At 64.3% G+C, this 113,042-nt stretch carries 109 protein-coding genes and 1 pseudogene (2 of these 110 running past the window's edge); 57 read left to right on the top strand and 53 right to left on the bottom strand.

What is annotated here, in order from left to right; all coding sequences use genetic code 11:
• Positions 1–1,137, top strand: a pseudogene (locus EN861_RS19270) (2-hydroxyacid dehydrogenase); its annotated part reaches 267 nt to the left of the window's first position; the annotation flags it as partial.
• A gap of 10 nt (positions 1,138–1,147) precedes the next feature.
• Here EN861_RS19270 and hutH read toward each other — a convergent pair.
• The 5 genes from hutH to EN861_RS19295 form a co-directional block, all read right to left on the bottom strand.
• Positions 1,148–2,644, bottom strand: a complete 1,497-nt coding sequence (gene hutH / locus EN861_RS19275; protein ID WP_135865021.1) for a histidine ammonia-lyase — start codon at positions 2,642–2,644, stop codon at positions 1,148–1,150.
• Between the two features lie 142 nt (positions 2,645–2,786).
• Positions 2,787–3,890, bottom strand: a complete 1,104-nt coding sequence (locus tag EN861_RS19280; protein ID WP_135865023.1) for an alcohol dehydrogenase family protein — start codon at positions 3,888–3,890, stop codon at positions 2,787–2,789.
• 9 nt (positions 3,891–3,899) lie between these two features.
• Positions 3,900–5,279, bottom strand: coding sequence for an aspartate aminotransferase family protein (locus EN861_RS19285; protein ID WP_135865025.1), 1,380 nt, complete (start codon positions 5,277–5,279; stop codon positions 3,900–3,902).
• Positions 5,280–5,311: 32 nt separating this feature from the next.
• Positions 5,312–6,805, bottom strand: a complete 1,494-nt coding sequence (locus EN861_RS19290) for an NAD-dependent succinate-semialdehyde dehydrogenase (RefSeq protein WP_127279507.1) — start codon at positions 6,803–6,805, stop codon at positions 5,312–5,314.
• A 130-nt stretch (positions 6,806–6,935) separates the two neighbouring features.
• Positions 6,936–7,427, bottom strand: a complete 492-nt coding sequence (locus tag EN861_RS19295) for an Lrp/AsnC family transcriptional regulator (protein ID WP_127279508.1) — start codon at positions 7,425–7,427, stop codon at positions 6,936–6,938.
• 83 nt (positions 7,428–7,510) lie between these two features.
• On the opposite strand from EN861_RS19295, the gene EN861_RS19300 reads away from it, so the two are divergent.
• From EN861_RS19300 to EN861_RS19360, 13 genes are all read left to right on the top strand, one after another.
• Positions 7,511–8,896 (top strand): PLP-dependent aminotransferase family protein, encoded by a 1,386-nt coding sequence (locus EN861_RS19300; RefSeq protein ID WP_127279509.1) that lies wholly within the window; start codon positions 7,511–7,513, stop codon positions 8,894–8,896.
• A 181-nt stretch (positions 8,897–9,077) separates the two neighbouring features.
• The gene (gene ehuA / locus EN861_RS19305; RefSeq protein WP_127279510.1) at positions 9,078–9,869 is read left to right on the top strand and encodes an ectoine/hydroxyectoine ABC transporter ATP-binding protein EhuA; all 792 of its coding nucleotides are present in this window, start codon (positions 9,078–9,080) and stop codon (positions 9,867–9,869) included.
• Between the two features lie 70 nt (positions 9,870–9,939).
• A complete protein-coding gene (ehuB, locus tag EN861_RS19310) occupies positions 9,940–10,791 on the top strand; it encodes an ectoine/hydroxyectoine ABC transporter substrate-binding protein EhuB (protein ID WP_127279511.1) in 852 nt (283 codons plus the stop codon).
• A 166-nt stretch (positions 10,792–10,957) separates the two neighbouring features.
• Positions 10,958–11,617, top strand: a complete 660-nt coding sequence (ehuC, locus tag EN861_RS19315; protein ID WP_127275884.1) for an ectoine/hydroxyectoine ABC transporter permease subunit EhuC — start codon at positions 10,958–10,960, stop codon at positions 11,615–11,617.
• 34 nt (positions 11,618–11,651) lie between these two features.
• The gene (gene ehuD, locus EN861_RS19320) at positions 11,652–12,311 is read left to right on the top strand and encodes an ectoine/hydroxyectoine ABC transporter permease subunit EhuD (protein WP_127275883.1); all 660 of its coding nucleotides are present in this window, start codon (positions 11,652–11,654) and stop codon (positions 12,309–12,311) included.
• Positions 12,312–12,314: 3 nt separating this feature from the next.
• Complete coding sequence (eutA, locus tag EN861_RS19325; protein ID WP_127275882.1) at positions 12,315–13,094, top strand: ectoine utilization protein EutA; 780 nt, start codon at positions 12,315–12,317, stop codon at positions 13,092–13,094.
• A gap of 5 nt (positions 13,095–13,099) precedes the next feature.
• Complete coding sequence (gene eutB, locus EN861_RS19330; RefSeq protein ID WP_189343678.1) at positions 13,100–14,092, top strand: hydroxyectoine utilization dehydratase EutB; 993 nt, start codon at positions 13,100–13,102, stop codon at positions 14,090–14,092.
• Positions 14,089–15,081, top strand: a complete 993-nt coding sequence (gene eutC, locus EN861_RS19335) for an ectoine utilization protein EutC (RefSeq protein WP_127275880.1) — start codon at positions 14,089–14,091, stop codon at positions 15,079–15,081. Before eutB ends, eutC begins: the two co-directional genes overlap by 4 nt.
• 136 nt (positions 15,082–15,217) lie before the next feature.
• Positions 15,218–16,396 (top strand): ectoine hydrolase DoeA, encoded by a 1,179-nt coding sequence (gene doeA / locus EN861_RS19340; RefSeq protein ID WP_127275879.1) that lies wholly within the window; start codon positions 15,218–15,220, stop codon positions 16,394–16,396.
• A 5-nt stretch (positions 16,397–16,401) separates the two neighbouring features.
• Positions 16,402–17,403, top strand: coding sequence for a N(2)-acetyl-L-2,4-diaminobutanoate deacetylase DoeB (gene doeB / locus EN861_RS19345; protein ID WP_127275878.1), 1,002 nt, complete (start codon positions 16,402–16,404; stop codon positions 17,401–17,403).
• 173 nt (positions 17,404–17,576) lie between these two features.
• Positions 17,577–18,245, top strand: a complete 669-nt coding sequence (locus EN861_RS19350; protein WP_189343694.1) for a GntR family transcriptional regulator — start codon at positions 17,577–17,579, stop codon at positions 18,243–18,245.
• A 105-nt stretch (positions 18,246–18,350) separates the two neighbouring features.
• Complete coding sequence (locus EN861_RS19355; RefSeq protein ID WP_127275877.1) at positions 18,351–19,139, top strand: DeoR/GlpR family DNA-binding transcription regulator; 789 nt, start codon at positions 18,351–18,353, stop codon at positions 19,137–19,139.
• An 82-nt stretch (positions 19,140–19,221) separates the two neighbouring features.
• Positions 19,222–21,699: an FAD-dependent oxidoreductase gene (locus tag EN861_RS19360; RefSeq protein ID WP_135865026.1), complete on the top strand. Its 2,478-nt coding sequence runs from the start codon at positions 19,222–19,224 to the stop codon at positions 21,697–21,699.
• Between the two features lie 50 nt (positions 21,700–21,749).
• On the opposite strand, the gene EN861_RS19365 is transcribed toward EN861_RS19360, so the two are convergent.
• Positions 21,750–22,619 carry a LysR substrate-binding domain-containing protein gene (locus EN861_RS19365; protein ID WP_135865027.1) on the bottom strand — a complete coding sequence of 290 codons (870 nt, stop codon included), beginning with the start codon at positions 22,617–22,619 and terminating at the stop codon, positions 21,750–21,752.
• Between the two features lie 263 nt (positions 22,620–22,882).
• Here EN861_RS19365 and EN861_RS19370 point away from each other — a divergent pair, with 263 nt between their 5' ends.
• The 9 genes from EN861_RS19370 (at position 22,883) to EN861_RS19410 (ending at position 33,641) form a co-directional block, all read left to right on the top strand.
• The gene (locus EN861_RS19370; protein WP_135865400.1) at positions 22,883–24,082 is read left to right on the top strand and encodes a 2-aminoethylphosphonate--pyruvate transaminase; all 1,200 of its coding nucleotides are present in this window, start codon (positions 22,883–22,885) and stop codon (positions 24,080–24,082) included.
• Positions 24,083–24,106: 24 nt separating this feature from the next.
• Positions 24,107–25,366 (top strand): phosphonoacetate hydrolase, encoded by a 1,260-nt coding sequence (phnA, locus tag EN861_RS19375; protein WP_135865028.1) that lies wholly within the window; start codon positions 24,107–24,109, stop codon positions 25,364–25,366.
• Positions 25,367–25,626: 260 nt separating this feature from the next.
• A complete protein-coding gene (gene phnY, locus EN861_RS19380; RefSeq protein WP_135865030.1) occupies positions 25,627–27,084 on the top strand; it encodes a phosphonoacetaldehyde dehydrogenase in 1,458 nt (485 codons plus the stop codon).
• Between the two features lie 71 nt (positions 27,085–27,155).
• Positions 27,156–28,514 (top strand): aspartate aminotransferase family protein, encoded by a 1,359-nt coding sequence (locus tag EN861_RS19385; RefSeq protein ID WP_135865032.1) that lies wholly within the window; start codon positions 27,156–27,158, stop codon positions 28,512–28,514.
• Between the two features lie 2 nt (positions 28,515–28,516).
• On the top strand, positions 28,517–29,527 hold the full coding sequence (locus EN861_RS19390) for an NAD(P)-dependent oxidoreductase (protein ID WP_127870517.1): 1,011 nt from the start codon (positions 28,517–28,519) through the stop codon (positions 29,525–29,527).
• 254 nt (positions 29,528–29,781) lie between these two features.
• The gene (locus EN861_RS19395) at positions 29,782–30,810 is read left to right on the top strand and encodes a 2-aminoethylphosphonate ABC transporter substrate-binding protein (protein WP_127870518.1); all 1,029 of its coding nucleotides are present in this window, start codon (positions 29,782–29,784) and stop codon (positions 30,808–30,810) included.
• Between the two features lie 32 nt (positions 30,811–30,842).
• Positions 30,843–31,988, top strand: a complete 1,146-nt coding sequence (locus EN861_RS19400; protein ID WP_127870519.1) for an ATP-binding cassette domain-containing protein — start codon at positions 30,843–30,845, stop codon at positions 31,986–31,988.
• Complete coding sequence (locus tag EN861_RS19405) at positions 31,981–32,841, top strand: 2-aminoethylphosphonate ABC transporter permease subunit (RefSeq protein ID WP_135865035.1); 861 nt, start codon at positions 31,981–31,983, stop codon at positions 32,839–32,841. The genes EN861_RS19400 and EN861_RS19405 overlap by 8 nt, the downstream gene beginning before the upstream one ends.
• A 2-nt stretch (positions 32,842–32,843) precedes the next feature.
• Complete coding sequence (locus EN861_RS19410; RefSeq protein WP_135865037.1) at positions 32,844–33,641, top strand: ABC transporter permease subunit; 798 nt, start codon at positions 32,844–32,846, stop codon at positions 33,639–33,641.
• 10 nt (positions 33,642–33,651) lie between these two features.
• On the opposite strand, the gene EN861_RS19415 is transcribed toward EN861_RS19410, so the two are convergent.
• The 8 genes from EN861_RS19415 to EN861_RS19450 all read right to left on the bottom strand — a co-directional run bounded on the left by EN861_RS19415 (position 33,652) and on the right by EN861_RS19450 (position 40,961).
• Entirely contained in the window at positions 33,652–34,107 is a 456-nt protein-coding gene (locus tag EN861_RS19415) for a MaoC/PaaZ C-terminal domain-containing protein (RefSeq protein ID WP_167531368.1), read from the bottom strand.
• A complete protein-coding gene (locus tag EN861_RS19420) occupies positions 34,104–35,189 on the bottom strand; it encodes a Gfo/Idh/MocA family oxidoreductase (protein ID WP_135865039.1) in 1,086 nt (361 codons plus the stop codon). Before EN861_RS19420 ends, EN861_RS19415 begins: the two co-directional genes overlap by 4 nt.
• On the bottom strand, positions 35,182–35,511 hold the full coding sequence (locus tag EN861_RS19425; protein WP_027055947.1) for an L-rhamnose mutarotase: 330 nt from the start codon (positions 35,509–35,511) through the stop codon (positions 35,182–35,184). Before EN861_RS19425 ends, EN861_RS19420 begins: the two co-directional genes overlap by 8 nt.
• A gap of 10 nt (positions 35,512–35,521) precedes the next feature.
• On the bottom strand, positions 35,522–36,634 hold the full coding sequence (locus EN861_RS19430; protein WP_135865041.1) for a mandelate racemase/muconate lactonizing enzyme family protein: 1,113 nt from the start codon (positions 36,632–36,634) through the stop codon (positions 35,522–35,524).
• A gap of 5 nt (positions 36,635–36,639) precedes the next feature.
• Positions 36,640–37,737 (bottom strand): sn-glycerol-3-phosphate ABC transporter ATP-binding protein UgpC, encoded by a 1,098-nt coding sequence (gene ugpC / locus EN861_RS19435; RefSeq protein WP_135865043.1) that lies wholly within the window; start codon positions 37,735–37,737, stop codon positions 36,640–36,642.
• A gap of 4 nt (positions 37,738–37,741) precedes the next feature.
• Positions 37,742–38,608 (bottom strand): carbohydrate ABC transporter permease, encoded by an 867-nt coding sequence (locus tag EN861_RS19440; RefSeq protein WP_127279176.1) that lies wholly within the window; start codon positions 38,606–38,608, stop codon positions 37,742–37,744.
• Positions 38,609–38,625: 17 nt separating this feature from the next.
• On the bottom strand, positions 38,626–39,522 hold the full coding sequence (locus EN861_RS19445; RefSeq protein WP_127870525.1) for a sugar ABC transporter permease: 897 nt from the start codon (positions 39,520–39,522) through the stop codon (positions 38,626–38,628).
• 119 nt (positions 39,523–39,641) lie between these two features.
• A complete protein-coding gene (locus EN861_RS19450) occupies positions 39,642–40,961 on the bottom strand; it encodes a sugar ABC transporter substrate-binding protein (RefSeq protein WP_135865045.1) in 1,320 nt (439 codons plus the stop codon).
• Positions 40,962–41,129: 168 nt separating this feature from the next.
• On the opposite strand from EN861_RS19450, the gene EN861_RS19455 reads away from it, so the two are divergent.
• Together EN861_RS19455 and EN861_RS19460 are read left to right on the top strand one after the other, a co-directional pair.
• Complete coding sequence (locus EN861_RS19455; RefSeq protein ID WP_127870527.1) at positions 41,130–41,915, top strand: IclR family transcriptional regulator; 786 nt, start codon at positions 41,130–41,132, stop codon at positions 41,913–41,915.
• A 66-nt stretch (positions 41,916–41,981) separates the two neighbouring features.
• Positions 41,982–42,821, top strand: a complete 840-nt coding sequence (locus tag EN861_RS19460; RefSeq protein ID WP_135865047.1) for an amidohydrolase — start codon at positions 41,982–41,984, stop codon at positions 42,819–42,821.
• An 18-nt stretch (positions 42,822–42,839) separates the two neighbouring features.
• Here the strand turns inward: EN861_RS19460 and EN861_RS19465 are convergent, their stop codons facing one another.
• Genes EN861_RS19465 through EN861_RS19475 form a run of 3 tightly spaced genes read right to left on the bottom strand, consistent with a single transcriptional unit; the run spans position 42,840 to position 45,696 of the window.
• Positions 42,840–43,985 carry an extracellular solute-binding protein gene (locus EN861_RS19465; RefSeq protein ID WP_127278597.1) on the bottom strand — a complete coding sequence of 382 codons (1,146 nt, stop codon included), beginning with the start codon at positions 43,983–43,985 and terminating at the stop codon, positions 42,840–42,842.
• On the bottom strand, positions 43,982–45,142 hold the full coding sequence (locus EN861_RS19470; RefSeq protein WP_127278598.1) for a CaiB/BaiF CoA-transferase family protein: 1,161 nt from the start codon (positions 45,140–45,142) through the stop codon (positions 43,982–43,984). The genes EN861_RS19465 and EN861_RS19470 overlap by 4 nt, the downstream gene beginning before the upstream one ends.
• Positions 45,143–45,144: 2 nt before the next feature.
• Positions 45,145–45,696, bottom strand: a complete 552-nt coding sequence (locus EN861_RS19475) for a MaoC family dehydratase (RefSeq protein ID WP_127278599.1) — start codon at positions 45,694–45,696, stop codon at positions 45,145–45,147.
• A 198-nt stretch (positions 45,697–45,894) separates the two neighbouring features.
• Here EN861_RS19475 and EN861_RS19480 point away from each other — a divergent pair, with 198 nt between their 5' ends.
• Positions 45,895–47,001, top strand: coding sequence for a lactonase family protein (locus EN861_RS19480; RefSeq protein WP_135865049.1), 1,107 nt, complete (start codon positions 45,895–45,897; stop codon positions 46,999–47,001).
• Between the two features lie 21 nt (positions 47,002–47,022).
• Here EN861_RS19480 and EN861_RS19485 read toward each other — a convergent pair whose 3' ends face one another.
• From EN861_RS19485 to EN861_RS19495, 3 genes are all read right to left on the bottom strand, one after another.
• Entirely contained in the window at positions 47,023–48,015 is a 993-nt protein-coding gene (locus EN861_RS19485; RefSeq protein WP_135865051.1) for a Tim44 domain-containing protein, read from the bottom strand.
• A 71-nt stretch (positions 48,016–48,086) separates the two neighbouring features.
• Positions 48,087–48,386, bottom strand: coding sequence for a zf-TFIIB domain-containing protein (locus EN861_RS19490; protein WP_167531354.1), 300 nt, complete (start codon positions 48,384–48,386; stop codon positions 48,087–48,089).
• A gap of 187 nt (positions 48,387–48,573) precedes the next feature.
• Positions 48,574–49,563, bottom strand: coding sequence for a zinc-dependent alcohol dehydrogenase family protein (locus EN861_RS19495; RefSeq protein WP_135865053.1), 990 nt, complete (start codon positions 49,561–49,563; stop codon positions 48,574–48,576).
• A 102-nt stretch (positions 49,564–49,665) separates the two neighbouring features.
• On the opposite strand from EN861_RS19495, the gene EN861_RS19500 reads away from it, so the two are divergent.
• Positions 49,666–50,568 (top strand): LysR family transcriptional regulator, encoded by a 903-nt coding sequence (locus tag EN861_RS19500; RefSeq protein ID WP_135865055.1) that lies wholly within the window; start codon positions 49,666–49,668, stop codon positions 50,566–50,568.
• A 94-nt stretch (positions 50,569–50,662) separates the two neighbouring features.
• Positions 50,663–52,309 carry an acetolactate synthase large subunit gene (locus EN861_RS19505; protein ID WP_135865057.1) on the top strand — a complete coding sequence of 549 codons (1,647 nt, stop codon included), beginning with the start codon at positions 50,663–50,665 and terminating at the stop codon, positions 52,307–52,309.
• Between the two features lie 37 nt (positions 52,310–52,346).
• On the opposite strand, the gene EN861_RS19510 is transcribed toward EN861_RS19505, so the two are convergent.
• From EN861_RS19510 to EN861_RS19545, 8 genes are all read right to left on the bottom strand, one after another.
• The gene (locus tag EN861_RS19510; protein WP_135865059.1) at positions 52,347–53,516 is read right to left on the bottom strand and encodes an ABC transporter substrate-binding protein; all 1,170 of its coding nucleotides are present in this window, start codon (positions 53,514–53,516) and stop codon (positions 52,347–52,349) included.
• A gap of 42 nt (positions 53,517–53,558) precedes the next feature.
• Positions 53,559–54,260 carry an ABC transporter ATP-binding protein gene (locus tag EN861_RS19515; RefSeq protein WP_135865061.1) on the bottom strand — a complete coding sequence of 234 codons (702 nt, stop codon included), beginning with the start codon at positions 54,258–54,260 and terminating at the stop codon, positions 53,559–53,561.
• A gap of 2 nt (positions 54,261–54,262) precedes the next feature.
• Complete coding sequence (locus EN861_RS19520) at positions 54,263–54,967, bottom strand: ATP-binding cassette domain-containing protein (protein ID WP_135865063.1); 705 nt, start codon at positions 54,965–54,967, stop codon at positions 54,263–54,265.
• A complete protein-coding gene (locus tag EN861_RS19525; RefSeq protein WP_135865065.1) occupies positions 54,964–55,950 on the bottom strand; it encodes a branched-chain amino acid ABC transporter permease in 987 nt (328 codons plus the stop codon). The genes EN861_RS19520 and EN861_RS19525 overlap by 4 nt, the downstream gene beginning before the upstream one ends.
• Complete coding sequence (gene urtB / locus EN861_RS19530) at positions 55,947–56,804, bottom strand: urea ABC transporter permease subunit UrtB (RefSeq protein WP_135865068.1); 858 nt, start codon at positions 56,802–56,804, stop codon at positions 55,947–55,949. Before urtB ends, EN861_RS19525 begins: the two co-directional genes overlap by 4 nt.
• A gap of 4 nt (positions 56,805–56,808) precedes the next feature.
• Positions 56,809–57,930 carry a class II histone deacetylase gene (locus EN861_RS19535; RefSeq protein ID WP_135865070.1) on the bottom strand — a complete coding sequence of 374 codons (1,122 nt, stop codon included), beginning with the start codon at positions 57,928–57,930 and terminating at the stop codon, positions 56,809–56,811.
• Between the two features lie 84 nt (positions 57,931–58,014).
• The gene (locus EN861_RS19540; RefSeq protein WP_135865072.1) at positions 58,015–60,729 is read right to left on the bottom strand and encodes a LuxR C-terminal-related transcriptional regulator; all 2,715 of its coding nucleotides are present in this window, start codon (positions 60,727–60,729) and stop codon (positions 58,015–58,017) included.
• A complete protein-coding gene (locus tag EN861_RS19545) occupies positions 60,726–61,373 on the bottom strand; it encodes a GNAT family N-acetyltransferase (RefSeq protein ID WP_135865074.1) in 648 nt (215 codons plus the stop codon). Before EN861_RS19545 ends, EN861_RS19540 begins: the two co-directional genes overlap by 4 nt.
• A gap of 177 nt (positions 61,374–61,550) precedes the next feature.
• On the opposite strand from EN861_RS19545, the gene EN861_RS19550 reads away from it, so the two are divergent.
• Genes EN861_RS19550 through EN861_RS19565 form a run of 4 tightly spaced genes read left to right on the top strand, consistent with a single transcriptional unit; the run spans position 61,551 to position 65,891 of the window.
• Positions 61,551–62,852, top strand: coding sequence for an ArgE/DapE family deacylase (locus EN861_RS19550; protein WP_167531353.1), 1,302 nt, complete (start codon positions 61,551–61,553; stop codon positions 62,850–62,852).
• The gene (locus EN861_RS19555) at positions 62,849–63,907 is read left to right on the top strand and encodes a phosphotransferase (protein WP_135865076.1); all 1,059 of its coding nucleotides are present in this window, start codon (positions 62,849–62,851) and stop codon (positions 63,905–63,907) included. Before EN861_RS19550 ends, EN861_RS19555 begins: the two co-directional genes overlap by 4 nt.
• A complete protein-coding gene (locus EN861_RS19560) occupies positions 63,908–65,221 on the top strand; it encodes an aspartate aminotransferase family protein (RefSeq protein ID WP_189343679.1) in 1,314 nt (437 codons plus the stop codon).
• A 13-nt stretch (positions 65,222–65,234) separates the two neighbouring features.
• Positions 65,235–65,891, top strand: a complete 657-nt coding sequence (locus EN861_RS19565; protein ID WP_135865080.1) for a GntR family transcriptional regulator — start codon at positions 65,235–65,237, stop codon at positions 65,889–65,891.
• Between the two features lie 22 nt (positions 65,892–65,913).
• On the opposite strand, the gene EN861_RS19570 is transcribed toward EN861_RS19565, so the two are convergent.
• From EN861_RS19570 to EN861_RS19590, 5 genes are read right to left on the bottom strand one after another with little or no spacing between them, the layout of a single operon-like run.
• Positions 65,914–67,218, bottom strand: coding sequence for an FAD-dependent oxidoreductase (locus EN861_RS19570; protein ID WP_135865082.1), 1,305 nt, complete (start codon positions 67,216–67,218; stop codon positions 65,914–65,916).
• Entirely contained in the window at positions 67,215–68,198 is a 984-nt protein-coding gene (locus EN861_RS19575) for a branched-chain amino acid ABC transporter permease (protein WP_189343680.1), read from the bottom strand. Before EN861_RS19575 ends, EN861_RS19570 begins: the two co-directional genes overlap by 4 nt.
• Positions 68,195–69,103: a branched-chain amino acid ABC transporter permease gene (locus EN861_RS19580; RefSeq protein WP_127280491.1), complete on the bottom strand. Its 909-nt coding sequence runs from the start codon at positions 69,101–69,103 to the stop codon at positions 68,195–68,197. The genes EN861_RS19575 and EN861_RS19580 overlap by 4 nt, the downstream gene beginning before the upstream one ends.
• Positions 69,100–69,846, bottom strand: coding sequence for an ABC transporter ATP-binding protein (locus tag EN861_RS19585; RefSeq protein WP_127870546.1), 747 nt, complete (start codon positions 69,844–69,846; stop codon positions 69,100–69,102). Before EN861_RS19585 ends, EN861_RS19580 begins: the two co-directional genes overlap by 4 nt.
• Positions 69,843–70,643, bottom strand: coding sequence for an ABC transporter ATP-binding protein (locus EN861_RS19590; RefSeq protein WP_127280493.1), 801 nt, complete (start codon positions 70,641–70,643; stop codon positions 69,843–69,845). Before EN861_RS19590 ends, EN861_RS19585 begins: the two co-directional genes overlap by 4 nt.
• Before the next feature lie 126 nt (positions 70,644–70,769).
• Between EN861_RS19590 and EN861_RS19595 the strand changes: the two genes are divergently transcribed.
• The 7 genes from EN861_RS19595 (at position 70,770) to EN861_RS19625 (ending at position 76,720) form a co-directional block, all read left to right on the top strand.
• Entirely contained in the window at positions 70,770–71,504 is a 735-nt protein-coding gene (locus EN861_RS19595; protein ID WP_135865084.1) for a GntR family transcriptional regulator, read from the top strand.
• Positions 71,501–71,992 carry a DUF3830 family protein gene (locus EN861_RS19600; RefSeq protein WP_135865086.1) on the top strand — a complete coding sequence of 164 codons (492 nt, stop codon included), beginning with the start codon at positions 71,501–71,503 and terminating at the stop codon, positions 71,990–71,992. Before EN861_RS19595 ends, EN861_RS19600 begins: the two co-directional genes overlap by 4 nt.
• Complete coding sequence (locus tag EN861_RS19605) at positions 71,985–72,338, top strand: TIGR04076 family protein (RefSeq protein WP_135865089.1); 354 nt, start codon at positions 71,985–71,987, stop codon at positions 72,336–72,338. The genes EN861_RS19600 and EN861_RS19605 overlap by 8 nt, the downstream gene beginning before the upstream one ends.
• Positions 72,335–73,390, top strand: a complete 1,056-nt coding sequence (locus EN861_RS19610; RefSeq protein WP_135865091.1) for an aldo/keto reductase — start codon at positions 72,335–72,337, stop codon at positions 73,388–73,390. The genes EN861_RS19605 and EN861_RS19610 overlap by 4 nt, the downstream gene beginning before the upstream one ends.
• Positions 73,391–73,395: 5 nt before the next feature.
• A complete protein-coding gene (locus EN861_RS19615) occupies positions 73,396–73,818 on the top strand; it encodes a DUF4440 domain-containing protein (protein WP_135865094.1) in 423 nt (140 codons plus the stop codon).
• A gap of 47 nt (positions 73,819–73,865) precedes the next feature.
• Positions 73,866–75,125, top strand: coding sequence for an ABC transporter substrate-binding protein (locus EN861_RS19620; RefSeq protein WP_135865096.1), 1,260 nt, complete (start codon positions 73,866–73,868; stop codon positions 75,123–75,125).
• 191 nt (positions 75,126–75,316) lie between these two features.
• Positions 75,317–76,720: an FAD-binding oxidoreductase gene (locus tag EN861_RS19625; RefSeq protein ID WP_135865098.1), complete on the top strand. Its 1,404-nt coding sequence runs from the start codon at positions 75,317–75,319 to the stop codon at positions 76,718–76,720.
• A 17-nt stretch (positions 76,721–76,737) separates the two neighbouring features.
• Here EN861_RS19625 and EN861_RS19630 read toward each other — a convergent pair whose 3' ends face one another.
• The 8 genes from EN861_RS19630 to EN861_RS19665 all read right to left on the bottom strand — a co-directional run bounded on the left by EN861_RS19630 (position 76,738) and on the right by EN861_RS19665 (position 85,000).
• The gene (locus EN861_RS19630) at positions 76,738–77,538 is read right to left on the bottom strand and encodes an ABC transporter permease (RefSeq protein WP_135865100.1); all 801 of its coding nucleotides are present in this window, start codon (positions 77,536–77,538) and stop codon (positions 76,738–76,740) included.
• The gene (locus EN861_RS19635; RefSeq protein WP_135865103.1) at positions 77,535–78,407 is read right to left on the bottom strand and encodes an ABC transporter permease; all 873 of its coding nucleotides are present in this window, start codon (positions 78,405–78,407) and stop codon (positions 77,535–77,537) included. The genes EN861_RS19630 and EN861_RS19635 overlap by 4 nt, the downstream gene beginning before the upstream one ends.
• Positions 78,404–79,507 (bottom strand): ABC transporter ATP-binding protein, encoded by a 1,104-nt coding sequence (locus EN861_RS19640; protein ID WP_135865105.1) that lies wholly within the window; start codon positions 79,505–79,507, stop codon positions 78,404–78,406. Before EN861_RS19640 ends, EN861_RS19635 begins: the two co-directional genes overlap by 4 nt.
• A gap of 76 nt (positions 79,508–79,583) precedes the next feature.
• Positions 79,584–80,609 (bottom strand): ABC transporter substrate-binding protein, encoded by a 1,026-nt coding sequence (locus EN861_RS19645; RefSeq protein ID WP_127279053.1) that lies wholly within the window; start codon positions 80,607–80,609, stop codon positions 79,584–79,586.
• Positions 80,610–80,662: 53 nt separating this feature from the next.
• Entirely contained in the window at positions 80,663–81,661 is a 999-nt protein-coding gene (gene araD1 / locus EN861_RS19650; RefSeq protein WP_135865107.1) for an AraD1 family protein, read from the bottom strand.
• Positions 81,662–81,693: 32 nt separating this feature from the next.
• The gene (locus EN861_RS19655) at positions 81,694–82,473 is read right to left on the bottom strand and encodes an SDR family oxidoreductase (protein WP_135865110.1); all 780 of its coding nucleotides are present in this window, start codon (positions 82,471–82,473) and stop codon (positions 81,694–81,696) included.
• 11 nt (positions 82,474–82,484) lie between these two features.
• Positions 82,485–84,212 (bottom strand): IlvD/Edd family dehydratase, encoded by a 1,728-nt coding sequence (locus tag EN861_RS19660; protein ID WP_135865112.1) that lies wholly within the window; start codon positions 84,210–84,212, stop codon positions 82,485–82,487.
• Positions 84,209–85,000 (bottom strand): FadR/GntR family transcriptional regulator, encoded by a 792-nt coding sequence (locus tag EN861_RS19665; protein ID WP_189343681.1) that lies wholly within the window; start codon positions 84,998–85,000, stop codon positions 84,209–84,211. The genes EN861_RS19660 and EN861_RS19665 overlap by 4 nt, the downstream gene beginning before the upstream one ends.
• A gap of 61 nt (positions 85,001–85,061) precedes the next feature.
• Between EN861_RS19665 and EN861_RS19670 the strand changes: the two genes are divergently transcribed.
• Positions 85,062–85,991: an aldose 1-epimerase gene (locus EN861_RS19670; protein ID WP_135865114.1), complete on the top strand. Its 930-nt coding sequence runs from the start codon at positions 85,062–85,064 to the stop codon at positions 85,989–85,991.
• 25 nt (positions 85,992–86,016) lie between these two features.
• On the opposite strand, the gene EN861_RS19675 is transcribed toward EN861_RS19670, so the two are convergent.
• The 8 genes from EN861_RS19675 to pcaQ all read right to left on the bottom strand — a co-directional run bounded on the left by EN861_RS19675 (position 86,017) and on the right by pcaQ (position 94,095).
• A complete protein-coding gene (locus EN861_RS19675) occupies positions 86,017–87,462 on the bottom strand; it encodes an aldehyde dehydrogenase (protein WP_135865116.1) in 1,446 nt (481 codons plus the stop codon).
• A gap of 35 nt (positions 87,463–87,497) precedes the next feature.
• Positions 87,498–88,283, bottom strand: a complete 786-nt coding sequence (locus EN861_RS19680) for a coniferyl-alcohol dehydrogenase (protein ID WP_135865406.1) — start codon at positions 88,281–88,283, stop codon at positions 87,498–87,500.
• A 2-nt stretch (positions 88,284–88,285) separates the two neighbouring features.
• Positions 88,286–89,347: a branched-chain amino acid ABC transporter permease gene (locus tag EN861_RS19685; protein ID WP_127279933.1), complete on the bottom strand. Its 1,062-nt coding sequence runs from the start codon at positions 89,345–89,347 to the stop codon at positions 88,286–88,288.
• Entirely contained in the window at positions 89,344–90,240 is an 897-nt protein-coding gene (locus EN861_RS19690; RefSeq protein WP_135865119.1) for a branched-chain amino acid ABC transporter permease, read from the bottom strand. Before EN861_RS19690 ends, EN861_RS19685 begins: the two co-directional genes overlap by 4 nt.
• Positions 90,237–90,959, bottom strand: a complete 723-nt coding sequence (locus EN861_RS19695) for an ABC transporter ATP-binding protein (protein WP_135865121.1) — start codon at positions 90,957–90,959, stop codon at positions 90,237–90,239. The genes EN861_RS19690 and EN861_RS19695 overlap by 4 nt, the downstream gene beginning before the upstream one ends.
• Positions 90,956–91,699 (bottom strand): ABC transporter ATP-binding protein, encoded by a 744-nt coding sequence (locus tag EN861_RS19700; protein ID WP_135865123.1) that lies wholly within the window; start codon positions 91,697–91,699, stop codon positions 90,956–90,958. Before EN861_RS19700 ends, EN861_RS19695 begins: the two co-directional genes overlap by 4 nt.
• Before the next feature lie 21 nt (positions 91,700–91,720).
• Positions 91,721–93,037, bottom strand: coding sequence for an ABC transporter substrate-binding protein (locus EN861_RS19705; RefSeq protein ID WP_135865125.1), 1,317 nt, complete (start codon positions 93,035–93,037; stop codon positions 91,721–91,723).
• 140 nt (positions 93,038–93,177) lie between these two features.
• A complete protein-coding gene (gene pcaQ, locus EN861_RS19710) occupies positions 93,178–94,095 on the bottom strand; it encodes a pca operon transcription factor PcaQ (RefSeq protein ID WP_127277753.1) in 918 nt (305 codons plus the stop codon).
• A 93-nt stretch (positions 94,096–94,188) separates the two neighbouring features.
• On the opposite strand from pcaQ, the gene pcaD reads away from it, so the two are divergent.
• Genes pcaD through pobA form a run of 6 tightly spaced genes read left to right on the top strand, consistent with a single transcriptional unit; the run spans position 94,189 to position 99,000 of the window.
• Positions 94,189–94,998, top strand: a complete 810-nt coding sequence (gene pcaD, locus EN861_RS19715; protein WP_127277754.1) for a 3-oxoadipate enol-lactonase — start codon at positions 94,189–94,191, stop codon at positions 94,996–94,998.
• Positions 94,991–95,401 carry a 4-carboxymuconolactone decarboxylase gene (gene pcaC, locus EN861_RS19720; protein ID WP_127277755.1) on the top strand — a complete coding sequence of 137 codons (411 nt, stop codon included), beginning with the start codon at positions 94,991–94,993 and terminating at the stop codon, positions 95,399–95,401. The genes pcaD and pcaC overlap by 8 nt, the downstream gene beginning before the upstream one ends.
• Positions 95,394–96,146 (top strand): protocatechuate 3,4-dioxygenase subunit beta, encoded by a 753-nt coding sequence (gene pcaH, locus EN861_RS19725; protein ID WP_127277756.1) that lies wholly within the window; start codon positions 95,394–95,396, stop codon positions 96,144–96,146. Before pcaC ends, pcaH begins: the two co-directional genes overlap by 8 nt.
• Positions 96,146–96,760: a protocatechuate 3,4-dioxygenase subunit alpha gene (pcaG, locus tag EN861_RS19730; RefSeq protein ID WP_127277757.1), complete on the top strand. Its 615-nt coding sequence runs from the start codon at positions 96,146–96,148 to the stop codon at positions 96,758–96,760. The genes pcaH and pcaG overlap by 1 nt, the downstream gene beginning before the upstream one ends.
• 15 nt (positions 96,761–96,775) lie before the next feature.
• Positions 96,776–97,828 (top strand): 3-carboxy-cis,cis-muconate cycloisomerase, encoded by a 1,053-nt coding sequence (locus EN861_RS19735; RefSeq protein ID WP_127277758.1) that lies wholly within the window; start codon positions 96,776–96,778, stop codon positions 97,826–97,828.
• Positions 97,828–99,000: a 4-hydroxybenzoate 3-monooxygenase gene (pobA, locus tag EN861_RS19740; RefSeq protein ID WP_135865127.1), complete on the top strand. Its 1,173-nt coding sequence runs from the start codon at positions 97,828–97,830 to the stop codon at positions 98,998–99,000. The genes EN861_RS19735 and pobA overlap by 1 nt, the downstream gene beginning before the upstream one ends.
• A gap of 99 nt (positions 99,001–99,099) precedes the next feature.
• On the opposite strand, the gene EN861_RS19745 is transcribed toward pobA, so the two are convergent.
• From EN861_RS19745 to EN861_RS19755, 3 genes are read right to left on the bottom strand one after another with little or no spacing between them, the layout of a single operon-like run.
• Positions 99,100–99,963 carry a carbohydrate ABC transporter permease gene (locus EN861_RS19745; RefSeq protein WP_127277760.1) on the bottom strand — a complete coding sequence of 288 codons (864 nt, stop codon included), beginning with the start codon at positions 99,961–99,963 and terminating at the stop codon, positions 99,100–99,102.
• Positions 99,960–100,850, bottom strand: coding sequence for a sugar ABC transporter permease (locus EN861_RS19750; protein ID WP_127277761.1), 891 nt, complete (start codon positions 100,848–100,850; stop codon positions 99,960–99,962). Before EN861_RS19750 ends, EN861_RS19745 begins: the two co-directional genes overlap by 4 nt.
• A 13-nt stretch (positions 100,851–100,863) precedes the next feature.
• Positions 100,864–102,156 carry an extracellular solute-binding protein gene (locus EN861_RS19755; RefSeq protein WP_127277762.1) on the bottom strand — a complete coding sequence of 431 codons (1,293 nt, stop codon included), beginning with the start codon at positions 102,154–102,156 and terminating at the stop codon, positions 100,864–100,866.
• Positions 102,157–102,481: 325 nt separating this feature from the next.
• Between EN861_RS19755 and EN861_RS19760 the strand changes: the two genes are divergently transcribed.
• Genes EN861_RS19760 through EN861_RS19790 form a run of 7 tightly spaced genes read left to right on the top strand, consistent with a single transcriptional unit; the run spans position 102,482 to position 108,792 of the window.
• Complete coding sequence (locus EN861_RS19760) at positions 102,482–103,753, top strand: extracellular solute-binding protein (RefSeq protein WP_127277763.1); 1,272 nt, start codon at positions 102,482–102,484, stop codon at positions 103,751–103,753.
• A 48-nt stretch (positions 103,754–103,801) separates the two neighbouring features.
• On the top strand, positions 103,802–104,734 hold the full coding sequence (locus EN861_RS19765; protein ID WP_127277764.1) for a sugar ABC transporter permease: 933 nt from the start codon (positions 103,802–103,804) through the stop codon (positions 104,732–104,734).
• Positions 104,731–105,585, top strand: coding sequence for a carbohydrate ABC transporter permease (locus EN861_RS19770; RefSeq protein WP_127277765.1), 855 nt, complete (start codon positions 104,731–104,733; stop codon positions 105,583–105,585). Before EN861_RS19765 ends, EN861_RS19770 begins: the two co-directional genes overlap by 4 nt.
• Complete coding sequence (locus EN861_RS19775) at positions 105,582–106,322, top strand: PIG-L family deacetylase (protein WP_127277766.1); 741 nt, start codon at positions 105,582–105,584, stop codon at positions 106,320–106,322. The genes EN861_RS19770 and EN861_RS19775 overlap by 4 nt, the downstream gene beginning before the upstream one ends.
• Positions 106,319–107,194, top strand: a complete 876-nt coding sequence (locus tag EN861_RS19780; protein WP_135865129.1) for an ROK family protein — start codon at positions 106,319–106,321, stop codon at positions 107,192–107,194. The genes EN861_RS19775 and EN861_RS19780 overlap by 4 nt, the downstream gene beginning before the upstream one ends.
• Positions 107,191–107,961 carry a GntR family transcriptional regulator gene (locus EN861_RS19785; RefSeq protein ID WP_135865131.1) on the top strand — a complete coding sequence of 257 codons (771 nt, stop codon included), beginning with the start codon at positions 107,191–107,193 and terminating at the stop codon, positions 107,959–107,961. Before EN861_RS19780 ends, EN861_RS19785 begins: the two co-directional genes overlap by 4 nt.
• 39 nt (positions 107,962–108,000) lie before the next feature.
• Entirely contained in the window at positions 108,001–108,792 is a 792-nt protein-coding gene (locus EN861_RS19790) for an SIS domain-containing protein (protein WP_127277802.1), read from the top strand.
• 42 nt (positions 108,793–108,834) lie between these two features.
• On the opposite strand, the gene EN861_RS19795 is transcribed toward EN861_RS19790, so the two are convergent.
• Positions 108,835–109,506 (bottom strand): FCD domain-containing protein, encoded by a 672-nt coding sequence (locus EN861_RS19795; RefSeq protein WP_127277803.1) that lies wholly within the window; start codon positions 109,504–109,506, stop codon positions 108,835–108,837.
• Positions 109,507–109,728: 222 nt separating this feature from the next.
• Here EN861_RS19795 and EN861_RS19800 point away from each other — a divergent pair, with 222 nt between their 5' ends.
• The 4 genes in view from EN861_RS19800 to EN861_RS19815 are tightly spaced (at most 52 nt apart) and all read left to right on the top strand, a layout consistent with a single transcriptional unit that may run on beyond the window.
• The gene (locus EN861_RS19800) at positions 109,729–110,607 is read left to right on the top strand and encodes a fumarylacetoacetate hydrolase family protein (RefSeq protein ID WP_127277804.1); all 879 of its coding nucleotides are present in this window, start codon (positions 109,729–109,731) and stop codon (positions 110,605–110,607) included.
• Positions 110,604–111,383, top strand: a complete 780-nt coding sequence (locus EN861_RS19805) for an alpha/beta fold hydrolase (RefSeq protein WP_127277805.1) — start codon at positions 110,604–110,606, stop codon at positions 111,381–111,383. The genes EN861_RS19800 and EN861_RS19805 overlap by 4 nt, the downstream gene beginning before the upstream one ends.
• A 52-nt stretch (positions 111,384–111,435) precedes the next feature.
• The gene (locus EN861_RS19810) at positions 111,436–112,776 is read left to right on the top strand and encodes an amidohydrolase family protein (protein ID WP_127277806.1); all 1,341 of its coding nucleotides are present in this window, start codon (positions 111,436–111,438) and stop codon (positions 112,774–112,776) included.
• A 50-nt stretch (positions 112,777–112,826) separates the two neighbouring features.
• Positions 112,827–113,042 carry the 5' portion of a branched-chain amino acid ABC transporter permease gene (locus EN861_RS19815; protein WP_167531366.1) on the top strand. Its footprint extends 786 nt past the window's final position, so the window shows 216 of its 1,002 coding nt (coding positions 1–216); the start codon lies at positions 112,827–112,829; its stop codon lies beyond the right edge, outside the window.

The following is a 113,042-nucleotide window of genomic DNA, read 5'->3' on the forward strand; positions in this document are numbered from 1 at the left end:
CCCGCCGAAACCGTCTTTCCACTGGCCGGCGTGCGGATCGGCGCCGGCACCGGCAATATGGGCTCGCGCTCCTGGGGTGGCGGCAGTGGCGAGGGCGGCACCGCGGTGCTGATGAACACGCCGGGCATCAACAGCCGCGCCACGGCGCAGATGGTGATGAAGGCGATCCTGAAAGTGCTGCCGGATCTCCCGGTCGACACGCTTCACGGGCGTGTCGCGCGGGGCGCCTTCGACACCGGCAGGGAGCTGCGCGATTTCCCCACCGAAAAGCTCGAAGGCAAGACCATCACGATCATCGGCTACGGCAATATCGGCCGCGAAGTGGCCAAGCTGGCTCGCGCCTTCGGCATGCGCGTGGTGATCCACGCGCGGCCACGGCACCGCGGATGGATAGAAGCCGAGGGCTTTGCCTTTGCCGCGGACCTTGTCGAGGCGGCCGGAGGCGCCGATGTGCTCAGCGTTCACGTTGGCCTGGGCAAGCAGGATGCGCAGACCGGCCGCTACGCCAACGCCGGGCTCATTGGCGCGGACGTCTTGTCCCGCATGAACAAGGGCGCGGTGCTGGTCAACTACGATCGCGGCGAGCTTGTCGATGTCGGGGCTCTTGATGAAGCTCTGAATACAGGCCGGCTACGCCACGCCGCCATCGATGCCGACCTGTTCAGGGATGCCTCGACCGGCCGCCTGTCCGGGCCGATGCTGCCTTATCTCGGCCTCGTCGAGAAGCATGGCGCCAGGCTTGAGCTCCTGCCGCACGCTGCCGCCGATACGGACCACCCGTCGCGCGTCGCAGGCGCCAAGCAGGCTGTCGACCAGATATTCGATGTCATCTGCCGCAAATCGGTAACGAATGCGAAAGGCACGGTGCCGCAAGGCTACCTTTCCCTTGGCGCCACCACGCCTCCAGGCATTGGACCTGTGACGGCGGATCACCTTTTGAAACTGACCTCCAGCGACTGCGCCGAACTGGCGGATCTCTGCGATCGGCAAGGCCGTCTGTGGAAGGCTCTTTCCGATACCCCGCCTGCCGAGCGAGGCGCGATTGTCGTCGAACAGGGCGACGAGCTTGTCCGGTTGATCGACCGCTTCTGCCTTCTGGCCGAGAACCTCAATCTGAGGGGACCTTTTCAGAAATAGTCCGGAGTTCTCAGTCCTGGGGACCGGCCACCATACGGGCGATCCGCGTCATGTCGGCGCTCATCTCACGATCGTCGTCGAGCGGGCTGACGAGCGCACGCACCGCAGCAAAGGTGCGCTGGGGTCCTTCGCCCATGCTGTCGACGACGCCGCGCAACTCCACGCCCGTGGCCGCGAAGATCAGTTCCATCGCAACGAGATAGCGCAGGCGTTCGACAATCTCGGCGGTCTTGGCCACCACGCGCGGCGCCATCGACGACTGGTCCTCGATCCCATCCGAAACGGCCAGCGGGCTGAGTGACATCGGATTAGCGAGATGCCGGATTTCGGCTTCCAGCGCGGCGAGTGGCTTCTGCAGTTCCGCATAGCCCTGGCGGCTACCGCCCCTGGCCGACAGGAAGCGCGGCAGCTCGGCAATTGTCGGCGACATCAGCTTCATGCAGCGGTTGGCGGTGCCCACCGCGCAATGCGCGAGCGCCTGGCCGAGCTGTTCCCAGGCCAGCGTCATGGCAGTGAGGTCGAAATTGCCGTTCGAGACGACGCGTTCGTCTTCGGGCAGGATCACCGGGTTGTCGCCGGAATGGGTGAGTTCGATCTCCGTCGCGAGCTTCGCCTGTTCGAACGCGTTGAGCAGGCCGCCCCAGACTTGCGGCACACAGCGATAGCTGAGCGGATCCTGAAGCCGCCGCGCCGCTCTGTCCTTCCACAGGCCGCTTCCGGCGAGTTCCGCGCGCAGCCGTGCGCCGATCTCGCGCTGGCCGAAGGCCGGCCGCGCGGCCAGGGCATCCTCGTCGATCGCGGTCAGCGAAGAACGGAACGCCTCATAGTTGAGCGCCACCGCGGCCAGCGCCCAATCGATGAGATGGGCGACATCCTCGAGACACAGGCATGCCGTGCCGGTCGACAGGCTGTTGGCGACGATGATGGCGTGGCCGTCCTTCTCGCGCAGGTCAAGCGGTTCGAGCCCGGCCAATGCGAGCGCCTCGGCCGACGGCATGATCCTGCCCTGGTATTCGGTCTCGCCGTCGCCGCGCAGCGCTCGCGCCATGTGGCCAAGATGGGCAAGGTCCGCCGCGCCGATCGATCCCCAGGTGGGGATCACCGGATGGACGCCGGCGTTGAGCGCCGCCACGAGGCCCATGACCACGCGTTCGGAAGTGCCGGTGCCGCCGGCGGCCATGCCCGAAATGCGCGCCGTCATCAGCGCCCGCACCGCCTCGGTCGGCAGAGCAGGGCCGATGCCCATGCTGTGGCTGAGCGGCACGCTGTGCTGGAAGGCGATCAGGTCGGCCTGCGCGAGCGGCGTGTCGACACAGGCGCCGAGGCCTGTCGTGACGCCATACATCGGCTTGCCGAGCTCAGTCAGGTGCTCGATGAGCGCGCGGCTCGCCCGGATGCGGCGCATCGCCTCCTCGCCCAGCATCAGCCGCGCACTGCGCCGCGCGATCTCGGCGACGTCAGCCGCGCCAAGCGGCTTGGCGTCGAGCAGTATCATTCGGGCTGTCATGTCTCGCCTGTATCCCGTGACCAGAGGCCCGGACCAGCGGCGCGGCGGGCGTCACCATTTGTGGCGGCATGCCGGCTGGACTGCAAGCCATTCCCATTATGGCAGCGATGAGAAGGCAGGCGAAGGGACCAGGATTTTGCGATTACGCCGATCGCTCTGCGACAGCGTCCGGCACCACCACCAGCTTGCCGACAAAATCCTTTGCGACGAAATCGGCCTGCGCGTGGTGGAAATCGGAGAGCTTGTAGACGCCACCGACCAACGGTCTGATCTTGCCCCCCTCGATGTAGCGAACGATGCGACGGAAATCGGCACGCGTGCCCTGGCTCGAACCATGCAGTTGCAGCTGCTTGAGATACATGGTCCTGAGGTCAAGCTGGACGACCGGGCCTGCAATCGCGCCGGCCGTGGTATAGCGGCCCTCGGGTCGCAGGATGCGCAGCAGGTCGTTGAAGATCGCGCCGCCGACGAGATCGGCGACCACGTCGATCGGCTGGCCGCCGGTCGCTTCGGTCACGGCTTGCGGCAGGTCCGCGACGCCACGGGTGATGACCGCCTCGGCGCCGATGTCGAGTACGGCCTGTTCCTTGCCCTTGCCGGCGACCGCATAGGGAATGGCGCCACGCGCCCGCGCCAGTTGCACGATGCCGGAACCGACGCCGCCCGAGGCGCCGGTGACCAGCACGCGCTCGCCAGCCTTCAAGCCGGCGCGTTCCAGCATCTGTTCGCCGGTGAGATAAGCGCAGCAGAAGGTGGCGAGTTCGACGTCGCTCATCTCCGTGTCGACGACATGCGCGTTGTCGGCTGGCACAGCCTGATACTCGGCATAACCGCCATCGCGGCCGTGGCCCATATAGTCGATGTCGGCGAGTGAATCGTCGTCGCGGTTGTAGATGGAGAAATCGACGATCACCCGTTCGCCGATACGGTCCGGTGATACACCTTCGCCGACGGCGGCGATGGTGCCGACAGTGTCGGTGCCCTGGATGCGCGGGAAGGTCAGCGTATTGCCCTGCCTTCGCCAGGTCGACACCGCGCCCGCATCTTCCTCCGTGCCATAGGCGCCCTGGCGCACCCAGACATCGGTGTTGTTCATCCCGCAAGCGCTGACCCTTATGAGCACCTCACCTGAAGCGAGGGCAGGCACTTTGACATCGGTGCGGTAGACGAGCTTTTCAGGTCCGCCGTGCCCGGTGAGCAGCACGGCGGCCATGGTGGCGGGGAGGGTTTTGGTCATGGCATTCATGGGTCGGTCTCAGAGATTGGCGAATACGTTGTTCACGGCATCGGCGGTCTTGGCCACCACGATGTCGGCTTCCTCGCGGGTCAGGCACAGCGGCGGCGCGAAGCCGAGAATGTCGCCCTGCGGCATGGCGCGGCCGATGACGCCGCTGGCGGCAAGGGCCGTTGCGACCTGCGGTCCGATCTTGAGCGAAGGATCGAAGAAGACACGGTCGTCGCGATCCCTGACGAATTCCACCGCCGCGAGCATGCCGTCGCCGCGCACCTCGCCGACGTGTTTGTGACCGCCGACGGCCTTGGCCAGTTCGGCACGGAAATAAGCGCCGGTCTCGCCGGCATTCCGCACCAGGTCCATCTCATCGATCAGTTCGAGATTGGCGACGCCGGCTGCGACGCAGATCGGATGCGCCGAATAGGTCCAGCCATGGCCAAGCGAACCGAGCTTGTCCGAACCCTGCACCAGGACCTGCCACATCTTGTCGGCGACGATGACGCCCGACAGCGGCGCATAGGCCGAGGTCAGGCCCTTGGCGATGGTGATCAGGTCAGGCTTGATGCCGTAATGGTCGGAGCCGAACATGGTGCCCAACCGGCCGAAGCCCGTCACCACTTCGTCGGCGACCAGCAGCACGTCGTACTTTTTCAGCACCGCCTGGATTTTCTCCCAATAGCCGGCAGGCGGCGGCACGATGCCGCCAGTGCCGAGGATTGGCTCGCCGATGAAGGCGGCGACGGTTTCAGGCCCTTCGGCGAGGATCATCTCCTCCAGCTTGTCGGCGCAATGCTGCGAGAACTGTTCCTCGCTCATCGAGCGGTCGGCGCGGCGGAAATAATAGGGCGCCTCGGTGTGCAGGATCGGCGCGCGGGGCAGGTCGAAGGCATTGTGGAAGAGGTCCAGCCCCGTCAGCGATCCCGTCATCACGCCCGAGCCGTGATAGCCGCGCCAGCGCGAGATGATCTTCTTCTTCTCCGGCCGGCCCAGCACATTGTTGTAGTACCAGATCAGCTTGATGTTGGTTTCGTTGGCATCCGAACCGGACAGGCCGAAATAGACCCTCGACATGCCCTTCGGCGCGCGGTCGATGATCATCTTCGCCAATGTGATCGAGGCCTCGGTGCCGTGCCCGACATAGGCGTGGTAATAGGCGAGGTTCTTTGCCTGCGTGGCGATGGCGTCAGCGATCTTCTGGCGGCCATAGCCGACATTGACGCAATAGAGGCCGGCGAAGGCATCGATGCTCTTCCTGCCGTTGTTGTCCCAGACGGTGACGCCTTCGCCGCCGGCCATGATCCTTGTCGGCGATTCACCGCGAGCGTGCGTGCCCATATGGGTCGAGGGATGGAAGAAATGGTCGCGATCCCAGGCGGCGAGTTCGTTGGACTGGTCGAGCATTTTTTTTTACTCCTTGAAAATTCCAGTGTGGCCTACGCCACGTCGAGGCATAGATATTTGAGATCAGTGAAGGCCTCCAAGCCGTGGCGCGAGCCTTCGCGGCCGATGCCGGACTGCTTGACGCCGCCGAAGGGGATCGGCGCGCCGGTGATCTTCACACGGTTGATGGCGACCATGCCATAGTCGAGCGCGCGACCCATGCGCTGCTGACGCGCGCCATTCTCGGTCACGACATAGGCGACGAGGCCATATTCGGTCGCATTGGCGCGGGCGATCACCTCGTCCTCGTCGTCGAAGGATGTGACGGCGGCGACCGGACCAAAGGTCTCCTCACGCATGATCAGCGCTTCGTCGGCGACGTCGGCGAGCAGTGTCGGCTGGTAGAACAGCGGCCCGGCCTGATGGCGCTTGCCGCCGGCAAGGCAGCGGGCGCCGTGGGCGAGGGCATCCGCGACCTGCTCCTCGACCTTCTGGACGGCACGTTCATGCATCAGCGGCCCGATGTCGGTTTCCTCGGCAAGGCCGCTGCCGGTCCGCAGCGCGTCAATGCGCTTGGCGAATGCGGTGCAGAAGCGGTCGTAAAGCGGACGCTGGACATAGATTCGGTTGGCGGCGAGGCAATCCTGGCCTGATGTGGCGAATTTGGCGTCGACAGCAATGGTCACCGCCTTGTCGAGATCGGCGTCGGCAAAGACGATCAGCGGCGCGTGGCCGCCGAGTTCCATGACCAGCCGCTTCATCGTCGGCGCACTTTGCGCGGCGATCAGCCGGCCGATCTCGGTCGAGCCCGTAAAACTCATGGCCCGCACGCGCGGATCTTCGCACATGCGTCCAACGATCGTCGCGGCCTTGCCTGTGACGATGTTGAAGACGCCGGCCGGCAGCCCGGCGCGCTCGCCGAGTTCGGCCAGCGCCAGCGCCGAAAGTGGCGTCTCCGAGGAGGGATGCGCGACGATGGTGCAGCCGGCGGCAAGCGCCGCCGCCGCCTTGCGGGTCAACATGGCCGACGGAAAATTCCACGGCGTGACCACGCCGACGACACCGAGCGGTTCGCGCCGCACCATCATTTCCGCGTTCGGCAGATGACTGGTGACGCTCTCGGCGTTGAGGCGCTTCGCTTCCTCCGCATACCATTCGATGAAGGAGGCGGCGTAGTCGATTTCGCCGAGCGACTCTTTGAGCGCCTTGCCCTGCTCAAGCGTCATCAGCAGAGCCAGATCAGCCTTGGCGGCGATGATCAGCTCGAACCATTTTCGCAGGATTTTCGAGCGCTCCTGCGGCAACAGCGCCCGCCAGGCCGGAAAGGCGCGCGCCGCGGCGTCGATGGTTTTTGTAGTCTGCCGGCTGTCGAGTGCTGCGACAAAGGCGACGGTGGTGCCGGTCGCCGGATCGGTGACCTCGAAACTCTCGGCCGCATCGCTCGCCGTCCAATGGCCGTCGACATAGGCGAGTTCGCGCAGCAGCCGGCGGTCGGCGAGCCGGTCGAGCGCTTCGTGGCGATGCGAGCGGGCGAAATGCGCGGACATGGTCGAAGCCTCCCGGTTCGTTTTGATGCGAGGAGACTATCCTTCACCGGCAGACAGAGAGGCTGTTTGAGCGCCTGATCAGAGAGAGAATCTCTCTATTGCGCCGTGAGGGCAGCCCGTTTCTCCGGCGCTATGCCGGTGCCGGCAACAGGTCCGCAATGGGCAGCGCGATATCATCCTTCACCGTCTTGATGACGATGTAGGTGAAGTAGCGGTCGATGCCGATCTCGCGATCGAGCAAGCCGTCGACCAGCCGCTGATAGGCGTCGATGTCGCGCGCCATCACCTTCAGCACATAGTCAACGCCGCCACCCACCGACCAGCAGGCGACGATCTCGGGGATATCGCGGATGACGCGCTCGAAGCGGTCGAAATCGGCCTGACGGTGGCTGGCCAGCGTCACCTCCATCAGCACTGTGGCGACAGGCGCCACGACGCGCATGGCGATGCGGGCGTGATAGCCCGAGACGATGCCGGCTTTTTCCAGCTTGCGCAGCCGCATCCAGCACGGCGTCGGCGACAGCCCGACCTGCTCGGCCAGCGCCAGCTTGGTGATGCGTCCGTCACGCTGGATGGCGTCGAGGATTTTGAGATCGATCGGGTCGAGTTTCGCAGCAGTCATCAGCGCTCACTTTTTCGTCCATCGTACCATGAGGGCGCATTATTTCGATTGTCAATTGCACTGATTTCGATCTCTAATAAGTCATGACATTGTGGCAACCCGATCCCGCGCTTATCCGCCGGCCAGCCTATCAATCATTGGCCGACCAGTTCGCGCGCGCCATCCATGACGGACGCCTGGCCAATGGCGCGAGGCTGCCGACGCATCGCCGGCTGGCGGACAATCTCAAGCTCTCGGTGCAGACGGTCAGCCGGGCCTATGAGGAATTGATCCGGCGCGGCCTGATTTCGGGCGAGATCGGGCGCGGCAGCTTCGTCCAAACGCAGCGCCGCGAGCCGGACCCGCCCTATCTGCCCGAGCGCCTCGGTGAGGTCATCGACCTCTCGATCCTGAAACCGGTCTGCGAGCCGATGCACCTGGAGCGGATGAAGCAGGCGCTGGGCTGGCTTGCCGAAAACCTGCCGTCGAGTTCGGCACTGTCGTTCCGGCCAAACATGGTGTTCCCACGCCACCGCGCCGTGGCGGTCGAATGGCTGAAACTGTGCGGCCTCGATGCCTCCGCGCAGAACATCAGCCTGACCAATGGCGCCACCGCCGGCATGACGGTGGCGCTGATGAGCGTCGCGCCACCGGGCTCCACCGTTGCCACCGAGGCGATAGGCCATCACACGCTGGTGCCGCTCGCCCGCTATCTCGGTTTCAACCTCGAAGGCCTGCCGATCGACGAAAACGGCCTGATTCCGGAAGCGCTGGACGAGGCCTGCCGGCTGTCCGATATCCGCGCCGTATTCGTGCAGCCTTCGGTGATCAACCCGACCGCAACGCTCATGGATGCGGCGCGCCGTGAGCAGATCGCGGCGGTGGCGCGCAAGCATGACATCGCCATCATCGAGAACGATGTGCTCGGTCCCCTGGTCGAGGATCGACCGCCGCCGGTCGCTGCTTTCGCGCCGGAGCGGACGCTCTACGTCACCTCCTTCACTAAGATCACCGTGCCCGGCCTGCGCATAGGTTATCTCGCCGCGCCCGACCGTTACGTTGCGGCCGTCGCCAACCGGCATCTCGTCTCGAACTGGATGGCGACACCAATGGTGGCCGAGATCGCCACCAAATGGGTAACCGACGGCACCGCGATGGAGCTGGTGCGCTGGCAGCGCGCGGCGTTGCGTCGCCGGCAGGATATCGCTGGCGAGGTACTGGCCGGCGTCGACTACCGTGCCCGTCGCGACGGATTGCATATCTGGCTGCAACTGCCGGCCGACCGTTCCGAGGAGAGCTTTGTCGCCCAGGCTCGGTTGCAAGGCGTGGCCATAGCCCCGGGCACCTCGTTCCGCATATCGGATGCGCCCTGGCATCCGGCAGTGCGCATCTCGCTGGGTTCGACCACCGAGGGGGAACTGCGCGCCGGTCTCGGCGTTGTCACCAAGCTCTTGCTTGGCGATCCGGAGCATCTGCTGCTCGCAATCTGAACACGCCACCCACTATCGCCAGGTGGTTCTGGGGCAACGGCATGCCCAAAAAGCCAGCTGCGATTGACCGGAAAATGTGCGCAATCAGAATAATTGTCATGATATTATTTTACCAATTGACATGATTTGGCGTGTTCCCCATCGTTAAGGGCACAGGCTTCTCCAGCACGGGGAAATTCATTTGTCCGCAACCGCGCCCATCATCAAGGTCGACGCCATCTCGAAGAGCTTCGGCGCCTTCAAGGTGCTGGACGGCTTGTCCATGCAGGTCATGCCGCGCGAGAAGCTGGCGCTGATCGGCCCCTCTGGCTCGGGCAAGACCACGATCCTGCGCATCCTGATGACGCTGGAGCGCATCGACGGCGGTCACATCCAGATCGACGGCGAGCAACTCTACCACATGGAGCGTAACGGCCAATTGCTGCCGGCCGACGAGCGGCATCTGGCAAAAATGCGCCAGAAGACCGGCATGGTCTTCCAGCTGTTCAACCTGTTTCCGCACAAGAGCGTCATCGACAATGTGACGCTGGCCCCGATGCTGACCAAGGGCACACCGCGCGCCGCCGCCGAAAAACGCGCGATGGAACTGCTCGACATGGTCGGCATGGCCGACAAGGCCAAGGCGATGCCGGCGCAGCTATCAGGCGGCCAGAAACAGCGCGTGGCGATCGCCCGCGCGCTCGCTTTGCAACCGAAGATCATGCTGTTCGACGAGGTGACATCGGCGCTCGACCCGGAACTGGTCGAGGAAGTGCTCAACGTCTTGTGGCGGCTCTGCGCCGAGACCGACATGACCATGCTGCTGGTCACGCACGAAATGGGTTTCGCCCACGACTTCGCCGACCGGGTGCTGTTCTTCGATCGCGGCCGAATAGTCGAGGAAGGCAAGCCCGACGAGATTTTCCGCAATCCCAAGCAGGAACGCACGCAAGGGTTCCTGAAGAAGATCATCGCGGCCGGACACCGTGTCTGACCGCATGCCAAAGGCGGCGATGCCGTCCTGAAATCACGCAAACCAAGACAAGAACAAGGAGTTGGGAACAATGAAGAAACTTGGCATTCTGGCCGGCGTCGCCGGTCTCGCACTTTCGGCCGTGCTGGCCGCCTCTATCCCGGGGTCGGCCGACGACAGCAAGCTCGAGCAGCTAAAGTCGCAGGGCTTCGCCCGCCTGGCCATCGCCAATGAGCCGCCCTATACGGCGGTCGCCGCCGACGGCAAGGTTTCGGGTGCCGCGCCCGATGTGGCGCGCGAAATCTTCAAGCGGCTTGGCGTCGCCGACGTCGTCGCCTCGATCTCGGAATACGGCGCGATGATCCCCGGCCTGCAGGCCGGCCGCTTCGACGTCGTCACCGCCGGCCTGTTCATGAAGCCGGAGCGTTGCGCTGCGGTCGCCTATTCCGAACCGGTCCTGTGCGACGCCGAGGCGATGCTGGTGAAGAAGGGCAATCCGAAAGGCTTCAAGAGCTACGAGGATGTCGCCAAGGACACGTCCGCCACCATAGGCGCGCCGGGCGGCGGCACCGAGGAGAAGCTGGCGCTCAACGCCGGCGTGCCGCGTGAACGTGTCATCGTCGTGCCGGACGGCCAGAGCGGCCTGAAGATGGTGCAGGACGGCCGTATCGACGCCTATTCGCTGCCCGTACTGTCGATCAATGATCTGATGAAGAAGGCCGCCGATCCGAACCTCGAAGTCATCGCTCCGGTGCAGGGTGCCCCGGTCTATTGCGACGGCGCCGCCTTCAAGAAGGGCGACGAGGCGATGCGCGACGCCTTCGACGTCGAACTCGCCAAGATGAAGAAGTCGGGCGAGTTCGCCAAGATCATCGAGCCCTACGGTTTCTCCGCGGCGGCGGCGATGTCGACCACGCGCGACAAGCTCTGCGCCGCGAAGTAGCGCTTCCTTTTTCCTTCTCCCCGTGAACGGGGAGAAGGTGGCCCGAAGGGCCGGATGAGGGGCAGCACAAGCTTTGCTTACGCTGGCACTGCCCCTCATCTGCCTGCCGGCATCTTCTCCCCGTTGAACGGGGAGAAGGAAGCTAACCGCCAACGTTGGAACCCAGATGACCCAGTGGTCCGGCTATTTCGGCCTGATATTGCAGGGAGCGCTTGTCACCATCGAGCTGACGCTGATGGGGTCGGTGCTTGCCCTGATCATGGCCTTTCTCGCTGGCATGGGGCGCCTATCGCGCTTCTTCGTGCTGCGGGCCCTGGCAACGGCCTATATCGAATTCTTCCGTGGCACCTCGATCTTCGTGCAGCTGTTCTTCGCCTATTTCGTGTTGCCCTTGGTGGGTTTCGAACTGACCCCGCTGCAGGCCGGCGTCTTGGCGCTGGGCTTGAATGTCGGCGCCTATGCCGCGGAGGTGGTGCGCGGCGCCGTGCAATCGATCGGCCGCGAACAGCATGAGGCCTGCATCGCGCTCAATCTGGGCCGCTGGCAAGGCATGCGCCATGTCATCCTGCCGCAAGCGTTTCTGGTGATGCTGCCGACCTTCGGCAACAATGCGATCGAGCTGCTCAAGGCGACATCGGTCGTCTCGCTGATCTCGCTCGCCGACCTGACCTTCCAGGCGCAGGTGGTGCGCGCCCAGACCGGCAACACCATGGTGCCGTTCACCACGATTCTCGTCATCTATTTCATCCTGGCGCTGCTCATCTCGTGGGGTGTGCGCTCGCTGGAACGCCGCATGGCGCGCGGCCTCGACGGAGTGCGCGTCTGATGGCCAGCGCATTCCTGATGAATTGGGTCCGCTGATGGATTGGGATTGGGATTTTGTCCGGCAGATCCTGCCGACGTTGATCCAGGGGGTGAAGATCACCATCCTGGCGACGCTGCTCGGTTCGGTCCTGGCTGCGATCGTCGGGTTGGGCATCGCGCTGGCGCGCCGCTCGCCCAACAAGGCGGTGTCGCGCAGCGTCGGTTGGGTGGCCGAATTCATCCGCGGCACACCGCTCCTGGTGCAGCTCTATTTCATCTTCTACGTGCTGCCCGACATCGGCATCCTGCTGCCGCCGCTGGTCGCCGGCGTGATCGGGCTCGGGCTGCACTACGGCACCTACACGGCGGAGGTCTACCGCGCCGGCATCGACAATGTGCCGCGTGGCCAGTGGGAGGCCGCTAAGGCGTGCAATCTTAGCGCCCGGCAGACCTGGTCCCACATCATCATCCCACAGGCCATTCCGCCGATGATCCCGGCATTGGCCAACTACTTCATCGCCATGTTCAAGGAGACGCCGCTGCTCTCGGCGATCACCGTGCTGGAACTGATGAACCAGGCAAAAAGCGTCGCCAACACCTATTATCGCTACCTCGAGCCGATCACGCTGGTCGGCGCCTTCTTCCTCGCCATCAGCCTGATTTCGGTCGTGCTGCTGCGCTGGCTGGAACGCCGCTACGGCAAGATCGAAAGATAAAAGATGAAACCCTTGCCCCAGATCAAGCTCGTGCCCAACCGGCCAGCGCTCGATGAGCGTCCGTTGGAGCGGCGCGTCGGCCTCATCATCCTTGCCACCGACCACACGACCGAGCCGGATTTTCGCCGCATGGTGGCGAGCGAACGGATCGGCGTCTATGTCGCGCGCATCCCCTATGCCAATCCGACGACGCCTGAGAACTTGCGCAAGATGCAGCCGGCGCTGACGGCGGGCGCGGCCTTGATCCTGCCTGACGAGCCGCTCGACGCTATCTGCTATTCCTGCACGTCGGCCTCGGTGGTGATTGGCGATGCCGAGATCGAGACGGCGATCCAGGCCGCCAAGCCAGGCGTGCCCGTCGTCACACCAACAATGGCCGGTGTGCGCGGACTGAACGCGTTCGGCGTGCGCCGGATCAGCATCCTCACGCCCTACACAATCGAAACCGCCAGGCCGATGGCGACCTATTTCGCCGAACGCGGCTTCGAAATCCTAGGCTTTACCTGTCTCGGCTTCGAGGACGACCGCGAGATGGCGCGCATTGCCCCAGCGGCCCTTGTCGATCTGGCGCGCCAGGCAATGCATCCGCAGGCCGATGCGCTGTTCGTGTCCTGCACGGCGCTGCGCGGTGCGCTCGCGGTCACCGGCATGGAACAGGCGATCGGCCGGCCGGTGGTGACCAGCAACCAGGCAACCGCATGGAACTGTTTGCGCCTTTGCAGCGATGAGACGGCCCATCCCGAATTCGGCAGTCTGATGACGCTGCCCTTGCCGCGCGGCTGATGACCATGGCGACAGTGACCCTTGGCGATATCCGTGGCGCGCGCGAGCGAATTGCCGGCAAGGTCGAGCGCACATCGATCGTGCTTTCGGCGAGTCTTTCCGAACGGCTGGGCGTGCCGGTTCATCTCAAGCTCGAGCATCGTCAGACCACCGGCAGTTTCAAATTGCGCGGTGCTTCCAACGCCGTTGCATCGCTTGATGCCGAGGAGAAGGCGCGGGGCGTCGTCGCGGCATCGACCGGCAATCATGGCCGTGCGCTCGCCCACGCGGCGAAGCTCGAGGGCATGCGTGCGGTGATCTGCATGTCTCGGTTGGTACCCAAGAACAAGCTGGACGAAATCCGCCGCCTCGGCGCGGAAGTCCGTATTGTCGGCAACAGCCAGGACGATGCCCAGAAGGAGGTCGAGCGGCTGGCGGCGGAGGAAGGGCTTGTCATGCTGCCACCCTTCGACCATCCCGCGATCATCGCCGGGCAAGGCACGCTCGGGCTGGAGATGATCGAGCAGGTCCCGGATGCCGCTCTGGTGCTGGTGCAACTCTCCGGAGGTGGGTTAGCATCGGGTATAGCGGCCGCAATCAAAGGCGTTAGCCCCGGCACAAAAATAATCGGCGTGTCGATGGCGCGCGGCGCGGCAATGAAGGCGAGCCTCGATGCCGGCCACCCCGTGCTGGTCGAGGAGCTGCCGACGCTGGCGGATTCGCTCGGCGGCGGCATCGGCCTCGACAACCGGCTGACCTTCGCCATGTGCCGCGACCTGCTCGACGATGTCGTCCTGCTCAGTGAGGACGAAATCGCCGCCGGCATTCGCCATGCCTATGAACTGGAACGCGAGATCGTCGAAGGAGCAGGTGCGGTAGGCATCGCAGCACTGCTCGCCGGCAAGGCCAAGGCGGAGGGGCCGGTGGTGGCTCTGCTTTCCGGCCGCAACATCGACATGGAACTGCACAGGAAGATCGTCTGCGGGGAAATGCCATCGATTTCGGAGCGCGCCGCATGAGCAGGATGACCATCCTCACCGAAGCTGAACTGCGCACGATCGTGACGCTCGATCTCGACGCCGTCGCCTGTGTCGAGAATGCCTTCCGCGCGCTGGCAACATTGCCGGTGGCCATGCCGCCGATCCTGCGCCTCGACATCGCCGAGCATCGCGGCGAGGTCGACGTGAAGACCGCCTATGTGCCCGGTATCGACGGCTTCGCCGTCAAGATCAGTTCCGGCTTCTTCGACAATCCAAAGCTCGGTCTGCCAAGCGGTGGCGGCATGATGGTGCTGCTTTCGGCAAAGACCGGTGTGGTCGAAGCCTTGCTGCTCGACAATGGCTATCTCACCGACGTCCGCACCGCCGCCGCCGGCGCCGTCGCGGCCAAACACCTGTCGCGAGAGGACTCGTCCGTCGCCGCGATCTTCGGCGCCGGCGTCCAGGCCGGGCTACAGCTCCAAGCCCTGATGCTGGTGCGGCCGATCACGCGGGCCCGCATCTGGGCACGCGATGCCGCCAAGGCGGAGACGGCCGCGGCCGCCTTGCGCGAAAGGCTCGGCATCGACGTGGGCGCTGTATCAGACGCAGCCAACGCTGTCGCCGGCGCCGACATCATCGTCACCACCACGCCGTCGACCGAGCCGCTGATCAAGGCCGGGTTTGTCTCGGCCGGCCAGCACATCACCGCCATGGGGTCCGACGCCGAGCACAAGAACGAGATCGCGCCGGCGATCCTGCGCATGGCCGATCTCTACGTCGCCGACAGCGCGAAGCAGACGAGGCGGCTGGGCGAACTGCACCATGCCATCGCCGCCGGCGTGATGGCAGCCGATGCCGAGGTCACCGAACTTGGCCGGATCATCGCCGGCGAAAAACACGGTAGGCGCTCGGCCAGCGACATCACCATCGCTGACCTGACCGGCACCGGCGTGCAGGACACTGCGATCGCCACGCTCGCCCGCGACCGCGCGCTGGCGGCCAATGCCGGAACCATTTTCGAAAGCTGATCCTGGCCGCGGGAGCATGATCCGGAAAAGTGGCAACCGGCTTTCCGACCAGATCGTGCTCCGACAAAAGAATACCTGGAGACAGATTCAACGAAGTTGAAGCGGGCTCCAGGCCCAACAAACGAGGACCAACAAAATGCAGCCGAACCTGAAATTCTCGCGAAGCGAATACGCGGATCGCCTCGCCAAGACGCGCAAGGCGATGGAAGCCAAAGGCGTCGATCTCCTTGTTATCAGCGATCCATCCAACATGGCCTGGCTGACTGGATATGACGGCTGGTCCTTCTATGTGCATCAGGCGGTCATCGTGCCGCCGTCGGGCGAGCCGGTCTGGTACGGCCGTGGCCAGGACGCCAACGGCGCCAAGCGCACTGCTTATCTCGCGCATGACAACATCGTCGGCTATGCCGACCACTATGTGCAGTCGACAGAACGCCACCCGATGGACTTCCTGTCCAGCGTGCTGAGCGATCGCGGCTGGGGCAAGCTTGTCGTCGGTGTCGAGATGGACAATTACTGGTTCTCCGCCGCCGCCTTCGCCTCCTTGCAGAAGCATCTGCCCAACGCCCGCTTCGTCGATGCCACCGCACTGGTCAACTGGCAGCGCGCCGTGAAGAGCCCGACTGAGATCGACTATATGCGCAAGGCCGCCCGCATCGTCGAGGCGATGCACCAGCGCATCTTCGACAAGATCGAGGTCGGCATGCGCAAATGCGATCTCGTCGCCGAGATCTACGATGCCGGCACGCGCGGCGTCGACGGCATCGGCGGCGATTACCCCGCGATCGTGCCGCTGCTCCCGTCAGGCGCCGACGCCTCGGCGCCGCACCTGACATGGGACGACAAACCGATGAAGCGGGGCGAGGGGACGTTCTTCGAGATCGCCGGCTGCTACAACAGGTACCATTGCCCGCTGTCGCGCACCGTCTTCCTCGGCAAGCCGACGCAGGAATTCCTCGATGCCGAGAAGGCGACGCTGGAAGGCATGGAAGCCGGCCTTGCCGCCGCCAGGCCCGGCAACACATGCGAGGACATCGCCAACGCCTTCTTTGCCGTCCTGAAGAAATACGGCATCGTCAAGGACAACCGCACCGGCTATCCGATCGGAATTTCCTATCCGCCGGACTGGGGCGAACGCACCATGAGCCTGCGTCCCGGCGACCGCACCGAGCTCAAGCCCGGCATGACCTTCCATTTCATGACCGGCCTTTGGCTGGAGACAATGGGACTGGAGATTACCGAGTCCATCCTGATCACCGAAACCGGTGTGGAGTGCTTGGCCAATGTGCCGCGCAAGCTGGTGGTGAAGGATTGAGCCCGATGTCCAGTCATCGCCCGTCGCCGATCGCGCCGACCGTCGATTTCGAGCGCGACGGCGTCCAGCATGGTTTCCTCCGCTTGCCCTATAGCCGCGACGACTCGGCCTGGGGCTCGGTGATGATCCCGATCTGCGTCATCCGCAACGGCAAGGGGCCGGCGGCGCTGCTGACCGGCGGCAACCATGGGGACGAGTATGAGGGGCCGCTGGCGCTCTACGAACTCGCCCGAACGCTCGATCCCAGCCAGGTCAGCGGCACGGTGATCATCGTGCCGGCGATGAACTATCCGGCTTTCCGGGCCGGCACGCGCACCTCGCCGATCGACAAGGGCAACATGAACCGCAGCTTTCCCGGCCGGCCGGACGGCACGGTGACGCAGAAGATCGCAGATTATTTCCAACGCGAGTTGCTTCCCCGCGCCGACCTCGTCTTCGACTTTCATTCCGGTGGCAGGACGCTGGATTTCGTGCCGTTCTGCGCCGCGCACACGCTGCCGGACAAGGCGCAGGAGCAGAAAGCCTTTGCCGCGGTCGAGGCTTTCTCGGCACCGTTCTCGATGCGCATGACCGAGATCGATGCGATCGGCATGTATGACACGGCGGCCGAAGAGATGGGCAAGGTCTTCGTCACCACCGAACTCGGCGGCGGCGGCACATCGCGAGCTGAGACGGTGCGGATCGCCCGGCGCGGCATCCTCAACGTGCTGCGTCATACCGGTATCGTCGCCGGGGCGGTCGAGACGCGCAAAACCCAGTGGCTGGATATGCCCTCGGGAGATTGCTTTTGCTTCGCCGAGGACGACGGCATGATCGAAACCATGATCGATCTTGGTGAGCCCGTCGAAGAAGGCGCGGTACTGGCCCGCATTCATTCCACCGGCCGCACTGGCGTTGCTCCACGGGAAATCCTGGCGAAAATGTCGGGCATGCTGGCGGCACGGCATTTCCCTGGGCTGGTCAAGGCCGGCGACTGCGCAGCGGTGGTCGCCATGAAGGTCGATTGACTGACGTGATTTCTCCGCCCGGACCAAGCTGGGGCGGACCAGCCATCGACAGCTTCTCGTGTCGCTCTTCGGCCAGAAACCAAACCGCTCTCGTACACGGGATACTTATATCGCCGGAGGTTTTCCACTAGGCTAGCGATCGCGTGGCATGGGAGCATCGATTGCGCGGATTTATGGAGGGCCTGATCGAGAGGCCGCAGACGGTGGCGGAACAGGTCGCCAATGTCCTGCGCGAGGCTATAGCCAGCGGATCGCTGAAGGCAGGCACTACGCTGCGCCAGGATGAACTGGCCGACCAGTTCGGCTTCAGCCGCATGCCTATACGGGACGCGCTCCGACAATTGGAGGCGGAAGGCATTGTTTCCATTCATCCCACGAAGGGCGCGCATGTCGCCTGGATGGACGGTGCCGAGATCGCCGAAATCTATGCGGTGCGCGAATTGCTCGAATGCGAGGCGCTCCGGCTGTCCGTGCCGGTCCTGCCCGGCACCAAGCTTGAAGAAGCCGAGCAGGTGCTCGATCAGATCGACGCCGAGCGCAATGCTGGCCGCTGGGGCGCCCTGAACAGGGCCTTTCACCTCTCGCTCTACGATGCCTGCGGCAACCGTCGTTTGCTTGACCTGATCGAGGCGCATCACAACGCGGCCGACCGTTATGTCCGCATCCTGCTGTCGAACCTCGACTACCGCGCCCGCTCGCAGAGCGAGCATCGCGACCTGCTGGCCGCTTGCCGGCGGCGTGACGAGAAGAAGGCCGTGAGCGTTCTGAGGCAGCATCTTCGCGAAGGCAGCGACACACTCGTCAATGCGATAGATGGCGGCGGACGGTGGCGAAAATCCTAAGCCCGAGGGGCAGGGCCGTCCGCGATCGATGCCATGGCGCGCGGTTGCCAGTGGGGCGGTTCGCTGCCACATATTGCAACATCAACGCTCGACATAAGGATCGCCATGTCTCCCGTCAGCCACCTGCCGGCACGTGCCCTTGCCCCGCGCCGCCATGATGAGATCCTGCGGCGGCTGGGCGCCCAGGGCTCCGTCAGCGTCGCCGAACTGGCTGGGTTCTTCGATGTCTCGCGCGAAACCATCCGCCGCGATTTGAAGTTGCTTTCGGACCAGGGCAGGCTCGGCATCGTGCATGGCGGGGCCGCCCGTTTCGAGCCGAGCGAGCCGGCGATGAGCTTGCGCAGCCAGGAAAATGCCGGCGGTAAGGCGGCGGTCGGCAGGGCTGCCGCCAGGCTGGTCAGGGATGGCATGGTGGTCTTTCTCGATTCCGGCACCACCACTTTGGCCGTCGCGCATGCCATATCGGAACTGCGCGACCTCACCATCTGCACGGCCAGCCTGAAGATAGCGCTGCATCTATGCCATGTCCCCGGCATGCGCGTGCATATGCTGGGCGGCGAAGTCGACCCCGGCGAGGAGGCGGCTGTCGGCATCGACACGCTCGATGCGATGGCCCGCTTTCGTGTCGACATCGCCTTTCTTGGCGGCGGCGCGCTGTCGCCGGACGGGGAGGTGACCGACTTCACCCGCGCCGGAGCCGAACAGCGCGGCCGCATGATCGCCCTTGCCGGCAAGGCCTATTTCGTGCTCGACGCCAGCAAGTTCGGCAAGCTGACGCCGCTCAGGATTCCCAACTTCGAACGTGCCGCCGGGGTGATCGTCGACGCCAATCCCGAACTGGCGCTTGCCGAAGCGCTTTCGCAAAAGGGTCCAGAACTCATCGTCGCAGCTTGATGTGATATTTTGTGACTTTATGGGTTGATATTTGGTTTTCTCGTGCTAATGTCCCGGCCATCCTTCAAATGGCGGAACGCTCATGGCTCATGAATTTCCCACCCAGGCTCGAATCGTCATTGTCGGCGGCGGCATCATTGGGTGCTCGGTCGCCTACCATCTGACAAAACTCGGCTGGACCGATGTTGTCGTGCTCGAACAGGGGCAACTCAGCGGCGGCACCACTTGGCACGCGGCTGGTCTTGTCGGCCAGTTGCGCAGCCATTCCAACATGACCAGCCTGATCCGCTATTCCACGCAGCTCTACAGCGAACTGGAGGCCGAGACCGGTCTTGCCACCGGCTGGAAGAATTGCGGCTCGCTGTCAGTTGCGCGCACGGCCGACCGCATGACGGTGCTGAAGCGCACGGCTGCGTCGGCGCGCGCCCAAGGGGTAGAGATCGACGTCATCTCGCCCAGGGAGGCTGGCGATCTGTGGCCTGTCATGGCGACAAACGATCTCGTCGGCGCTGTCTGGCTGCCCGGAGACGGTAAGGCCAATCCCACCGATCTCACGCAATCGCTTGCCAAGGGCGCGCGCAATGGCGGCGCCAAAATCTTCGAGCGGGTCAAGGTCACTGGTATCAGCGTCAGCAACGGCGTCGCTTGCGGCGTCGAGACCGGCCATGGCGACATCGCCGCCGAGATCGTCGTCAATTGCGCCGGCCAATGGGCGCGCAAGGTCGGGCTGATGTGCGGCGTGTCGGTGCCGCTGCATTCGGCCGAGCACATGTACATCGTCACCGGCCGGATAGAAGGCGTGCATCCGGATCTGCCCGTCATGCGCGATCCCGATGGCTTCATCTACTTCAACGAAGAGGTCGGCGGCCTGGTCATGGGCGGCTTCGAGCCGCATGCCAAGCCGTGGGGCATGAACGGCATTCCCGAAAATTTCGAGTTCGCGCTGCTGCCGGATGATTGGGACCAGTTCGAAATCCTGATGGAAAACGCGCTGGTGCGCGTGCCGCAGCTGGCGCAGGCCGAGGTCAAGAAATTCTACAATGGTCCCGAGAGCTTCACGCCGGACAATAATTTCCTCCTCGGCGAGGCGCCGGAGTTGAAGAATTTCTATGTCGGCGCTGGCTTCAATTCGATGGGCATTGCCAGTGCCGGTGGCGCCGGCAGGGCGCTGGCCGAATGGATCGTCAACGGCGCGCCGACCATGGATCTGTGGCCGGTCGACATCAGGCGCTTCGCCTCGTTCAACAACAATCCGCGCTGGCTGCATGACCGGGTCAAGGAGACGCTCGGCCTGCATTACGCCATGCCATGGCCGAACCGCGAACTGGACACCGCGCGGCCATTCCGCCGTTCGCCGCTTTACGACCGGCTCGCCGCCAAGGGCGCGTGCTTCGGCTCCAAGATGGGTTGGGAGCGCGCCAACTGGTTTGCGGGTCCAGGAGAGACAGCCGGGAACGACTATGCCTTCGACCGCCAGAACTGGCACGCGGCGGTGCAACGCGAGATGAAGGCGACGCGCGAAGCCGTCGCCATCTTCGACCAGACCTCCTTCGCCAAGCTCCTTGTCCAGGGGCGCGACGCCCGTGCCGTGCTGAACCGGATCTGCGCCGGCGACATCGATGTGCCGGTCGGCACTTCGGTCTACACCGGCGTGCTCAATGCGCGTGGCGGCTACGAAAGCGATCACACCGTGATGCGGCTTGGCGCGGAAAAATTCCTCATCGTCACCGGCTCCGCCCAGGCCGTCCACGATGCAGACTGGATCGTCAAGAATATCCCGGCGGACGCGCATGCGATACTGACCGACGTCACCTCATCCTATGCGGTGCTGGCGTTGATGGGACCGCGTTCGCGCAACCTCCTGGGCAAACTGTCATCGGCGGATCTTTCCAATTCCGGCTTCCCCTTCGCCACTATCCGAGAAATCGATATCGGCTATGCCACAGCCTACGCCAACCGCATGACCTATGTCGGTGAGCTCGGCTGGGAACTGATCGTGCCGACCGAATTCGCGGTCGGCGTCTACGAGGCGCTGCATGAAGCCGGTCGTGAATTCGGCCTTGCCGACGCCGGCTACTACGCGCTCGATGCCTTGCGCATCGAAAAGGGTTTTCGCGCCTGGGGTCGCGAGTTGACGCCTGATATCAACCCGTGGCAGGCCGGCCTTGGCTTTGCCGTCGCGATGGACAAGCCGGGCGGCTTCATCGGCCGTGATGCGCTTGCCGCCGCGAAATCCTCGTCGGCGCCGACCAGGCGCATCGTGTTGTTCACCCTTAATGATGCCGAGCCGATGCTGTGGGGCGGCGAGCTGATCCTGCGCGACGGCAAGCCGGTCGGCGAGGTGCGCTCGGCTGCCTACGGCCACACACTCGGCCGTTCGGTGGCGCTCGGGCTGATCGAGCACGAAGCGGGCGTCGATGCTTCATTCCTGGCCAACGGCCGTTTCGAGATCGATCTTGCCGGCGTGCGCCATGCGGTTACCGCGCATTTGCGCAGCCCCTATGATCCGAAGTCGGAGCGGGTGAAGGCCGATGCAGTGGAGATCAAGGTCGCGGCTTAAAGCATGATCCCGAAAAGTGGGAACCGGTTTTCGGAAGAGATCATGCTCAATTAGTCCGCCGACATCGAGCGCGCCATGTCGAGAAAGGCGCGCACCAGTTTGCCGCCGCTGCGCTCGCGCAGGCAGATCAGCGCCTCGTCCATCAAGGTCTCGGGCGCATCGATGGTGATCGGGACGAGCCTCGAATCTTGGCCGAATTCGGCCGCCGAGACAAAGCCGATGCCGGCGCCCGAGGCGACGATCTCGCGCACGGCTTCGCGGCCCTCGGCCTCGATCACCGGCCTGAGCTCGACCTTCGACGTCGCCGCCAGGTCTTCGAGCTTCTGGCGCGTCTTGGAACCGCGCTCGCGCATGACCAGCGATTCCTGCGCGAGCTGCTTGAGCGTCAGCGATTTTTTCCCTGCCAAAGGATGGTCGATGGAGGTGAAGGCGATGATCGGCGTCGAATTCAGTTTCAGCACCTCGAAGTCGCGCCCGGCGGGCACCTCGCCCAGCACGCCGATATCGGCATCGTAGCTGTAGAGGCTGCTGATCACCGTCTCGGTGTTTCCGGCGCGCACCGAGACCTGCACGCCGGGATAGCGGGCCCGGAAGCTGCCGAGGATGTGAAGCAGATGGTGCGCTGCATCGGCGACGATGCGCAGCGTGCCGGAACGCAAAGCGCGCGACTCGGTCAGGAGCTCGAGCGCCTGTTGCTCGGTATCGAACATGCGGTGGGTTATTTCGAGCAGCTTCTGGCCGGAATGGGTCAGCGTGACCTGTTTCTTGTTCCGATTGAACAGCAGCACGTCATACTCTTCCTCGAGCTTGCGCACCTGGTCCGATATCGCCGGCTGGGTCAGGAAAAGCGCTTCGGCCGCCCGCGAAAAGCCGCCGGAGATTGCCACCTGATGAAAGGCTCGCAGCTGAACATAGCGCATCCTGTGTGCCTTTCGGGTCTCGAAGCCGCCTGCACCTTATCATAAGCCTGGCTAGCCAAAAGGACGGAATAAACGATTCCGCTGATGTCTGGGGATGAACCCTACCGCGTTCACAGCCGTGTCATGAGCGGCATGCAGCCTGTCCAATGCAGTTCATCATCGTTCTAATCGATACGTCGATACAAAATAACGATTTTACAAATACGTCGTCCGGACCAACAATGGCGCCACATCAAAAAAGCAGCGACCTGTCGGAGGACATCATGCTTGCCGAGACGAAATTTGCCGCGGAGCCGCTGGCCAGGCCGGCCCTGGGCGAGCCTTACCTTTTGACCCCCGGGCCGCTCACCACGGCCTATTCGGTCAAGCAGGCGATGTTGCGCGACTGGGGATCCTGGGACGGCGACTTCCGCGCCATGACATCAGACATGCGCCGCCGCCTGCTGGCGCTGACCGGCGACACGAAAGGCGAGTTCGACTGTGTGCCGATGCAAGGCAGCGGTTCCTTCTGCGTCGAGGCGATGCTGGGCTCGTTCGTGCCCAGTGATGGCAAGGTTCTGGTGCTGGCCAACGGCGCCTATGGCCTGCGCGCCGCGCAGACCATGCAGTATCTCGGCCGCGCCTATACGCTGATCGACAAGGGCGACTACCTGCCGCCGCGCGGCGACGAGGTGGCGGCCGCGCTCGAGGCTGATCCTGCGATCACGCATGTCATCGCCATTCATTGCGAGACCAGCTCCGGCATTTTGAACCCTGTCGCCGAGATCGCCGAAGCAGTCCATGCCAAGGGTCGCAAACTGCTGGTCGATTCCATGAGTGCCTTCGGCGCAGTCGCGCTCGACGTCAACGAGATCCGTTACGAGGCGATGGTGTCGTCGGCCAACAAATGCATCGAGGGCGTGCCCGGCTTCGGCTTCATCATCGCCCGCAAGAGCGAACTCGAAGCAGCCAAGGGGCGCAGCCATTCCCTGTCGCTCGACGTTCACGCGCAATGGGCGCACATGAACAAGACCGGCCAGTGGCGCTACACGCCGCCGACGCATGTCGTCGCCGCCTTCCTGGAGGCGCTGCGCCAGCACGAGGCTGAAGGTGGCGTCGCCGGCCGTGGCGCCCGCTATGTCAAGAACCGCGACGTCATGGTGGCGGGCATGCGCGAACTCGGCTTCGAGACGCTGCTTAGGGACCGCTGGCTGTCGCCGATCATCGTCACCTTCTTCAACCCGGCCCACGCCAACTTCGCCTTCGATCGTTTCTACGAACTGATGAAGGACAAGGGCTTCATCATCTATCCCGGCAAACTGACGGTCGTGGATTCCTTCCGCGTCGGCTGCATCGGCCAGATGGACGAACATGTCATGCGCCGCGTCGTCGAGGCGGCGGCGCAATCGCTTGATGAAATGGGCGTCGACACCGCCGCTCCACCCGCGGCGGCAATCGCCGAGCGCGCCAAACTCGCCGCCTGAAGCGGCCGTTTTCGAGGATTTTTGATGAACCAGATGTCTCCCATCAACGTCGCGGTCAATGGCCGCACCTACGCCTGGCCGCGTGTGCCGGCCATCGCCATCTGCCTTGACGGCTGCGAGCCGGCTTATCTCGATGAAGCTATCAAGGCCGGACTGATGCCGGCCCTGGTCAGGATCAAGCAGAAGGGTACGGTGCGCTTTGCGCACTCGGTCATTCCGAGCTTCACCAACCCCAACAATTTGTCGATCGCCACCGGTCGCCCGCCCTCGGTGCACGGCATTTGCGGCAACTATCTCTACGAGCGCGAGACCGGCAAGGAAGTGATGATGAACGACCCGCGCTTCCTGCGCGCGCCGACCATTTTCCAGGCCTTCTACGATGCCGGCGCCAAGGTCGCGGTGGTGACCGCCAAGGACAAGCTGCGTGCGCTGCTCGGCAAGGGCCTCGCCTTCGACGAAGGCCGCGCGCTGTGCTTCTCGGCTGAAAAGTCGGACACCACGACAGTGGCCGAGCACGGCATCGACAATGCCTCGAAGCATTTCGGCCTGCCTGTGCCGGAAGTCTATTCGGCCGAACTGTCGGAATTCGTCTTCGCCGCCGGCGTTCAGCTGCTCAGGGAATTCCGCCCCGACATCATGTACCTGACGACGACCGATTATGTGCAGCACAAATATGCGCCCGGCGTGCCGCAGGCCAATGCCTTCTACGAAATGTTCGACAAGTACCTGACCGAGCTCGATGCGCTGGGCGCGGCGATCGTCGTCACCGCCGACCATGGCATGAAGCCCAAGCACAAGGCGGACGGTTCGCCCGACGTCGTCTACGTCCAGGACCTGCTCGACGAATGGCTGGGCAAGGACGCCGCCCGCGTCATCCTGCCGATCACCGACCCCTATGTGGTGCATCACGGCGCTCTCGGCTCTTTCGCCACCGCCTATTTGCCTGATGGCGCTGATCAGGCCGGCATCATGGCGCGGCTGGCCAAGGTTGACGGCATCATGCTGGTGGTCGACAGCCCTGATGCCTGCGAGCGCTTCGAACTGCCGGCCGACCGCATCGGCGACATCGTGCTGATCTCCACCGAGAACAAGACGATCGGCACATCAGAACATCGCCACGATCTGGCGGCGCTGAACGAGCCGCTGCGCTCGCATGGCGGGCTGACCGAGCAGGAGGTGCCGTTCATCGTCAACCGCGTGCTGCCGGATCTGCCCAATGAGCCGACCTTGCGCAATTTCGACGCCTTCTACTACGCGACGATGGCGGCGGCGCTGGCGGGCTGAGTGAGTTGGATCGCCAGCAGCGTGTAGCCGTCCATGATGGTGCTGGTCGACCCCCACTCCGGCCCTTCGGGCCACCTCTCCCCCGATCGACGGGGGAGAGGAAGGGCGCTGAGTTCGCCGGCCTTGGCTTTCCTCTCCCTCCGGAGGGGGGGAGAGGTGGCGCCGCGAAGCGGCGACGGAGTGGGGGAAGCCGGAGCCGAAACGCGATGACCTAGCCGACAAAAGATCAATGTTGCTCACTGAGCACAGGGAAGACTCACATGACCCAACTTGACCCTGCCATCAAAGTTCGCCACGAGCCGATGCGTATCGCCGGCAAGAAGGTCGATGCCGACGGCATCGTCGAGGTGCGCTACCCCTGGAACGACACTGTTATCGGCACCGTGCCAGCCGGCCGTGCCGAACACGCCCGTCAGGCCTTCGAGATCGCCGCCGGCTACCGGTCGAAACTGACGCGCTACGAGCGCCAGCAGATCCTGTTTCGCACGGCGGAAGCTCTGGCGTCGCGCCGGGAAGAAATTTCCGATCTCATCACGCTCGAGCTCGGCATCTCCAAGACGGATTCGCTCTACGAAGTCGGCCGCGCCTATGACGTGTTCACGCTGTCGGCGCAGATGTGCATCCAGGACGATGGCCAGATATTCTCCTGCGACCTCACCCCGCACGGCAAGGCGCGCAAGATCTTCACCACCCGCGAGCCGCTGAAGGCGATCTCGGCGATCACGCCATTCAACCATCCACTCAACATGGTCTCGCACAAGGTGGCGCCGGCCATCGCCACCAACAATTGCGTGGTCGTCAAGCCGACCGAACTGACGCCGATGACGGCGCTGCTTTTGGCCGACATTCTCTACGAAGCCGGCCTGCCGCCGGAAATGCTGTCGGTTGTGACGGGATGGCCGGCCGACATCGGCAACGAGATGATCACCAACGAGAATATCGATCTGATCACCTTCACCGGCGGCGTGCCGGTCGGCAAGATGATCGCCCGCACCGCCGGCTACAAACGCCAGGTGCTGGAACTCGGCGGCAACGATCCGCTGATAATCCTCAACGATCTGTCGGATGAAGATCTGGCAAAGGCGGCGGACCTGGCGGTCGCCGGCGCGACGAAGAATTCCGGCCAGCGCTGCACGGCGGTCAAGCGCATCCTGGTCCAGGAAAGCGTCGCCGACCGTTTCGTGCCGCTGGTGCTAGAGCGCGCGAAAAAAATCCGCTTCGGCGACCCCATGGACCGTTCCACCGATCTCGGCACCGTTGTGCACGAGAAGGCGGCGGCGCTGTTCGAAACCCGCGTTCACATGGCCGCCGAGCAAGGCGCCGAAATCCTCTACAATCCTGGCCGCCAGGGCGCTCTGTTGCCGCCAATCGTCGTCGACCGCGTGCCGCACACATCCGAACTGGTGATGGAAGAGACGTTCGGGCCGATCATTCCGATCGTGCGTGCGCCGGACGATGACGAGGCGCTGATCGCGCTCTCCAACTCGACCGCCTTCGGCTTGTCGTCGGGCGTCTGCACCAACTCCTTCCCCCGCATGCAGAAATACATTGCCGGCTTGCAGGTCGGCACCGTCAACATCTGGGAAGTGCCGGGCTACCGCATCGAGATGTCGCCCTTCGGCGGCATCAAGGATTCGGGCAATGGCTACAAGGAAGGCGTCATCGAGGCGATGAAGAGCTACACCAATGTGAAGACCTTTTCGCTGCCCTGGTCCTGACCAGGCGCGACCGACGGACAGAAAACAGAGGGAGCGGCCAACGCTCCCTCATTCGCGTTTCGGAGATAATGATGGCCGCGATATCCGAGCTTGTGCATACAGAGGGCGATTCCAACACCACGGCGGCGCGCGGCCGCTGGGATGCCGGCCAGGACGATCCCCGCATTCGCGGCTTGCTTGATCGCGATGCCGCCGCCTTCATGCACCAGAGCCTCTCCAGCCCGTGCCTCTCGACGATCGCCAAGGCTGAAGGCATCTGGATCGAGGATACCGCCGGCCGCCGTTTCATGGATTTCCACGGCAACAGCGTTCACCATCTCGGCTACGGCCATCCGAGACTGGTGGCGGCGATCAAGAAGCAGCTCGACGATCTCTGCTTCGCGCCGCGCCGCTTTACCTGCGAGCCCGCCGTCGAACTGGCGGAGAGACTGGCGGCCCTCGCGCCTGGCGACCTCGGCAAGGTGCTGTTCACCACCGGCGGCTCGGATGCCATCGAGGTCGCGCTGAAGATCGCGCGCGCCGCGACCGGCCGTTTCAAGACGGTGTCGTTCTGGGACGCCTTCCACGGCGCCGGCTTTGGCGCGGCAAGCGTCGGCGGCGAGGCGACCTTTCGCTCGCACATATCAGGTCCGATGATGACCGGCACCGAGCATGTCGCGCCCTGGGACGGCTATCGCTGCCCCTATGGCCACGATTCCCTAGAGGCTTCTGGGCTCGCTTGCGCCAACATGATCGCCTATGTGCTCGGCCGCGAGCAGGATGTGGCGGCGGTCGTTGCCGAGCCGATGCGCGCGACGCCCAATCCGCCGCCGCCCGGTTTCTGGAAGCGGGTGCGCGAAGCCTGCGACCGGCATGGCACGCTGCTGATCTTCGACGAAATCCCAACCGGCCTCGGCAAGACCGGAAAATTCTTCGCCCACGAACATGACGGCGTTACGCCCGACATCGTCGTCCTCGGCAAGTCGCTGGGCGGCGGCATCCTGCCGATCGCCGCCGTCATCGCGCGCCGCGACCTCGACGTCACCGGCGGCTTCGCCATCGGTCACTACACCCATGAGAAGAACCCGGTGACGACGCGCGCCGCGCTGACGACCATCGACATCATCCTGGAGGACGGGCTGGTCGAGCGTTCGGCCGAACTTGGCCGGCATATGCTTGGACGGATGCAGGACCTGATGGCGCGTTCGCCCCATGTCGGCGATGTCAGGGGCAGGGGACTGATGGTCGGGGTCGAACTCGTCGAGGATCGCGCCTCGCGCCAGCCGGCACGCGACCTCGCCGAACGCGTCTTCTACGCCTGCCTGGAACAGGGACTGAGCTTCAAGGTCAGCCAAGGCAACGTGCTGACACTCTCGCCGCCATTGGTCATTTCGAAGACCGATCTCGACCGGGCGCTCGACATCGTCGAGACCGCGGTTCTGGCGGCCTGACCATGAAGGCCGTCCGCACTGACCACGAACTCGAATGTCCTGAAATCGATGCCGGCTTGCGGGCTAGGGGCGTCGACCTGGTGACGTTGCCGGACGGCATTCCCGAAGCTGAACTCGCCAACGCGGTTGCCGACGCCGACCTTCTCTTGATGTGCTATACGCCGATCACCGCGCGGGTGATAGACGCGGCGCCAAGGCTGAAGGGCATCGTGAAATATGGCGTCGGTATCGATGCAATCGACATCGCCGCCGCGATGCGACGTGGTATTCCCGTGGTCAACGTGCCCGAATATGCCGAGGAAACCGTTGCCGAAGGCGCCTTCGCGCTGATGATCGCGCTCGCCAAGCGGCTGCCTGCGATCACGCAGGCAATGTCGCGCGATGGCTGGATCTGGCCCGAGCAACGCTGGCTGGGGCGTGATATTTCCGGCGCCACGCTTGGGCTCGTCGGCTGCGGCAAGATCGGCCGCAGCATGGCGCGCATGGCAGGCCAGGGATTCCGCGCACGCGTCCTTGGCTTTGATCCCGCTGTCGATGCAGCGACAATGCGCGCCGCCGGCATCGAGAAGGCCGACGACCTCCATGCCATGCTGGGCGCCTGCGATTTCATTTCCATCCATTGCGTTCTGAACGACCAGACACGCGGCCTGATCGGCAAGCATGAGCTCGCCTGCCTCAAACCCTCGGCCATCATCGTCAATGTCTCGCGCGGTGCGTTGATCGATGAGGCGGCCCTCGTCGAGGCGATTGTCGCCGGTCGCATCGGTGGTGCCGGGCTCGACGTCTATTCGGCGGAGCCGCTGTCGAAGTCAGGCCATCCGATGAGTGTGCTGTTCGGTCGCGACAATGTGATCCTTTTTCCGCATCTCACCTTCTTCACGCATGAGGCGATGCGCCGGCTCGAGGACGACACGCTCGCGCGGTGTTTCGAGATCCTCGAAGGCAGGCCGGTGACCGTCCGCTCGCATGATCCGCGATTGCGGGCGCAGACGGCAGGTATTGCGTTCGGCTGATAAGCGAGATTTTTCAAGCTGATAGCTGCCCCCGGCGCAGTCACATTCATGGCCACGACGTGGATGCGACAGTTCCGTGACAAATATCAGAAGAAGTTTGGCTCTCATAAAATAAATAGATTTTACTTATCGATCGCCGATCCCCAGAGTTGTCACAACGAAGACATCCAACCGGCTCAACGTCCGTCAGAGACCCAAGGCCGGGTGGTCCTAGTGCATCGCAGAATGTGCCTTCAATCAAAGGGGAACTCGTCATGAAATCAAGAAACGCAACCATGGTCGCGGCCTTCGCCGCATTGCTTGCATCGGCGGCCCTCGTCGGGCCGGCGCTCGCCGACGGCGTCGTCACCGTCTACTCCGCCGATGGCCTACATGATGGCAATGGCAGCTGGTACGAGACCGAATTCGCCGCCTTCACCAAGGCCACCGGCATTACCGTTCAGTATATCGAGGCAGGTTCGGGCGGCGTCGTCGAGCGCGTCGCTAAGGAAAAATCTAACCCGCAGGCCGACGTGCTTGTGACCTTGCCGCCCTTCATCCAGCGCGCCGCCGCCGACGGCCTGTTGCAGGACTACAAGCCGGAGGCCGCATCCCAGATCGACGGTGGCACCGACAAGTATCGGCCGCTGGTCAACAATTACATGAACTTCATCTACAACAGCGCCGTGCTGTCGGAAGCGCCGAAGAGCTACAACGATCTGCTCGATCCGAAGTTCAAGGGCAAGATCCAGTATTCGACCCCCGGCCAGGCCGGTGACGGCACCGCCGTCATGCTGCAGATCATTCATGCCTTCGGCGGCGAGGACGCCGGCTTCGAGTTCATGAAGAAGCTGCAGGACAACAATGTCGGCCCATCCGCCTCGACTGGCAAGCTGACCGCACTGGTCAACAAGGGCGAGCTGCACGTCGCCAATGGCGACCTTCAGATGAACATGTCGCAGATGGCCGACAATCCCAACATCAAGGTGTTCTGGCCGGCGGGGCCTGACGGCGTGCGCTCCACCTTCGCGCTGCCCTACGAAATCGGGCTGGTCACCGGTGCGCCCAATGCCGACAACGGCAAGAAGCTGATCGATTTCCTGCTGTCCAAGGAAGCCCAGTCGACTGTAAGCTCGATTGCCATCGGCTTGCCTGCCCGCAAGGACGTGACGCCCTCCGACGCCAACTTCGCCAAGCTGCAGGAGGCCATGAAGGGCCTGACCATCTGGTCGCCGAACTGGGACGAGGCGCTGAGCAAGCTGCCCGACTACGTCAAGAAATGGAACGAAGCGACCGGAAGTTGATCCGCCAAGGAAACAGTCCGGAGAACAACGCCATGTCGGCAGCCGCCTTCACGGGTTCCGAAGTCACGGATATCGACGCCGCGAAAGTTCGCGGCGCCGGCTCCAATGTCCACTTCGACAAGGTCGTTGTCGCCTATGGCGCGCATGTCGTCCTGCATCCGCTGACCCTCGACATCGCGCCGGGCGAAATCCTGGCGATGATCGGCCCGTCCGGGTCCGGCAAGACGACCGCCTTGCGGGCCGTGGCCGGCTTCGTGCGGCCGAGAAGCGGACGCATCCGTATCGGCGCCACCGACGTGACCGATCTGCCGCCCTACGAACGCGGGCTCGGCATGGTGGTGCAGAACTACGCGCTGTTTCCGCATATGCGGGTCGAGGACAACGTCGCCTTTGGCCTGCGGGCACAAGGCGCCGACAAGGCGCTTATCGGCGAACGGGTGAAGGATGCGCTCGCCACCGTCGGCATGGCGACGTTTGCCCGGCGTTATCCACGCGAACTTTCGGGCGGCCAGCAGCAGCGCGTCGCGATTGCCCGCGCCCTTGCGGTGCGGCCACGCGTGCTCCTGCTCGACGAGCCGCTCTCGGCGCTCGACGCGCAGATCCGCCGCAACATGGTTGAGGAAATCGCCCGGCTGCACCGCAGCCTGCCCGGCCTCACCATCCTCTACGTCACGCATGACCAGACCGAGGCACTGACGCTTGCCGACAAGATCGCCATCATGCGCGACGGCAGGGTCTGTTCGCATGGGCCGACGACCGAACTCTATCGCCGCCCGCCAAACCGTTTTACCGCCGAGTTCCTCGGCCGCGCCAACCTTCTGCCGGTGACGGTTGCCGAAGCTGCCGGCCCGAAAGGCTTTGCCACGGCGAGGCATGGTGATGCCGTGCTCACCAGTGCCGGTCGCGACGAGAAGGCCGGCGACAAGAGCCTGCTTTGCATCAGGCCGCAGCATCTGAGCCTCACGGCAGACAGCGAGCACACCAACCGCATTGTCGGCACGCTCAGGGAAGTGCACTGGCAGGGCGAACTCACCCATCTGGTTCTCGATGTCGATGGCACGCCGGTGCGCGTCTCGGCAACAAAGCTGCCTATGGCCCTGCCGGAACCCGGCACAAAGGTACCGCTGTTCTTTGCGCCAGCCGATACGTCGCTTCTTCCGGAAGACGCCGGTGTCTGAAGCGCTCGCCATTGGTGCTCCGACGGCCAGGAAGCGAGAGCCGGGCCGGCTGCGGATCGTGCCGCCGGCGGCCCTGCTGGCGCTGCTGTTCTTCTACCCGCTGGCGCTGATTGTACGTCAGGCCTTCCTCGACGACAGCGGTGTCGCCAATGTCCCGGAGATCGTCCGCGTCCTGCATTCGCGCTTCTTCCTCAACGCGCTCATCAACACGGTGACGATCTCGGTCACCGCGACGGCCGGATGCCTGATCGTCGGCCTGCTGCTGGCGCTGATCCTCGCCTTCGTGCCGTTTCCCGGCAGCGGCTTCATAGCCCGGCTGATCGACACCTTCATCGCCCTGCCGACCTTCCTGGTGACGCTTGCCTTCACCTTCCTTTACGGCTCCGCCGGCATGCTCAACTCGGGACTGATGGAGGCCTTCTCGCTGCCGCTGCCGCCTGTCGATTTCCTCTATTCGACCTGGGGCGTCGTGCTGGCGGAAGTCACGGTGTACACACCCTTCATCCTGCGGCCGCTGCTCGCCGCCATTTCGCTGGTCGATCGCGGCCAGATCGAAGCGGCAAGCGTGCTTGGCGCCAGGCCGTTCCGCATTGTCCGCCAAGTCATCCTGCCGGCGGCGGTGCCCGCGCTCGTCGCTGGCGGCAGTCTCTGCCTGCTGCTCACCGTCAACGAATTTGGCATCGTGCTGTTCATCGGCGCCAAGGGCGTCATCACCCTACCGCTGCTGATCTACGGCAAGGCGATCCAGGAATCGGCGTACCAGGTCGCCTGCATCATCGCCGTGGTCAACATCGCGCTGTCGCTCGGCTTGTTCGGTCTCTACCGGTTTGCCGCCGGCCGATTGGGAGTCTAGCCATGCTGGTCTGGTCGCGCTCCGGCCGCTTGATCATCTGGGTGATCTTCGCGCTGATCTTCGGCGTGCTGTTCCTGGCGCCGCTGGCGGTCATCCTCTTGTCCAGCCTTGCCGACCAATGGAACGGCGTGCTTCCCAATGGCTTGACCACGGAGCACTATGCCGACGTCGCCAAGGGCGCGGCCTGGAACGCGGTCAAGGCGAGCCTCGTCACCGGCTTCGCGGCAAGCGCATTGGCGCTGGTCAGCGGTACCTGGGCGGCATTGTCGCTTCGCCTGCAAGGGCCGGCCTTGAAACGCTTGCTCGGTCCTTTGTTCTTCATCCCGAGTGCGGTGCCTTCGGTGTCCGTCGGCCTCGGCCTGCTGGTTGCGTTCAGCCATCCACCGCTGTTGCTCAACGGCACGATCGCCATCGTCATGATCGCGCATTTCGTGCTGATCTCGGCTTTCACCTTCGGCAACGTCTCGGCCGGGCTGGCGCGGCTGTCGCCCGACTTCGAGCAAGTCGCCTCAAGCCTTGGCGCCAGGCCTGCCTACCGGCTATGGCATGTCACGCTGCCCTTACTCGCGCCTTACCTGGTTGCGGCCTTCGGGCTGAGCTTCGCGCTCTCCATGGGCGAGCTTGGCGCCACCGTGATGGTCTATCCGCCGGGCTGGGTGACGCTGCCGGTGTCGATCTTCAGCCTCACCGATCGCGGCGACATCTTTGCCGGTGCCGCACTGACGATGATCCTGGTGGCGGCGACGCTGGTCCTGCTGCTTGGGCTGGAGCGCATCACCGCGCGCGCCACCGGTTCGTAGGCGCTGAAGCTCAGCTCTGCGCCGGCTGCCGTTCGACGATGTAGATATGGTCGGCCGCCAGCACCACCTCGCCGCGCTGGTTGATGACCTCGCATCGCTCGATCACGCGTCCCGACCCAGGCCGCTTCGGATCGTCCTCCTTGGCCGCGATGGTGGTGCGCGTACGGATCGTGTCGCCGATGAACACCGGCTTGATGAAGCGCAGCCGGTCATAGCCATAGGAAAAGGCGACAGGGTTGATCACGTTCGCCGTCAGCCCGATGCCGACCGAGAACACCAGCGTGCCATGCGCGATGCGCTGGCCGAACGGCGTCGTCTTCATGAATTCGGCGTCCATGTGGTGCGGGAAGAAATCGCCGGTGTGGCCGGCATGAACGATGAAGTCGGTCTCGGTGATGGTGCGGCCGCTGGTGAGGCGTGACGAGCCGATCTCGTAGTCCTCGAAATAGGTGATCTGTTCCATCAGGGCCTTTCCGCGATCGGCGTCGCAGGCGCCGCGCTCGAACGATAGGCCGCTTCCACCAGCGCCATTGTGTTCCAGGCGTCGTCGACCGAGCTGATCAACTCATCGTCTTCGCCTGATGCAAAGCGCTGGACATTGGCCATGCGGCCGACGAAGGCGTCGGGAAACCATTCGCCGGCCAAAGGCACTGATATCCAATCGCTCCCGCCTTTCGGATAGATCTCCAGAATATCCGGCTCGCCCTTGGGATAGTCGAGGTTGAGGCCGAGCTTCAGATAGGCCGCACCCTCGGTGCCGCTGATGCGGAACTCGCAGGCCTGGTGCCGGCGCCCGAACTTGTGGTCGTGGTTAATCGACAGCGCGCAGCGCACCGTGTCGCCATAGTCGAGAATGGCACTGGTGCGCGTCTGCGCCACCTTATGGTTGGGGTGGCCAAGCGTCTTGGCGTGCACGCCCTTGGGATCGCCGAGCAATTGCCGGATCAGGTCGAGATAGTGGATCGAGTGCATGGCGATCTCGACGCGCGGCGCCTTGAGCAGGAATTCCCACAACTGCCACGGCGTCGCCAGCGCCAGCCAGGCGTCGAAGTCGACGACCTCGCCGAGCCAACCCTTGGCGATTGCGTCCTTCAGCGCCAGCATCATCGGCGCGAAGCGCAGCTGGAAATTCACCGCCGCCTTGAGCTTCTTGGCGCGGCAGATTTCGAGGATTTCGGTTGCTTCGCCGAGATAGTTGCCCATCGGCTTCTGGATCAGTGCGAACGCACCGTCGGGCAGAGCCTTCAGGATCTCGGCATGCCGCCCCGGTGGCGTTGCCAGATCGAAGATCGCGTCCTTCACTGCAGCGGCTTCTTCCGCCGAACGGAACGCCGTCACACCGCATGTGTCGGCCAGGACCCGCGCCTTGGCCTGGTCCGGATCATAGAGGCCGGCGATCTGAAATCCCGCCTTCCGGTAGGCGGGAAAATGCGCATCGCCGACGATGGAGCCGGCGCCGAAGGTGACGATCGGCCGGGACTTTGAGGGTTTGGGCCAGGACTGGACGAGCGAGGCAGGGTCGAAACCGCCCTCAGTCCCTTCAGTCATGGTGAAAAACCTCGTCCATCTCGGCCCACCACTCGCCCTCCTTGCGTGTCGCCAGCGGCTCCTGGCAAGGTATGCAGACCGCCCACCACTCCTGCGTCCTGGGATCAGCGGCCATCTTGGCCATGTCGGCGGCATAATCGGTGCCATGGTATTCGAAATTGGAAAACAGCAGGTTCTCCGGCCTTTTCAGGTAGATCGAGTAGTTCTTGATGTTGCAGGCCGAAATCATTGTCAGCACGTCAGGCCAGACGGCGGCGTGCAGGCGGACATATTCCTCGACCTTTTCCGGTTTTAGCCCCAGTACAAATCCCATCCGCCGCATATCAGCTCCCTTATGCCGTGATCGCCGTGGTGAATTCGGCGATGCTCATGCTCTTCACCGCGTCCCAGTCCCAGTCGATGCCGATACCCGGTTCGTCGGGCGCCAGGGCGTGCCCATCCTCGATGCGCATGTGCTTGCCGGTCAACTGGTCGAGTTGCGGAATGTACTCGACATACCTGCCGTTCTGAACAGCGCAGGTCAGGCTGACATGCAATTCCATAAGAAAATGCGGGCAGACCGGAATGTCGAAGGCCTCCGCCGCATGGGCGATCTTGAGCCAGGGCGTGATGCCGCCGATGCGGCCGACATCAACCTGCACGATCGAGCAGGCGCCCTTCTGCATGTATTCCCGGAAATGGCGGACGGAATAGAGCGACTCGCCGATCGCGATCGGCGTCGGCGTCGAGTTCGACAGCCTGATATGCCCGTCTATGTCGTCGGCCGGCAGCGGCTCCTCGATCCAGGCAAGATCGAGTTCGCGCAGCCTGGCTGCGCGGCGGATCGCCTCGTCGACGGAGAATCCCTGATTGGCGTCGGTCATGATCTCGTAGCCGTCGCCCACCGCCTTGCGCACCGCCGACAGGCGGGCAAGATCCTCGGACCCATGCGGCCTACCGATCTTCACCTTTGAGCCGCGAAAGCCCTTGGCCTTGGCGGCGAGCGCATCATCGACCAGCGCCTGCGTTTCGATGTGCAGCCAGCCGCCCTCGGTCGTGTAGAGCGGGCAGCGGTCCTTGGCGCCGCCGGCCAGTTTCCAAAGCGGTAGGTTCTGTTTCTTCGCCCTGAGATCCCAGAGTGCCGTGTCGATCGCCGCGATAGCGATGGCGGTGATCGCGCCGATCGTGGTGGCATGCGTGGCGAATTCCAGATCGTGCCAGATCGCCTCGATCATGTCGGGATCGCGCCCGATCAGGCGCGGCGCCAGATGGTCGGACAAGAGCCGCATCACCGACGAACCGCCAGTGCCGATCGTGTAGCTGTAGCCGGTGCCGACCGCGCCGTCGGAATCGGTGATCGTCACGATTGGCGTTTCCTGGCTGACGAAACTCTGGATGGCGTCGGTGCGCTTGACCTTGGGAACAAGGTCCACCATTCGCAACTCTATCTTTGCGATCTTGGCCATGTCGGTCAGCTCCGCAATGTCTTGCCGGTGTCGACGGCAAACAGATGCGCCTGCGACAGGTCGAGGCTCATCGTCACCCGCTCGCCAGACTTCAGCGGGCGCGGGTTCAACATGCGCGAGACCCAGTCGCTGCCGTTGAACTCGACGAACACCAGCGTCTCATTGCCGAGCGGTTCGGTGACGGTGATCGGCAGCTCTATCTGGTGCACGTCAGCGGCACCACCGGAGCTGATGCCATGGCCGGTCGGATAGATGTCGTCGGGCCGCAGCCCGAACACGACCTTGTTGCCGGTGGCGACATTGACCTTGAACTGGGCGGGCAAAGGCAGCTTCTCGCCGCTGGCGAAAACCAGCTTGCCATCATCGATCGTCGCCTCGTGCAGGTTCATCGGCGGGGAACCGATGAAGCCGGCAACGAAACGCGTCGCCGGCCGGCGGAACACTTCGTCGGGCGTGCCGACCTGTTCGATGTAGCCGTCGCGCATGATGACGATGCGGTCGGCAAGCGTCATCGCCTCGACCTGGTCGTGGGTGACGTAGATCACCGTCGATTGCACCTTGGCGTGCAGCTTCTTGATCTCGGTGCGCATCTGCGTCCTGAGCTTGGCGTCCAGATTGGAGAGCGGCTCGTCGAACAGGAAGACATCGGGATCGCGCACGATGGCGCGACCCATGGCGACGCGCTGACGCTGCCCCCCGGAAAGCTGCGACGGGCGCCGGTCGAGCAGCGCATCGAGGCCGAGGATGGCCGAGGCCTCGGCAACGCGGCGGTCCATGTCGTCCTTGGCGGCCCCGGCGATCTTGAGTGAAAAGCCTAGATTCTCGCGCACCGTCATATGCGGGTAGAGCGCGTAGGACTGGAACACCATGGAGATGTTGCGCGAGCGCGGCGGCAAATCGTTGACGACGCGCCCGCCGATCTCGATCGAGCCGGCGCTGATCTCCTCCAGCCCGGCGATCATGCGCAGCGTCGTCGACTTGCCGCAGCCGGACGGGCCGACCAGCGCGATGAATTCGCGGTCGGTAATATCGAGATCGATGCCATGCACGATCCCGATATTGCCGTAGCGCTTGGTCAGTTTTTTGAGGGAAACCGTTGCCATGGGGTCAGCCTTTCACCGCGCCGGAGGTCAGGCCGCCGACAAGGTGTTTCTGGACAATGTAAGTGAGGGTGAGCGCCGGAATGATCATCACCACGGCGAGCGCGCACATGCCACGCCAGTCGATGGTGAACTCGGCCGTGTAGTCGAGCAGGCCGACCGGCAGCGTCTTGGCGCTGACCGAGCGGGTCAGTTGCGAGGCCAATGCGAACTCGTTCCAGCAGGTCAGGAAGGCAAAGATTGCCGCCGACGCAATGCCCGGGCCGGCAAGCGGAAACTCGACTTGCCAGAAGGCCTGCCAGCGCGTGCAGCCGTCGATTTGCGCCGCTTCCGCAAGGTCCTTCGGCACCTGGCGGAAGAAGCCGTCGATCAGCCAGATGGTGAAAGGCACGTTGAGCGCGACATAGGCGAGGATCAGGCCGAAATGCGTGTCGATGATGCCGAGCCGCACATAGAGGAAGAACAGCGGCAGCGACAGCGCGATGCCCGGCACCGTGCGCGTCAGCATCAGTCCGAGGAAAACGCCGGATTTGCCGCGGAAGCGGTAACGCGCGAAGGCATAGCCGCCGGCCATGCCGATGGCGACCGCGATCACCGTCGAGGTCACGGAGATGATCAGCGAGTTGCGGAAATATTCGATGACCGGGATGCCGCCCTTGCCGATGCCTGAGAACATCGCGACATAGGCGTCGAACGAGATATCCTGCGGGATCCACACCGGCGGCTTGGCCATGATCTCGACCGTCGGCCGCAGCGACGACAGCACGATCCAGAGGCCGGGCAGGCAGATGGTCAGCATCGCCAGGAACAGGCCGACGCGATAGACGATACCAAAGAGCCGGCGCTTCAGGCGGGCGGAAGAATTCTCGTCCATTTTCACCACTCCGCCCTTCACCACTCAGCGCCGATCTGCGTGCGCGCCGCGGCGAGCTTATTGAAGAAATAGACGGTGAAGGCGATCGACAGCAGGATCGAGAAATAGGCCATGGCGTTGGCCATGCCCATGCGTCCGTCGCTGTAGGCGGTGCGGGCCACCAAAGTCCACAACAGCTCGGTGCGCCCCGCCGGCCCGCCATCGGTCATGATCTTGACGATGTCATAGGCGCGCGCGACGTCGAGCGAGCGGATGGTCATGGCGATGTAGGCGAATGGCATGACGAAAGGCCACGTCACATAGCGGAATGTCTGCCACGGCGTGCAGCCATCGACGCGCGCCGCCTCGATCGGCTCCTTGGGCATGGCGAGCAGCCCGGCGAGGATCAGGATGGCGAAGATCGCCGTCGAGGACCAGATCTCGGCAATCGAGATGGCGATGAAGGCGAGATGGCCCTCGATCAGCCAGGGGATGGCATCCCTGGTGATGCCAAGCGACTGCAGGGCGTTGTTCACCAGGCCGATATTGTCGTTGAACATGAACTTGAACTGGAAGCCGACGAGGATCGGCGAGAACATCATCGGAAACATCATCAGAGTGCGCAGTATGCGCTGCCCGCGCGTCGCCTTCTCGACCAGCATCGCCAGGCCGAGGCCAAGCAGCATTTCGAGATTGAGCGCGATCGTCAGCAGCAGAACCGTGCGCCCGAACGCCCACCAGAAATCGGTGTTGCCTAGGATCGAAAGATAGTTGCGGAAACCGACGAAGACGAAAAACGTCTCGGGCTTGGTCAGCCGGAACGGCGTGAAGCTGGAATAGAGCGAGAGCAGCAACGGCACCACGACGACCGCCGCCAGCACGATGATAGCCGGAAGCAGCAGCAGGAATGGCGCGGATGGCTTGAAGCCCTTCATCGGGGTCCTTTGGTGTCTGGCATGCAATGTTGGGCCGAGGCCCGACCCGGTGAACAGTACCGGCAAGACGCGATCGCCTCCCCCATTCACGATGGGAGAGGCGGCCTTTGGAGCATTGGTTAGAGTTTGCCGGCGTCCTGCAGGATCTGCGTCGCCTTGGCGGCGGCTTCATCCAGTGCCTGCTTGGAGGTCTTGTCGCCGAGGATCGCGGCCTGCAGCTCGGGATAGACGGCGTTCGAAATCTCGATCCACTCGGGCGTCTGCGGCACGGCAAAGGCGTGCTTGGCTTCTTCCTGGAAAGCCGACAGAACCTCCTTCTTGTAGGGATCGTTGGCCGCCTGCTGCAGGTCCCAGTCCCAGACCGCGCTGCGGGTCGGCAGCGGGCCGGCGGCGGCCTCGAACTTCTGGCTGTCCTCGTTGGTCAGCCACCACACCAGCGATGCGGCAGCCTCCTTGTTCGGGCAGTTCTCGGTCACCGAGAATCCATGGAAGCCCGACCAGCCGGTGCGTACTCCGGCGGAGCCTTTCGGCGCGACCTTGACGCCGACATTGCCGGCGACCTTCGACGACTTCGGATCGTTGAAGAAGCCTGCCCAGCCCGGCCAGTCCAAATTGATGGCGACGGTGCCGGAGGCAAAGCCCTGGCCGAGATCGTCCCAGAGATAGTTGGTGGTGCCGGCCGGAACGGCCTTGGCCTTGTAGAGGTTGACGAACCAGTCGAGTGCCCGGATGCCAGCCTCGGAATTGAAGACGGGCTTGCCGTCCTTGTCGAGATATTCGCCGCCCTCGGCGACAACCATCTCGTAGAAGCGGCCGTTGATCGCCTCTTCCTTGCCGGCGAATTGCGTGCCGTAGAAATTGGGCGGATTGGCGAAGAAGTCGGCCTGGTCGGTGACTTCCTTCCAGGTGTCCGGCGGCACCAGGTCATAGCCGTATTTCGCCTTGAACTTGGTCTTGTTGTCGGCGTTCTCGTACAGGCTCTTCTGGTAGTAGAGGGCCGAAACGTCGAACTGCGCGCGCGGCAGCATCTCCAGCTTGCCGTCGATGGTTGCCGCCTTGATGGTCGAGGGTACGAAGGCGTCGATCTCCGACTTCGGCAGCAGTTTGCTGAGGTCGGTGTAGAGGCCCGTATATTGCGGCGCGAACGAGGAATGGTTCCAGCCGACGCACCAATTGGTGCTGCCCGAGGCGATGTCGGACTTCAATTCCTTGTCGATGTCGAAGCCGTTCTTCTTGGTCAGGATGTTGACCTTGGCGCCCGTCGCCTTCTCCCATTCGGGTATGCGCTCGTAGAGCTTTTCATATTGCTGGCCGCCGATCAGCTTCACGTCGACGGTCACGCCCTCGAACTTGCCGGGCAGGTCGCCGGCAAGGGCTGCGCCTGCGCCTGACGCAAGCACCAATGCGCCGGCGCACACGCCGGAAAGCAGTCTGTTCATCGATATCCTCCCTGGGTGCGCCTCGGTGGCGCCCGCAACTCGTCACGTGACAAAAGATGCTACATTCATATACAAACAAAACATTCATACGTACGTCAAGGCGAAATTTGTTTCCGCCGGCTGCGTTCCTGCGTATATGAAGAGCTGAATTCACTGGAGGGATGAGCCATGGACGACAGCGAAGACGAGCGCTACCGCGCGCCGGCGCTCGACAAGGGGCTCGACATCCTCGAACTGCTGGCCGGCGTCGACGGAGGCCTGACCCAGGCCGAAATCGCCAAGAAGCTCGACCGCAGCCCCAATGAATTCTACCGCATGCTGGACCGGCTGGTGCGGCGCGGCTACGTCACGCGGCTCGATGGCGACCGCTATTCGCTGACACTGAAGCTGTTTGGCCTGGCCCAGTTGCACGCGCCGGTGCGGCGGTTGGTTTCCTATGCGACGCCGCTGATGCGCGAGCTTGCCGAGACCTCGCAACAGGCCAACCAACTCGTTGTTTTTGATCGCGGTTCCGCCGTGGTGATCGGCCAGCAGGAAGCGCCGAATTACTGGGGCATCTCGATCCGCGTCGGTTCCCACATCAGCCTGTTCGACACCGGTTCAGGCCACGTCCTGCTCGCCTTCCGTTCGCCGGAAGAGCGCCAGATGATGATTTCCGAGCACGTCCGCAGCACTGACAAGACGGCGCAGCCGGCCGAGTTCTTCGCCCGTCTCGACCAGATCCGCGACCGCGGCTACGAGATGATGGCTTCCATGCAGACGGCAGGCGTCTTCAACCTCTCGGCCCCGGTGCGCGGTTCCGACGGCAAGGCCATCGCGGCGCTATCCATCCCCTACATCACGGTGGTCAATGCGCCGTCCGCGCCCGATATCACACGGACCATCGAGCTGTTGCTGGCAACCTGCGAAAAGCTGTCGCATCTGGCCGGGTCGGCTGTCGGCTCAGCGGCGTGAATTCTTATTTGAATGAAGAATTCCTCCGTGAGATGATCTGAAAAAAGCTATCGGAGGAGCCTCGCCATGATCATCGACACCCATCTGCATCTCATCGATCGCTCGGCCCTGCGCTATCCCTGGCTTGCCGGCGTGCCGGCGCTGAACCGCGATTTCTCCTATGAGGAATATGCGGTGGAGGCCCAGCGTGTCGGTGTCGGGCGCGTGCTGCATATGGAGGTCGATGTCGATCCGGCCGACATAGAGGCGGAAACCGCCCGTGTCGAAGGCCTGTCGCGGCAGTCCGGCAGCATGTTGGCCGGGGTGATCGCATCCTGCCGACCGGAAGAGGGTGACTTTCCTGCCTATCTCGAACGCCAGCGTGCGAACCCCTTCGTCAAGGGTTTCCGCCGCGTCCTTCACGTCGTGCCGGATGAGCTTTCGGAAGGGGCATTGTTCCGCGACAACATCAAGCGGCTTGGCGGCACCGGCCTGACCTTCGACCTCGTCGTGCTGCCGCACCAGATCCCCAGGGCGATCGCGCTCGCCGATCTGGCTCCCGATGTCCAGTTCGTGCTCGATCATTGCGGCGTCCCCGACATCAAGGGCAACGCCGAGCATCCCTGGCGCGAACATATGAGCGAGATCGCGCGGCGTCCGAACGTCATGGCCAAGGTTTCAGGCGTGGTCGCCTATGCCGATCCCGGCAGTTGGACCGTTGAGACGCTGCGGCCTTATGTCGAACACACGATCGGTGCGTTTGGCTGGGACCGTGTCGTCTGGGGCAGCGACTGGCCGGTCTGCACGCTTGGCGGGGGTCTGTCGACCTGGGTGGCGGCGACCCATGCGCTGCTTTCGGGCTGCGGCATTTCGGAGCGCGACGGGCTGCTGTCGGGCAATGCCCGCAGGCTATGGCGGTTGAAGTAACGATGCAGTTCAGGTCCCTCAGGTGGGCGCCTGGGTACTGGCCCGGAACAGGCTGATGAGATCGGCGACGACCTGGCCGGCCGGATGGCCGGAGGTCAGCCCGGAATTGATGCGGTCGGACGCCGCCTGCTGGAACGCCATGTAGCCGTCATGGCGCGGCCGCACCCAGGCGCCCTCCAGCGTTGCGCGCGTGTCCCGATAGAAGCTGCCGGTCGCTTCATTGACAGCCTGGTCCTCCCAGGCAGCCGCGTGGCCCGGCTGGCCGCCGGCGGCGGCATAGATGCCGCGCTGGACATCGCAGCTGGCGACCCAATAGGCGAAATCGATCGCCGCCTCTTTAGCCTCAGAGAAATCTGAAACGGCTATGCCCGTGCCGCCGAGTGCCGAGCCGATCGGACCATCGGAACCAATGACCGGGATGTCGGCAAAGGCCAGCCTGTTCGCGCGAAAACCCGACGCCGCATAAGAGACATAGCCGTAGATCAGCGGTGCGCAGACAATGCGGGAGCCGGCCTCCGCCATGCGCTCCGAAACGGCGATCGGGTCCATGTCGAAACAGGCCGGGTCGAGCAGCGCCGCGATCTCGCGCATCCTCTCGAAGACTTCGCTGCCTGTCTCGATAGCGATGAGATCGTGGGACGGGTCGGTCCCGCAAGGACGTCCGAGGTTGCCGGCCAGCGTGTAGAAGGTCATCAGGCAATGCGGTGGCCGCAGCGGCAGCAGCACACGGCCCTGGCGGGCGAGATCGAACACCTCGCCCCACGTCGCTGCCGGCGCATCGAGCGCATCCGGCCGCCAGGCCTGCACCTGCGCCGCCGCGTCGATCGGAAACGCCCATTGCCGGCCTTGCCAGCTGTAGCTCGGATAGGACTGGCCGACGCTGCCGGAGGCGAGCGCCGCGCGCTCGGCCTCGCGGCCGGCGACATCGAGCGGTTCAAGGCAGCGCTCCGCCGTGATCTGGCCGACATGCGGATGGTCGATGACGATCAAATCATAGGCCCGCGCCAATTCCTCGACCGGGAAAGATTCGAAATCCTGCAGCGAGCGCTTGTCCCATTCGACGGCAACGCCGGTTTTCTGCTCCCACCGGGATGAACACGCGACCATCGGATCGTAGCCGCGCGGGTGGCTCCAGGTCATGCCCTTGAGTTTATGCACGCTCACAGATCGAACTCCGCGCGGATTTTCGCACTGTGTTCGCCGATGCGCGGCGCCGCGCGGTCGACCTTGGCTCTGATCCCATCGACCCTGAGCGGCGAACTGGTGGTGAGGATGGAAACATCATCCTCGCGCGTCACCGTCTGCAGCATGTCGAGCGACTGGAAGCCTTCGCTTGCCAGCATCTCGGGCCAGGTCAGCACCTTGGCGCACCAGATGTCGGCTGGTTCGAGGATATCAAGCCATTCGTCGATGGTCTTGGTGGCAATTCTCCGCGCGATGATTGCCTTGATGTCGTCGCGCGCGGTGAACCACGATGCCGGTCTGTCGCGATAGGGGGCCAGTTCTCCGAGCGACAAAAGGTCGGCCAGCTTGGGGATCGGCGTCATGGCGATGGCGAGGTAGCCATCCTTGGCCGGATAGACGCCGTAAGGCGCCGACAGATAGGCATGCGCGCTGCGGAAACTTGAGCGTCTGGGCAGGCGGCGGCCGTCATTGAGATGCGTGGTCAGCACCTCGAACTGGAAGTCGACCAGCGCTTCCAACAAGCTGGTTTCGATATGGCTTCCCTGGCCGGTGATGCCGCGCCGAACCAACGCGGCCAATATGCCTTGCGCGCAGGCCGCGCCCGCCAGCATGTCGCCGATGGCGAGGCCGAACGGCACCGGCCCCTGGTCCTCGTCGCCGTTCAGCCACATCACGCCGGAGCGCGACTGCGCCAGCAGGTCCTGGCCGGGCCGCTTGACCCAGGGACCTTCCTCGCCATAGCCGCTGATCGAGGCATAGACCAGGCGCGGATTGATCTGGCGGACGGCCTCGTAGTCGAGGCCGAGCCGTTCGATGACACCCGGCCGGAAATTCTGAATCAGCACATCGGCCTTGGCCAGCAGCCCGCGCAATGCCTTGAGGTCCGCCTCGTTCTTCAAATCGATGGCCAGGCTTTCCTTGGCCCGGTTGATGGCATGGAAGATGGTGGAATCGCCGCCGATCTCGGTGTCGCTGAGATAGAGCCGGCGCGACAGGTCGCCCCCGTCAGGACGTTCGATCTTGATGACGCGGGCGCCGAGATCGAGCAGCCTGAGCGAGCAGTACGGCCCGGACAGGAACTGGCTCATGTCGACGACGACGAGGCCGGCAAGCGGCAATTCGGCTGCTGCCGGCATCTTCATTTCTCCGTCTTGCCGACGAAATCGGCAGGGTTGCGGTATTTCACCGTCTGCAAATGCTCGCAATACAAAACGAGTTCGCCTTCACCCTTGAAGACCTCGTAGCTGGCGCGGATCAGCCCCATCTCCTTGTAGCGGGGCTTTTTGTCGAGGTTGGAGCGGATCGAATAAATCGTGTCACCAATGAAGACGGGCTTTATGAAGCGCAGCTTGTCGTAGCCATAGGAGAAGGCGTTGACACAGTTGGTGGCGACCAGCCCGAGGCCCGCCGAGAAGACGAACGCGCCGGCAATCAGCCGTTTGCCGAAAATGCCCTCGCTCTCGGCAAACATCTGGTCCTGCACATAGGGGTGGATGTCGAGGACCAGTGTGTTGAAGAGGTGGCTGTCGCCCTCGGCCATGGTGCGGCGCAACGAGCGGATTTTCTGGCCGACCGGCCAGTCCTCGTAGAACCAGTTCTCGGCGTTCCACACCGGCAGGGCGGCATGATCGGCAGGCATGTTCGCAGGGTGCGTCGAGGCAACGCCGACGGTTGGCGCGAAATCGTTCATGGCGCAATCCACCGATCTCGCGAGAACGCCCGGTCTATCATTCGAGCACGCATCAAGGCGCCTGACTGCACGACGTCTCCTCCCGTCAATCTTCTTTTGTAAATACTATTTTCACATATGGGGTTGCGTTGCAAGCGAGGACAGGCGAAATTTTGACCGGTTTTGGCGCGCGGCAGCGCGGGCAGGCAGGAGGAAATCATGCGCGGTGTCTGGAATGCCTGTCTGGTGTTTGTCGGCAGTCTGAACCGCGAGGCGCCGTATTTTCAGGGCGCCCGCGGTGTTGGTCTTGGTGTTTACAGTTTTGATGAAAGGACGCTGGCTGTTCAAAAGCTGGCTGAGACCAACGACATCGACAACCCGAGCTTCCTGTCCGTCACCCCCGATGGTTCGCGCCTCTATGCCAACTCGGAAGTGTCTACCTGGCGGGAGGGAACTGTCTCCGCCTACAGCTTCGATCGGGCCTCGAACAGGCTGAGCTATCTGAACAAGCAGCCCGCCCTTGGCAGCATCACCGCCCACAACAGCATTACCCGTGACGGGACGAAACTCCTGGTTGCCAACTATGGCGCCGGGCAGGGTGGCCCGGATCGGGCGGTGGCGATCTATGCTTTTGACAAGGACGGTGCGCTGTCCGCGCCGCTGGCCAGCGTGTCGCACAAGGGCACCGGAACGAATGCGGCGCGGCAGGAGCGGTCGCATGCGCACAGCGTCAACGAAACCATTGCCGGTGGAACGGCAATCGTCGCCGACCTCGGCATCGACCGGCTGGTCTCCTACCGGATCGGTCAGGACGGGGGTCTGGTGAAGCTCGCCGAATCCGCACTGCCAGCGGGTGCCGGTCCGCGTCACATCGCCCTGCACCCGAACGGCCGCTTCGTCTTTGTCATGAACGAGTTGGATTCGACGATTGTCTCGATGGCACTCGACAATGCGACCGGCAGGTTGTCGATCATCGACATCAAGCCGGCGGTGCCGGACGAGGCGCGTGAGACCAACCACTGCGCCGATATCCAGATCTCGCCGGATGGCCGTTTTGTCTATGGCGGCAACCGCGGCCACGACAGCATCGTCATCATGGCGGTCGATCAGGAGACCGGCGGCTTGCGCCTTGTCGGCTATGTTCCTTGCGGGGGTGCCACGCCGCGCAACCTTGCGCTGACACCGTCGGGCGGTCATCTGTTCTCGGCCAACCAGAACGCCGACCGCATCTCGATCTTTGCCCGCGATGCCAGCACCGGCATGCTGACCGAAACCGGACGCGCCATCGAGATCGGCACGCCGATGTGCGTCAAGATCGTGGGTTGATCGCCAGCAGGCTCGCCGGACTCAAGCCTCTTGTATTGCCGAGAGCTTCCAGGTCGAGCCATTCTGGCGCGTGAACGTCCACAACTCTGTCGCCTCTGTCGGATGATCCTCGTCACCGTCGACGACCTTGCCGCTCGCCCGTTCGCGCGTCACGTCGCGAGACTCGTAGCGCAATGCGGCCGTGGCGTAGTCGCGGTCATCCTCGCGCCAGCTTTCCGCGATGTCGGCCTGCAGCAGGGTGACATCGGACACTTCGTTTCTGAGACCTTTCTGGGCATTGTCGGCCAGTTCTTCCGACAGATAGGACACCATCTCGGGCGTCACCGACCGGCGCAATGCGGCATGGTCTTCGCGGCCGAATGCTTCCTGGACCTCGGTCAACAACTGCTGGAAGGCGTCGAGGTCCGTCTGGGCCAGCGTGATCTCCTCGGATCCGGTGGCCTCATGGCCTCCGCCCGAACCGCCGCCAAAGCCGGGAATCGTGAAGGAACCCCCGGTTCCGGTCTCCTTCTGTGCCGTTGCGCGGTTCTCGAACCGCGAAGCCTGGGCATTGCCCATGCCGGCGAGCGCGGGCGCGGGACCACGCGCAGATTGCGACCGGAAGAACCGGATGGCCAGCATGATGGCGCCACCGATGAGCAGGGCCTGGAGCAGGAATCCGAACATGCCGGCGAGGCCGCCGAAGCCCTGGCCCACGAGCAGTCCGATCAGGCCGCCGAGCAGCAGGCCGCGCATCATCGTTCCGCCGAAGCCGCTCATGAAGCCGGGCCTCTGCGGGCCGGCCTGCGGCTGCCGGGCAGCATTGTTGACCCCGGTGTTGGGTGTCATCGAACGCTCGACCGGCGCGGTCGGCGCCGGCGCGGTCCTGGTCGGCGGTGCCGACTGGAAGGTGCGCGTGCCGCGACTGCCGAAGCTGCCGCCGCGCCGCGCCTCGGCATGATCGATCGCGACCATGGAGAAGGCGAGGAACAGTCCAGCGAAGAGGGCGGCAAATCGGCTTGTGCGGGAAGTCATCGGGGTGACCTTTATCGATGTGGTTTCGGAAATTTCAGCAAAACGTCGGCCGGGTGGCGGGCGTCATGCGATCAGTCGAACAACTCTTCGAAGAACGACTTCTTCCGCTTCGGATAGCGTTGGCCATGCGAGCGGGAATAGTCGTCATCGCGGTCCCGGCCATGGTGCGGCTGGGAGAATGCTGCCGGCTGTGGTTGCGGCGCGGGCGGCGCATCCCTGCCGGAGCGCTCGATGATCTTGTCGAGTTCGCCACGATCGAGCCAGACGCCGCGGCACTGCGGACAATAGTCGATCTCGATCCCCTGGCGTTCGCTCATTACGAGCGCGACGCGGCAGGAGGGGCAAACCATACCAAGCAGAGATGATGTCATCAGGGGCTCCGAACCAATGAAGGAATGAGCCCGCTCGACCGAAAAGAATGGAAAGGGGCCCGTTATAGCGGTCCGACATCACGGTCGCCGAAAAGCGACAGTCAGAGGGGCCCGGCCCGCATTCGGGATTTAGGAATGCGGGGCGGCGCCTTCAAGGGGTAATATTGCCGGTGAGAATGATTGCTGCTCAAACCGTCATGACGATCTTGCCGAACTGCTCGTTCGATTCGAGATAGGAATGCGCCTCGACGATCTGGTCGAAGGGAAACGTTCTGTCGATGATCGGCCTCAGCGTGCCGTCCTCAAGCCCTTGGAGGATGAACGCCTTGGCACCCTCCAACTTCTCCGGATTTCCGGTGATCTCGTGGACGAGATAACCGTGCAACGTCAGTGTCTTTCCTAGCACCGCAGGCAACGGGAACGGCGTCGGCTCGCGGCTGAGGCCACCGTATTCGATCAAAATGCCGCCCGGCGACATGGACGCGGTCAACGGCTCGAAGATCGGCCCGGCGATCGGATCGAACACGACGCGTACGCCTTGCGGCCCGGCGATCTGGCCCAGTCTTTCCGCCAGTTCCTCTTCCTCGAGCACCACCACATACGCTGCGCCGGCGTCGAGAAGTGCTTGCCTCTTCGCTGACGTCCGCGTCACCGCGATCGCTGTCGCACCAACCCTGTTGGCAATCTGGATCGCGGCGAGCCCGACGCTGCTGGAGGCGGCGGTAATGACGACGAAGTCTTGTCCACCCAGCTTGGCGATCTCGATCAACGCACCATAGGCGGTGAGGTACGGCATCCAGATCGCCGCTGCCGTCCCCCAGTCGAGGGACGGCGGGTGTTTGACGATGAGCCCGGCGGGAAAGGTGACAAGCTCGCCATAAGCCGGCCAGCGAACCATCGATTGCGGCGGGATGACACTGACGGCATCGCCGGGGCTCAGCCCGGTCACGCCTTCGCCAATTGTCTCGATGACGCCTGCCGCTTCCAGCCCAAGCCCGGAGGGAAGCACGGGTGTCTCGATATAGCTGCCCGCGCGCAGCAGCGCCTCGGCGCGGTTGAGGCCGAGTGCCTTGACGCGGATTTGAACCTCATCCTGGCCCGGCCGGGGAAGATCGACCTCCTCGATGCGCAGGACCTCGGGACCACCATGCTGGTGGAAGCGGACGATACGGGTCATTTTGCTCACTCCAAATTATCTGAACCGAATGAGCTATGAGGCGAAGCCCGTTGGCGATAAATGGCTGTTTGGATTGTGCAGTAGAAACCAGGAGTTTCGAAAATGGATAGGCTTGAAAGCATGGCCGTGTTCGTCAGGGCCGTTGATCTCGGCTCGTTCGCGGCGGCGGCCACCGTGCTCGATCTATCCGGACCGATGGTCGGCAAGCATGTCCGGTTTCTTGAAGACAGGCTTGGCGTGCGTCTCATCAACCGGACCACGCGCCGCCAGAGCCTGACCGATTTCGGCCGCGCCTATTATGAGCGGTGCCGGCTGGTGCTGGCCGAGGCCGAAGCCGCCGACGCGCTTGCTGCTGATCAGCTCTCGGAACCGCGGGGAAAATTGCGCGTCACCATGCCGGCGCATTTCGGCCGCCACTGCGTGACCCCTCTATTGCTGCAATTGGCGCGGCGGTATCCGATGCTGGAGCTCGACCTGTCGCTGAGCGACCGCTTCGCCGATCTCGCCGAGGATGGCTACGACCTCGCCATTCGGACCGGTGAACTGGACGACACGGCCGGCGTGATTGCGCGCCGCGTTGCACGCCAGGACATGGTCGTCTGTGCCGCGCCTTCCTATCTGGAAATTCATGGCGAACCACGGCGGATCGAGGACCTCGCCGGTCATCAGGCGATTGTCTACCGCCGGCTCGGCATGATCGCTCAGCCCTGGCTGTTTCCGCGCGAGGGACAAGCCGCGCTCGAACTCATGCCAAACGGCCGGCTGCGGCTCGACGATCTCGATGCCATCGCCGATGCCGCCGTCGGCGGCATGGGCCTCGCGTGGCTGCCTCATTGGCTGGTTCGCGAACGAATCCAGGCCGGCGCGCTGGTGGCACTATTGCCGGACCAGCCGCGCTATCCCTACGACTGTCATGCGCTCTGGCTGCAGACGCCGCATCTGCCGCTCAAGGTCCGGCTGGCCGTCGACGCATTGGCGGCCGGCTTGCCGAAAATGATGGCGTGATCGCCAGCAGACGACTAGCCCTCTTTGAGGCGTCGCGTTCCGGTGCCATATGAAGATGGCTGGCGGAATGCGCGCATCGCAGGAGAGACGGTTGATGACCAAGGGTTCGGATCTGTTCGTGGCTGCCCTCGAGAATGAAGGGGTCGATCGGATTTTCGGCATTCCGGGCGAAGAGAATCTCGACATCGTCGAGTCCATCCGCGGCTCGTCGATCCAGCTCATCCTGACCCGCCACGAGCAGGCGGCCGCTTTCATGGCCGCCACCTATGGCAGGCTCACCGGCAAGCCGGGTGTGTGCATCACCACGCTTGGCCCCGGCGCGCTCAACCTGACGACCGGTGCGGCCTATGCGCTGCTCGGCGCCATGCCGATGATCATGCTCACCGGCCAGAAGGGCATCCTGTCGTCGCGGCAGGCGCGCTTCCAGATCGTCGACATCGTCGCGGCGATGAAGCCGCTGACCAAGCTGTCGCGCCAGATCGTCTCGCCCAGGATGATCCCTTCGCTGGTGCGCGAAGCTTTCCGCGTCGCGCAGGAGGAGCGCCCCGGCCCCGTGCATCTGGAGCTGCCGGAAGACATCGCGGCGGCGCAGTGCGAGCCGGTCGCGCTGGTGCCGACACACCCGGTCGACCTCCCCATAGCCAGCGCGGACGCGCTCGATCGCGCCGCCCGCATGATCATCGAGGCCAAGCGTCCGCTGCTGATGTTCGGCGCGGCGGCGTCGCGCCCGCGCGTCACCCCTGACATCGCCCAATTCGTGCTGCGCACGCAGATCCCCTACTTCACCACTCAGATGGGCAAGGGCACCGTGCCCGGCGGCACCGAACTCTACATGGGAACGGCGGCACTCTCGGAACGCGACTATGTGCACGAAGCCATCGAGCAGGCCGATCTGATCATCACCATCGGCCACGACACGGTCGAGAAACCGCCCTTCATCATGGGCGCCAACGGACCGAAGGTCATCCATGTCGGCTACCACTCAGCCGACGTCGAGCAGGTCTATTTTCCGCAGGCCGAGATCGTCGGCGACCTCGGTCCGTCGCTGGCGCTGCTGGCGGACCGCGTCGAAGGCAAGATCCACAACGCGCAAGCTCTGCTGCCGCTGCGCGAAGGCATTCTGAGCCGCATCGCCGCGCGCGCCACCGAAGACCGCTTCACGCCACAGCGCATCGTGCACGACGTGCGCGCCGTGATGCCGGCCGAGGGGATCCTCGCGCTCGACAACGGCATGTACAAGATCTGGTTCGCGCGCAACTACCGCACGCGCATGGCAAACACGCTGCTGCTCGACAATGCGCTCGCCACCATGGGCGCTGGCCTGCCGTCGGCGATGATGGCGGCTTTGCTCTATCCCCAGCGCCGTGTCATGGCCATTTGCGGCGACGGCGGCTTCATGATGAACAGCCAGGAATTGGAGACCGCCGTCAGGCTCAAGCTCAACCTCGTCGTCCTGCTGCTCGAAGACCACGCCTATGGCATGATCCGCTGGAAGCAGGCGGTCGACGAATTCCCGGATTTCGGCATGACCTTCGGCAATCCCGACTTCGTCAAATACGCCGAAGCCTATGGCGCCAAGGGGACCAGGGTCGGCGCGATCGCCGACCTGCAACCGACGCTGGAACAGGCCTTCACCGGCGGCGGGGTGCACCTCGTCGTCGTGCCTATCGACTACTCCGAAAACACCAGGGTGCTTGTCAATGAATTGCGCGAGCGCCTGCCAGCGCCAAAGGCGAGCTGACGGCAGCGGCAACACCGCCGTCAGGATCGGTTGAGGCCTACAGCTTGCAGTAAGGCGTCACCGGCGCGATGGTGCCGAAATCCTTGGCGATCTCGTAGCCGATGCCGTCCGCCGCCGCCTTGCCGACATAGGAATGGCAAAGCGTGTGGTTGTTCGAGGCATCGACGCGGATCTTGCCTTGCGGTGCGTCGAACTCGATCGTCGGCAGCGCCTTCAGCACATCGTCGTCCTTCAGCGAGCCCGCTTTCTCGGCGGCCAGAGCGTAGAGATGCAGGCCGTTGTAGCCGGCTTCGCCGATGCCGTTGACCATCTTCTCCTGGCCGAACTTTTCGCGGAAGCTCGCGATGAACTTCTTGTTGACCGGATTGTCGAGCGCCATCCAGTAGGGCTGCGGCGCGTAGGTGCCGGCGGCGACACCGGGCGGCAGCGCGTCCTTGTTGAAGACCTCGTCGAGCGGCGCGATCAGCGGCTGCTTGATGTCGAAGCTGCGGTACTGCTTGAGCTGGGTGACGGCGTCGTTGCCGACCACCATCGACCAGACGACATCGGGCTTCAGAGACTTGATCTTCTGGAACGCCGGGCCGAAATCGGTGGTACCGAACGGATAGTAGTCGGCGCCGATGATCTTGCCGCCGGCCTTTTCGTAAGCCAAGGTGATCGCCTCGGTCATCTTCTGCGGCCAGGCATAGTCGGAGGCCATGATGTAAATCGTCTTGCCGAGGTTGTCGGCCACCCATGGCATCATCGGGTCGACCTGCTGCATCGGGATCGGGCCGGTGGCGACGAAGTAGCGGTTGCATTCGCCACCTTCGAAATTGGTCGGGTAGAAGAACAGCTTCTTGGCTTTCGCGGTCACCGACAGCGTGGCGCTGCGCTCGGGCGAGATGATCGTGCCCATGATCACGTCGACCTTGTCCTCGTTGAGAAGCTTGCGCGCCTTGTCGATCGACCCCTTCGTCGTGGTCTGGTTGTCTTCGATGAAGAGCTCGACCTGGCGGCCGCCGATGCCGTTGGCGGCGTTGAGCTCTGCGGCGGCGAGCTTGTAGCAATTGAGCAGCGTCTCGCCGAGGATCGCCTGCAGCCCGGTGATCGGGATCGACAGTCCGACCTTGACCGTATCGGCTGCGCGCAGGATCGACGGCGTGCCGACCATGGCGAAGGCGGCTGCGGCGCCGCCGGATTTCAGGATAGTTCTTCTGCTTATCATTGTAGTGTTCCCTTCCAATCCCAGGCGCGCCCCATGCACGCCTTACAAAGCCAGGAGATCCTTCAGCAGGGTCTCGTCGGCGAATGCTTCGCGCGTGCCCTCGTGCACGATCCTGCCCTTCTCCATCACCAGGCAGCGGTCCGCCGCCTTGAGAACGAGATCGAGATTCTGCTCGACCAGAACGATCGCGATGCCGCGCTCGCGGGCGATGCGCGGCACAAGCTCGGCGATCGACTGCACGATGTTGGGCTGAATGCCTTCCGAGGGCTCGTCGAGCAGCAGCACCGACGGCAGGCCGCACAGCGCCCGCCCGATCGCCAGCATCTGCTGCTGACCGCCCGAGAGCGTGCCGGCGATTTGCGCCTCGCGTTCGCGCAGGATCGGAAAGTAGCCGAAAATGTCGGCCGGAATGCCGCCGTCGCCGCGGTCCCTGGCGGCGCGGGTGCCGACCTCCAGGTTCTGCCGCACGGTGAGCTGGTTGAAGATGCCACGCCCCTGCGGCACATGCGCGATGCCCGCCCGCGCCCGGCGGAAGGCCGGCGCGTTGGTCAGATCCTGGTCGCCGAGAACCACCGCGCCGCCGCTCGCCTTCAAGGCGCCGGCGATGACGCGCAGCAGCGTCGTCTTGCCGGCGCCGTTGCGGCCAAGCAGGCCGACGACTTCGCCCGGTGCCACGCTCATATCGATGCCGTTCAGCACCGGAAGCAGGCCGTAGCCGGCGGAGACGGCAAGTGTCCGCAGCATCGTCAGCGCCTCCCCAGATAGACGTCGCGGACCATCTCGTCGGCCTCGATGTCGTGGAAGGGACCGCTGCGCAGCCGGCGCCCCTGATGCAGCACCAGCGTCTCGCAGTTCAGCGCCCGCACGAAGCGGATGTCGTGCTCGACGGCGACGATAGAAAACTCACCCTTCAGGCGCAGCAGCATTTCGGCTGTGGCAAGCGTCTCCTGCGGCGTCATGCCGGCGGTCGGCTCGTCGAGCAGCAGCAGCCGTGGCTCGATCGCCAGCGCCATGCCGATTTCCAGCCATTGCTTCTGGCCATGCGCGAGTTCGCCGGCCAATGTCGCCGCCCGATTGGTCAGCGCGATCAGCTCCATCAACTCGCTGATCGGGCGAGCCGGCGAGGGGGCGCCCCACCGTGCGACCTTGAGATTGTCCTCAACCGAGAGGCTGGGGAAAACCGACGGAATCTGGAACTTGCGGGCGATGCCGAGCCGGGCGATGCGGTGCAGCGGCAGGCCGGCAATGTCGTGGCCGAGGAAACGGACGCTGCCGCTGGTTGGGCGAAGTGTGCCGGTCAGCACGTTGAGGAATGTGCTCTTGCCGGCGCCGTTCGGCCCGATGATGCAGCACAGCTCCTTGTCGCGCACCATCAGGTTCAATCCTTCCAGCGCTTGCAGGCCGCCAAAGCGGATGCCGACATTTTCGGCCTGGAGCAGGACGTCGCTCATCGCGCGTGCCTCCGGCCTTTGAACAGGCTCTTCAGCCGCGCGTAGATCGACAGGATGCCGTCCGGCAGCACAAAGACGATGATGACGAAGACGCAGCCGAGCAGCAGCGGCCACAGGCTCGGATTGAAGCTGCTGATGGTCTGCTGCGCGCGCTGGATGGCGATGGCGCCCAGGACCGGGCCAAGCAGCGTGCCGCGCCCGCCGACTGCCACCCAGACGATGACTTCCGTCGACAGAAGCAGCCCGGAGAGATCTGGCGCCACAAGCCCCGCCATGCAGACATAGAGCGCGCCGGCAAGACCGGCGATCGCCGCGGACAGGACGAAAGTGACAAGCAGCCGCAAGGGTGCATTGTGACCAAGTGCTGCCGCCCGGACCTCATTGTCCTGGATTGCGGTCAGCACGGTGCCCCAGCGGCCACGGCTGATCGACCACAGCACCAGCACGGCCACAGCGGCGATGGCCGCGACGAAGATATAGCTCGGCAGGTCCTGGCTGAGATCGACATGCATCCCGCCAAGATCGAATGCGATCGGCGGGATGCCGATCAGGCCGCTGTCGCCGCCGGTGACTGAGCTCCAGGAGATCGCGGCCTGCTGACAGATGACACCCATGGCGAGCGTGACGATGGTGAAATAGCTGCCGCGGATGCCGCCGAAGAACAGGAAGTAGCCGATGATGGCCGCGACGAAGGCCGCACCCGTGACCGCGCCTATGATGCCGAGCACGCTGCCGACAGGAATGGCGTCGTTGAGCGTGACCAGCGCCATGATGTAGCCGCCAATGCCGAAGAAGGCGGCGTGGCCGAAGCACAATATGCCGGTACGGCCCCAGAAGAAGTCGAGGCTGGCGGCGAACAGGCCGAAGATCAGCGCATCGCGGATCACTGTCAGCTGGTAGCCGTCGGCAAAGAAGGGATAGATGACGGCGAGTGCGGCGCAGACGGCAAAGACCAGCAGCCAGTTGCGGTCCCGGGCGATCATCGCGACGCTCCGTTGAACAGGCCGTTTGGCCGCAGCCGCACGGCAACGATGGCCGCGAGCAGCACGATCGCCTGCGCCAGAGATGGCGAGATCTGGTAGTTGAGGATGCTGGTCAGCCCGCCGACGAAGACGCTGCCGGCGACGAGGCCGCCGATCGAGCCGACACCGCCGACGATGACGACGAAGAAGGCGTTGGCGAGATAGTTCACCCCCATCTGCGGCAGTACGATCGCCAGCGGCGCGACCAACCCGCCGGCCAGGCCCGCGATTGCCGCGCCGAAGGTGAAGGCGATGGCGTAGGTGCGGCGCGTGTTGATGCCGACCCCCTCGGCCATTTCCCGGTTCTGGATGACGGTGCGGATGTCGAGCCCGAAGGACGTCCGGCTGATCAGCAGGACCACGCCGAGCAAAGTCAGCATGGCGATGCCGATCAGGATCAGCCGGTAGGCCGGATAGACGGTGAAGAACAGGTCGAACGTACCCTCGATCGGCGGCGTCACCGGCTTGGCGCCAAGCCCGAAGGTCAGCTCCAGCCCTTGCTGCAGGATCAGGCTGACACCCCAGGTGGCAAGCACGGTCGAGACCGGCCGCGAATAGAGATGGCGGATGATGGCGAACTCCAGGATGCAGCCGACCACCGCGCCGGCTATCGGGGCAGCAAGCAGCCCCAGCCAGAAGGAGCCGCCGATGCTCTGGACGAAATAGACCGCGAAGGCACCGACAGTGACGAACTCGCCATGCGCCAGATTGGTCACGTTCATCAGGCCGAAGCTGATCGCCAGCCCGAGCCCGACCAGCATCAGGATGCTGATCAGCGTCAGCGCGTTGAGCAGCGTGGTGACGACAAAGTCCATCGCGTCAGGCTGCGCTGGCGAGGCGTTGGCGCAGGCCCGCGAGCAGGCCCTCGGCGGCGTCGATCACCTGAGCCTGGTGTGGTTGCAACTCCTGGCCGGCCCATTCGTCAATATGGTCCGACAGGGGATCGACCACTTCGGTGCGATGGTTGGCCAAGGTTTCGATGACGGCGTGGCCACAGAACGGCACGTAGCCTTCGGAGTAGCCGCCTTCATGCGTCATCATCAGGCGCCCGTTCGAGACCTCGGCGGCCAGGGCCACCATGCGCGCGGCAAGGCGCCGGAAACATTCGCTGTTGAGCATCATGCGGCCGAGCGGGTCGAAGCCCGACGCATCGAAGCCGGAGGCGACGATGACAAGGTCCGGTTTATAGGCGCGCAGCGCAGGGGCGACGACGCGGTCGAAGCTCGCTTCATAGGCGCCGGTGCCGCTGCCGGCCGGCAGCGGGATGTTGATGTTGTAGCCTTCGCCTTCGCCCTTGCCGTTGTCGGCCAGCGCGCCGCGCCCGGTCGGATAGAGGTTGTCCTGGTGCAGGGAAATCGTCAGCACAGACGGGTCGGAATAAAACACTGTCTCGGTGCCGTTACCATGATGCACGTCCCAGTCGACCACCGCGGCGCGGCCGAGCAGGCCTTCATGCTGCAGCCGGCGCACCGACACGCCGATGTTGGAGAACAGGCAGTTGCCCATGGCCTGATCGGGTTCGGCATGGTGCCCTGGGGGACGCGCCAGCGCATAGGAATTGTCGACGCGGCCGGTCAGCACCGCGCGCATCGCCGCATAGGTGGTACCGGCGGACAGCAGGGCAATATCGAAGCTGTTGAGGCCGATCGGCGCTTGCGGCCCGGCGAAACCGGAACCGCGCTCGCTGAGCATGCGGATATCGTCGATATGGCGCTGGGTGTGCACGCGCAGCAGGTCCTCGACCGTCACTGGCTCGGCGATGATCGGCACCAGATGGCGCGACAGGCCACTCACCTGGATAAGGTTGTTCAGCCGGCGCTTCGAGCCAGGCGATTCCAGATGCCGGCCAGGCTCCACGAAACGGCCGGGCGGTATCATGTCGGCGCTGGAGCCGGTATCATGCCACATCAGCTGTTCGTGAAAGACGTAGCCTGTCGCCATCCGCGGCATCCTCCGAAAACCAGATGACGCTAGCAGGCTAACAATCGCCTGGCCCGACCCTAAAGAGGGGGCCATGTCTGCAATCTATGCCCCTCCTTTCGGAGGGGTGCGGACGTTTGTGGCGGCCTGCGCGGCGCGCACGGCCTGGACGCGGTTGGATACCGAGAGCTTGCCGAAAATGTTCTTCAAATGCCACTTCACCGTCGTTTCGCTCACCGACAGCGCAACGGCGATATCGCGGTTGGACATGCCTTCCGACAAGCAGTGCAGCAGCTCGGACTCGCGCTGGGTGAGCTGTTCCTTCTCGGCAACCGGGATGGCCGGCTTGCGCGTCGCCACCGGCGGTGTCTGCGCGGCATCGATGATGCGCGTTGCATAGGCCGACAATGCCGGGTCGGTCTTTGCCTGTGCCGCGCGCAGCCGCATCAATGCCTCGACGACGGGCCTGCCCTCATCGACGAAGGAGCGGATGAAGCCGGAGGGCTGGGCAAGGCGCAGTGCTTCGAGCAGATGCCGGTCGGCCTCGCGCTGGTCATGGCCGGCGCTCTTGGCGCGCAGGATCTGCGCCAGTATGTGCCGGCGCATGCGCCCGCTGCCTTTCGTTCGCTCCAGCAGCGCGTCGAAAATCGCCGCCGCCCCTGCGTAGGATTTCTCCGCCGTCAGCAGCCGGCCTTCGGCGAAGAACTCAAATTCGTTGGCGACCGTTGGGACAGTCTCGGCGCTTTCGCCGCGATGCTGGCTCAGCAATGCGCGTGCCTCGGCGACGCGGTTCTGGTCGATCAGCAGCCGGATGCGATCATGCACCAGCACCGAAGCGAGGCGGCGGTAGACGGAGCCGCGCACGCGTTGGTAGACGCGCTCCAGCATGTCCAGGGCCGCGTCGCCCCGGCCGGTCAGCTGCAGCACGCGGGCATAGGTCGGCACGCTGGCCAGGGGATAGACAATGACCGCGGCACCCTCGATCAGCGGCCCGAGATTCTCGACCAGCGCCAGTGCTTCGCCGGACGCGTTGGTCTCGTAGGCGAGTTCGGCAAGCAGCGTTCCGGCGAGCGCCTCGGCATAGGAGTTCGCGCCGATCCGCGTCCGCGCCTCGATGATCGCGTTGCGCAGCAGCCGTTCGGCGGCCGGCAGGCGGCCGGCCGAGCGCTCGATGACGGCCATGTAGCAATTGGCGATGGTGACGCCGAGCAGGCTGCCGCTTCGCTCATGCGCCTTGCGTGCAGCGTCCACCGCCGCGCGTGCCCCTTCGAGGTCGCCCAGCGCATAGAGATTATAGCCGATGACGTTCGCGGTCGCGCCTTCCATGAACCAGGCATCGGGCGCGATGATGCGCAGCGCGGCCAGCGCGGTGTCGCGTGCGTCCTCGAACTGTTCCAGCGTGCTGTGGACCGCAGCGGCAAGGACCTCGAGTTCGGCCTCGATCGTGGTGCCGGTCAGCGTTCCCGGATCCTTGTGGTCGGTCGGTCCGGTTTCGACCAGCTTGCGTGCATTGGCGAGCGTCTGCTGGGCAATCTCGGGCTGGCTTGAGTGCACCGCCAGCCACAGCACGACAAGCTGCAGCCGGATGCGCTGGTCGATCAGTTTCCTCGGCAGCAGCGCCAGCAACTGGCGCACGTAGAGAAGCTGGCACTGGGCGATCAGTTCGAGTGCGCTGTTTTCGACGAACACCGCCGCGCGGGCCTGGTCGCCGGCGGCGAGCGCATGACCGATGGCCTCGGTCAGCATCTTGCGTTCGCCGAACCATTCCGAAGCCGCCAGATGCAGCGGGGCGATCATCTCCGACTCGCGCCGTTCCATCTCGCGGCTGAGAAAGTCATGGAACAAATGATGATAGCGGAACCAGCGGCGCTCTTCGTCGAGCGGCACCAGGAACAGGTTGCGGGTCTCGATCTCGGTGATAGCAGCCTCGGCGTCCGCCGCGCGTATCACCGCCCGGCAGGCCTCGGCGCTGAAACGCTCGAAGATCGAGGAGTAGAGCAGGAACTTCGCCAGCGCCGGCGGCAGTTCCAGGAACACTTCCCCCATCAGGAAGTCGGCGACATTGCGGTTGGCACCGGTGAAATTGCCGATGACGGTTTCGGGCGCATGGGCAGCGCTGAGCGACAGCGAGGCGAGCTGCAGGCCTGCGGCCCAGCCTTCGGTGCGCGAGCACAAGGTCTCCACCGTGCCGCTGCCGATGGAGAGGCCAAGCTTGTCGTTGAAGAAGGCCTCGGCTTCGGACGAGGCGAAACGCAGATCGTCCGGGCCGATTTCAAAGACATCGCCGAGCACCCTGAGCTTGCCGAGCTGCAGGTCGGGCAGGTTGCGCGAACCGATGACGAAGGCGACGTTGGCGGGGGCCTGCCGTGTCAGGCGCTCCATGAACCGCTTCACCGCAGGTGCTTCGACAGCGTGATAATCGTCGAAGAACAGGGTGATGTCGGCATGGCGTGCCGCAAGACCCGCCACAAGGGCCGCCAACACCACGTCAAGCTGCGGGATCGGGCTCGACTGGAAGGCGAGGTCGAGCTCGGCCGGGTTCTGCACGAGATGGCGCAGCGCTCCAACCAGATGCGACAGGAAGGCGCCTTCGTCATTGTCCGTCGCTTCGCAGGACAGCCATGCCGTCAGCCGGCCGTGGCGCGAGACCTCGGCTGCCCATTGCGCCATCGTCGTCGACTTGCCGAAGCCGGCGGGTGCGGCGAACAGCACGATGCGCGTGTCGACATGCCGCTCCAACCTCGACAGGATGCGCTCGCGCCGTACCCACCTTCGGTGGTGGGGCGATGCCTGGCCCGCGGGTTGCGAAGACGGTCTCATCTGGCGCCGGGCACCCATTCCGTTTCGATCAGCGGAATTTGCGGCGCGCAATCGCGCGGCAGGGTTCCCTTGATCCGCGGATCGTCGGTGATCTCGAAGCCGGCCGCGAAGGGTTCAAACCCGCAAGCCCGGTAGAAGCCAATGACGCTGTGATGATCGATGCTGCTGGTGTGCAGCCAGATACGCTCCGGCTTTAGGCGCCATGCCTGATCGAGCGCGCCCGCCATCAGTCGCTTGCCAAGGCCTCGGCCGGTCAAGGAAGGGAAGAGACCGAAATAGGTGATCTCGATCTCGTTCACGTCGGCGACAGTGAATTCGGCCATGCCGACATGGCTGCCGCTTTCATCGTGGCCGTAATAGAGATGCTGGCGCGGGTCGGCGAAATGCGCCGCGATGTCGGCGTCCGACATTTCGGCGGCGCGATCCCAGAGCCAGGGAGCGCCGATCTCGAGAAAGACCGAACGGTAGAAGGCGGGCTCGGGGTTGGTGACGCGGGTCATCGCCAGCGGATGCGCGAGACCCTGCACCGGCGCGCGCGCTTCCATCCATGTCACGGCATTGACGATCTTGCCGGCCGGGATACGCCGGTAGCCGGACGCGAGATCGGTGATTTCATCCGGCAATGTGCCTTCGGTGACTTGCATCTGTCCTCGATCTTCCGTCGCGCAGCCTACCGGCATGTCAAGAAGCTGATGCCAATTCTGCGGCCGCCTGCCAAGAGGCTGCAGGGGTGGGCCATAATTTTGGCCGGCCTGTCTTCTTGCCTTTTCCAGAGATGGCATATGAGATATGATACACCATTCACAGGAAAGCGGAATATCATGCCTGAGCGAATTGCGGATGAGGCCATTTTGCGGGCGGTCGACGATGGTTTCGACCGTCAGCTCGCCTTTATGGCCGATCTCGTGCGCTTTCCCTCCCAACGCGGCGAGGAGCATGCCGCGCAATCCTTCATGGCGGCGGCTTATGAAGCCGATGGCTATGCGGTCGATATGTGGCGTGTCGATGTCGACGCGATCCGCGACCTGCCCGGATTTTCTCCCGTTGCGGTTTCCTATGACGACGCATTCAACGTCGTCGCCACTCACACGCCGAAAAACGCCACCGGCCGCTCGCTGATCCTCAACGGGCATATCGATGTCGTGCCGACGGGACCGCTCGATCGCTGGGTCCGCGACCCCTACGATCCGGTGATCGAGGATGGCTGGATGCATGGCCGTGGCGCCGGCGACATGAAGGCCGGCCTGTCGGCCTGCCTCTATGCGCTGGCCGCCTTGCGTGGCCTCGGCTACCAGCCGGCCGCGAAAGTGTTTCTGCAGTCGGTGGTCGAGGAGGAGTGCACCGGCAATGGCGCGCTCGCTTGCCTGCAGCGTGGCTACCGCGCCGACGCGGCCTTCATTCCCGAACCGCTGGAGCCAAGGCTGATGCGGGCGCAGGTCGGCCCGATCTGGTTCAGGGTCGAAGTCGATGGCGACCCGCAGCACGCGTCGGGCGCCTTCTCGGCCGGCGCCAATGCCATCGAAAAGGCCTTCCTCATCATCCAGGCGCTGAAGCAGCTCGAAATCGTCTGGAATGCGAGGAAGGTCGACGACAGGCATTTCTGCGATCACCCGCACCCGATCCGCTTCAATCTCGGCAAGATCGAAGGCGGCGAGTGGACGTCGAGCGTTCCGGCGCGTTGCGTCTTCGAGATGCGTGTCGCGACCTATCCCGGCCAGAAGCTCGAGGACGCCAGGGCCGAGTTGGAAGCTTGCATCGCGAATGCGGCGCGCGCTGATCCGTTCCTCGCCAATCGTCCGCCAAGGATGACCTATAACGGCTTCATGGCCGAGGGTTACGTACTTGAGGGGGCCGACGAGATGGAAGCCGTGCTGCGGCGCAGCCACACCGCCGTGTGGGGTGAGCCGCTGACGGAACACGTCACCTCGGCCACCACCGATGCGCGCTTCTTCGGCCTTTATGCCGACACGCCCGCAATCGTCTACGGCCCGATCTGCCGCATGCCGCATGGCTATGACGAGGCCGTCGATCTCGACTCCGTGCGCAAGGTCACGCAGACCATTGCGCTCTTCATCGCCGACTGGTGCGGTCTTGAACCCATAAATGCCGAGGTCAGGCCATGAACGCGGCCGTATCGGATGCCTTCGGCGAGACGCTTGCGGAGGATGCGCCTGATGTCTCGATCGCCGAGGCGCTTGCCCTGTTGCGCCGGCACTATGGGCTCACCGGCAGCGCGCGCCCGCTGCCGGGCGAACGCGACCATAATTTTCACATCCAGACCGAGGGCGATGGCGAGTTTGTCCTGAAGGTCTCGCATCCGGCGGAAGAGGCCGGCTTCACCGATTTCCAGAACAAGGCGCTCGACCATATCCTGACGGTCGATCCTTCCTTGCCCGTTCCCTCGGTGCGCAAGAGCCTCGAAGGCGAAGCGCAGTTCATGGTCGGCGTCGGCGGATCGCCGCCGCGCATCGTCCGGCTGGTCAGCTATCTGCCCGGCCAATTGCTTTCGCGCTCGCCCACGTCAGCGGCGCAGGACCGCAATCTTGGCATCTTCCTCGCCCGGCTTGGCCGGGCACTGCGCGGCTTCTTCCATCCGGCCGCCGGCAGCGACCTTTTGTGGGACATTCGCAAGGTCGCCAAGACGCGGCCCATGCTGGCGCACATCGCCGATGCCGGCCATCGCGCCATGGTCGAGCGCGTCATCGACGCCTTCGAGGAACATGCGGCGCCGGTGATCCCCGGCCTGCGCGCCCAGATCGCCCACAACGACATGAACTCCTACAATGTGGTGATGGATGCCGCGCGGCCGGAGGTGGTCAACGGCATCCTCGATTTCGGCGACATGATCCATTCGCCGCTGATCTGCGACCTCGCCATCGGTGCCGTCTACCGCTGGCCGGCTGAAGGTCACCCTCTGGCGCCCGCGGCCCGCTTCGTCGCCGGCTATCAGTCGGTGCAGCCGCTCGAAATCGAAGAGCTTGGCATCCTCTTCCACCTCATTCGTGCGCGGCTTGCGCTCATCGCCAACATTGCCAGCTGGCAGGCCGAACGGTTTCCGGCCAAGCGCGACTATGTGCTTCGCCTCATCACCGAGGTCTGGACCTCGCTTGAACGGCTGGACGGTCTATCGTCCGCTGACGCCCGCCGCTATTTTCTCGACCATTCCAAGCCGGAGTAGATGCCCGTGTCCCAGTCCCCGCCCGCAAGTGCCTCCGCCGATACCGGAGTTTCCGCACAAGAGCACGCGCTGCTCGAACGCCGCGCCAGATTGCTCGGGCCAACCTATCGCGCCTTCTACCGCAACCCAATCCATCTGGTGCGTGGCAGCGGTGTCTGGCTCTACGATGCCCAGGGCCGAAAATACCTCGACGCCTATAACAACGTCGCCTCGGTCGGACACTGCCATCCGCGCGTCGTCGAGGCATTGTCGGGGCAGGCCGCCACGCTCAACACGCACACGCGCTACCTCAGCGAGATCATCCTCGATTACGCCGAAAAGCTGCTCGGCACGCTGCCGCCCCATCTCGGCCATGCCATGTTCACCTGCACCGGCAGCGAGGCCAACGATCTCGCCATCCGCATCGCCCAGCACTCCAGCGGCAACACCGGTGTGATCATCACCGACTTCGCCTATCACGGCGCCACCATCGCCACCGCGCAGCTGTCGCCGGCGGCGGTCGGGGCCAAGGGCGTGCCCGCGCAACACCGGACCGTGGCGGCGCCGGACACCTTCCGTGACGGCGGCCGCGCCGCGCATGATTTCGCCAAAAATGTCGCCGCCGCCATCGAGGATATGCGCGCGCGAAACATCCGTCCGGCGGCGCTGCTTCTCGATTCCGCCTTTTCCAGCGACGGCATCTTCTTCCCTGATGCTGCAGTCATGCGCGAGGCGGCCGATCACGTCAGGAAGGCGGGCGGCATCGTCATTGCCGACGAGGTCCAGTCCGGTTTCGGCCGGCTTGGCCGGGGCATGTGGGGCTTCGCCAATTATGGCCTCGAACCTGACATCGTCACCATGGGCAAGCCGATCGGCGACGGACATCCGATGGGCGCGGTGATCGTGCGGCCGCAGCTTGTGAGCTCGTTCGGTTCGAACACCGGCTACTTCAATACCTTCGGCGGCAATCCGGTCGCGGCCGCTGTCGGCATCGCCGTGCTCGACGTGATCAAGGGCGAGGGGCTGATCGAGAACGCGCGCACGGTTGGCACCTATACCGGAGAATTGCTGGACGCCTTGAAAGGCCGCCACGGCATGGTCGCCGATGTCAGGCACAACGGTCTCTATTTCGGGGTCGAGTTGATGGCGGAGGATGAGGCCACTGCCGCCGCCAAGACCTCATCCGCCGTTGAAGCCATGCGCGAGGATGGCGTGCTGATCTCGTCCTGCGGTCCGCGCGGCAATGTCCTGAAGATCAGGCCGCCACTGCCCTTTGCCAGGGACAATGCCGAGCAGCTGGCCGAGACGCTCGATCGCGCGCTGTCGGCATGGTGAGCTGAGCGGGCGCATGCTGAAGCTCGAGCATCAAACCCTCAACGACCGCGCCTATGGCGCGCTCAAGCAGGAATTGATTTCAGGCGGTTTCAGCCCGGGCCAGACACTGGTCATCCGCAAGCTCGCGGAAACCTTTGGCATTTCGACCACCCCGATCCGCGAGGCGTTGCAAAGGCTGGTCGCCGAGCGGCTTCTGGAAATGCAGAACAACCGCTCGATCATCGTGCCCTTGCTGTCGGAGCCCGCCTTCGCGGAACTGACGCGCATCCGCATCGCGGTCGAGGGGTTGGCGGGCGAGATGGCCGCCACGCGGATGAGCGAGAGCGCGCTGGTGGACATACAGGTCGCGCTCGCCGGGATGCAGCGGGCCATCGAGGCGCAGGACGCCACGACCTATCTTTCCCTGAACGAGGCCTTCCATTTTGCTATTTATGAGCACGCCGGCGCGCCGATCCTCCTGAACATGATCCGCGATCTCTGGGGGCGCGTCGGACCTTATCTGAAGCTCCTGATGCGGGCCGATCGCTACATTCCGCAGTCCAATGACGCACACCACAGGATCGTCGCCGCGCTCGAACGGCGCAACGGCCCGGCCGTTCGTGTATCCCTTGAACAGGACATCGCCGTGGCGGCCGCGGTTCTCTCCGAAAATCTTCGCACGACAAACTGATCGGACGGCAGGCCCGGTCGGCCTATGCTGTTTCGTCCATCCGGTCGCGCAGCATGCTCCAGCCGAGCAACATGTTGGGTGCGTGTCGCAGCAGGGCGTGAAACGGAATCGGCGCCGGGGGCGCGAAAGGCAGTGGCAACTCGCGGGCGTCGGTTCCAGCGGCCCAGTCGGCCAGTACCTTGCCCATCGCCGTCGTCATGGCGATGCCGCGTCCATTGCAGGCGCGGCCGGCGATCAGGCCCGGGCCGAGGTCCAGGAGGTGCGGCAGGAAATCCGGCTCGACGGCGGCCATTCCCGACCAGCCATAGACAAGCGGGGGCAGGTCGGGCAGGTCGAGACGGGCGGCGAGCCGGCGCCAGATCGTTTGCGGTACGCGTCTGTCGGCACCGGCGCTTAGAATATGCATGCCGCCGCTGATCAGCCGGTTATCGGCATCGAAGCGGAAGGTGAAGAGATTGCGCCTGGTGTCGCCGACGCCTTGCCCCCCGGGAAGCAGACGCGTGCGGATTTCGAGCGGTAGCGGCGCCGTGGCGATCTGGAAAACCTTCAGCGGAAAATAAGTCCGCTGAAGCAACGGATCGAGCGACCCGCCATAGGCGTTGGTGGCGATCAGCACCCTGGCGGCGCGCACCGAACCCGATGGCGTTTTCAGCGCCCAGCCGTCGGCCACGCGATCAATCGACGTGACACGTGCCTGTTCGAAAATCCGCGCGCCGGCCTTTTCCGCCGCATCGGCCAATCCGCGTGCATAGGCGACCGGATTGAGTACGCCGCCGGAACGGTCCATCCAGCCGCCGAGATAGCCGCGCGCGCCGGTCAGCGTTGCGACATCCTGCCGATCCAGGGTGACGACAGGCCGTCCACGCTGCGCCCATTGTCCCGCGCGTGATTTGACCTTCTCCAGGGCCGCCGGCGAGTGCGCCGGCTGGATCCATCCGTTCTGCACCGCGTCGCAATCGATGCCGTGCTGCCGGATCAGGCCGAAGACGAGGTCGGCGCTGCCGGCGGCAAAATCGATGAGGCGTTCGCCGCGTTCGGGGCCGAGATGGGCAAGGATGCCGTCCGGGTCCATCTTGGCGAAGTTCGGCACGACGAAACCGGCATTCCGGCCGGTCGCGCCCCAGGCGATAATTTCGGCTTCGAGAACGGCGACGGAAAGTCCTTTTCCGGCGGCGTGCAGTGCGGTTGAAAGCCCGGAAAAACCGCCGCCGACAATGGCGAGGTCGACATCGAGGTCGCCATTCAGCGCAGGCCGCTGGCGACGATCGTGGCTGACGGCGTGCCAGAGCGAAGCGCCATGCGCCTCCTGCCTGACCATGGCATTCATGAGTTGGAACTGCTTTTGGCCGTGGCCAGTTTCGCCCGCTTGCCGAAGCGTGCCCGCCGCGGCCTGTCGCCGAACAGGCCGTTTGGCCTGATCAGAAGGATGACGCAGAGCATGACGCCGATGGCAACGATTTGCAGCGAGGCGGCGCGCGCCTGCTGCTCGGGCGGGAAGAACACGCTGGTCGCCGTGCCCGATCCGGCCCATATTCCCCAGACCAGCACACTGCCGACGACGGCGCCGAGATTGCTGCCGGAGCCGCCGACGATCAGCATGACCCAGACCTGGAAGGTCAGGATCGGCAGGTAATTGTCGGGTGCGATGAAGCCGGTGAAATGCGCCTGCAATGCCCCGGCCAGCGCCATGATGGCGCCGCCGACGGCAAAGGCCTGGACGCGGTAGAAACGCGCGCTCTTGCCGAGCGAGATCGCCGCACGCTCGTCCTCCCGCAGCGCCTTCAGCACGCGGCCCCAGGGACTGCGCGACAGATGCTCCAAGGCGAGATAGGCGATCAGCGTCACCACCGAGACGACGGCAAGGTTTGACAGGTTGAACAGCAGTGGCGTCTCCGCCAGGCCGCCGAAGGGGCGCGGGATGAAACCGATGCCGAATGGGCCACCCGTCAACTTCTGCGCGTTGAGCGCGACCAGTTGCACGACCACGGCGACACCGAATGTGGTGATCGCCAGATAGTCGGATCGCAGACGCAATGTGGCCATGCCGGTAAGTGCCGCGGCGACACCGCCAACCACCATGGCGCCTGCGCAGCCGACAACGATCGGCAGGCCGAAACCGCCCAGCCTCGCGGCGTCGTCCGGTGTCGTCAGCAGCGCCGATGTGTAGGCGCCGATGGCAACGAAGCCGGCGAGCCCGACATTGAACAGGCCTGTCAGCCCCCACTGCAGATTGAGCCCCAGCGTGACCAGCGAGAAGATCAGCGCCGTGGTCAGGAAGAAGGCGCCGTAGCCGACGAGATCGATCATCTTTCCCGAACTCCGAAAAGGCCGATCGGCCGCACGAACAGCACCGCCATCAGGATGATGAAGGAGACGGCGGCGCGCCATTCGGCACCGATCAATTGCACGGCGCCGGCTTCGGCGAGCCCGATGATCAGGCCGCCGAGCACCGCGCCCGGGATGCTGCCGATGCCGCCGAGGATGGCGGCGGCGAACATCGGTAGCAGCATATCGAAGCCCATGAAGGGGCGGATCTGCACCAGAATGCCGATCATCACCCCGGCAACGCAGGCAAGCGCGCCGCCGACGATCCAGGTGACGCGCACCACCTTGGCGACGTCGATGCCGACGATCCGGGCCAGCGCCGCATTCTGGCTCAGCGCCTGCATGGAACGCCCGGTCTGCGTACGTGTCATCAACAGATGCACGCCGAGCACGAGCACGGCGGTCAGCGCCAGCAAGGCGATCTGGTCGGGCGTGATGCGGATGCCGAAGCCGACCGGCATGGCGATCTGGATGGCTCGGCTGAAATAGGTTGGCCGTGAGGTGAAGGTGAACTCCAACAGGCTCCGCAGCGCCATCGAGGCGCCGAAGCTCGCCATCACGACGATGATCGCCTGGCCTTGCGAGCGCAGCCGCGAGAACAACACCTTATCGAGCAGCAGCGCCAGCAGTGCGGTGAACGCCATGCCGACGACCAGGGCAACAAGGAGCGGCCAGCCGAAGGAGAGCGGCCCGATTGGCGCCACCTTGCCGAATGTCGCGCCGATGGCGCTAACCACGGCCAGCGTCGCATAGGTGCCCCAGGCCATGAAGTCGCCATGGGCGAAGTTGGAGAAACGCAGGATCGAATAGGTGAGCGTCACGCCGATGGCACCGAGGCCGATCATCGAGCCGGTCAGCAATCCGTCGACGATGAACTGCAGGCTCATGCAGCGCCTCCCTGCTGGCGCTGGGGACGCTGGCCGAGATAGAGTTCGGCGACGACCGGGTCGTTCCACAATTCCGAGGCGACGCCCTCATGCCGGTCCTTGCCTTCGACCAGAACATAGGCGCGGTCGCCGATGGCAAGCGCTGCCTTGGCGTTCTGCTCGACCAAAAGGATGGTGACTCCGGACTTGCGGATGCCGGCCAGCATCTCGAACACCGCCGAGACGAACTTTGGCGACAGGCCAGCCGACGGTTCGTCCAGCACCAGCACCTTGGGGTGGACGATCAGCGCACGTGCAACGGCGAGCATCTGCCGCTGTCCTCCGGACAGATTGCCGGCCGCGGTGCGGCGCTGGCGGACGAGGTCGGGGAAGGCGGCATACATCTCCTCGATGCGGGCCGGGATGTCGCGCCGCTCGAGGATGCCGCAGGCAACCCTGAGATTGTCCTCGACCGACATCAGCGGAAAGATATTCTCGGTCTGCGGCACGAAGGCGAGGCCAAGCCGCACCATGGTGTGGGCCGGTGCCGTGGTGATATCCTGGCCGTCCAGGAACACTGAACCGCCGGTGATCGGCACGAGGCCTGCGATCGCCTTGATGAAGCTCGACTTGCCGGCGCCGTTGGGACCGAGGACGACGACGATTTCACCTTTTCTGACCGTGATCGAGGCGCCGCGCACGATCGGCACGCCGGGTTCGTAACCGGCTTCGAGATTGTGGACATCGAGGACGGTCTCGCTCATGCGGCGCCCCCGAGATAGGCCTCGATGACGCGCGGGTCGCGAGCGACTTCTTCCGCCGTGCCTTCGCTGAGCAACTGGCCGCTCGCCATCACGAGGACGCGGTGGCAGAGCCGTGTCACCATGTCGATGTTGTGCTCGATGAGCAGGAAGGTGATGCCGCGCGCATTGATGTCGCGGATGCGGTCGATGATGACTTCGAGCAGCGTCGCGTTGACGCCGGCCGCTGGTTCATCGAGCAGGATGATGGCCGGATCGGCCATCATCACCCGGGCAAGTTCGAGCAGCTTGCGCTGGCCGCCGGAAAGCACGCGCGCCGGCTCATGCGCGAGGTGGGTGAGGGTGACCAGTTCCAGCAGTTCGAGCGCCTTTGCCCGGGCGGCTCTTTCCTGCGCCGCCACCCGCCACGGCGTGACGAAGTTGGCGAGCAGCCTTTCGCCCGCCTGGCCCTGTGCCGCCAGCATGATGTTCTCGATCAGCGTCAGGTTGGGGAGCGGGCGCGGGATCTGGAAGGTGCGGCCGAGACCTCGGCCGATGCGCAGGTGAGCGGCTTCGCCGGAGACGCGCACGCCGTTGAGCAGGATGTTGCCACTGGTGGGCAGGATACTGCCGGCCAGCAAGTCGAACATGGTCGTCTTGCCGGCGCCATTGGGTCCGATCAGGCCAAGGATTTCGCCCGCTTTGACGTCGAACGAGACATCGTTGACGGCGACAAGGCCGCCGAACCGCCTGACGACCTGGCTCGCCGTCAGAACCGGCACACGGGTCTCCCGCCCTTGGCGTTCCGCTACCTCGCTCATCGAACCCTCTGGCCGAAGACGATCGTTGCCGCCTCCTGATTATGATTTGTGATCACACTTGCTTTGATCACGCTATTCGGCTTTAATTTCATCCGCAAGCCGAAAACCCGCCGAGAACGGAATTCCATGCAAAAGGCTGCTGTCGGAAAGAACAACGAGGCGATCGCGGCCCAGCTCGCGCCGGTCGGCCGCGAAACGGTGCAGGATCGCGTCTATTCCGAACTGCGGCGCGCGCTGATCGGCGGCCTGTTCGAGCCAAGCCAGGTGCTGACGATCCGCGGTCTGGCCGATGCGCTGGTCACCTCGACGATGCCGGTGCGCGAAGCGCTAGGCCGGCTGATCACGGAGAAGGCGCTGGAGGCGCTGCCCAACCGCTCAGTGCGCGTGCCGCCGATCACGCTGGAACGTCTCGACGATCTCCTGCGTGCCCGCGTCCTGATCGAGGGCGAGGCGATCGCACTTGCCGCGGCGCGCATGGGGCCGCGCCAGATAGCTGGCATCGAAACCATTCTGGCTGAATGGGACGAGATGCGGGCGCTGAAACACAAGAAGGATGTCGACCGCGAAGTGACGCTCAACCAGAGCTTTCACTTCGAGATCTACCGGTCCTGCGGCTCGGCCGTGCTGATCCCGATGATCGAGAGCCTGTGGCTGCAATCGGGGCCATGCATCCGCGTCGCCATCTACGCCTTCTCGGAAGCCGGCGAGGTCGACACCGCCCAGTATCACCGCCGCATCGTCGAGGCGCTGGCCACGCAGGACGCGCATGCGGCGCGCGAGGCGCTGGCCGCCGACATCAGCCGGCCCTTCACCTTCCTGCGGAACAAGCTGCAATCCGCCGCCGCGAAAGACCAGACATGACCGCCATCAGGATCAGCGAGCCGCGTTCGAAGCTTTCCGTCACGGCGCTCCTGTCGCCTGGGAAGGCGCCGGAAAACGCCGCGTTCCTCACGGCCTATCTAGCCACGCCACGCGTCGTCCCAAGCCTCCACGCCATGTGGACGGGACCCGAGATTTCCTGTCCGGTTCCCGCCGCCGATCTTGAAGGCCAAACCTATGCCAGGCCCTTGCCGGCGGAGAACGCGACGCTGACGCCGCAGCCGGGCGACATCGTGTTGTCCTACGTGCCGCCACGCATGTGGGGCGGCAATCCCAATGCCATCTTCGACATCGGCCTGTTCTACGGGCAGGGCGCGCGGCTTCTGTTCCCGATCGGTTGGCTGGCCGGCAGCGTGGTGGCACAGGTGCTTGCCGAGGAGCGCGATCAATTCGCAGCCGCGTGTGGGGTGATCCGGCGCAACGGCGCCTGCGACATCACCTTCAGCCTGGTGGAGGCTTCAAATGGCTGACGACAGTTTCGAGCTCTTCGATCTTCGCGTCGAGGCGGTCATCCCGCAGGGCAAACCGATCTACTGCGGCGCCAAGGCCGGCGATTATTTCGAGCTCAAGGGCGAGATGCTGTCGATGCCGGCGGGGCAGGGTTTCTCGATCTACTCGCTTGCCGCCGTGTTGCCGCTGCTCGCGGCAAAACAGCGCCCGACGCACCCGAACGACTGGATGACCTCGGACGCCGAGATCGCCTGTCCCGACCCCAACTGCGCCAGCCGGCTCCGGATCGTCAGGCTGGCCAAGCGGCGGTTCAGCCATGCCGAGACGACGGCCGTGCCACTGCCGAAGGAGAATGACCGGACATGACCGCCAAGACCTTCGACCTCGGCCCGGGCTACACCATCTCGCGCGTCATACGAGGTGGCTGGCAACTGGCCGGAGGCCATGGCGCCATTGATCGCAGCCAAGCGGTGACCGACCTGATCGCCACCTTCGATGCCGGGATTTGGACCTATGACTGCGCCGATATCTACACAGGCGTCGAGGAGTTGATCGGCGCCGCGCGGTTGCGGCTGGCCAATGAACGCGGCCTCGATGCGGCGGCCAAAATGAAGGTGCACACCAAGCTGGTGCCCGATCTGGAACGGCTGGCCAACATCAGTCGCGATTATATCAGGGGCATCGTCGACCAGTCGCTGCGGCGGCTGAAGACCGAGCGGCTCGATCTCGTCCAGTTCCACTGGTGGGATTATGCGACGGCCGGCTACGTCGAGGCGATGGGCTGGCTCGAGGAGCTTCGGCGCGAGGGCAAGGTGCGCAATCTCGGCACCACCAATTTCGACACGCCACGGCTCGCCGAAATCCTGACCGCCGGTATCCCGCTGGTCAGCCAGCAGCTGCAATATTCGGTGCTGGACCAGCGTCCGGCGAACAGCCTCGCGGCACTTGCCGAGAAAAACGGTGTCAGTTTCCTTTGCTACGGCTCTGTGGCCGGCGGCTTCCTCAGCGACAGATGGCTCGGCGTGGCCGAACCTGTCACGCCGCTCGAAAACCGCTCGCTGGTCAAATACAAGCTGATCATCGATGATTACGGCGGCTGGGACCTGTTCCAGCAACTGCTCCAGACACTCAAGGCCGTCGGCGACCGCCACGGCGTCGACATCGCCACGATAGCCAGCGCCTGGGTGCTGGAGCAGCCGCAAGTCGCCGCCGTCATCGTCGGTGCCCGCAACCAGGCTCATGCGCTGGCCAATGCGGAGATCATGAACATCGTGCTCGACGCCGACGACCGTGCGCGGATTGCCGCCGCCATCGCGCGGGGCAACGGCCTCGAGGGTGACGTCTACATGCTGGAGCGCGACCGCCATGGCCGCCACGGCTCGATCATGCACTACAATCTGAACGCGGGCCGGGTGTGACGCCCATGGACGACAAGCTGTTTTCGCAAGCCTGTGCCGAAGTCGTCGATCTGCATCGCTTCTTCGTCGACTGGTTCGTCGCCGCGCGGGCCGACAAAGTGGATTTCGGCCGCTTCGAAGCCGTCATGGGAGAAGGCTTGACCATGATCGCACCGGGCGGCCAGATCCTCGACCGCGATGCCGTGATCGACCATGTCCGCTCCAGCCGCGCCACGTGCGACGACGGCTTCGCCATCTCGATCGAGGACATTAGGCCCGGCTGGCAGGACGGCGATGCCATCGTAGTCCTCTACGTCGAGGCGCAGTTGCGTGGCGGCAAGCATAGCCGCCGCCAGTCGAGTGCCGTTTTCACCACCAGTTCATCGGCGCCCAATGGCGTCCAATGGCGGCACCTGCATGAAACCTGGCTGCAGGTGCCGGAACACTGAGACTTTCCAGACGTCAAACCAGTTCGTGTAACTCAAGGGGAACAACAATGAGAAAGACGATACTCCAGCTCACCACCGCGCTTGCTCTGGTCACGATTGCCGGTGCTGCCCAGGCCGCCGACTGCAAGATCACCGTCGGCCTCGTCATGGAACTGACCGGTCCGGCAGGCGAATACGGCCAGGCCGGCGCCAAGTCGGTCGAAATGGCCTTCCGCGACATCAACGACGCCGGCGGGGTGCGCGGCTGCGATCTCGTCACCGATACCCGTGACAGCCAGAGCCAGGGCAACATCGCGGTCGACGCCGCGACCCAGTTGGTTCAAGTCAAGAAGGTGCCAGTCATCATCGGCGGCATCATTTCCTCGGTGTCGATCCCGATCCTGACCTCGGTCACCGCTCCGGCCAAGATCGTCCAGGTCTCGCCGGCGTCATCCTCGCCAACGCTGACGACACTCGGCCGCGACGGCAAGACCAACGGCATCTTCTTCCGCACCATCACCTCGGACGCGCTCCAGGGCGTGGCCGCCGCCAAATACGCCGTCGACAAGGGCTTCAAGAAGCTGGCGATCATCCATGTCAACAACGACTTCGGCGTCAACATGGTGGCCGAATTCTCGCGTGCCTACAAAGCGCTCGGCGGCACCATCGTTTCCGACACGCCCTACAATGAGAAGCAATCGAGCTATGCCTCCGAGGTCACCGCGGCGATGGGAGGCGAGCCGGACGGTCTTTATCTCGTCAGCACGCCGGTCGATGGCGCCACCGTTGCCCGCACCTGGATTTCCCAGGGCGGCGTGCAGAAGTTCCTGCTCAATGACGGCATGAACAGCCCTGACTTCATCGACTCCGTCGGCGCCGATTATCTGAAGGACGCCTATGGCACGTCTTCGGGCACCAGTCCGACCGCCTCGACCGAGTATTTCACCAAGAACTACAAGGCGTTCTCCGGCATCGAACCGTCGAACCCGGCGGCCGACCGTTCCTATGATGCCGGCGCCATCGTCGGGCTGGCCATCGCGATTGCCGGCTCCGAGGACCCGGCCAAGATCAAGGACGCCATGTACAAGGCGGTCGATCCCGCCGGCACGCCGATCTATGCCGGCAAGGAGGAGTTCGCCAAGGCGCTCGGCCTGATCAAGGATGGCAAGCCGATCCGTTACGAAGGCGTCATCGGCCCTGTCGCCTTCGACAAGTTCGGCGACATCACCGGCCCGTTCCGGCTGTGGAAGATCGTCGACGGCAAGGTGACCACCGACGGTGAAATGACCACCGACGATGTCAACGCCCTGCAGGCCAAGCTTAAGTAAACTGCGCTATCCTTCGGGCATCAATCTCGGCTCTCGCGATTGATGCCGATATCGCTTGCACGGCATGCGATCACGAATAGGATCAGCCGGCTGCGATTGAAGGATGCGAGCGTGTTGGACAAGGGTACCCATCGGGCCGTCCGGTCGGTGTATGCGGATGACGCGTTTTGCCACACGGGCGCCTGAGCCCGATGTCGCCTGAAACACAACGACTTCTGTCCGCGCTTGGCGATCGGCTGGGCGCGGGCGGCGTGCTCGCCGGCTCTGATGTCGATCAGCGCTACCGCGACGATCCCGACGGCAGGCTTGGCTTGTTGCCGGAAGTGGTGCTGCGTCCGCGCGATACCGTTGGTGTGGCCGCAGCACTCGCTGGCTGCAACGCTCTCGGTCAGCCGGTCGTCATCCAGGGCGGGCGCACCGGGCTGGCCGGCGGCACACGCGTCCAGTCGGGCGAGATCGTGCTGTCGCTGGAGCGGATGAACGGCCTCGCCGCGCCGGACATCCAAGCCGCCAGCATTATCGCCGAAGGCGGCGCCACGCTGCAGGCGGTGCAGGAGGCGGCCGACGGCGCCGGGCTGATGTTCGGCGTCGATATCGGCGCGCGCGGTTCGGCCACGGTCGGCGGCAACATCGCCACCAATGCCGGCGGCATCCGCGTGCTGCGTTACGGCATGTACCGGGCGCAGGTGCTGGGGCTGGAAGCGGTGCTGGCCGATGGCAGTGTGCTGTCTTCGCTGAAGGGCCTGCCCAAGGACAATTCCGGCTATGATCTAAGCCAGCTCTTCATCGGCGCGGAAGGGACGCTTGGCGTCGTCACCCGCGCCGCGCTCAGGCTACATCCGAAGCCTGCATCCGAGGTGAATGCCTTCTGCGCGCTCCCTTCGCTCGATGCGGCGATCGCCCTGCTTGGGCTGCTGCGGCAAAAACTCGGCCCGCTTTTGTCCGCCTATGAGGTCAACTTCGCGCCGCTCTATGACGTCATGGTTGCCAGCATGGCCATGCCGGCGCCGCTGCCTGCCGGCTCACCCGTCTATGTGCTGGCCGAGATCCAGGGCAGCGAGCCGGACCGCGACAGCGAGCGCTTCGCCGAGGTTCTGATGCAGGCGGTCGAGGACGGCGTCGTCGACGATGTCGTCGTCTCGCAATCGCCGCGCGAATTCCGCACGCTGTGGGATGTGCGCGAAGACGCCAACCGTGTCCTGTTTTCGATCAAGGGCCTTATCGGCGTCGACATCAGCATCCCGCTGGCGCGTATGGGAGCCTTCCTGCAGGAAGCGGATGCCGCCATCCATGCCGTCGATCCCGGCGCCGATATCTATGTCTTCGGGCATCTCGGCGACGGCAACCTGCACTATCAGGTCCTGACCAAGGATCCGGCGGCGGCCTATGGCATCATCTATCGTGGCGTGGCGGCGGCCGGAGGCGGCGTGTCGGCCGAGCATGGCATCGGCCTCGACAAGAAGCAGTGGCTGCATCTGGTGCGCAGCGACGCCGAAATCACTGCGATGCGGCGGCTGAAGTCGGCACTTGATCCGAAGAACATCCTCAATCCAGGACGAGTCTTCGATCTCGGCCCGGCTGCTTCTGCCGGATGATCATCCTGGCTTAAACCTCAATTCCGTTCCGTCGCCATCTGCCTGGGAATGAGAAAACGGGCGGCGAGCACGCAGAGCAGGACAGTGAACATCAGGATCAGCGCCACCAGCGCGTTGATGTCGGGCGAGAAGCCAAGCCGCATCATCGCCCACAGCCTGACCGGCAGCGTGCTTTGCGTGCCGGTGACCAGGATGGTGATCATCGTCTCGTCGAACGACAGAGCGAAGGCCAGGATGGCGCCGCCGACCATGGCGCTCGACAGGTTCGGCAGGATGACGCGCCAGAAGGTCTGCCAGCCGGTGGCGCCGAGATCGTAGGATGCCTCGACCAGCGTGCGGCTCATCGACTGTAGCCGCATCAGCACGGTGCGATAGACGATCGCCAGTACGAAGACCGTGTGGCCGATGACGACGGTCAGCAGCGACCGTTCGAGGCCGATCTCGCGGAAGAAGATCAGCAACGCCAGGCCGCTGATGATTGGCGGCATCAGGAACGGCAGGAAGATGATGAACTGCAGAACCGAACGGCCTGAGCGGCGGCCGTGGTAGTAGAGCGCCAGCAGCGTCCCGCTGACCACCGACAGGATTACGGTGCAGACGCCGACGATCAGCGTGGTGCGCAGGGCGGCCAGGATGTCGTGGTTCCCCGCCAGCGCCACATAGGTCGAAAGGGTCGGCGACGACCAGTCGACATTGCCGTGTGAAATGATGAAGAACGACGACACGATCGGCACGAACAGCGGGCTGTAGAGCAGCACCGCGACCAGTGACGTGATCGCGGCAAGGAAGATGGTGGACGGCCGGGGCAGCGCACTCATACCGACGTCCCCCGGCTGCGTCCGAACCGTTCGCCGATGAGAATGGCGGCAATCACCACGATCGCAAGCGCCACCGACAGCGCCGCGCCGAACGGCCAGTTATAGGCGGTGCCGAACTGGCTGTAGAGAATGCGGCCGAAGGTGAAGCCGCTGATCCCGCCGACCATCTGCGGCGTCAGGAAATCGCCGATCGCCAGCACGAAGACGAAACTCGCCGCCGAGGCGACGCCGGGCAGGCTGAGCGGCAAGGTGATGCGCAGGAACGTCTGCAGGCTGCTGGCGCCCAGATCATCCGAGGCACGCAGCAAGGTCTGGGGGATCCGCTCCAGCGACAGGAAGATCGGCAGGATGGCGAAGGGGATCAAAAGCAGGCTCAGCGTCAAAAGGATGGCGTTCATGTTGAAGACAAAAAGCGTCGACGGCTGATCCAGGATGCCGAGCGCCACGAGCGCCTTGTTGAGGAAGCCGTTGAGGCCGAGGATGCTGCGGATCGCATAGATCTTGATGACGTAGCTCATCAGCAGCGGCACCAGGAGCAGCATCAGCAAGGCGTAGCGCCACCGTCCTTTCAGCGTCGTCAGGAAATAGGCGGCGGGATAGGCGAGCAGGATGCAGATCACCGCCACCGACACGCACAGCACGATGGTGTTCCAGAACACCGGCAGAAAGATCGGATCGGTGAAGAACCTGACATAGTTGCCGAGCGTCGGCGAATGGACGATCGTGCCCTGGTCGACGCTGAAGAAACTGTAGACCAGGAAGATCGCCAGCGGCACGAGGACGAAGATCACCGGCAAGGCGAAGGCCAGCACCGTCACCAGCTGCGACAATCGCCGTTCCGCCGCCTGTGTCGACCCGACTCCGCTCATGCCAGCACCAGATGGCCTTCATGCGGCGCAAAGCAAAGCGAGACCGTCTCGCCTGATTTCAAAATACTGCCGTCGATCCGACTCGGCATGCGCAACCGCAGGCGCTGAGCGGCGTTGTCCGCGCCCGCCATGATCGTGGCAACCGTCGACGAGCCGGCAAAGGCCAGATCGGCGATGACGCCGGAAAAGCGGTTGTCGCCATCATTGGCATCAGCAAGACGCAAGGCTTCGGGACGGAACGCCGCGAAGGCGCTGGCGCCGTCGGCGGCGGCCTTGAGATGCGGCTGGCCGCTGACCGAGCAGACCAGGCGGCCAAGCGCGGTCTCGATCGGCCGCTGCTCGCCCTGCACGGGACCGAGCTTTCCGGCCACCAGGTTGTTCTCGCCGAAGAAGCGCGCCACGAACTCGCAATTCGGCTTGTAGTAGAGCTCATGCGGCGTGCCGAGCTGCCGGATATGGCCGGCCTGCATGACGCAGATCCGATCGGCCATGCCGATCGCTTCTTCCTGGTCATGGGTGACGAACAGGAAGGTGGTTTTGATCTCGCGCTGGATGGATTTCAGGAATTCCTGCATCTGCCGGCGCAGTTCGAGATCGAGTGCCGCCAACGGCTCGTCGAGCAGGATCAGGCGCGGCTGGCAGATCAGCGCCCTAGCGAGCGCGACACGCTGGCGCTGGCCGCCGGAAAGCTGCGCCGGAAAGCGGTCGGCGAAACGTCCGAGCTGCACCAGTTCGAGGGCTTGCGACACACGGCTTGCGATCTCCTTGCGCTTGATATGGCGCACCGAAAGCCCGTAGCCGACATTGCCGGAAACCGTCATATGCGGGAACAGCGCATAGTCCTGGAACACGGTGTTGAACGGCCGCTTGTTGATCGGCATGCGGCTGATCTCCTGGCCGTCCAGCCAGATTTCGCCCGCGGTCAGCGGCTCCAGCCCGCCGATCAGCCGCAGGACCGTGGTCTTGCCCGAACCTGACGGCCCAAGAACGGTGAGGAACTCACCGTCCCGGATCGACAGGTCGATGTCGTGCAGCACGGGAACCGTGCCGTAGGATTTCGAGACGGACCGCAGCGTCAAGAGGTCGGTGTTCTGGTTCATGGAATATTCTCGCATACGCTTCGGCGGTCCGGAACGTCCGGACCGCCGGGTCCTTCGAGGTCAGGCGCGGAAAAGATCAGGGCGTCGCCTTGACCTCGTTCCACATGTCCGAACGCTTGAGCGGATCCTCGACATTGTTGAGCCAGACCAGCTTGTCGTTGCCGCCGGCGCTGCTCGACTCGACCACGGTGTTGCCGAAGCCGGTACGCTCGGAAAGCTCGCCGCCGATCTTCTTGCTCAGCATGAAGTCGATCCACTTCTCGGCCGCCGCATTGTCGCGGACACCCTTGGAGATCACCCAGTTGTCGAGCCAGGCAAGCGCGCCTTCGCTCGGGTTGACGTAGGCGACATGGGCGCCGATCTTCTGCAACGCCTTGACCTGCTGCTGGCCGTAATTGGCCCAGATCAGGGCGACGTCATTGTTCTGGTATATCTGCTGCGCCTCGTCGGCGGTGGTGTAGAAGCTCAGCACATTGCGCTTGAGTTCGACCAGCTTGGCCTTGACCGCCGCCATCTGCTCCGCATTGAGGTTGAACGGATCCTTGTAGCCGAGCGTCAGCGCGGTGAAGGAGAAATTGTGCTCGCCATTGTCATAGGCGAGGATCTTGCCCTTGTAGGCCGGATCCCACAGCACCGACATCGAGGTCGGCGCCGGCTTGACCTTGTCGGTGTCGTAGATCAGCCCGATGGAATCGAAGCAGAACGGAATGCCGTAGACCTTGCCGTCCTTGGTGTCGCCGCTGACCTGCGACAGATCGCGGAAGCGCGGCAGCACGTCCTTCTGGTTCGGCAGTTTCGTGATGTCGATCGGCGATACCAGATCAGCCTTGATGTAGCGCTGCAACTGGGCGGTGTTGACGGCGAAGACATCGAAGTCCTGCCCTTCGCTGCCTTTGATCTTGGCCCAGATCTCGTCATCGCTGCCGATGAAGACGACGTCGACGCCGATGCCGGTGGCGGCGGTGAAGTCTTTCACCCAGTCCGGGTCGGCATAGCCGTCCCAGGCCAGCACGCGAAGGTTCGCGGCCAGCGCCGCCGATGTCATCAGGCCGATGCCGAGCCCGATCGTCGCTAATCTCAGAAATGCTTTCTTCAATCCCATTTTTAATCTCCCATTGTCGTTCTGGTGGACCGTAATTTCCGGGGCTTTTGCCGTCACAGCTGGGTGACGGCGATCAGTCCCTCGTCCGGCACCGACACCATCCGGTTGCGCAGCGGCTTGCCGAATGCCTGTGCCTGGATTTCATACTCGTCGCCGGAAGCCGTCTTGATACCGGAGGCGTAGCTCATCACCGCCGCCCCGAAGAAATAGGCGTGCAGGTCACCCGCCCTGCGGTGCATGGGGTAGCGGAAATGGAAATGTTCGAGATTGGCGATCGAGTGCGACATGTGCGCTTCGCCCGACAGGAATTCCTGTTCCCAGATGACCGCGCCGTCGCGCAGGATGCGGGAATGGCCGCGCACTTCTTCGGGCAGGTCGCCGATCAAGAGCTCCGGACCGATCGAGCAGGAGCGGAGTTTCGAATGGGCGAGATAGAGGTAGTTCTCGGCCTCCGTCACATGGTCGGAATATTCATTGCCGAGCGCATAGCCGATGCGATAGGGGCGGCCATCAGGCCCATTGAGGTAGAGCCCGACGATCTCGGCCTCCTCGGCACCGGCGCGTGCGAAAGCCGGCATGGGCAGATCGGCGCCGGGCGGCACGACACAGGTGCCGACACCCTTGAAGAACCATTCGGGCTGGATTCCGATCTTGCCGGCGCCGGGCTTGCCGCCTTCCAGGCCCATGCGGAAGATCTTCAGCGAATCCGATTCCTCGGCGTCCTCGCCATGGGTCAGCACATGCATCTTGTCGCGCGCGGCGGCACTTCCGGTGTGGGTCAGGCCGGTGCCGGTGACCAGGAAGCGTGCCGGCTCCGGGTGGTCGACGGGAGCGAGCACGCGGCCATCGCGCAGCAGTTCGCCATAGTCGACCGTGGCCGCACCCGTCCGCTTCTCGACCAGCGCCGTGATCGATGCACCCTGGGCAATCGCCGCTTCGGCGAGTTCCAGCACGGTGCTGGTTTTGTCGAGCGGATGCAGGCGGTTGCCGTCATCGGAAACCCGGCCGACCCGCCTGCCGCCATCGGGCGTTGTGTACTGTACCAGACGCATGAAATACCCTTCTTCCTTTGAGGCTGTACCGGTCACACCCAGCCAGCATCGACGATGAACTGCTGGCTCGTGCACATGCGGCTGTCGTCGGCGGCGAGGAACAGCGCCATGCGCGCGATGTCGGAGGGCTGCAGCCGATCGGGCAGGCACTGCCTCTCGTCGATCTGGCGTTCGCCGGCCGGGTTCAGCCACAGGCTCATCTGGCGCTCGGTCATCACCCAGCCCGGCACCATGCAGTTGACGCGGATGCGCTCGGGGCCGAGTTCGCGGGCCAGCGCCCGCGTCATGCCGTACACCGCCGCCTTGGCGGTCACATAGGCGGGGCAATCGGGATCGCCGACCATCCAGGTGATGGAGCCGAAATTGATGATCGAGCCGCCGCCCTGCGCGCTCATCTGCGGGCGCACTGCCTGGGCCGCGAAGAACTGGTGGCGCAGATTCACCGCCATGCGGTCGTCCCAATACGCCACCGTCACGTCCTTGGTCTGGTGGCGGTCGTCATTGCCGGCATTGTTGCAAAGCACCTGGATGGGGCCGTTGTGCTGCATCGCCTCCGCGGTCGCCGCCTGCAACTGCTCGACATTGCGCAGGTCGCAGGGAATGAACAGCGGCGCGGCATGCCCCTCGGTCACGATCGCATCGACCAGGCGCCGCGAAGGCTCCTCGGCCAGATCGGCGAAGGCGACGCGGCTGCCTTGCGCACAGAAATGGCGCACCAGGCTTTCGCCGATGCCGCTGCCGCCACCGGTAATGAACACGCTGCGGCCCTTGAGGCTGGGGTAGGTCGCGTAGCTGCCGATCTGATCCGTCATCGCGCGCCTCTCTAGTGGGAATGCCGGGGGACGCCGGCATCGCGTCGGCCGACGAGAAAGTCGAAGTCGCAGCCCTTGTCGGCCTGCAGCACGCGCTCGACATAGAGGCTCTGGTAGCCGCCCAGCGGTGGCGTCGGAGGCTTCCAGTCGCGGCGGCGGATGGCCAGTTCTTCATCCGACACCAAAAGCTCGAGACGACGGCCGGCAACGTCGAGCTCGATGAGATCGCCGTCACGCACCAGGGCAAGCGTGCCACCTGCCGCGGCTTCGGGCGCCACATGCAGCACCACCGTACCGTAGGCCGTGCCGCTCATGCGCGCGTCCGAAATGCGCACCATGTCGGAGACGCCTTCTCTAAGCAGCTTGGCCGGCAGCGGCATGTTGCCGACCTCGGCCATCCCGGGATAGCCGCGCGGCCCGCAGTTCTTCAGCACCATCACCGAGGAGGCATCGATATCCAGTTCCGGATCGTCGATGCGGGCGTAGTAGTGTTCGATATTCTCGAAGACGACGGCCCTGCCGCGATGCTGCATCAGTTCGGGCGTTGCCGCGGACGGCTTGATGACCGCTCCGTTGGGCGCCAGATTGCCACGCAGGATCGAAATGCCGCCCTCCTTGGTCAGCGGCTCGCTCAGCGGCCGGATGACCTCACGGTTGTAATTGGGCGCCCCGTCGATCAATTCACCGATGGTCTTGGCGCTGACGGTCATGGCGTCGCGATGAAGAAGCCCCACTTCATCAAGCGACGCCATGACCGCAGCTAGCCCCCCGGCATAGTAGAAATCTTCCATCAGGAACCGGCCCGACGGCATCAGGTCGACAATGGTCGGAACGTCGCGGCCAAGGCGGTCCCAGTCATCGAGGCTGAGATCGACACCAACCCGGTTGGCGATGGCGATCAGATGCAGCACCGCATTGGTCGAACCGCCGATCGCGCCATTGACGCGGATGGCGTTCTCGAAGGCCTGCCTGGTGAGGATCTGCGAAATCGTCACGTCGCGGCGGACGAGATCGACGATCTGGCGTCCGGCCAGCTGGGCGAGCACGCCACGGCGCGAATCCACGGCGGGGATCGCGGCGTTGTCCGGCATGCCGATGCCGAGCGCTTCCACCATGCTTGCCATGGTCGAAGCGGTGCCCATCGTCATGCAGCTGCCCGCCGACCGGCTCTGGCCCTGCTCGGCGGCGAGGAAGTCGGCGACCGGCATGCGGCCGGCCTTGACCTCCTCGGCGAATTTCCAGACATGCGTGCCCGATCCGATATCCTGTCCGCGGAACTTTCCGTTGAGCATGGGTCCGCCGGAGACGGCGATGGTCGGCAGGTTGCACGAGGCAGCCCCCATCAAGAGCGCCGGCGTGGTCTTGTCGCAGCCGACCAGCAGGATGACGCCATCGATCGGATTGCCACGGATGGATTCCTCGACATCCATGCTGGCGAGGTTGCGAAACAGCATGGCGGTCGGGCGCATGTTGCTTTCGCCCAGCGACATGACCGGGAATTCCAGCGGCAGGCCGCCGGCCTCGTAGACGCCACGTTTGACGTGGTCTGCCAGCGCCCGCAAATGCGCATTGCACGGGGTCAGTTCCGACCAGGTGTTGCAGATGCCGATCACCGGGCGGCCGTCGAAAGCGTCTGCGGGAATGCCCTGATTCTTCATCCAGCTGCGGTGCATGAAGGCGTTCTTGCCCTCTCCGCCGAACCAGGCTTCGGACCGCAGTTTGCGTTTGGTCTCGGTCACGATTGCTGGCCCCGGTCGTTGCGGCGTTTGTTGCGGTTCTCGACGCTGCGGCGCACGTCGTCCTCCGCATTGTCGATGAGCACCAGCAGCGCCTTTTGCGCGCCTGTGGCGTCGCCGGCGGCAATCTTCTCGGCTACTTCCCGGTGCAGCGGCAGGGAGTGGCGCTGGCCTTCCGGATTGTCGTTGGAGAGGCGAAAGCTCATTACCAATGCGGTCTCGACCAGCGCTGCCAGCGAGCCGATCAGCTCGTTGCCGGTCATGCGCAGGATTGTCTGGTGGAACACCAGATCGGGCTTGGCGAAGCGGTCGCCGTCATCGCTGACTGCCTCCATTTCGGCCAGCGCCGCATGGATCTCGGCGATCTGCACCGGCGTTGCACGCCGCGCGGCGAGGGCTGCCGACATCGGCTCGATGGCGCGGCGCAATTCGAACAGCGCCCGCACATCCTCGGCGCTGACACCGCCGGCATAGCGCCAGGACAGGACGTCGGGGTCGAGGAAATTCCAGTCGGAACGCGGCCGCACCCGCGTTCCGGTCTTTGGCCGCGATTCGACCAGCCCCTTGCCGGCCAGCACCTTGATCGCCTCGCGCAGCACCGTGCGGCTGACCCCCAGCATCTCGCTGGAATCGTCGGCATTGGGCAGGGCCTCGCCGGGCAGGAAGTCGCCTTGCACGATGCGCAAGCCGATCTGCTCGACAACGGTGGCGTGCAGCGCGGTGGAGCCGCTGGAAACCGCCACGGCAACCCGTGACGTGCGTGCCGTGCTGAACGATTTTCTATTCTTCATACTATTCATATGATATGTCTTATCGCCATGGCGATTGGAGTCAAGGGATTGGGGAGTGCCGATGACAAAGAATTCCGCTGTGGCAGTCGCGCAGCGCACGGAGCTGGTCTCGATCAGTGACGGCATCGCGACGGTCGAGATTGCTCCGGCCGCCGGCGGAGCGCTGGCGTCGTATCGGTGGTGGCGGGATGGTTCGGCCGTGGATTGGCTGCGCCCGGCCGATCCAGTGGCGATCAGCCGTCGCGATGCCGGCGCCATGGCCTGCTTTCCGCTCGTTCCCTACTCCAACCGTATCAGGGGTGGCCGCTTCGAATTCGCGGGGCGTTCGATCCAATTGCCCAGCCAGCCTGACGATCCACACTACGAGCATGGCCATGGCTGGCGTCACCCGTGGACGGTCGTCAGCCACCAAGCCAGCATGGTCGTCCTGCGCTACCGGCACACCGCCGATACCTGGCCATGGAGCTATGAAGCCGAGCAGAGGATCTTTCTGGCTGACGGCAGCCTTTGCATGACGATTGCGGTGCACAACCTGTCGGACGCGCCGATGCCGGTTGGCTTCGGCCTCCATCCGTATTTCCCGTCGACACCGTGGACGCATGTCCAGGCCCGGGTATCAGGCATGTGGGAAACCGATGCGGAGGTCCTGCCCATCCGGCATGTCCCGCCGCCGGCGGGCGCCGATCCGTCCATCGGTTTTGACGTATCGGAAGTGGACTTCGACACGGTCTTCACCGGGTGGGCGCGCCGCGCCCGGATCACCTGGCCCGAGCACGGACGGCAGCTGGACATCGAGGCCGGGGCACCGCTCGATTTCCTCGTCCTCTACACGCCGCCGGGCGAACCGTTCTTTTGCGCCGAGCCGGTCAGCAACATCACCGACGCTTTCAACCGGATGGATGACGAGAAGATCCATACCGGCTGCATCGTACTGGCGCCTGGCCAGAAGCAATCCGCCAGTATTCGCTTCACACCGTCGCTGGCTGTTTGACGGTCAGCCGTCCAAAGCAGTCCGGTCAGAACGGATAATGCTGGCCAGGGTCCTCGATCGTCACCCAGCGCAAATCGGTGAATTCGGCGATCGAGGCCTTGCCGCCGAAACGGCCATAGCCGGAGCCCTTGACGCCGCCGAACGGCATCTGCGCCTCATCGCCGACCGTCGGTCCGTTGATATGGCAGATGCCAGCTTCGATGCGGGCGGCGACGGCAAACGCACGTTTGATGTCGCGGCTGAAGACGGCTGACGACAGGCCATATTTGGTGTCGTTGGCGACCCGCACGGCCTCGTCCTCGCCCTTGACGCGGATCACCGGCTTGACCGGTCCGAAGGATTCTTCCGAATAGACGCGCATCGTCGGCGTCACGTGATCGAGCAGCGTTGCCTCGACCACGGTACCGCTGCGCTTGCCACCGGCGACAAGCTTGGCGCCCTTGGCCACGGCATCGGCGACAAGTTCCTCCATCTTGTCGGCCGCCTGGCTGCTGATCAGCGAGCCCAGCACGACATGGCCGCGCGGGTCTCCCGCCGGCAGTTGCGAGGCGCGGACCGCGAGTTTTGCCACGAATTCATCGGCGATCTTTTCATCGACGATCAGCCGCTCTGTCGACATGCAGATCTGGCCCTGATGCATGAAGGCGCCGAAAGCGGCCGCATTGACCGCCGCGTCGATGTCGGCATCGTCCAGCACCAAAAGCGGCGCCTTGCCGCCGAGTTCGAGCAGCGCCGGCTTGAGGTGCCGGCCGGCGAGCTCGGCGATGATCCGGCCGACCTTGGTCGAGCCGGTAAAGTTGACGCGTTTCACCGCGGGATGCGCGACCAGCGCTTCAACGATACCGGCAGCGTCTTTAGGATCGTTGGTGACGACGTTAATGACGCCCTTGGGCAGCCCTGCCTCGACCAGCACCTGGCCGATCAGCCGATGCGTGCCCGGGCACATTTCGGAGGCTTTCAGCACCACGGTGTTGCCGCAGGCGATCGGCATGGCCACGGCGCGTGTCCCGAGAATGACCGGCGCATTCCAGGGTGCGATGCCGAGACATACACCGGCCGGCTGGCGGATCGCCATGGCGAGCGTGCCCGGCTTGTCGGACGGGATGATCTCACCCGAAATCTGCGTCGTCATGGCCGCCGCCTCGCGCAGCATGTTGGCTGCCAGCATGACGTTGAAGCCGGCCCAGGAGCCTGTGGCGCCGGTCTCTTCCATCATCAGCCTGGTGAATTCACCGACCTTGGAGGCCATCACATCGGCCGCTCTGGAGAGCAAGGCGCGGCGCTCGCCGGGCCCGGTCTTCGACCAGGCGGGAAAGGCAGCGGCGGCTGCTTCGACGGCGGCGTTGGCATCGGCCACGCTTGCCGCCGCCGCGCGCGTCGCCAATTTGCCGGTGAACGGGTCCATGCGCTCGTAGGAAGCCTTGCCTGTTGCCGCCTTTTCGTCGCCGTCGATCAGAAGTCCGATATCCATTGTTCTTTCCCTCGCTCTCGATGGAGCTTCACAGATTAGAAGCCGAGCACTTCGGCATTGATCGATGCTTCGAGGCCACCGTCAACCGGCACATTGGCGCCATTGACCCAGCGCGCGCCGTCCGAGCACAGGAACAGCACGACAGGCGCGATGTCACCCGAAGTGCCGGCACGTCCGACCCGGGCAATGTCGCTGTCGACGCGGGCATCGCCAAGCACGCTGCGGAACTGTTTCAGGATCGGTGTTTCGACCGGGCCAGGGCTCACCGCATTGACGCGGATGCCACGCTTCCTGAACAGCTCCTGATGTGCCGCGCGCATCGTCCACAGGAGCAGCAGTTCCTTGGACACGGGGTAGCCTTCCTCGTTCTTCACCACGTGGTCGGCGACCACTTTGGCGACATCGGGGAAACCTTCGATGCCGACCATCGAGGCGGCGCGGTTGAGATTGGCGCGCCAGCCATAACCGGCGATCGAGGCGACGTTGACGATGGCGCCGCCTTCGCGAAGGCTGGGCGCAAGCCCTTCCGAGAGCGCACGCAGACCGAAGAAGTTGACGGCCAGCGTCGAGGCCGCACCGGTGTTGCCGGAGAGGCCGGCGACGTTGCAGAGTGCATCGATGCGCTGCGGCAGGCGCGCGATGAGCTCATCGACGCCCGCCTTCGACGAGATGTCGGCCTTGACGAAACTGCCAACCGCTGCGGCCGGCTCGCGCACATCGGCGCCGATCACGTCGGCGCCGAGCTGGCCGGCAAGCTCCGCCGTGCGTGCGCCGATGCCGGAGGCAGCCCCGGTGATGAGGATGGTCTTGCCGAAAAGCATGCTCATGCCTTCTCCTGATATGTTGTGGCTTGCTGCGACGGGATCATGCCGCCATCGGCGACGTTCGCCGGCAGCTTGACGCGGTAGCCGACCGGCAGCAGGCGCAGCCCAAAGCGCTCCTCGATCGTTCCCCACAGGCCGCGCGGCAGGAAAAGCGAAAACAGCACGGCGGTGGCGCCGAGGCCGATCAGGTACCAGACGCCGGCGCCGCCGAACCAGGTCTCGATGAGGAAGAAGACCAGCGCGCCGAGAATGGCGCCCTCGAACGTGCCGATGCCACCGACCAGAACCATGAAGATCATGTAGGCTGTCCACTGCACGTTGAAGTAGGTTTTCGGCTGGAAGGTGATGGAGGTCGCCAGCCACAATGCGCCGGCAATGCCGATGCCGAAGGCGGCAAGCACGAACAGCAGCCGCTTGGTGCCGGTGACGCGCACGCCGACCGAAGCGGCCGCATCCTCATTGTCGCGAATGGCGCGGATGGCGGCGCCCGTGCTGCCGCGCAGCAGGCCGAAGAGGGCAGCGAGCAGGGCCGTCATCGAGGCTAGCGCCAGCCAGTAGATGGTCACCCGCCTTATCGAGGCATCGTAGACGTTGAGCGAGATCAGCGAGGTGCCGGTTTCGCCCTGCACCAGCCGGTCGAGATTGACCAGCAGATGGGTGAGCGCCGCGATCACCCACATGCCGATGGCGAACTCACCGTTCTTGAGCCGCAGCATGAAGAGCGACAGCGGCCAGGAAACCGCGCCGACGATAATTCCCGATGCAAAGAGCGCCAGGAAAGGATTGAGACCGGCATCGGCAAGACGGATGGCGAAATATGCGCCAAGCCCGAAGAACACCTGCTGGCCGACCGAGACCAGGCCGCCGAAACCGGCCAGCGCGTTCCACATCGCCGCCAGGATCACATAGATGAACAGCGCCGTCATGCGGTCGACCGCGCCGGCCGAGAGGAATTGCGGCGCGATGGCGAGCAGCGCGATGACGATGGCCACGGCGATAGCCGCGATGCGCGAGGTCGCGGTACCACGCTCGATCATGGGCGAAGTCGGAACGACGCTCATGGTGCGCTCCGGGAAGGCAGGTGCAACAGCCAGCGCAGGCCAAAGCCGGATGCCGAAAGCCGCACGAACAGCACGACAAGGAACACGGCATGACCGCCGATCAGAAATCCCTGCGGATGCACTTGCGCGCCGAGCGTCTGGGCCAGCGCCAGCACGATGCCGCCGATCAGCGTTCCCCACAGCGACCCGGCGCCGCCGATCACCGCCGCCTCGAAGGCGAACAGCAATTGCGGCGCGCCGGCATAGGGATCGAAGGTCGCGCGCATGCCGAGGAACGCGCCGGCAAGGCCGACGGTGACCATGGCGATGGCGGCAGCAACGGCGTTGGCACGCCGTGCATCGACGCCGACCAGGCCGGCGGTGTCGGGGTCTTCCGAGGTGGCGCGGATCGAGCGGCCAAGCCGGGTGCGGGTCAGGAATAGCTGCAGCCCGCCAAGCAGGACCACGGCGGTGGCGAACATGATCACCGCGAGCTTGCCGACATAGATGCTGCCCGGCCATTCCCAGGAATCATAGGACAGGCTGCCGATGAAGGGCGCCAGCGAACGGGTGTCGGCGCCGAACTGTTGGAACAGCATGTTGTCGATGACGATGGCGAGGCCGAACGTGGTCAGGATCGGCAGCAGGGCGCCGCCGCGCGCGCTGCGCTCGAGCAGGAAGCGCTGCAGCGCCCAGCCGATCGCGGCCATCACTGGCAAGACGATGAGCAGGCCGAGAAACGGCGGGATGTGGAACCGCGAGGCCAAAAACCACAGCGCATAGGCGGCGAACACGGCAAGGCTGCCATGGGCGAGGTTGATGATGCGCATCACCGAAAACATGAAGGACAGGCCGCAGGCGATCAGCGCGTAATAGCCGCCGAGCAGGATGCCCTGGATGATCTGGTTGCTCATGCCGGCTCGGCCTTCTGCTTGTGCAGGCCGAAATAGGCTTTCGTCACCTCGTCGCGCGAAACGCTCTTGCTGTCGGCCGCGAGCGCGATGCGTCCTTCCAGCATGCAGATGACCTTGTCGGAGACTGACAGCGCCCGGTTGAGATCCTGCTCGACCAGGATGATCGTGGTTCCCGAGCGGATCAGGCCTTGCAGCGCGGCATAGACGCGGTCGACGATCAGCGGCGACAGGCCGAGCGACACCTCGTCGAGCAGCAGCACGTCGGGATTGCTCATCAGCGCCCTGCCGATCGCCGTCGCCTGCTGCTCGCCGCCGGAGAGATGGCCGGTCTTGGCGTGACGGCGCGGTTTCAGGTTGGGGAACATCTCCAGCACCTTGTCGACGCTCCAGTCGCCCGGCCGCCCAGTGGTCTTGCCCAGCAGCAGGTTCTCCTCGACCGTCATCCGCACGAACAGTTTTCGCCCTTCCGGCACCAGCGCTATGCCCATGCCGACGCGTCTGTGCGACGGCACGCTGGTGAGATCGGCGCCATCCAGAAGCACACGGCCGGCCGCCGGCTGGTGCGCACCGGCGATTGCCCTGAGCAGCGTCGTCTTGCCGGCGCCATTGGCGCCGACCAGCGCCAGCGTTTCGCCGCGCTTGACGCCGAAGCTGACGCCGCGCACCGCCTGCAGCAGGCCGTGCCGGACAACCAGGTTCTCGACCGCCAGAAAACTCATTTGGGGCCTCCGCCGAGATAGGCGTGGATCACCTGTGGATCAGCCATGACCGCTTGCGGCTCGCCATCGGCGATGATCCTTCCCGCGTCCATGCAGATCAGCCGTTCGGCCACCTGCAAGAGGATGTGCACGATGTGCTCGATCCAGACGATGCCGATCTTGCGCCGGCGCAATTCCTTGATCGTGTCGACAAGCTCGCCGGCTTCGCCATCGGTCAGGCCGCCGCCGATCTCGTCCAGCAGCAGCAGCGTTGGCCGGGCCGCCAATGCGCGTGCCAATTCCAGACGTTTCCGGTCGAGCAGGCCGAGCGTCTCGGCGCGCCGGTTGGCGACCCCAAGCATGCCGCACAGCTTCAGCGAGCCGAGCGCCTCCTCATAGGCCTCGTCGCGGCCGAGCCCCGCGCCATGTGACGCGGCAACAAAAACATTCTCGAAGGTGGTCATGCCGCTGAATGGTTTCGGCACCTGATGCGTGCGCACCAGGCCCAGCCGGCAGCGCGCCGTGGCCGGCAGCGCTGTTACATCGCCGCCCTTGAAGGAGACCGAGCCGGCGCTCGGAGGAAAGGCGCCTGAAAGCACGCTGAGCAGCGTGGTCTTGCCGGCACCGTTCGGGCCGACAATGCCGACCGCCTCGTCGGCGGCCATAGCGAAGTCGACGGCCTCCAGCACCACGAGCGCGCCGAAGCGCCTGTGGATGCCGGCGGCGGCGAGAACAGCCTGTTGTTGCGGATGGGTCACCAGGTGGTCCTCGTCAGCGGTCCATCAGCCGTTGTAAGGCAGAAGCTTGGCTTCGACCGGAACGTTCGGATCGGTGGCGTTCTCAGTCACGACGTAGTCGAGCGGGAACTTGCTGCCTTCCTTGGCGGCAATCCATTGCGTGCCGATGATCGGGCCGGGCGACACGTTGGCCACCGGGCCGCCGGTGAAGTCGACCTTGCCGATCATGGTTTCGGTCTTGAGCGTGCTCAGCGCCTTGGCGACCGCCGCCTTGTCCTTGGCATTGGAGCTCGCTTTCAGCGCCTCGAAGCCGGCGTCGAGCAGCGACATCGAGGCGCCGAGCTGCTGCGTCCATTGTTTGCCGCTCGCCGCCTCGTAGCCGTCGGCAAGCTCGGTCCCCGAGACGCCGGTCAGCGGCGACTTGTATGGAAAGGCCTTATGCCAGTAGGCGGCGCTCGAAATCTTGATGCCGAGGTCGCCAAGCGCCTCGATGTCGGAGGGGAACAGGCCGGTCTTGGCGACCTGGCAGATCTTGATCTGCTTGATCAGGCCTTGCTGGGCCGCCTGACGCCAGAAGGCGGCGAAGTCAGGCGGGATCGGGAACGAGTTGAAGATCTCGACGCCCTCCTGCTTGAACAGCGCGATCTGGGAGGAATAATCGGTGGTGCCGGTCTCGTAGGCGCCCGGGTCGACGATGGTGAAACCCTGCTTGGCCAAAAGCGGCGCCAGATTGGCGCGGATGGCGTTGCCGTCGGCGTCGTTCGGATACATGACGCCGACCTTCTTGTTGGTCTCGATCAGGTTCCACTGCGAGATGTAGGTCTTGAAGAACTCGCCGACACCGAAGCCGAAATGATAGGTCCATTTGAACGGCGAGGGCGCACCCGGCTTGGCGCCACGGCCGAAATACCAGGCTTCCCACGGCATGACGGTCGAAAGGCATGGCACGCCGGCGGCTTCGCAGGCGTCGGCCACCGGATTGATCACCTCCGGTGTCGACACCGCCAGCATCAGGTCGATCGCCTGGTTGTTGATCAGGTCCTTAGCGAGCTGGCCGGCGCGGGAAGGATCCGATTGCGTGTCCTGGTCGAGGATTTCCACACTGTATTTCTTGCCGCCGATGTCTAGGCCACTGGCGAGCGCTTTGCGGGCGAGGTCGAGCACATAGCCGTCGGTCTGGCCGAAGCCGGCCAGCGGTCCGGTGCGCGGACTGACAAAACCGACCTTGAGCGTGTCGGCAGTCTGGGCGAAGGCCTTGCCGCCGCCGAGCGCGAGTGCCGCGCCGCCAGCCATCGAGGTGGCGAGAAACTGGCGCCGCGACACGCCACGAATACTGGATCTGCTACTGCTAGCGTAGGTCATGCATTCCTCCCTCTGTGGTCCTCCATCGGTACAGTGCACCAGTGATTTGGTTCGGTAAAATGATATTTTGCGGTGTTTCATTAACCCTGGGGTTAGCGGATTCCTGAGGGAAGACGGAGCCCGTCTGACCAGTCGATGCCTTAGCTGCCCGATCTGGCCGCCTCGCGAATGGTTTGCAGCAGAATGGTGAAGGCCGGCGAGGGGGCGGTGTCGGTGCGCATCGTCAGGCCGACCGGCCCCTTGGTTTCGTCGGTGTCGACCGGCAGGGAGACGAAGGCGCCGTTGGCGATCTCGTTGGCGACCACGCCGGCCGAAATGATCCACACCGCATTGCTCTGCCGCATGAAGGCGCGGCCGAACGAATCCGAGACCGTCTCGATCTCGGTGGCCGGCGCGGTCATGCCGTTGGTTATGAACAGGCGATCGACAAAGGGCCGGATGACGGATTCCCGGGTCGGCATCAGCACCGGAAATTCGTCGAGGCTGGCGAAGATGTCGGCCCCCGGTTCCAGCAGCGGATGTCCGGCCCGCACCACGAACAGCACCTGTTCGGAGTAGAGATGTTCGAAGAAGAAGCCGGTCATGTTCTCGGGCGCCGCCAGCCGTCCGACGACGAGATCGAGCGCGCCAGTGCGCAACTGTTCGAGCAGAACGGCGTTTTCGCCGGTGACGATTTTGAGCGCGGCGCCGGTATTTTCCCGCAGGAACAGGCTCATGGCTCGCGGCATGACCTTCGCCGACACGGTCGGCAGCGCGCCGATGCGGATCGGATGGCGATTGACGGCGCCGTCCTGGCGGACGGAATCGACACCGCGCTTGAGAGCCGTAATCGCCGAACCGGCATGGCCGAGGAAGATCTCGCCAAGCCTCGTGACGCGGATGCCGCGCCCGTCACGCTCGACGACGGCGACACCCAGCGCGTCTTCCAGTTCACGCAGCGTCTTGGTCACCGCCGGCGCGCTGACATGCAGAAAATCGGCGGCGCGGGCCACGCTGCCTTGTCGCGCGACTTCCAGGAATGCCTGCAGGTGACGGAACCGGATGCGGCTCTCGGACATGAATTTGATAACCCCTGAGTTAATGAAACGGCGCAAAATATCATTTTACCGAACCAAACGCCTTGTGCAATGTGGAGATGGAGGATTGAAATCGTGCCATTCGTCACCCTTGGCGGCATCACGCTGCATCACCGATATGTCGAGGCGAACGGCAGGACGCCACCGGTGGTGTTCATCAATTCGCTGGGCACCGACTTTCGCATCTGGGACGAAACTGTCTCGGCGCTTGAGGGGGAAATGCCCTTGCTGGTCTACGACAAGCGCGGCCACGGACTGTCCGACATCGGTGACATCAGGTCGATCGACGATCATGTCGACGATCTCTCGGCGCTCATCGATCATTTCGGGTTGGAGAAGGTCGTGCTGTGCGGCCTGTCGGTCGGTGGCATGATCGCGCAAGGGCTATATGCCAGGCGGCCCGAAATCGTCGAGGCCATGATCCTGTGTGACACGGCCCACAAGATCGGTACGACGGACAGCTGGAACACACGCATTGCGACGGTCGAAAGCAAGGGCATCCAGGCCGTTGCGGATGGCGTGCTCAAAGTGTGGTTCACTCCGACCTTCCATACCGCGCGGATGGCCGAGCTTGACGGCTATTGGAACATGATGACCCGGCAATCGCCTGCCGGCTATATCGGGACTTGCGTGGCGGTTCGCGACGCGGATTTCACCGACGTGGCATGCCGCATCGCCGTGCCGACGCTCTGTATCGCCGGCGACCAGGATGGCTCGACACCTCCCGATCTTGTCCGCTCGCTGGCGGCTCTTATCCCCGGTTCGCGTTTCGAGATCATCCGCGACGCCGGGCACATTCCCTGCGTCGAACAACCCGAGGCGCTCACCGCGCTGATCCGCGATTTCATCGCATCGCTTGCCCCTGGAGCACAAACTCATGGATGAAGTCCCCGGCAACGCGACCAGATATCGCACCGGCCTTGCGGTGCGGCGCGCCGTGCTCGGCGATCCGCATGTCGACCGGGCCGAGGTCGCTGCCACCGATTTCGACCAGCCTTTCCAGGAACTGATCACCGAGGCTGCCTGGGGAACGGTGTGGGCCAGACCAGGCTTCAGCAAGCGCGAACGCTCGATCGTCACGCTGGCGCTGCTGGCCGCACTCGGCCATGATGAAGAGGTCGCCTTGCATGTGCGCGCCACCGCCAACACCGGTGCGACGCGCGAGGATATTTGCGAGGCCTTCCTGCATGTCGCGATCTATGCCGGCGTGCCGGCGGCCAACCGCGCCTTCAGGATTGCCAAGGAGGTGTTTGCGGAAATGGACGCAGACAAGGCTGCCCATGGCTGAGCCCGGCTCCAACCAGACGCCGGAAACCGGCGCCTTCTTCCAGCGCGACCGCCAATGGCACCCGCCGGCGTTCACGCCGAGTTACAAGAGTTCTGTGCTGCGTTCTCCACAGAAGGCATTGCTGTCATTCGACAACACGCTGTCGGAACTGACCGGCCCGGTGTTTGGCCATGCCATGATCCGTGAACGCGACAACGACCTGATCCACAATTTCGCCAGGCCGGGCGAGAGCGCCATCGGCGAGCGCATCATCGTCCATGGGCGGGTGCTCGACGAGCGCGGCGTTGGCGTTCCTGGTGCGCTGCTCGAATTCTGGCAGGCCAATGCCGGCGGCCGCTATCGCCATAAGAAGGACGGCTATCTGGCGCCGCTCGATCCGAATTTCGGCGGATGCGGCCGCACCCTCACCGGCGAGGACGGCGCCTATGCCTTTCGCACTGTCAGGCCCGGTCCTTATCCCTGGCCGAACGGCCCGAACGACTGGCGGCCGGCGCACATCCATTTTTCGGTTTTCGGCCACGGCTTCGCGCAGCGGCTGATCACGCAGATGTATTTCGAGGGCGATCCGCTGATCTGGCGCTGTCCGATCGTCGGCGGCATTCGCGACAAGGCGGCCGTCGAAGCGCTGATTGCCGCGCTCGACATGCAATCGACAATCCCGATGGACGCGCTTGCCTACAAATTCGATATCGTGCTGCGCGGGCGCCGCTCGACGCTGTTCGAAAACAGACCGGAGGGCAATTGATGGCGCAGTCGCTCGACCGGCCGAAAGAGAGCCCTTCGCAGACCGCCGGACCCTATGTCCACATCGGGCTGACGCCGAATTTCTGCGGCATCGGCGGCGTCTATGAGGACGATCTTGGCTCGGCCATGGTCAATGAGCGGACCAAGGGCGAGCGCATCGAGTTGCGCATTCGCGTGCTCGACGGCACCGGCACGCCGTTGAAGGACGCGCTGATCGAGATCTGGCAGGCGGATGCCGACGGGCTCTACAATTCGTCCGCGGAGATGCGCGGTGCCGCCGATCCGAACTTCTTCGGCTGGGGCCGTTGCCCGACCGACATGGAAACCGGGCTCTGCTCGTTCGAGACCATCAAGCCCGGCCGCGTGCCGTTCCGCGACGGTCGCCTGATGGCGCCACACATCACGCTCTGGATCGTCGCGCGCGGCATCAACCTCGGTCTGCATACACGGCTCTATTTTTCCGACGAGGAAGAAGCCAATGGCGAGGATCCGATCCTGGCGCGTATCGAGCACCGCGTTCGCGTGTCGACGCTGATCGCCGAGCGCCAGGGCGACGCCTATATCTTCGATATCCATCTCCAGGGGGACAAGGAAACCGTCTTCTTCGACAGTTGATGGACGGAGCAGGACATGACCGTATCGCCCTTCGACCATCCGCTGCTTTCGGGCCTGCTCGGCGACGAGGAGGCGGCGCGGCATTTTTCGGTGGAAGCCGACATTGCCGCGATGCTGGATTTCGAACGTGCCTTGGCCGAAGCCGAGGCCGACCGCGGCATCATCCCCAGGGAGGCCGCGGCGGCGATCGTCAAGGCGATTGCCTCGTTCCGGCCGGATACCGGCAAGCTGCGCGCTGGGGTCACCAAGGATGGCGTCGTGGTCCCGGAGCTGGTGCGCCAGATCAAACTGGCCGTCGGCGAACCGCATGGCGGTTCGGTCCATTTCGGCGCCACCAGCCAGGACGTCATCGACACCAGCCTTGTGCTCCGGCTGAAATCCGTCGTCGAGCATCTCGGCCTGCTGCTGACCGAGACAATCATAAGGCTCGCGTCCCTGGAGGAGCGCTTCGGGGGTAGGGCGCTGACCGGGGTGACCCGCATGCAGCCGGCGATCCCGATCACCGTGGCGGATCGCGTGACGGCGTGGCGGGCGCCACTGCAGCGGCACCAGGAGAGGCTGTCGCAACAGTCGACGCGCCTGCTCGTCCTCCAGTTCGGCGGCGCCGCCGGCACTCTGGAAAAGCTTGGCGACAAGGGGCTGGCGGTGCGCGCCGCACTTGCCGCCAGGCTCGGCCTCGGCGATGCCTCGCAATGGCAGAGCCAGCGCGATGCGCTCGCTGACTTGGCCGGCCTGATGTCGCTGATAACGGGAAGTCTCGGCAAGTTCGGCCAGGACATCGCGCTGCTGGCGCAAGGCGGCACCGACATCGAGCTATCGGGCGGTGGCGGCTCGTCGGCGATGCCGCACAAGCAGAACCCGGTGAAGGCCGAAGCATTGGTGGCGCTTGCTCGTTTCAACGCCACGCAACTTTCCGGCATGCATCAGGCGCTGGTGCATGAGCAGGAGCGTTCGGGTTCCGCCTGGACGCTGGAATGGCTGCTGCTGCCGCAGATGGTCGTCGCGACGGCCGCATCCCTGCGCCTTGCCGCCGAACTGGCCGCGCAGGTCGAAAGCCTCGGCCACTGATGCGCACCCAGGTCGTCATCGTCGGCTCGGGACCGTCCGGCCTGCTGCTCGGCCAGTTGCTCGCCACCATCGGCGTCGAGACCGTCATCCTCGAGCGGTCGAGCCGCGAGCACGTGCTTGGCCGCGTGCGGGCCGGCGTGCTCGAACAGGGCACGGTCGACCTGCTTGGGGAGGCTGGTGCTGCTGAAAGGCTGCATGCCGAAGGCCTTCCGCACTCCGGCATCTCGCTTGCTTTCGACGGACGGCTGCACCGCATCGATCTCACTGCACTCACCGGTGGCAAGCATGTCACCGTCTATGGCCAGACCGAGGTGACACATGATTTGATGGACAAGCGCGAAGCGGCGGGACTGGTCACCGTCTATGAAGCAGCCGATGTCGCGCTGCACGATTTCGACGGTGCCGCGCCTTTCGTCACCTATGAGAGGGATGGCGTCAGCCATCGCATCGACTGCGACTTTATCGCCGGCTGTGACGGCTATCACGGTGTCTCCCGCAAATCGGCACCAGCGCGGGCGCTGAAAACCTTCGAGCGGCAATATCCGTTCGGCTGGCTGGGCGTGCTGGCGGAAGTGCCGCCGGCCGATCATGAACTGGTCTATGCCAATCATGAGCGAGGCTTCGCGCTGTGCTCGATGCGGTCGACGCACCGCAGCCGCTACTATGTGCAGTGCCCTCAGGACGACAGGGTCGAGGCATGGTCCGACGACCGCTTCTGGGACGAGCTGCGCCGCCGCTTGCCGGAGCGGACGGCAGCAGGCGTCACCACCGGACCGTCCTTCGAAAAGTCGATCGCACCGCTGCGCTCCTTCGTCGCCGAACCCATGCGCTTCGGCCGGCTGTTCCTGGTCGGCGATGCCGCCCACATCGTGCCGCCGACCGGCGCCAAGGGTCTCAACCTCGCCGCCAGCGACGTGCGCTATCTCTTTGCCGGTTTGCGCGACTTCTACCGCGAGAAATCCATGGCCGGCATCGACGCCTATTCGCAAAAGGCATTGGCGCGGGTGTGGAAGGCGGTGCGCTTTTCCTGGTGGATGACGACCATGCTGCATCGCTTTCCCGATACCGGCGACTTCGGCCAGCGCATCCAGGAGGCCGAACTCGACTATCTCGTGCACTCGCGCGCAGCGTCGACGGCGTTGGCGGAAAACTATGTCGGCCTGCCTTATTAGAGCCTGTTCCATCCCGATGGATCGGGATGGGGCTCTATCTCTGTTTGAGCATGATCTTATTCGAAAACCGGCTATCCACTTTTCGGGATCATGCCTTGGCTACCCCTTGATCGCCGAGCCGACGATGGAATCGACGAAGAAGCGCTGCAGGAAGACGAACAGGATGAGAGGCGGCAGCACGGCCAGCGTCGCGCCGGCCATCACCAGTCCGGTGTTGACCGCGCCCCTGTTGTAGCTCAACAGCCGGCTGAGGCTGATGACGATCGGATAGGCGTCGGCGTTGCCCTGCAGCACCGTCAGCGGCCACAGATAGCTGTTCCAGTGATAGACGAAGGCGAACAGCGCCAGTGCGGCGATCGCGGGCGCCACGCTCGGCGCCACGATCTTGAACAGGATCAAAAGTTCCGAGGCACCGTCCATGCGCGCGGCGTCGACCAGGTCGTCGGGCACCCCGGCGATGAACTGGCGCATCAGGAAAATGCCGAAGGCATTGGCGAGGTTGGGCACGATGATGCCGGCAAGGCTGGCATTGAGGCCGATCGAGCCGACAAGACGATAGAGCGGGATCAGCGTCACGATCGGCGGCAGGAACATGGTGGCGATCAGCACGGAAAACAAAAGCGAGCGGCCGGGGAAGTGGTATTTGGCGAAGGCGTAGCCGGCCATCATGCTGGTGACCAGCACGCCGGCCGTTGTGATCGAGGCGATCACCAGCGAGTTCCACATGGAGCGGCCGACATTGACCACACCCGAAACCTTTTCATAGGACTCGAGGCTCGGCGCATGCGGTATCCAGACCGGTGGCACCTGCATGCTCTCGGCCGGCGTTTTCAGGCTCGACAGCACCATCCACACCAGCGGGAAGGCGGATGCGACGGCGGCCAGCAGCATCAGCGTCGCCAGCAGCGCCTTGCGGCCGGAGGGGCGTCCGCGCGGAAGCCAGCTCGACGATCCCGCGCTCATTCCTGGTTCTTCCGGTTGGCGAGTGCGAAGAGCGCACAGACAACGACGATCAGCGACAGCATCAGCATGACAGCCATGGCCGAGCCCAGTCCGCCCTGCGCGCGTTCGATGCCGACACGGCGGATGTGATAGGTCAAGACATTGGTCGAGCCAACCGGCCCGCCCTGTGTGATCAGCGCCACCGGCTCGAACACTTGCACTGCGTTGATGATGGCGATGACGGCGCTGAACAAAAGCGTGCGCCGCATCAGCGGCAAGGTGATGAAGCGGAACTGCTCGAATCGGTTGGCGCCGTCGAGCTTCGCCGCCTCGTAGAGGCTGCCCGGAATCTGCGTTAGCCCTGCGATTGCCAGCACGGTGAAATAGCCGACCTGCTGCCAGACGTTGAGGAAGACGATCGAGATCAGCGCCGAGCGCGGCGACGACAAGAAGGGCTGCGGTCCGACGCCGATCAGGCCGAGCATCTGGTTGAGCGGCCCCTCGCTCGGCGAATAGAGTTTCGACCAGACCAGCGCCACCGCGATCATCGGCACCATATAGGTGGAGAACAGCACCGTCCTCAGCGCCGTGCCGCCGGCGACATCGTGCTGGTAAACCATCAGGCCGAAAGCCACCGACAGCGGCAGGATCAGGACGACGGACAGTGCGGTATAAATGGCGGTGTTGGTCAGCGCGCCCTTGAAGTCGCGCCCGACCGAGGTCGGCCCGAAGATCTCGCGGAAATTGTCAAGGCCGATGAAGCTGGCGCTGGAAAACGGTGTCTGCGTCGACCAGTCCTGGAAGGACAGCCAGACGGTGAGCAGCATCGGCAGCAGGATGAAGATGCCGATCAGCGTCACGGCGGGCATAAGCATGATGCCCGCCGAGGCACGGTACCTCTGGATCATTACGGTCTGATCATTATTTGGCGGCGCGCTCCAGGATCGAGGTGGCGTCGGCCTGCGCCGTCGCCTGCGCATCCTTGGCCGAGACCTGGCCATACTGCAACGCCTCGATCGTCTGCTGCAGGGATTCCGAGAATTCCTGTCCGCCGGGCACCACCGGGAAGGGCTTTGCGCCGGCGAGCACGCTGACATAGCCGGACAGGAATTCCGAGCCGAGCTTGTCCTTGTGCGCCTCGATGTCGGAGGTGCGCGACGGCAGGATGCCCATCGACATCAGGATGTCGGACATGGCCGACGCGCCGTTCTTGCCGGACTTCGGATTGTTGAGCCAGGCCAGGAAATCCCATGCCGCCTTCTGCTCGGCCTGGCCCGCATTGGCGTTGACCACGGTCATCCAGGAATAGGAGATCGCATGCGGCTTGTCGCCGCTCGGGCCGACGGGGATGGGGGCCGTGGCGATGTCGGTGAACCTGTCGCGCATGCCGGTCTTCAGCGCACTCTCCCACCAGTTGGCCATGATGATCATGCCGGTCTTGCCGGAGACGAAATTGTCGAGGAACGGGCCGGTCGTGTTGGCGTCGGCGGTCGCCATGGCCGGCACGCTGGCGCCGGACTTGATGAGGTCTTCATAAAGCTGGAACGTCTCGCCGGCCTGCTTGCTGTCCAGCACCGGCTTGCCCTCCCTAACCAACTCGCCGCCATTGGAAACCAGCAGTGACGCGAAGGGATGGACGACGCCCGCGGCCCATGAATTGATCATGCCAAAACCCTGTTGGCCGGCGTCCTTGTTGGTCAGTTTCCGCGCCGCGTCCTTGAACTCGTCCCACGTCTTTGGCGGAGCGGCGATGCCGGCCTGCTTGAACAGCGCCTTGTTGTAGTTGAGCGCGTAGACGTCGATCTCGTTAGGTATGCCGTAGAGCTTGTCGCCGACCGAAGCGGCGCTGACGACGCCCGCCGGCCAGGCGCCCTTGACCTCGCTCGCCACCGCATCGGGGGCAGGAGCGACGAGCTTGTCGCGGGCGAGTTCCGGCAGCCAGAGATCGTAGATGCCACCGATTGTCGGACCGTCCGCACCGCCGCCTTGGGAGCGAAGCGTGGTCAGGAGATCGCCGAAAGGAACGGCGCGCACGGTGACGCTGATGTCGGGATTGGTCTTGGCGTAATCCTTGGCCGCCGCTTCCAGCAGCGCCACCGTCTCGGGCGACCAGTGCGTCAGGTAGGAGATGTTGACCGATTGCGCCCAGCCGCTGGCGGGCAGGATGGCAAGACCCGCGGCCAGTGCCAGTTTCGACGTCCAGGCAAACGACATCCCTCATCCTCCACTTGAGCATAGCGATCACGATGACGTTATGACAACATGAAGCGATCGCGCAAGGCCCGTTTGCGAAAAAGCTGCATGCAGAAACTGGCACCATCTTTCCATGGCCACCACAGTGAGATATTTAGTTATTCAAAAACAATAAGTTATTAGAATTGATTGAATCAGATCATTCGACGATGCCGTTCTGAGGGAAAATGACACCTCTTGCTAACAACGCTATGTCGTTATAATGACTTAGGCCGAGCGAATGACTCTCGCGCGGCATCGAAGTGTCGCGGGACGCCAAGGACAGAGAAAAACGGGAGAACTGGCAATGAGCATGCTTTCAATTCACCGGCGCGCCGCGCTAGGGCTGATCGGCGGCCTTGCCGCCGCCTGCGCGGGCATCTTCACGACCCTGCCGGCCAGGGCCGACAGCACGGTGACATTGTGGAGCTGGCGCACCGAGGACGAGGCGGCGATGCGCCGCATCTTCGACGCCTTCGAGGCCAAGAACCCCGGCATCAAGGTCAACATCCAGTTCACCCCGGATGCCGACTACCAGAACCGGCTGAGCACGGCGCTGCGCGGCGGCCGCGGGCCTGATATCGCCCAGCTCAAGGCCTATGGCGAGTTGCAGCCCTTCGTCGATGCCGGCTATCTCGACGTGCTCGACGACAGCGTGCCGGAATTGAAGAACATGCCGGACGCAGCCCTTGGTGGCGCGCGCGGCCGCACCGACGGCAAGGTCTACGGCGTGCCTTATTCGGTGCCGATGATGGGGGTGTTCTACAACCAGGATATCTTTGCCGCGCAAGGCATCGAGATCCCCAAGACCTACAAGGATTTCGTCGCCGCCTGCGAGAAGCTGAAGGCGGCCGGCATCACCCCGATCGCCACCGGCGGCGCCAATGGCTCCGCCTGGGAACTGGAGATCGGCGTCGGTGTCATCGGCCCGACCGTCTACGGCCCCGGCTTCTACGACGAGATGATGACCGGCAAGGCGACCTTCGAGGACCCCCGCTATGTCGCGGCACTGAAGCGCTTCGCCGAGCTGAAGCCCTATTTCCCCGACGGCTTCGCCGGCATCGACTACACCACGGCCACGCAGCAGTTCATCGGCGGCAAGGCGGCGATGTTCCTCGGCGGGTCCTTTGAGAACGGCAGTTTCAAGGCGCAGAATCCGAAGCTGAAATTCTCCATCTTCCCATTCCCGGCCGACGATGCCGGGACCAAGCTCTATACCTCGGCCTTCTCGGACGGCTCCTACGGTCTCGTCTCCGAGAGTCAGAACAAGGAGGCCGCCACCAAGGTGCTTGGCTTCATGGCCTCGGCCGAATTCGCCCAGCTGTTCGCAGACGAGCTCGGCTGGCCTCCGGCCCGCACCGATGTGACGGTGAAGGATCCTGTGCTGGCGCAGATGATGGAAATGTCGAAGAACTCGACACCCTATCTGACGCTGGTCGGCTTTCGCTGGCAGTCGCCGACGGCCTCCTCGGTCTTGCAGTCGGAGATCATCGACATGGTCGAAGGCAACATCGCACCCGAGAAGCTGGCCGCCGATATTCAGGCCGCCGTCGCCACCTGGTTCAAGCCGAAGCAGTGAGGAGCCGGGCCGGTCGCATCGCGGCCGGCCTCTCGCCGGACAGAACGTATGGCCAACCTTCACCGTACAAGCAGCCTGAAACGCACGCAGCAGCGCATGGCCGTGCTTTTCATCCTGCCGGCGCTGGCCGTCTATGCGCTCTTCGTCCTCTATCCCCTGGCGATGTCGCTGTGGGGCAGCTTCTTCATCTGGAAGGGGCTGCGCATGGTCGAGTTTGCCGGTTTGTCGAATTTCTCGCGGCTGTTCGTCTTCCCGAGCGGCGCGCGGCTCTACGGCGCGCTCTGGCACAACACCGCCTGGTTCTTCGGCATCATGGTCTTCCAGAACGGCATCGGTCTTTTGTTCGCCTGGCTGCTGTTCCTGCGCGACAGGGGCGCGGCCTTCTTCCAGTCGGTGTTTTTCTTTCCGGCGGTGCTGAGCCCGGTCATCGTCGGTGCGCTGTGGCGGCTGCTCCTGGCGCCCGGCGGCGTAGTCGAATGGGCGCTGAACGGGCTTGGCCTGCATGAGGGCAGCCTCACCGTGCTCGGCAACAGCCACACGGCCCTCGGAATGCTGATCGCCGTCGACGTCTGGAACTGGATGGGCTTGCCGGTGCTGATCTACACGGCCGGCCTGCGGCAGATTTCCGGCCAGATCTTCGAGGCGGCCAAGCTCGACGGCGCCGGCAATGCACGCATGCTGTTTTCGATCGCGCTGCCGCTTTTGATGCCGGCGCTCGGCACGCTGACGACGCTGTCGTTTATCAACACCTTCAACCAGTTCGACATCGTCTATGTCATGCAGGGCGTGCAGGGCAATCCGAGCTACGCGACCGACACGCTGGTGACCTATTTCTACCGGCTGGCCTTTGGCGCCGAGGGCGCTGTCGGCATCACGGATATCGGGCTGGCGCTGGCCTTGGGCACCGTACTGTTCCTGATCCTCAGCATCGGCACGCTTCTGATGCTGCGCTTCTTCGATCGCCGCACGGTGCAGTTGTGAGCGCGCTGGCGATCCCGCACAGGACCTTCTCGCCGAGACTGGCGCGGCTGCCCGGCTGGACGGTGCTGGTCTGCTGGACGGCCGCGGTTCTGCTGCCGCTCTACATCCTCGTCGTCTCCTGCTTCAAGACGACCGCCGAGATCTATGACAATCGGCTCGGCCTGCCGCAAAGCTGGGCCTTCGACAATTTCGTCCGGGCGTGGACGCGCGCCGATCTCGGCCACAATTTCATCAACAGCCTGATCGTCACCGGCGGCGCGGTCATTCTCACCATCGTCGTCTCGGCGATGGCCGCCTATCCGCTCAGCCGCTACCGGCTCGGCTGGAATGCCATCATGCTCGGCCTGTTCCTGTCGGGCATCATGCTGCCGATCAGGCTGGCCTCGGTCGAACTGTTCACCTTGATGCGCAAGCTCGGCCTGCTCGATTCGCTGACCGGGCTGATCCTCGTCTATTCGGCGATCCGCATTCCCTTCGCCGTCTTCATCTTCGCCAACTTCATGCGCGTGTTGCCCTCCGAACTCGACGAGGCGGCGCGCATGGATGGCGCCGGCGAGGTCCGCATCCTGTTCCAGATTATCCTGCCGATGGTGAAGCCGGCGGTGTCGATCGTCGCCATCTTCACGGCGATCGCTGTGTGGAACGACTTCTTCTTCCCGCTGATCTTCATCTTCGACGACCGCTACAAGACCGTGCCGCTGGCGATCAGCGTCTTCGTCGGCCAGTTCCGCACCGACTGGGGCCTGGTCTTCGCCTCGCTGGCGATCTCCATGGCGCCCATCCTGATCATGTATTGTCTGCTCGCCCGCCAGATTCGCGAAGGCGTCGGCGCCGGGGGAGGCATGAAATGATCGAAGACAGGATCTACGCCGCAAGCTCCATCCTGGTCGTCGGCGCGCACGCCTTCGATGCCGAGGTGATCGCTGGGCCGCTGGCCGCCGCCGCCGTTAAACGCGGCGCTTCGGTGACCTTCCTGCACCTGACCATGGGCGAGCAGGGGCATCCCTGCCTCATCCCCGCGCATTATTGCGTGCAGAAGGAAGAGGAAGCGGGCAGGGCCGCCGAGCGGCTTGGTGTCAAGGTGCGCAGCCTCGGCCTGCGCGACGCCTTCCTGCCGTCGGACGACGAGACGGCGCTCGAGGTATGCGACATCATTCGCGAACTCAAACCCGAGATCGTCATCACTCATTGGCACGGCAGCTGGCACAAGGACCATCGCGCCGCCGCGCATCTGACGCAAACCGGCATCTTCTACGCCGCCCTGCCGACGGTAGCCAGCGACAACCCGGCGCACACGCCGCAACTGCTCCTGTTCGGCGAGAACTGGGAGGATGATGACGGTTTTCGGCCCGAACATCTCGTCGATGTCAGCGACGGCTTCGAGGCCTGGAGCGAGGCGGTCAAGGAGTACGAGTTGGCGCGGGGCCTGAGCAGCTTTCCCTATGTCGATTACTACAGCGCGCTCTACCGGTTGCGCGGCTGCCTGCGCGGTACGCGTTACGCACAAGCCTTCGCGGCGGCGTCGCATTCGTGGAATGCCGGCAGCGGCCTGTTCGCGCCGCCGTTCGGCAAGGGGCCCGGCCGATGACGCGGGTTCTGGCCATCGATCTCGGCGGCACCAATCTGCGCGCCGCCGTCTTCACCGGCGATGTCGGCGCGCTGGACATGCCGAGCCGCGAGCCGGCGCCGGCAAGCCTTGATGCGTTCGTCGCCCGCATCCAGGCGCTGCGCGCTGGAGCCGGGGCGGTCGAGGCGCTCGGCATCGCGGTGCCCGGGCTCGTCGAAGGTGTCGTCTGCCGCTGGATCCCGAACCTGCCGTTTCTCGACGGCGTCGACGTCCAGGCCCTGTTTCCAGGCCTGCCCGTGGCGCTCGGCAACGACGCGCAGATCGCGCTGCTGGCGGAAGCCGTCGAGGGTGCGGCAAAAGGCATGTCGGATGCGATCCTGCTCGCCATTGGCACCGGCATCGGCTCGGCGGTGCTGGCCAACGGCCGCATCGTTGCCGGCGCGCATGGCGGCGCCTGCTCGTTCGGCTGGGCTTGCGCCGACATCAAGGATCATGGCGAGGAGCGCAGCGGCTGGCTGGAGCGCGTCGCCTCGGGCCGGGCGCTCGATGCGCTTGCCGGCCAGATCGGCCTCACCGATGGCCGCCAACTGATCGCCGCCGCTCAGTCAGGCGAACTCGCAGCGCAGACCTTGCTGGAAGTGCCGGCGCGGCGGCTCGGCACGGCGCTGGCCGGGGCCGTGGCGCTTCTCGATCCGCAGGCGGTTTTGATTTCGGGGGGACTGGCCGAGGCGCTGGAGGTGATGCGGCCGCCGCTGCTTGCCGCGCTGCGGCGTCAGTTGCCGGCGCATCTGCGTGGCATCGATGTCCGGCCCGGCCGGTTCGGTCCGGGTGCCGGTCTTGTCGGCGCGGCGCTGGCTGGTCGCGCCGGGAAAGAGTGGAGACAGGTGCGATGAGCGAAGCGAGCTTTCAGCAGCCGGACCGCAGACGCCCGGAGCCGCTCTGGTATCAGGTCGAGGAGGCGATCCGCGCCATCGTCAAGAGCGGCGAATGGGCGACCGGCGACCAGATCCCGGCGGAAGACCGGCTGTGCGCTCTGTTTGGCGTCAGCCGCATCACCTTGCGCCATGCTCTGCGCAATCTGGAGGAAGGCGGGCTGCTGCGGCGCGAGCATGGCCGCGGCACCTTCGTGCGCTCGACCACGCTGGTGGCCGGCACGCGCGAGCTGACCAGCTTCACCCAGGAAATGGGCAATATGGGCGTGGTCGCCGGCTCGCGCCTGCTCGATTGCAGCCTGACGACGGCCAATGCTGCGGCGGCCGGCGCGCTGGAGATCGAGGAAGGCGATCCGGTGGTGCGCATCCGGCGTCTCAGGTTGGGCAACAACGAGCCGATCGGCATCCAGACGGCGCAGCTTTCGGCGGCGCGCGTGCCGGGGTTCCTCGACGCCGGCCTGCTGCAAGGCTCGCTCTACGAAGCGCTCGAGCGTCACTACGGCATCGTGCCGGTGGCCGCGCGGGAAAACTACCGCGTCGGTGCCATTGGCGCGGCGGACGCCGAGCTGCTCGACCTGCCCGCCGGCAGCCCCGCCTTCATCGTCGAACGCATCACCACCGACGAGCACAGGCCTTTCGAATTCACCGTCTCCATCATGCGCGGCGACCGCTACGAAATCCGCTCGACACTGCGCGCCGGGCGCGTCCCTTCGAACCCGCGAAGCTGATCCACCCTCCCAAGCAGACACTTAAACAGGAGTACCCACGTGTCCGATCTCTACATCCACCGTCTCGCCGCTCTCATCGACAAGGCAGCGAAAACCAACGAAGAGGCCTTCGGCGAGGCCTCCACCCGCTTCGCCGATTCGCTTGAAGGCGGCGGTCTGGTCCATCTCTACGGTTCGGGCCATTCGGTGCTGCCGGTGCAGGAAGTGTTCCCGCGCTACGGCAGCTATGTCGGCTTCAATCCGCTGACCGACCCGCGCGTGATGTGGCACAACGTGCTCGGCGCCGGCGGCGTGCGCGAGCTTCTGTGGCTGGAGCGGACCGAAAGATACGCCGAGAAGTTCCTCGATCACCAGCCGCTCAACAAGGGCGATTCCATCATTATCTTCGGCCATAGCGGCCGCAATTCGTCGGGCATCGACACCGCGCTCTACGCGAAAAAACGCGGCATCTTCGTCGTCGCGGTGACCAGCAAGAACAATCTCGACAAGCCTGCCACGCATTCCTCCGGCAAGCGGCTGGCGGATGCGGCCGATCTCGTCATCGACACCTGCTCGCCGATCGAGGACGCCATCGTGCCGGTCGAGGGCTGGAGTCGTCCGGTGTCCGGTTCGTCGACGGTGCTCGCCATGATCCTGGCGCATGAGCTGATTGCCCGCACCGCCGAGCAGCTCGCCAAGCGCGGCATCGAACTGCCGGTCTTTGCCTCGCCGACGATCGCGGGCGTCACGCTGCACGACACCGACGTCATCTACGGTGTCTACCGCGAACGCATGCTGGAAGCGCAGAAGAAGCACCTGCCGACTTTCCAGGCAACGATGCGCGGCGAGTGATACTAGGGGCGGGGGAGGCGCTGCCGCGCCTTCCCGGCGCGATCACCGCCCCAAAAGATTGCGCTCGACGGTTTTCAGATGCGCCAGCATGGCCTGGCTGGCGCTCTCCGGATCGCGGCGCAGCAGCGCGTCGAGAACCGTCTGGTGTTCGCTGCAATAGATGCCGCGGCGCTCCTCGGAAAAGGAGCGCTTCTTCATTTCGAACCACGGTGCCTGATTGCGCAGGATGCGCATCAGATTGTGGATCTCCTTGAGGAATTCGTTGCGCGAGCAGGCGAAGATGCGGTGATGGAACTCCGCGTCCCAGTGTTCGAAGGTCGGCATGTCCTGCGCTTCGCAGGCGATCTTGTGCGCCTCGCGCACCGCGTTGAGCTCCATGGCGCTGGCATTGGTGGCGGCGAACGATGCCGCCGCCGGTTCCAGCAGCTGCCGGATCTCCATCATATCGGCCGGGCTGGTGCCTTCCATCCGGCCGACAACCGCCGCCATCGAGGCTGGATTGGTGGCGGTCAGGAAAGTTCCGCGCCCGACATGGCGCACCACCGTGCCGTCCTCCTCGAGGAAGGAAACGGCGCGCCGCACCGTGTTGCGCGCGACACCGAACTCGCTCGCAAGATCGCGTTCCGGCGGCATGCGGCCATTCTCGATCCACTCGCCCGAGGAGATGCGTTTTTTCAGGACGGTGGCGATATCGTTGGCGACGAGCTTTGGCATGCCTGGCAACTTTTATCTGATCCGATACTGAACCACGCATATCAGCTTCCTGCGCCGCCGTCCATTACGCAGCGCCGGTGCGAGTCCGCTTAAACTGGCCTATCGGGGCCGGATACTTTTGGTACGATCAGCCGAGATTCCACTTGCGGCCTAAACCAATCGGCGATAGCGTGTAGCGAAAGAGCAAAAAATTGGCTCAATATTGGTTCAGGGAGGAACTGGATGCGGGTCGCGACTTTTTCGATATCGGGCGAACGTCGCGTCGGTCTGGTCGACCTCGATGCCCAGACCATCGCGCCTTTCGATTTTTCGGTCGACCAGGCCATGTCCGGCATCTTGGCGCTGGTCGAGCGCAACGGCGCCGGCATCCCGCGTACCTTGTCGCCGATCCCGCTTGCGCAGGTCGAGATCGAGGCGCCGATCCCCCAGCCGCGCCGCAACATTTTCTGTGTTGGCAAGAACTATCACGAGCACGCGCATGAGTTCGCCCGCTCGGGCTTTGATTCCAGTGCCGGCGCCGGCGCGATCCCGAAGCACCCGATCATCTTTTCCAAAGTGCCGGAATCGGTGGTCGCCAACCATGCCAGCGTGCTGATCGATCCCTCCGTCTCGACGGCTATCGACTACGAGGCGGAACTCGCCGTCATCATCGGCAAAGGTGGACGCGGCATTTCCAGGGAGAACGCGCTCGATCACGTCTGGGGCTACACCATCGTCAATGACGTCACCGCGCGCGACCTGCAGGGCAAGTACAGCCAGTGGCTGATCGGCAAGTCGCAGGACACGTTCTGCCCGATGGGCCCCTGGGCGGTGACCAGGGACGAACTCGACCTGGCGACCGCCGGAATAAGGTGTTTCGTCAACGAGGATCTGCGCCAGGATTCCAGGATATCGCTGCTGATCTTCGATATTCCCACCATCATCGCCACCCTGTCGCAGGGCATCACGCTGAAGTCCGGCGACATCATCGCCACCGGCACGCCGGTCGGCGTCGGCATCGGCTTCGATCCACCGAAATACCTGAAGGCTGGCGACGTTGTGCGCATCGAAATCGACGGCATCGGCACGCTGGAAAACCGCTTCGCGGAGCATGCTCAATGACGACGGTGACGGTTGGCCAGGTCGTTGCCGAAACTGTCGGCGAGGGGGCTGCCGTGGCGATGATCCACGGCCTTGGCGGCACCTCGAACATGTTCCAGCCGCAGATGGCGGCATTGTCCGCCTATCGCGTCATCCGGCTCGATTTGCCGGGCTCCGGCCGTTCGCCGCGTCCGATCGAGCCGCTGACCATCGAAGGCATGAGCGAGGCGGTGATCCGCGCCTTGGCCGGCATGGGGGTCACGTCAGCCCATTTCGTCGGCCATTCGATGGGCACCATCGTCTGTCAGCAGATCGCGGCGGCGCAGCCTTCGCTGGTTAGGTCGCTCGCCCTGTTTGGGGCCTTGGCCGAGCCGACCGAAGCGACACGGCAAGGGCTCGGCAAGCGGGCGCAACTGGCGCGCTCGGGCGGCATGGCCGACATAGCCGACCAGATCGTCGCCAACGCGATCTCGGCACACAGCAGGGAAACCTCGCCGGCGGCAGTCGCCTTCGTGCGGGAATCGATCACGAGGCAGGATCCCGAATCCTATGCCCGCACCTGCGAGGCGCTGGCCAAGGCGACCGCCGTCGATGCGCGCCGGATCTCGGCGCCGACACTGCTGGTCACCGGCGATGCCGACACGGTCAATCCGCCCGGCGTCGCCCAGTCGCTTGCTGATAAAATCAAGGGCGCCATATTCTCGTCGCTGGATCGGTGCGGACATTGGGCAACGGTCGAGAGCCCGCGCGAAAGCACCCAAAAGCTCGCTGATTTTTTGAGACGGGTTGATAGGTGAGGAATTCTGATCGGGCGTAAACTTATGCGCTCGGCAAGTTGGGAGGCTTGTGATGGCAGACGACAGCTGGAACGGCAACGGCTCGGGCAGCACGCTGTTCACCAATGTGCGCGTGCTCGACGCAACTGGTGAATATCCCTACACCGGCGAGGTGCTGGTGCAGGGCAACCGCATCAAGCAGATCACCAAGGGTTCGTCGCGCTTCGGCTCGTCCTCGTCGTCTTCCTACAGCGGCGGTGCGGCGGGGGGAGCAACCATCATCGACGGCATGGGCGCGACGCTTATGCCCGGCATGATCGACGCGCATCTGCACCTGTCCTGGAACAACGCGCCCGGCATCGATCCCATCCAGATGATGGAGGTCGAGGAACACATGCTGGTCACCATGGAGATGGCCAAGCTGGTGCTCGACGCCGGCTTCACCGCCGGCCGGGGCGCTGCCGCTGCCAAGCCGCGCCTCGATGTCGTGGCCAAGAAATTCATCAACCAGGGCCGTTTCCCCGGACCACGCTATCTCGCGGCGGGTCCCGAGATCACCACGGTCGGCGGTCTCGGCGATTCAGCGCCCTCGCACATTCCGCATGAGGGGCTGAACCTCGGCCTCGTCGTCTCCGGCCCCGAGGAAATCCGCCGCACCGTCCGCCAGCTGATCAAATACGGCGTCGATTCCATCAAGCTCAATTTGTCCGGCGAGAGCATCACCGGCATGGGCGCCGAGGAAACGCCGATGTCGGAGGAGGAGGTTGCCATGGCCGCCTCCGAGGCGCGCTGCCGCAACAAGGTGCTGTCGGCGCATGCGCGCTCGTCCGGCTCGGTCAAGCAGTGCGTGCGCCACGGCATCCAGAACATCTATCACGCCTCCTTCGCCGACGAGGAAGCGCTCGACATGCTCGAGGCGGTCAAGGACAAGCATTTCGTTGCGCCCGGTATTGCCTGGCTGATCAATACCGCGCGCCATGCCGAGCAATGGGGCATCAAGCCCGGCTCGCCACTCTCGCTCGAATATGAGCGCGAACTCGAAATGTGCGTCGACACGATGAAGAAGATGCATCGGCGCGGCATTCGTGTGTGCATCGGCGGCGACTACGGCTTTGCCTGGACGCCGCAAGGCACCAACGCCAAGGACATTCAGACCTTCGTCGAGATGCTCGGCTTCTCGCCGATGGAAGCGATCCAGGCCGGCACCAAATATGGCGGCCAGATCATGAACATGGGCGACGAGCTCGGTCTGATCAAGGAAGGCTACCTCGCCGATATCCTGCTCATCGACGGCGATCCGATCTCGGATGTGCGCATCCTGCAGGACAAGAACCGCATCCTCGCCATCATGAAGGACGGCAAGTTCCACAAGGCGCCGCGCATGAACGAGCAGCGCCGGCGGCTGACGGCATGAGCCTGCTCGACCAGCCATCCTCGTCGTCCGGGCTGTCCTCGGGCGATGGCATGACGCGCGGGCAAGCGTGGGGCCTTGTTGGCCTGCTCGCCGCCGCTGTCATCGCATGGCTGGTCTTTGCCGTCTGGCCCGATTGGCTGAACGCCATCCTGATCTCGAAGAAGGCTTTCGTCAGCGCCATCCTCAACGGCATTACGCTGGCCGGCCTCTATTTCCTCGTCGCCTCGGGCTTCACTCTGATCTTCGGCCTGATGCGCAACGTCAAT

The sequence above is a fragment of the Mesorhizobium sp. M8A.F.Ca.ET.218.01.1.1 genome (genome assembly GCF_004791165.1).
Taxonomy (GTDB): domain Bacteria; phylum Pseudomonadota; class Alphaproteobacteria; order Rhizobiales; family Rhizobiaceae; genus Mesorhizobium.

Bases quoted from the DNA above. Each gene is read 5' to 3' on its own strand.
- hutH (WP_135865021.1), bottom strand. From the start codon at position 2,644: ATGACAGCCCGAATGATACTGCTCGACGCCAAGCCGCTTGGCGCGGCT.
- EN861_RS19280 (WP_135865023.1), bottom strand. From the start codon at position 3,890: ATGAATGCCATGACCAAAACCCTCCCCGCCACCATGGCCGCCGTGCTG.
- EN861_RS19285 (WP_135865025.1), bottom strand. From the start codon at position 5,279: ATGCTCGACCAGTCCAACGAACTCGCCGCCTGGGATCGCGACCATTTC.
- EN861_RS19290 (WP_127279507.1), bottom strand. From the start codon at position 6,805: ATGTCCGCGCATTTCGCCCGCTCGCATCGCCACGAAGCGCTCGACCGG.
- EN861_RS19295 (WP_127279508.1), bottom strand. From the start codon at position 7,427: ATGACTGCTGCGAAACTCGACCCGATCGATCTCAAAATCCTCGACGCC.
- EN861_RS19300 (WP_127279509.1), top strand. From the start codon at position 7,511: ATGACATTGTGGCAACCCGATCCCGCGCTTATCCGCCGGCCAGCCTAT.
- ehuB (WP_127279511.1), top strand. From the start codon at position 9,940: ATGAAGAAACTTGGCATTCTGGCCGGCGTCGCCGGTCTCGCACTTTCG.
- ehuC (WP_127275884.1), top strand. From the start codon at position 10,958: ATGACCCAGTGGTCCGGCTATTTCGGCCTGATATTGCAGGGAGCGCTT.
- ehuD (WP_127275883.1), top strand. From the start codon at position 11,652: ATGGATTGGGATTGGGATTTTGTCCGGCAGATCCTGCCGACGTTGATC.
- eutA (WP_127275882.1), top strand. From the start codon at position 12,315: ATGAAACCCTTGCCCCAGATCAAGCTCGTGCCCAACCGGCCAGCGCTC.
- eutB (WP_189343678.1), top strand. From the start codon at position 13,100: ATGGCGACAGTGACCCTTGGCGATATCCGTGGCGCGCGCGAGCGAATT.
- eutC (WP_127275880.1), top strand. From the start codon at position 14,089: ATGAGCAGGATGACCATCCTCACCGAAGCTGAACTGCGCACGATCGTG.
- doeA (WP_127275879.1), top strand. From the start codon at position 15,218: ATGCAGCCGAACCTGAAATTCTCGCGAAGCGAATACGCGGATCGCCTC.
- doeB (WP_127275878.1), top strand. From the start codon at position 16,402: ATGTCCAGTCATCGCCCGTCGCCGATCGCGCCGACCGTCGATTTCGAG.
- EN861_RS19350 (WP_189343694.1), top strand. From the start codon at position 17,577: ATGGAGGGCCTGATCGAGAGGCCGCAGACGGTGGCGGAACAGGTCGCC.
- EN861_RS19355 (WP_127275877.1), top strand. From the start codon at position 18,351: ATGTCTCCCGTCAGCCACCTGCCGGCACGTGCCCTTGCCCCGCGCCGC.
- EN861_RS19360 (WP_135865026.1), top strand. From the start codon at position 19,222: ATGGCTCATGAATTTCCCACCCAGGCTCGAATCGTCATTGTCGGCGGC.
- EN861_RS19365 (WP_135865027.1), bottom strand. From the start codon at position 22,619: ATGCGCTATGTTCAGCTGCGAGCCTTTCATCAGGTGGCAATCTCCGGC.
- EN861_RS19370 (WP_135865400.1), top strand. From the start codon at position 22,883: ATGCTTGCCGAGACGAAATTTGCCGCGGAGCCGCTGGCCAGGCCGGCC.
- phnA (WP_135865028.1), top strand. From the start codon at position 24,107: ATGAACCAGATGTCTCCCATCAACGTCGCGGTCAATGGCCGCACCTAC.
- phnY (WP_135865030.1), top strand. From the start codon at position 25,627: ATGACCCAACTTGACCCTGCCATCAAAGTTCGCCACGAGCCGATGCGT.
- EN861_RS19385 (WP_135865032.1), top strand. From the start codon at position 27,156: ATGGCCGCGATATCCGAGCTTGTGCATACAGAGGGCGATTCCAACACC.
- EN861_RS19390 (WP_127870517.1), top strand. From the start codon at position 28,517: ATGAAGGCCGTCCGCACTGACCACGAACTCGAATGTCCTGAAATCGAT.
- EN861_RS19395 (WP_127870518.1), top strand. From the start codon at position 29,782: ATGAAATCAAGAAACGCAACCATGGTCGCGGCCTTCGCCGCATTGCTT.
- EN861_RS19400 (WP_127870519.1), top strand. From the start codon at position 30,843: ATGTCGGCAGCCGCCTTCACGGGTTCCGAAGTCACGGATATCGACGCC.
- EN861_RS19410 (WP_135865037.1), top strand. From the start codon at position 32,844: ATGCTGGTCTGGTCGCGCTCCGGCCGCTTGATCATCTGGGTGATCTTC.
- EN861_RS19420 (WP_135865039.1), bottom strand. From the start codon at position 35,189: ATGACTGAAGGGACTGAGGGCGGTTTCGACCCTGCCTCGCTCGTCCAG.
- EN861_RS19425 (WP_027055947.1), bottom strand. From the start codon at position 35,511: ATGCGGCGGATGGGATTTGTACTGGGGCTAAAACCGGAAAAGGTCGAG.
- EN861_RS19430 (WP_135865041.1), bottom strand. From the start codon at position 36,634: ATGGCCAAGATCGCAAAGATAGAGTTGCGAATGGTGGACCTTGTTCCC.
- ugpC (WP_135865043.1), bottom strand. From the start codon at position 37,737: ATGGCAACGGTTTCCCTCAAAAAACTGACCAAGCGCTACGGCAATATC.
- EN861_RS19440 (WP_127279176.1), bottom strand. From the start codon at position 38,608: ATGGACGAGAATTCTTCCGCCCGCCTGAAGCGCCGGCTCTTTGGTATC.
- EN861_RS19445 (WP_127870525.1), bottom strand. From the start codon at position 39,522: ATGAAGGGCTTCAAGCCATCCGCGCCATTCCTGCTGCTGCTTCCGGCT.
- EN861_RS19450 (WP_135865045.1), bottom strand. From the start codon at position 40,961: ATGAACAGACTGCTTTCCGGCGTGTGCGCCGGCGCATTGGTGCTTGCG.
- EN861_RS19455 (WP_127870527.1), top strand. From the start codon at position 41,130: ATGGACGACAGCGAAGACGAGCGCTACCGCGCGCCGGCGCTCGACAAG.
- EN861_RS19460 (WP_135865047.1), top strand. From the start codon at position 41,982: ATGATCATCGACACCCATCTGCATCTCATCGATCGCTCGGCCCTGCGC.
- EN861_RS19470 (WP_127278598.1), bottom strand. From the start codon at position 45,142: ATGCCGGCAGCAGCCGAATTGCCGCTTGCCGGCCTCGTCGTCGTCGAC.
- EN861_RS19475 (WP_127278599.1), bottom strand. From the start codon at position 45,696: ATGAACGATTTCGCGCCAACCGTCGGCGTTGCCTCGACGCACCCTGCG.
- EN861_RS19480 (WP_135865049.1), top strand. From the start codon at position 45,895: ATGCGCGGTGTCTGGAATGCCTGTCTGGTGTTTGTCGGCAGTCTGAAC.
- EN861_RS19485 (WP_135865051.1), bottom strand. From the start codon at position 48,015: ATGACTTCCCGCACAAGCCGATTTGCCGCCCTCTTCGCTGGACTGTTC.
- EN861_RS19490 (WP_167531354.1), bottom strand. From the start codon at position 48,386: ATGACATCATCTCTGCTTGGTATGGTTTGCCCCTCCTGCCGCGTCGCG.
- EN861_RS19495 (WP_135865053.1), bottom strand. From the start codon at position 49,563: ATGACCCGTATCGTCCGCTTCCACCAGCATGGTGGTCCCGAGGTCCTG.
- EN861_RS19500 (WP_135865055.1), top strand. From the start codon at position 49,666: ATGGATAGGCTTGAAAGCATGGCCGTGTTCGTCAGGGCCGTTGATCTC.
- EN861_RS19505 (WP_135865057.1), top strand. From the start codon at position 50,663: ATGACCAAGGGTTCGGATCTGTTCGTGGCTGCCCTCGAGAATGAAGGG.
- EN861_RS19510 (WP_135865059.1), bottom strand. From the start codon at position 53,516: ATGATAAGCAGAAGAACTATCCTGAAATCCGGCGGCGCCGCAGCCGCC.
- EN861_RS19515 (WP_135865061.1), bottom strand. From the start codon at position 54,260: ATGCTGCGGACACTTGCCGTCTCCGCCGGCTACGGCCTGCTTCCGGTG.
- EN861_RS19520 (WP_135865063.1), bottom strand. From the start codon at position 54,967: ATGAGCGACGTCCTGCTCCAGGCCGAAAATGTCGGCATCCGCTTTGGC.
- EN861_RS19525 (WP_135865065.1), bottom strand. From the start codon at position 55,950: ATGATCGCCCGGGACCGCAACTGGCTGCTGGTCTTTGCCGTCTGCGCC.
- urtB (WP_135865068.1), bottom strand. From the start codon at position 56,804: ATGGACTTTGTCGTCACCACGCTGCTCAACGCGCTGACGCTGATCAGC.
- EN861_RS19535 (WP_135865070.1), bottom strand. From the start codon at position 57,930: ATGGCGACAGGCTACGTCTTTCACGAACAGCTGATGTGGCATGATACC.
- EN861_RS19540 (WP_135865072.1), bottom strand. From the start codon at position 60,729: ATGAGACCGTCTTCGCAACCCGCGGGCCAGGCATCGCCCCACCACCGA.
- EN861_RS19545 (WP_135865074.1), bottom strand. From the start codon at position 61,373: ATGCAAGTCACCGAAGGCACATTGCCGGATGAAATCACCGATCTCGCG.
- EN861_RS19550 (WP_167531353.1), top strand. From the start codon at position 61,551: ATGCCTGAGCGAATTGCGGATGAGGCCATTTTGCGGGCGGTCGACGAT.
- EN861_RS19555 (WP_135865076.1), top strand. From the start codon at position 62,849: ATGAACGCGGCCGTATCGGATGCCTTCGGCGAGACGCTTGCGGAGGAT.
- EN861_RS19560 (WP_189343679.1), top strand. From the start codon at position 63,908: ATGCCCGTGTCCCAGTCCCCGCCCGCAAGTGCCTCCGCCGATACCGGA.
- EN861_RS19565 (WP_135865080.1), top strand. From the start codon at position 65,235: ATGCTGAAGCTCGAGCATCAAACCCTCAACGACCGCGCCTATGGCGCG.
- EN861_RS19570 (WP_135865082.1), bottom strand. From the start codon at position 67,218: ATGAATGCCATGGTCAGGCAGGAGGCGCATGGCGCTTCGCTCTGGCAC.
- EN861_RS19575 (WP_189343680.1), bottom strand. From the start codon at position 68,198: ATGATCGATCTCGTCGGCTACGGCGCCTTCTTCCTGACCACGGCGCTG.
- EN861_RS19580 (WP_127280491.1), bottom strand. From the start codon at position 69,103: ATGAGCCTGCAGTTCATCGTCGACGGATTGCTGACCGGCTCGATGATC.
- EN861_RS19585 (WP_127870546.1), bottom strand. From the start codon at position 69,846: ATGAGCGAGACCGTCCTCGATGTCCACAATCTCGAAGCCGGTTACGAA.
- EN861_RS19590 (WP_127280493.1), bottom strand. From the start codon at position 70,643: ATGAGCGAGGTAGCGGAACGCCAAGGGCGGGAGACCCGTGTGCCGGTT.
- EN861_RS19595 (WP_135865084.1), top strand. From the start codon at position 70,770: ATGCAAAAGGCTGCTGTCGGAAAGAACAACGAGGCGATCGCGGCCCAG.
- EN861_RS19600 (WP_135865086.1), top strand. From the start codon at position 71,501: ATGACCGCCATCAGGATCAGCGAGCCGCGTTCGAAGCTTTCCGTCACG.
- EN861_RS19605 (WP_135865089.1), top strand. From the start codon at position 71,985: ATGGCTGACGACAGTTTCGAGCTCTTCGATCTTCGCGTCGAGGCGGTC.
- EN861_RS19610 (WP_135865091.1), top strand. From the start codon at position 72,335: ATGACCGCCAAGACCTTCGACCTCGGCCCGGGCTACACCATCTCGCGC.
- EN861_RS19615 (WP_135865094.1), top strand. From the start codon at position 73,396: ATGGACGACAAGCTGTTTTCGCAAGCCTGTGCCGAAGTCGTCGATCTG.
- EN861_RS19620 (WP_135865096.1), top strand. From the start codon at position 73,866: ATGAGAAAGACGATACTCCAGCTCACCACCGCGCTTGCTCTGGTCACG.
- EN861_RS19625 (WP_135865098.1), top strand. From the start codon at position 75,317: ATGTCGCCTGAAACACAACGACTTCTGTCCGCGCTTGGCGATCGGCTG.
- EN861_RS19630 (WP_135865100.1), bottom strand. From the start codon at position 77,538: ATGAGTGCGCTGCCCCGGCCGTCCACCATCTTCCTTGCCGCGATCACG.
- EN861_RS19635 (WP_135865103.1), bottom strand. From the start codon at position 78,407: ATGAGCGGAGTCGGGTCGACACAGGCGGCGGAACGGCGATTGTCGCAG.
- EN861_RS19640 (WP_135865105.1), bottom strand. From the start codon at position 79,507: ATGAACCAGAACACCGACCTCTTGACGCTGCGGTCCGTCTCGAAATCC.
- EN861_RS19645 (WP_127279053.1), bottom strand. From the start codon at position 80,609: ATGGGATTGAAGAAAGCATTTCTGAGATTAGCGACGATCGGGCTCGGC.
- araD1 (WP_135865107.1), bottom strand. From the start codon at position 81,661: ATGCGTCTGGTACAGTACACAACGCCCGATGGCGGCAGGCGGGTCGGC.
- EN861_RS19655 (WP_135865110.1), bottom strand. From the start codon at position 82,473: ATGACGGATCAGATCGGCAGCTACGCGACCTACCCCAGCCTCAAGGGC.
- EN861_RS19665 (WP_189343681.1), bottom strand. From the start codon at position 85,000: ATGAAGAATAGAAAATCGTTCAGCACGGCACGCACGTCACGGGTTGCC.
- EN861_RS19670 (WP_135865114.1), top strand. From the start codon at position 85,062: ATGACAAAGAATTCCGCTGTGGCAGTCGCGCAGCGCACGGAGCTGGTC.
- EN861_RS19675 (WP_135865116.1), bottom strand. From the start codon at position 87,462: ATGGATATCGGACTTCTGATCGACGGCGACGAAAAGGCGGCAACAGGC.
- EN861_RS19680 (WP_135865406.1), bottom strand. From the start codon at position 88,283: ATGCTTTTCGGCAAGACCATCCTCATCACCGGGGCTGCCTCCGGCATC.
- EN861_RS19685 (WP_127279933.1), bottom strand. From the start codon at position 89,347: ATGAGCGTCGTTCCGACTTCGCCCATGATCGAGCGTGGTACCGCGACC.
- EN861_RS19690 (WP_135865119.1), bottom strand. From the start codon at position 90,240: ATGAGCAACCAGATCATCCAGGGCATCCTGCTCGGCGGCTATTACGCG.
- EN861_RS19695 (WP_135865121.1), bottom strand. From the start codon at position 90,959: ATGAGTTTTCTGGCGGTCGAGAACCTGGTTGTCCGGCACGGCCTGCTG.
- EN861_RS19705 (WP_135865125.1), bottom strand. From the start codon at position 93,037: ATGACCTACGCTAGCAGTAGCAGATCCAGTATTCGTGGCGTGTCGCGG.
- pcaQ (WP_127277753.1), bottom strand. From the start codon at position 94,095: ATGTCCGAGAGCCGCATCCGGTTCCGTCACCTGCAGGCATTCCTGGAA.
- pcaC (WP_127277755.1), top strand. From the start codon at position 94,991: ATGGATGAAGTCCCCGGCAACGCGACCAGATATCGCACCGGCCTTGCG.
- pcaH (WP_127277756.1), top strand. From the start codon at position 95,394: ATGGCTGAGCCCGGCTCCAACCAGACGCCGGAAACCGGCGCCTTCTTC.
- pcaG (WP_127277757.1), top strand. From the start codon at position 96,146: ATGGCGCAGTCGCTCGACCGGCCGAAAGAGAGCCCTTCGCAGACCGCC.
- EN861_RS19735 (WP_127277758.1), top strand. From the start codon at position 96,776: ATGACCGTATCGCCCTTCGACCATCCGCTGCTTTCGGGCCTGCTCGGC.
- pobA (WP_135865127.1), top strand. From the start codon at position 97,828: ATGCGCACCCAGGTCGTCATCGTCGGCTCGGGACCGTCCGGCCTGCTG.
- EN861_RS19745 (WP_127277760.1), bottom strand. From the start codon at position 99,963: ATGAGCGCGGGATCGTCGAGCTGGCTTCCGCGCGGACGCCCCTCCGGC.
- EN861_RS19750 (WP_127277761.1), bottom strand. From the start codon at position 100,850: ATGATCCAGAGGTACCGTGCCTCGGCGGGCATCATGCTTATGCCCGCC.
- EN861_RS19755 (WP_127277762.1), bottom strand. From the start codon at position 102,156: ATGTCGTTTGCCTGGACGTCGAAACTGGCACTGGCCGCGGGTCTTGCC.
- EN861_RS19760 (WP_127277763.1), top strand. From the start codon at position 102,482: ATGAGCATGCTTTCAATTCACCGGCGCGCCGCGCTAGGGCTGATCGGC.
- EN861_RS19765 (WP_127277764.1), top strand. From the start codon at position 103,802: ATGGCCAACCTTCACCGTACAAGCAGCCTGAAACGCACGCAGCAGCGC.
- EN861_RS19775 (WP_127277766.1), top strand. From the start codon at position 105,582: ATGATCGAAGACAGGATCTACGCCGCAAGCTCCATCCTGGTCGTCGGC.
- EN861_RS19780 (WP_135865129.1), top strand. From the start codon at position 106,319: ATGACGCGGGTTCTGGCCATCGATCTCGGCGGCACCAATCTGCGCGCC.
- EN861_RS19785 (WP_135865131.1), top strand. From the start codon at position 107,191: ATGAGCGAAGCGAGCTTTCAGCAGCCGGACCGCAGACGCCCGGAGCCG.
- EN861_RS19795 (WP_127277803.1), bottom strand. From the start codon at position 109,506: ATGCCAAAGCTCGTCGCCAACGATATCGCCACCGTCCTGAAAAAACGC.
- EN861_RS19800 (WP_127277804.1), top strand. From the start codon at position 109,729: ATGCGGGTCGCGACTTTTTCGATATCGGGCGAACGTCGCGTCGGTCTG.
- EN861_RS19805 (WP_127277805.1), top strand. From the start codon at position 110,604: ATGACGACGGTGACGGTTGGCCAGGTCGTTGCCGAAACTGTCGGCGAG.
- EN861_RS19810 (WP_127277806.1), top strand. From the start codon at position 111,436: ATGGCAGACGACAGCTGGAACGGCAACGGCTCGGGCAGCACGCTGTTC.